The sequence below is a fragment of the Pseudomonas brassicacearum subsp. neoaurantiaca genome (assembly GCF_013608025.1).
GTDB lineage: Bacteria > Pseudomonadota > Gammaproteobacteria > Pseudomonadales > Pseudomonadaceae > Aquipseudomonas.
In genome coordinates, this window is sequence record NZ_VDLV01000064.1 from 94,365 (window position 1) to 209,138 (window position 114,774).

A 114,774-nucleotide genomic window follows, 5' to 3' on the forward strand; every position below is an offset into this window, starting at 1 on the left:
ATCCAACTGTGGGAGCGAGCTTGCTCGCGATGGCGGTGGAACAATCACATAAATGTTGGGCTTACCGGACTCATCGCGAGCAAGCTCGCTCCCACAGGGGGGCCGTGCTGGACATCAATTTTGATATTCAGCATAGATCGATGTGGAGCGAGCCTGCTCCCGAAGGCGGCCTTACAGCCGACCTTTCTCTTCGGGTGTACCCCGATCCAATTGTGGGAGCGAGCTTGCTCGTGAAGGCGGTGTCATTGCCGATAAAGATGCCGGATATGCGGGCCTTTTCGCGAGCGGGCTCGCTCCCACAGGAGAAACGCGACCCCATCAGGAACCAGGTCGGCTCTCAGGCCGCCTTCCGGGCTCTTCTAAAGTGAGTTGCTGTAAAAGCGAAACCCAAAATGGCCGTTACCCAAAAAACGGATATCCACAAAGTCCAAAGTGAACAGTCCCAAAGGGCATCAAACCCTAAACCGCCCCACCAACGTCTGCAAATGAACCCCCAACCGCGCCAACTCAGCACTGGAGGCTGCCGTCTCCTCACTGGACGACGCCGTCTGTTCCGACACATCACGCACATTCAGCACGCTGCGGTTGATCTCCTCGGCCACCGCGCTCTGCTGCTCAGCCGCCGCCGCGATCTGCTGGTTCATCGACTGGATCGCTGAAACCGTACGCGTGATGTTCTCCAACGAGCCTCCGGCACGGCGGGTCAGTTCGACGCTGCTGTCGGTCAGGTTGCGGCTGTTGTCCATGATGGTCGCGACCTGCTCGGTGCCGTTTTGCAGGCCAACGATCAGCTCTTCGATTTCTTCGGTGGACTTCTGGGTACGCTGGGCCAGGCTGCGGACTTCATCGGCCACCACGGCAAAGCCTCGCCCGGCCTCACCGGCACGGGCCGCTTCGATGGCTGCGTTGAGGGCCAGCAGGTTGGTTTGCTGGGCCACGGATTTGATCACGTCCAGGACGCTGCCGATCTTGTCGCTTTCACGCTTCAAGTCGCCCATGGCCGCGGTGGAGTTGCCCACTTCCTTGGCCAGGCGCTCGATCTGGGCGATGGCTTCGCCCACCACCTTGTCACCTTCGCGAGCTTGTTGGTCGGCGGCGACGGCGGCTTCAGAGGCTTCCTCGGCGTTGCGCGCCACCTCCTGCACCGTGGCGGTCATTTCGTGCATCGCCGTGGCGACCTGGTCGGTTTCCACTTTTTGACTGTTCACCCCGGCGCTGGTCTGTTCGGTCACGGACGAGAGCTGTTCGGCGGCGCTGGCGATCTGCGTAACCCCTTCGCTGATGCCACCGATCAACTGACGCAGTCCGACGGTCATGCTTTGCATCGCGCGTTGGAGTTGACCCATTTCGTCGCGGCGTTCGGAGGTGAGATTGTGGGTCAGGTCGCCGGCGGCCACGCGTTCGGCAACCTTCAAGGTCTGGCCGAGCGGGCCGACGATCTGCCGGGTGATGAACAGGGCGGCGATCACGCCAAGCAACATCGCGAGGGCGGCAGCCGCGATCAGGACCGTCTTGGCTTGGGCGGCGTCGTGGTCGCGCACGGCTGTCTGGGAAACGGTCAGCTTCTGGCTGGCATCGATCAGGATTTTCCCTTGCTCGCTCATGCGCTGGAGTGCTGCGGCGTTGTCGATCTGCGAGTCACGGAACTGACTGACCGCCGCTCGATAGAGATTCATCGAGTCGCTGGCCTGTTGGAGCTTGTCGGCATGCTCCTCGGGCAACTGGGCTGGCAAGCGGGCCAGCAGTTTCAGGACATCGGTGATCGCATCGATGGCCGGCTGCTGGGCTTCGCTTTTGCCGCTGTAGGTGTAGCCACGGACCTGATAGCGCGCCTGTTGGATTGCTTTGCTCAGGGTCACGATGTTGTTGAACTGAGTGACATCGCCGCCTTGCAACAGCGCTTTTTCTACTTCGGCGACGCGGGCCACGGTGTTATCGGCGCTGGCGCCCAGCTTGCTGCGGGCATCTTCGCGGCTGACGGTGGCGCTGGTCATTTGGGCGAAGGCGCTTTTGTACTCGGCGACGGCGGCCAGTTGCTGGTCGATCAGTGCGATGTCGGCCGGCTGTTCGATCAATTCGCGAGCGGTTTTCAGGCCGGTTTCGAGCTTGCCAAGCAGGTCGTTGACCTGTTGCGGGCCTTTCTCGCCCCGGGTGGTGTTGTAATCGATGCTTGCCAGGTTCAAGTCCTTGCTCAAGTCGTTGAGACTGGCAATGAACCCGAGCTTGTCGCCCCGGCTGATGACATTGCCCAGGCCGGACCAGCCGGTGAACGCGATCATCAAGGTGAGGAGCAGCACCAAGCCGAAGCCGGCGCCGAGTTTGCGATTCACGCTTACATTTCCCAGACCCTGGGCAAGCCACCGGAACATGCTGATACTCCCTTGGAGCGCTGATTTGGTTTTATGGGGACTGTATCGGCGGCTTGGGCGGGATCTGTAGGGGATTGTCAAGATTTCGTGGCGAAGGAGTTTGCTCCCGCTCGGCTGTGAAGCAGTCGCGAAGTCTGGCGGCGCTGGTGGCCGCTTCGCGCCCAAGCGGGAGCAAGCTCCCTCGCCACGGTGTGAATTGCCTGGGCATCAAACCCGGAAGCGCCCGACCAGCGTCTGCAAATGAACCCCCAGCCGTGCCAATTCGGCGCTGGAGGCTGCGGTCTCTTCGCTGGCGGCGGAGGCCTGTTCGGACACATCGCGCACGTTCAACACGCTGCGGTTGATCTCCTCGGCCACGGCGCTCTGCTGTTCGGCGGCAGCGGCGATCTGTTGATTCATTGCCTGGATCGCCGAAACAGTACGGGTGATATTCCCCAGGGAGCCACCGACGCGGCGGGTCAGTTCGACACTGCTGTCGGTCAGGCCACGGCTGCTGCCCAGGCTGCTCGCGACTTTTTCGGTGCCCGTTTGCAGGCCGGCTATCAACTCTTCGATTTCCTCGGTGGATTTCTGGGTGCGCTGGGCCAGGCTGCGGACTTCATCGGCCACTACGGCGAAACCGCGCCCGGCTTCACCGGCACGGGCCGCTTCGATGGCCGCGTTGAGGGCCAGCAGGTTGGTTTGCTGGGCGACGGACTTGATCACGTCCAAGACGCTGCCGATCTTGTCGCTTTCGCGCTGGAGGTGGCCCATCGCTTCGGTGGAGTTGCTCACTTCCCTGGACAGGCGCTCGATCTGGGCGATGGCTTCGCCCACCACTATGTCACCGTCACGGGCCTGCTGGTCGGCGGCGAGGGAGGCTTCGGAGGCTTCTTCGGCATTACGCGCCACTTCCTGCACGGTGGCTGTCATTTCATGCATGGCGGTGGCGACCTGGTCGGTTTCCACTTTCTGTCTGCTGACCCCGACGCTGGTCTGCTCGGTAATGGCCGAGAGCTGCTCGGCGGCACTGGCAATCTGCGTAACGCCTTCGCCAATGCCGCCGATCAATTGCCGCAGGCCCACGGTCATGCCTTGCATGGCGCGCTGTAGCTGGCCCAGTTCGTCGCGTCGCTCGGAGGTGAGGTTGTGGGTCAAGTCGCCTGCGGCCACGTGTTCGGCCACCTTGAGCGTCTGGTCCAGCGGGTCGACGATTTGCCGGGTGATCACCCAGGCCGCGATGAAGCCGAACAGGAGTGCCAGCGCGGCGGCCGATATCAGGAGGGTGTCGGCCTGGGCGGCTTCGTGATCGCGCACCAACGTTTGGGAAGCAGTGAGATCTGCGCTGGCCTTGCGTAGCACGACCCCCAGGTCGGACATGCGCTTGATGGCAGCTGCGTTGGCAGTTTGGGCGTCACGGAACTGGCTGACGGCTGCACGATAAGCCTTGAACGATTCGCTGGCCTGCTGCAGCTTGGCGGCGTGTTCATCCGACATTTGCGGTGCAAGACTGTCAAGGGTTTTCATCGCGTTATCGATGGCATCCAACGCGGGTTGCTCGGCGCTGGCCTGGCCACTGTAGGTGTAGCCACGCACTTGATAGCGGGCCTGCTGGAGTGCTTTCGCCAGGCTCGACACACCGCCGAGTCGTGGAACGCTATCGCCTTGCAGCATGGCGTTTTCAACGTCGGCGACATGGGCCACTGCGTTATCGGCGCTGGCGCCCAGTTTGCTGCGGGCATCCTCGCGACTGGCGGTGGCGCGGATCAGATCGGCGACGACAGTCTTGTACTCGGCGACAGCCGCCAACTGCTTATCGATGATCGCTACATCGGCCGGCTCCTCGATCGATTGGCGGGCGCTCTGTAGCCCAGGCTCCAATTTACCGAGGAGATCGTTGAGGTCGCCTGGGCCTTTTTCGCCACGGGTCGCGTCATAATCCATGCGCGCGGAGCGCAGGTCCTTGGTCAGGTCGTTCAGGCTGGCGATGAGCCCCAGCGTGTCGCCGCGAGCAACTACCTTGCTCAGGCCGGTCCAACCGGTGAAAGCGATCATCACGGTCAAGAGCAGTACCAAGCCGAAACCGAAGCCGAGTTTGCGATTAACGCCTACGTTACCTAGCCATCGGAACATGCCGGTACTCCCTTGAAGGGCGGAACTGCTTTTTATGATAGTTGTATCGGCGCGATGTGGGAGGACAGGAGAAATGCGTTAGATGCTTTTGGAATACCCTTGCAAACGACCAGGATCAGAATAACCGCGCAAGCAATGCGGTCACCGCGGTCTCGACCCGCAGGATCCGCTCGCCAAGCTGCACCGGCTGCAAGCCGGCCTTGCCCAGCAGGTCGATCTCGTAGGGGATCCAGCCGCCTTCGGGGCCGATTGCCAGGGTCACCGGTTCTGTCAGTGCCCGGGGGCAGGGCGGGTGATTGCCAGGGTGGCCAACCAGCCCGAGGGTGCCCTCGACGATGGCTGGCAGGCGATCCTCGACGAAGGGTTTGAAGCGCTTCTCGATGACGATTTCCGGCAGCACGCTGTCCCGGGCCTGCTCCAGGCCCAGGATCAGTTGTTCACGAATCGCCTCGGGCTCCAGGAACGGCGTCTGCCAAAAACTTTTTTCCACCCGATAACTATTCACCAGCACCACACGCGGCACGCCCATGGTCGCCACGGTCTGGAACACGCGCCTGAGCATCTTCGGGCGCGGCAGCGCCAGCACCAGGGTCAAGGGCAACTTGGCCGGTGGCGGCTGGTCCAGGGTGACTTGCAGTTCGGCTTCGCGAGGATCCAGGCGCAACACTTGGGCCGTGCCCATCAGGCCGCCGATGCGCCCGACCCGCAGGCTGTCGCCGACAACGCTGCGGTGGACTTCCTGCATGTGCGTGAAGCGACGATCGCTCAGGACGACGCGGTCAGGTCCGATGAAATCGGCCTCTTCGAGCAACAGCAGGTTCACGCTTGGGTCGCTGGCGGCTGGTCGTTGTGGTCATCGACCGGCTGGTCCTCGGGTTCATCTTCCCGGCGTTTGCGCACCAGGCCACCGAACAGGATGCCGATTTCGAACAACAACCACATCGGCACTGCCAGAAGCGTCTGGGAGAAGATGTCCGGCGGGGTCAGGATCATGCCAACCACGAAGCAGCCGATGATCACGTACGGCCGGATTTTCTTCAGGTATTTCACATCCACCACGCCGATCCACACCAGCAGCACCACCGCCACGGGAATCTCGAACGCCACGCCGAAGGCGAAGAACAGCGTCATGACGAAATCCAGATAGCTGGTGATGTCGGTCATCATTTCCACGCCCGCCGGAGTGGCGGCGGCGAAGAATTTGAAGATCAGCGGGAACACGAAGAAGTAGGCGAAGGCCATGCCGGTATAGAACAGCAGGATGCTCGACACCAGCAGCGGCACGGCGATGCGCTTTTCGTGCTTGTACAGGCCCGGTGCGATGAAGCCCCAGATCTGGTGCAGGATCACCGGGATCGCCAGGAACAGCGAGACCATCATCGTCAACTTCAGTGGCGTCAGGAACGGCGACGACACGTCGGTGGCGATCATCGTCGCCCCTACTGGCAAGTACTCGCGCAGCGGCGTGGAGACGAAGGTGTAGATCTGCTGGGTGAAGGAGAACAGCCCGGCGAAGATAATGAAAACCGCCGCGACGCAACGCAGCAGGCGGGTGCGCAACTCGGTGAGGTGCGATACCAGCGGCATCGGCTGGTCGTTTTCAGGGATATCGCTCATGGGGCTCGCGGCGGCAAAGTGGGATCGTGGGGAGTCGGTGTGGTCGCAGGAGCCGGATCCACAGGTTTGGCAGGTTCAGTCGTCACTGGCGCCGTTTCGGTGGCCCCGGCCTGGGGAGCAATCGTCGGCTCGGCCACTGGCTGGACCGGCGTCGGCTCCTGCTGGGTCGGCGTGAAGATTTTCCGCGCTTCCTGTTCCAGGGACAGGATGTGCTCGTTGTGTAGTTGCCGACGGATGTCGTCGGCGCCGATTTCACGTTCAACTTCCTGTTTGATCGCGTTGAAGCTGCGCTTCAGGCGCCCGATCCACAGGCCGGCGGTGCGCGCAGCGCCCGGCAGGCGCTCGGGGCCCAGCACCAGCAGGGCGACGAGGCCGACGAGCAGCAGTTCAGTGAAGCTGATCCCAAACATTAGTCAGTGCTCACGAGTCTTTGCGGGTTGGCTCTTCGACTTTCTGGGCCTGCACGTCGATGGTGTTCGGCGCGTTCACAGGCTGGGTGGCCTGCGGATGTACCGGTTGGGCCGGCTGCACGGGTTGGGCCTGGTTGGTCGCCGGGTCGGCCGGTTTCTCGTCATCGTTCATGGCCTTGCGGAAGCCCTTGATCGACTCGCCGACATCGGTACCGAGGTTTTTCAGTTTCTTGGTGCCGAACACCAGCACCACGACCACCAGAATGACGATCCAGTGTTTCCAGTCAAAGATACCCATGTGGCTACTCCTCTCAAAAATTGATCAGGCGGACGGGCGCGAGGCTTTCTCGACGTGCCCGGACAGACCGAAACGACGGTCCAGTTCATCCAGTACGGCCTGCGGATGCTGCCCCAGTTGGGCCAGCATGACCAGGCTGTGGAACCACAGGTCAGCGGTCTCGTAGATCACGTCGCTGCAATCGCCGCTGATGGCGGCGTCCTTGGCGGCAATGATGGTCTCGACCGATTCTTCGCCGACCTTTTCCAGAATCTTGTTCAAGCCCTTGTGGTACAGGCTGGCGACATAGGAGCTGTCGGCCGCGGCGCCCTTGCGCTCTTCCAGCACCTGGGCCAGGCGGGTCAAGGTATCAGTCATGGGAGTGTCCTGAATAAATGGCATGCGGGTCCTTGAGCACCGGGTCGACGGTTTTCCAGTCGCCGTTCTCGAAGACGCGATAGAAGCAGCTTTGACGGCCGGTGTGGCAGGCAATTTCGCCGACCTGCTCGACCATCAGGATGATGACGTCGCCGTCGCAGTCCAGGCGCATCTCATGCAGGTGCTGCACATGCCCGGATTCTTCACCTTTGCGCCACAGCTTGCCACGGGAACGTGACCAGTAGATGGCGCGGTTCTCGGCGGCGGTCAGGGCCAGCGCTTCGCGGTTCATCCAGGCCATCATCAGCACGCGCCCGGTCTTGTGATCCTGGGCGATGGCCGGCACCAGGCCGTCAGCGTCCCATTTGATCTCGTCCTGCCAGTTTTTCATCTTTGACTCCGACCATGGACCGCGCACCTGAAGTCGGCGGGCCCAGCGTTGAAACAGTGTGCCAGCGCGAGCCTGTGCTGGCTATCGACGAACGACCAGATACAAACCAACGGCCACCATGATGCCGGCGGGCCAGTGGCCCAATTGACTTAACGGACCGCCAGCGGCCAGCACGGCGCCTCCGCCCAGGTGGGCTGCGCCGAGCAATCGCAGGAACCAGTCGTCCTTGCGTCGGTGCCACGGCGGCGCCGGGTCGTTGGCGTGGGGTTGCGACATGCGTTCGAGCAGGTCACGGGTCATGTTGGCCAGGTGCGGAAGTTGTTCGAACTGGCTCTGGACGTTGCCCAGCAAGGCTTTCGGACTCATCCGCTCGCGCATCCAGCGTTCGAGGAACGGTTGGGCGGTGTTCCACAAATCCAGGTCCGGGTAGAGCTGGCGGCCGAGGCCTTCGATGTTCAGCAGGGTTTTCTGCAGCAGCACCAATTGCGGCTGCACTTCCATGTTGAAGCGTCGTGCGGTCTGGAACAGGCGCATCAACACCTGGCCGAAGGAAATATCCTTCAATGGTTTTTCGAAGATCGGTTCGCACACGGTGCGGATCGCCGCTTCGAATTCGTTGAGCTTGGTCTCGGCCGGCACCCAACCCGAATCGATGTGCAGTTGCGCGACGCGACGGTAGTCTCGCTTGAAGAAGGCGAACAGGTTGCGGGCCAGGTAGTCCTGGTCTTCGGGGGTCAGGCTGCCGACGATGCCGCAGTCGATCGCGATGTATTGCGGGCTCCACGGCTGCACCGTACTGACGAAGATGTTGCCCGGGTGCATGTCGGCGTGGAAGAAGCTGTCGCGGAATACCTGAGTGAAGAAGATTTCCACGCCGCGCTCGGCCAGCAATTTCATGTCGGTGCGCTGGTCGGCCAGGGTCGCCAGATCGGTGACCTGGATGCCATAGATGCGCTCCATCACCAGCACTTTCGGTCGGCACCAGTCCCAATAGACTTGCGGTACGTAGAGCAGCGGCGAGCCTTCGAAGTTGCGGCGCAGCTGGCTGGCATTGGCGGCCTCGCGCAGCAGATCAAGCTCGTCGAAGATGGTTTTCTCGTAGTCCTGGACCACGTCCACCGGGTGCAGCAGGCGCGCATCGGCGGACACCCGCTCGGCCGCGCGGGCAAGGATGAACAGCCAGGCCAGGTCTTGGGCGATGATCGGCTTGAGGCCCGGGCGAATCACCTTCACCACGACCTCTTCACCCGTCTTGAGCTGGGCCGCGTGGACCTGGGCGACCGACGCCGAGGCCAGGGGCTCGACATCGAAGCGGCTGAAGACTTCGCTGATCTTCTTGCCCAGTTGCGCCTCGATCAGCGCCACCGACAGCTTCGAGTCGAACGGCGGCACGCGGTCTTGCAGCAGCATCAGCTCATCGGCGATGTCTTCGGGCAGCAGGTCGCGACGGGTCGAAAGGATCTGCCCGAACTTGATGAAGATCGGCCCCAGGTCCTGCAAGGCCAGGCGCAGGCGTGCGCCGCGACTCAGGTCCAGGGTGCGCCGGGGAAACCAGCGCCACGGCAACACGAAGCGCAGCGCCAGGAGAAACCAGGGCAGCGGCAAGGCGAACAGCAGGTCATCGAGGCGGTAACGGATCACGACGCGCTGGATGCGCAACAGACGGCGGACGGCAAGCAGCTTCATGCGTTATCGCTTGGATTCAAGGGTTCGGGAAAGGCGCTCGAAACGCGCCTCGAGACGTTCCAGGTCGAGCTTGATCTGGTCCAGTTCATCAAAACGGGCCTGAGCTTCGCGCTGGCCCACGAGGGTACGCGATTCTTCGGCCAGGTATTCACTAAGATTCTGCCCCAGGCTGGCGAAGCCTTGGCGGTACCAGCGGCTGCGGCTACGCAGGTGACCGCTGAGCAGTTGGGTGGCTACCGGGCCGATCCAGCGGGACACTTCGTATTCCCAGTCCAGCTCAAGGTCCTGGAGGATCGCCGCCAACTCCAGCAGCACGCCGCTGTCGCCGTCGAGTTCGACCTCGGGGCCATGCAGCACCGCGGTCTTGTTCTTGCTCAGCGCCAGTTCCAGCAGGCTAGACGCCGGGGCACGCAGCGTGCAGTCGGCTTCGGCTTCCCAATGGGCGGCGAGCATCAGCCCCTCGTCGCTGGGCAGGATAAACAGCTGCAGCACCGGGCTGCGGCAATCGACGGCAATCACCTTGCCGCTCAAGCGCGCCAGGCGCATCGGCGCCGTGCTGTCCAGCCGCAGGACCCGGTTGATACCGAGTTCGACGCTGGCGAGCAGGCCGGTGAGCAGCATCAGGGCTTGATACCGCGGTGCAGGGCGACGATGCCCGAAGTCATGTTGTGGTAGGTCACCCGGTCGAAACCGGCCTCGACCATCATCGACTTCAGGGTTTCCTGGTCCGGGTGCATGCGGATCGATTCGGCCAGGTAGCGATAGCTTTCCGCGTCGTTGGTGATCAGCTTACCCATCAGCGGCATGAAGGCGAACGAATAGGCGTCATAGGCCTTGGACATCAGCGCGTTGGTCGGCTTGGAGAACTCCAGCACCAGCAGCCGGCCACCGGGCTTGAGCACGCGCAGCATCGAGCGCAGGGCGTCTTCCTTGTGGGTGACGTTGCGCAGGCCGAAGGCGATGGTCACGCAGTCGAAGTGGTTATCCGGGAACGGCAGCTTTTCGGCATCGGCCTGGACGAACTCGACGTTGCCGGCCACACCCAGGTCCAGCAGGCGGTCGCGGCCGACCTTGAGCATCGATTCGTTGATGTCGGCGAGCACTACGTGGCCGGTCGGGCCGACGATGTGCGAGAACTTCTTGGTCAGGTCGCCCGTGCCGCCGGCGATGTCCAGCACGCGATTGCCGCTGCGCACGCCCGACAGCTCGATCGCGAAACGCTTCCAGAGGCGATGCATGCCGCCCGAAAGCAGGTCGTTCATCAAGTCATACTTGGCGGCCACCGAGTGGAAAACCTCAGCGACTTTTTCCGCCTTCTGGCTTTCCGGCACGTTCTTGAAGCCGAAGTGTGTGGTGGGTTCGGCATCGCTGCCTTTGCGCTGATCAGTCATATCGCGGTCACCAAAAAAGAATGCGGGACATTCTAATCCCGGTGGAGGGCTTTGTCTTGGCAAGGCTGCAGGTAAGATGAGCTACCGCCCGGACGTTTTGACGCAGGCAGGGTCTGAACGTTCAGGCAAGTCCCGACCAAGCAGGAGTTATCAGATGGCCCGTATTACCGTTGAGCGTGCCCATGGCCTGGGCAAGGAAGCGGCCCGCGAAAAGGCCGACAAGTTGGCCCGCAAACTCTCCGACAGCTATGGCCTGGAGCCTCAGTGGGAGGGCGACACGCTCAAGCTCAAGCGTTCCGGGGTCAAGGGTGAGGTGCATGTGGGCGAGGATTCGATTCGCGTCGACGTGGAGTTGGGGATGTTGATGTCGGCCATGAGCGGCACGATCAAAGGGGAAATCGAAAAGGCGCTGGATAAGGCGTTGGCTTGATTGATCGCGAGGGTGGGTGGAATGCATGACTCAAGTTCCCCACCCATCCAACTGTGGGAGCGAGCTTGCTCGCGATTGCATTACTTCAGTCACATCAAGGTCGACTGATACTCCGCCATCGCGAGCAAGCTCGCTCCCACAGGGGAAGTCATCGCCCTTGGGTTTTGTGTCAGTTGTTAGGGTGCCCTTTCTAATTATTGTCACTACTTTGTGCCTGAGCCCGACCGTGTGCGGGCAGTTCCTCAAACCTTTTTTCGAGTGAGGTGCACCATGGCCAAAGTTATCCTGAAGAAAAAAACCGACGTTGAATCTTCCACGCTCAGCGACGTGAAAATGTACGCGCGCAAGATCTGGCTGGCTGGCCTGGGCGCCTACACGAAGGTCGGCCAGGAAGGCAGCGAGTACTTCCAGGAGTTGGTAAAGGCAGGCGAAGTTATTGAAACCAAAGGCAAAAAGAAGATTGCCGGGAAACTTGAAGCGGCCAACAGCGAACTGATCGAAGCCAAGACCGACGTCAATACGTTCAAGGCTCGGGTTGAAGTTCAACTCGACAAAGTCGAGAAGGTATTCGACGCGCGTGTTGCAAGTGCCTTGAATCGTATCGGCATTCCGTCTAAACATGACGTTGAGGCACTCTCTGCTAAGCTCGATGAGCTGACGGCATTGCTCGAACGTGTCGCGCGTAAACATTAAGGAGAACGGGATGGCTGGCAAAAAAATCACCGAAAAAGAAGGCAGCTCGTGGGCCGGGAAGATTGAAAAGTACTCCCGCAAAATCTGGCTTGCTGGTTTAGGCGTGTACTCGAAGATCGACACTGACGGCAGCAAACTCTTCGAGTCCCTGGTTAAGGACGGCGAGAAAGCCGAAAAACTCACCAAGACGGCGATCGGTAAACAAGTCGATGCGGCTGCGGTCTCTGCCGAATCCGCCAAGTCGAGAATCGGCGGCGTGAAGGATCGGGCGATGGGCAAGTGGGACGAGCTGGAGGGAGCTTTCGACAAGCGCCTGAACAGCGCGATTTCCCGCCTGGGCGTGCCAAGCCGCAATGAAGTCAAGGAACTGCACAACAAGGTCGACACCCTGACCAAGCAGATCGAAAAACTCACCGGTGCCAAGGTCACGCCAGTCGCGACCAAGGCTACGGCAACCAAGACGGCGGCGGCCAAGCCTGCGGCGAAGACGGCAGCCAAGCCACTGGTCAAGGCAGCGGCCAAACCGGCAGCGAAAGCCGCCGCCAAGCCCGCGGCCAAAACCGCAGCGGCGAAACCGGCAGCGAAGGCAGCGGCCAAACCAGTAGCGGCCAAGGCAGCAGCCAAACCCGCCGCTAAGCCTGCGGCCAAAACCGCGGCCGCCAAACCTGCCACCGCCAAACCCGCGGCCAAGCCAGCGGCAAAAGCGCCGGCCAAACCTGCGGCAAAAGCAGCAGCCAAACCCGCCGCAGCGAAGAAGCCTGCCGTGAAAAAACCGGCCGCCCCCAAGGCAGCCGCACCGAAGGCGCCAACCGCCACCGCCAAACCGGCAACACCTGCGGTGAGCACGGCGAACTCCGCCTCGGCTCCGGCCCCGGTTGCCACGCCAACACCTGCGCCGACCCCATCGACGCCACCCACCCAGTCCTGATCTCCAGGACTAAAAAACGCCCGGCCTGTGAAGGTCGGGCGTTTTTGTGTGCATCCTATTCAAACTGTGGGAGCGAGCTTGCTCGCGATAGCGGTGGGTCAGCCACATTGATGTTTGATGTGCGACCGTCATCGCGAGCAAGCTCGCTCCCACAATGGGTTTGCCACTGCCATGGTTATTCGTGCTCTTCCAGATACCGCAACGCCATCTGCTCGGTCGCGACCTTGATCGCCGGCGGTAGGTGCGGCGCCACCAGCATCATGACCTGATAGACCACCAGGCGAACGTCGCCTTCGCGATCCAGGATTCTCTGGTAATCCAGCGAGAACAACAGGGTCATGGTGATCTGCTCCACCAGTTGCCCCAACGCTTGGGTGTCACTGACCAGCAATCCCTGGGCCTTGAGCTGCGCCAGCAACGAGGCCAGGGTTCGCTTCAGGGCGTTGAGCAACTGACGGATACCCTTGGCCAGTTTCGGCAGGCGACCGGCCAGGTTCGACAGGTCCTGGAACAAGAACCGGTATTGGGCCAGGCGTTCGACGATCAGGTGCAAGAACAACCAATAGTCCTCCGGCGCCAATTGCGCATCGGCCGGAGGGTCCAGCAATGGCGCCAGCTCGGCCTGGAATCGCTCGAACAACCCGAGGATCAGTGGCTCCTTGCCATGGAAGTGGTAGTAGAGGTTGCCAGGACTGATGCCCATTTCATTGGCGACTTCCAGGGTGGAAACGTTCGGTTCGCCCTTCTCGTTGAACAACTGCAGGGCACATTCGAGGATACGGTCGCGGGTTTTCATCCGGTCTTCTTGGTGATGGAGTTGTTCCACGGCCAATAGCGTGGCCGTGGGATGAGGTGTTCAGCGGACTCGCACGTAGTTTCCAGGCGCCGCTTCCAGGGGCGGGTAGTTCGCGTTACCCAGGGCCATCCGGGTTTCGTGCTGGGCACCGGAGCGCTCCTGGATCCAGCCCAGCCATTGGGTCCACCAACTGCCCTCGATGTGCTTGGCGTCGTAATACCACGCCCGTGGATCGCCGCTCAGCTTCGGATTTTCGATGTAGTTGGCCTTGGGGTTGCCCGGTGGATTAAGGATGCTCTGGACATGACCACTGTTGGACAAGACGAAGCGACGATCACCTCCCAGCAACAGCGTCGAACGATAGACCGCATCCCAGGGCGTGATGTGATCGTTGATACCGGCCACGCTGAAGCTGTCCACCGTGACTTTTTGCAGGTCGATCGGCGTGCCGCATACCTCCAGGCCGCCCGCGTGGGTCAGCGGGTTGTGCTTGAAGAAGTCCAGCAGGTCGCCGTGATAGGCCGCCGGAAGCCGGGTGCAGTCGTTGTTCCAGTAGAGGATGTCGAACGCCGGTGGCTCCTTGCCCAGCAGGTAATTGTTGACGAAATAGGTCCAGATCAAATCGTTGGGACGCATCCACGCGAAGACACGGGCCATGTCGCGGCCGTCGAGAATGCCCTTCTGGTAGGAGCGACGCTTGGCGGCCTCGAGGGTCTGTTCGTCGATGAACAACGTGGCCGGGCTTTCGATTTCGCTGTCCAGCAGGCTCACCAGGTACGTGGCGCTGGCGACCCGGCGCAATTGACGCTTGGCCTGCAAGTGACCTTGCAGGGCGGCGATGGTCATGCCGCCGGCGCAAGCGCCCATGAGACTGACTTCGCGCGCGCCAGTGATCGCCCGGCAGACGTTCATGGCCTCTTCCGTTGCCTCGACATAGCTGGACAGGCCCCACTCGCGATGGCGCACGTCGGGGTTGCGCCAACTGATGATGAATACCTGCAAGCCATTTTTCAGTGCGTATTGGACAAAGCTGTTGGACGGGCTGAGGTCGAAAATATAGAACTTGTTGATCTGCGGCGGCACGATCAGCAGCGGTCTTGCGTACTGCTTTTCGCTCATCGGCTTGTACTGGATCAGCTCCAGCAACTCATTGCGAAACACCACCGCGCCGGGGGTGGTCGCCAGGGTCTTGCCGACTTCGAAGGCCTGGGGCGTGACCTGCCGGGGCAGGCCGTCGTTGTGCAGCAGGTCGTCCACCAAGTGGCTGAGCCCGCGGATCAGGCTGGTGCCGCCGGAGTTGAACAGTTCCTTGATCGCCAGTGGGTTGAGCAAGGTGTTGGACGGCGATACGGCGTCGTTGAGCAAGGAAAAAGTGAAATGCGCGCGGGCACGATCATCCGGGCTCATGTCACTTTCGTCGATCCAGCTCTTGACCTGTTTTTGCCAGCTCAGGTACGCCTGCAAGCTACGACGATAGAACGGGTTGAGCTGCCACGTGGGATCGGCGAAGCGCTTGTCGTCGGGGTTGGTGGGGTGCAGGGTTTCGCCCAGCAACACCCGGCCCAGTTGACTGCCCAGGCGCAACGCGTGCCGCACGCTGTGCACCGGGTTGCGCAAGCCATGGGCGGCAACGTTGCGCAGGGTCGAAAGCAGGTCGCTGCCCCGCAAGCCGGTGACCGCGCTTTGAGCATTGATGAAACTGGCAGGGGCGGGCATGGAGCCCTTCGCCGGTCTGTCGCGCATGAGTCAACTCCTTCGTCATCAAGCTAAAAACAAACACACCGAACCAGACAACATAGACGCTGTTTCGGGTAGTTGCGTGATCCGGCGTCCTGCCAGGCGCTAATGAGGGTGTCAGCCGCCACCCAGCGGTGCGGGATGCGGATGCATGACCGCGCGCTGACGTTCTTCCTCCAGAAATTTCATGATGATCGGTGCCACGGCCTCGGCCCGGGTAATCAGGAACAGATGGCCGTCATCGATGATGTGCAATTGCGAATTGGGGATGCGCCAGGCCAGCATGCGCATGTTGATCAAGGGGATCAGCGGGTCGTCGTCACCGGCCAGGATCAGGGTCGGCTGGTGGATCTTGTGCAGCCAGTGGATGCTGGTCCAGCCTAGTCCCGCGAAGAGTTGCCAGTAATAACCGAGCTTGCCCGCCGAACGCACCTTGGCGGCATGACGGGCCGCCAGGCTTGGATCGCGGCGGAACGAGCCGCCGTAGATCAGCGGGGCGATGCGCATCACATGGGACGGCTGCACGTAGCGCCGGGGACTGGCCATCATCCACAGCACCTTCGGCTTGCCCGGCACCATCACCGCGCCGGCGGCGGTCGCCGCCAACACGAGCTTCTTGCAGCGCTCCGGATAGTCATGGGCAAACTGCTGTGCTAGGGCGCCACCCCAGGACACGCCGATGACATTGACCTGCCCGTAGTCGAGATAGTCGAGCATCCGTGCCGTGAGTTTCGCCAGGCCAGGGAAGCGGTACGGTCGGCTCGGCGTCGACGAACCACCGACCCCGGGCACGTCGAAGGCAATCACTTCCAGGTCCGGATCCAGGGCTTCGATGAACGGAAACACCAGCTCCAGGTTGGCGCCGATGCCATTGAAAATCAGCAGCGGCGTCAAGTGAGGCTTGCCGGGACGTACCGCGGTGCGCAAGGTCTGGCCATCCAGGTCGACGGTACGAAAGATGTACGGTTGCGGCATGCTTCAAGCCCTGTGGGTTGGGTCGCTGTCTTTCATTTTTCCCGATCCCCTGTGGGAGCGAGCTTGCTCGCGATGACGGCGGCACGTTCAGCATCAATGTCTACTGACGCACCGCAATCGCGAGCAGGCTCGCTCCCACACTGGATCTGCTGCGAACATGAGTTTGCGTTCGCCAGCGCTGTGGGCCTTACATGTCCATGTCGGCTGCCGGAGTGCTTTCGTGAGCAAGCCCACCCCCGCAGCAGACGAGTTGCATCCATTACCGCTCATGCACGTATGTGCCCGGCGCAGCTTCGCCGGCCACATAAGTCTTGTTGCCCAGCACCGTCGGCGCTTTTTTCAGCTTGCCCGAGCGCTCGGCCTGCCACGCCTGCCAATGCAGCCACCAGGAGTCGGTGTGCTTGGTGGAGTTTTCCATCCAGTCCTCGGCCTTGGCTGGCATGTCCTCGCTGGTCATGTAGCGCGACTTGGGGTTGCCTGGCGGGTTGAGGATGCTCTGGATGTGGCCGCTGCTGGACAACACGAATTCGACCTTGCCACCAAACAGTTGCGCCGATTTGTAGCAGGACTTCCACGGCGTGATGTGGTCGTTGGTGCCGGCCAGGGAAAAGATATCGGCGGTGACCTGCTTGAGGTCGATCGGTGTGCCGCACACTTCCAGTGCGTTGGGGCGGATCAGCGGGTTGTTCTTGAACATCTCGATGAGGTCGCCATGAAACGCTGCCGGTAGCCGCGTGGTGTCGTTGTTCCAGAACAGGATGTCGAACACCGGCGGCTCGTTGCCTAGCAGGTAATTGTTGACCCAGTAATTCCAGATCAAGTCATTGGGACGCATCCAGGCGAAGACCTTGGCCATGTCGCGGCCTTCCAGCACGCCGGCCTGGTAGGAATGGCGCTTGGCCGCTTCCAGGGTCTGCTCGTCGACGAACAGGGCCACGTCGGTGTCCAGGGTGGTGTCCAGCACACTCACCAGCAGGGTCAGGGCATTGACCTTTTTTTCGCCGAGGGCGGCGTAATGACCTAGCAACGCAGTGCAGGTGATGCCGCCCGAGCAGGCGCCCAGCATGTTCACGTCCTTACTGCCGGTGATGGCCGTGACCACGTCCACCGCTTCCTTGAGCGCGTCGATGTAGGTCGACAGGCCCCATTCGCGTTGCGCCTTGGTGGGGTTGCGCCAACTGACGATGAACGTCTGCACATTGCTGCGCAGGCAGAAGCGCGCCAGGCTCTTGTCCGGGCTCAGGTCGAATACGTAGAACTTGTTGATCTGCGGCGGGACCACCAGCAGCGGTCGCTCATGCACCTGTTCGGTGATGGGGCGGTACTGGATCAGTTCCAGCACATCGTTGCGAAAGACCACGGCGCCTTCCGTCACGCCCAGGCTCTTGCCGACTTCGAACGCGCCCATGTCCACCTGGCTCGGCATCCCGCCGTTGTGTACCAAGTCTTTTGCCAGGTGGGATAAACCGTCAAGCAAGCTCTTGCCGCCGGTTTCGAAGAAGCGCTTGACCGCCGCCGGGTTGGCCGCCGAGTTGGTCGGCGCCATGGCCTCGGTCATCAGGTTGATCACGAAGTGTCCGCGACTGATGTCCTGGGGCGAAAGGCTACTGTCGTCGATCCAGTCGTGAAGCTCCTTGCGCCACGCCAGGTAGGTTTGCAGGTAACGTTTGTAGAGCGGGTTCTGGCTCCAGGCCGGATCGGCGAAGCGACGATCATCGCTGGAAGGCTGCAACTCGGATTTGCCGAACAGGACTTTCCTCAGTTCAGCGCCAAAGTGGGCAACGTGCTTGACGCTGTGCAGGGGTTGTTTGATGGTCTGGGTCAGCACCATCCGGGCAGAGGCCAGCAGGTCTTTCCTGCGCAAGCCGACGACGGGATTCAAGCCCAGGGTGTTTTCCGAAGCTTGGTACTTCAACTCATCGTTGTTCTTGTTGCTCATCTACGACGCTCCATTGTCCTTCAGACGAGTACCGGGACCGTGCCGTGAAGCCGCAAGGCAATACCAGGTACGCTGCTCGGGTGACCATAAATTCCGCATCGAGGGCAATGAGGAAACGTGTGCCAGGAACTCGCCGGTTCCTTTGCAGGGAACTTGCCAGCTCCATTGGTTACCCGAGTTTAATTTTTTTCGCAAGCAGGCCAGTCATTGACGTTGCTGCGCGGGCATTCAAGCAGATGAGTCTAGAAAACTCGCCCTAAAGCGCCAGCCCTTGAGTTAGAGCATCAGCTTGACGACGGATTCGTTCGGGTCACGGGTTTTTCCGGCGGCCTTGAGCTCGGCGAGATAATCGTTCCACAGGTCTTCCTGGCGTACCGCCAACTGGTACAGGTAGTCCCAGGTGAACAATCCGCTGTCATGGCCGTCGTCGAAGGTCAATTTCAGTGCGTACTGGCCGGCCGGTTCAACCTTGGTCAGGCCGACGCCGAGCTTGCCGTATTGCAAGATGGGTTTGCCGTGGCCCTGGACCTCGGCGGAAGGCGAGTGCACCCGCAGAAATTCGGCGGGCAGGTGGTACTCCTCGTCTGGCGCATATTTGAGCGTCAGAGTCTTGGAGGCTTTGTGCAGGTTGATGGCGGTGGGGAATTTGGTCATGGGGTCGTTCTCTTGAAGCCTTGTGTGAACGCTATGTGGCGAGGGAGCTTGCTCCCGCTGGACGGTGTAGGAGCTGGCGAAGCCTGCGATCTTTTCACTCCAGACTCAATCGGTAGTGGAAAGATCGCAGCCTCGTTGCACTCGACAGCTCCTACGGGGCCCAGCGGGAGCAAGCTCCCTCGCCACAAGAGCTCGCTCACACTGGGTGTGGCTTACAGGATATACCGCGACAGGTCTTCGTTCTCCGCCAGTTCGCCCAGGTGGCTGTTGACGTACTCGGCGTCGATGCGGATCGGCGCCTCGTTGTGGGCGCTGGCCAGGTCGCCGGCGCTGAACGAGACTTCCTCCAGCAGGCGCTCGAGCAGCGTGTGCAGGCGGCGGGCACCGATGTTCTCGGTCTTCTCGTTGACCTGCCAGGCAATCTGCGCCAGGCGCTTGATGCCTTCAGGCGTGAACTCGATGTTCAGGCCTTCGGTCTTAAGCAGCGCGCAGTATTGCTCGGTCAGCGACGCATGGGGCTCGCTCAGGATGCGTTCGAAATCTTCCGGCGACAATGCCTTGAGCTCGACACGGATCGGCAGACGACCTTGCAGTTCCGGCACCAGGTCGCTCGGCTTGCTCAGGTGGAACGCGCCAGAAGCGATGAACAGGATATGGTCGGTCTTGACCATGCCCAGCTTGGTGTTGACGGTGCAGCCTTCGATCAGCGGCAGCAGGTCGCGTTGCACACCTTCGCGGGACACATCGGCGCCGCCGACATTGCCGCGCTTGGCAACCTTGTCGATCTCGTCGATGAACACGATGCCATGCTGCTCGACCGCTTCCAGGGCCTTGGCCTTCAACTCTTCTTCGTTGACCAGGCGGCTCGCTTCTTCATCGCGCACCAGCTTGAGCGCTTCCTTGACCTTGAGCTTGCGGTTTTTCTTCTTGCCCTTGCCCATGTTCGCAAACAGGCTCTGCAACTGGTTGGTCATTTCTTCCATGCCCGGCGGCGCGGAAATGTCGACGCCAGCCATCTCGGCCACTTCGATCTCGATCTCCTTGTCGTCCAACTGGCCTTCGCGCAGGCGCTTGCGGAACAGTTGGCGGGTGTTGGAATCCTGGGTCGCGGCGGAGTCGGCGTTGAAGCCCATGCGCGCGGGCGGCAACAGGGCATCGAGGATGCGTTCCTCGGCGGCGTCTTCGGCGCGGTGACGAACCTTGGTGATTTCCTGTTCGCGCAGCAGCTTGATGGCGGCATCGGCCAAGTCACGAATGATCGACTCGACGTCGCGGCCCACGTAGCCCACTTCAGTGAACTTGGTGGCCTCGACCTTGATGAACGGTGCGTTGGCGAGCTTGGCCAGGCGACGGGCGATCTCGGTCTTGCCGACGCCGGTCGGGCCGATCATCAAAATGTTCTTGGGCGTTACTTCGACGCGCAGTTCTTCCGGCAATTGCATCCGGCGCCAGCGGTTACGCAGGGCGATGGCGACGGCGCGCTTGGCATCGTCCTGGCCGATGATATGGCGATTGAGTTCGTGGACGATTTCGCGGGGAGTCATGGACATAATATTTGGCGGTCCTCAAGCGGGAGTCTGGGCCTGGACGGGCTTACTCCGCGAGGTCCTGCTCCTCAATGGTCTGGGTGTGGTTGGTGAAGACGCAGATGTCGCCGGCAATGCCCAGGGCTGTCTCGACGATTTCGCGGGCCGACAGATCGGTTTTCTTCAGCAGTGCGCTGGCGGCGGCCTGGGCGTAGGCGCCACCGGAACCCATGGCGATCAGGCCGTCTTCGGGCTCAACGACGTCACCGTTGCCGGTGATGATCAGCGAGGCGTCCTTGTTGGCGACCGCAAGCATGGCTTCGAGGCGGCTCAGGGAACGGTCGGTGCGCCATTCCTTGGCCAGCTCGACGGCCGCACGGACCAGATGGCCCTGGTGCTTTTCAAGTTGGCCTTCGAAACGCTCGAACAGGGTGAAGGCATCAGCTGTGGCCCCGGCGAACCCGGCGATGACTTGGCCGTGGTACAGGCGGCGGACTTTCTTCGCGTTGCCTTTCATCACGGTGTTGCCCAGTGAAACCTGGCCGTCGCCGCCCATGACGACTTTGCCGTGACGGCGGACTGAAACGATGGTGGTCAAGGGAAGAGTCTCCACGCAGCGGGGCGAAAATGCCCGGATGGAACTCATATGGGGGTGGCGCGGGGTTTTTCAACTGTGGGGTGGGGGAGGGGACGAGCGGCATTCGCCATTCCTGGCGCAGCGCTTTTGTGGCGAGGGAGCTTGCTCCCGCTGGAGCGCGTAGCGCTCCAAGCTTTTTGGGGCTGCTACGCAGCCCAGCGGGAGCAAGCTCCCTCGCCACGAAAAGCCCCACTGCCACAAATGCTTTCGTCAGAATCAGCGGCTCTGGCGTTGTTGTAACAACAGGTTGCTGAAGCCGCTCCCTGCCAATAATTTCTGGGCCTTGGTCAGCTCTTCCCGATTGCTGAACGGTCCGACCAGTACCCGATACCAGGTCTCGTCTTTCACCGTCCCGGACTCCACCGACACCGATTGGCCCAGCAAAATTATCTGCGCCCGGACCTTGTCGGCATCGGCTTCCTTGCGGAACGAGCCGGCCTGCAGGAAGAACTTCGTCACCGGCGCTGCTTTCTGCACCGGTGGCGCCGGTGGCGGCGTGATGCCGGCCAGGGCCGCCTGGGCGCGGGCGGTGTCGATCTTCGCCGCTTCGGCTGGGGTCACCGGCGTGGTCGGCACCTGCGGCACTTGCGGTGTCGGCAGGGTTTTCTCCGGCACCGCATCGGGCGGCACGATGACTTCCGATTCCGGCAGCAAGGTATAGAAGTCGTACTTCGGCTTCACCGGTTGCGTCGGGCTCGGCGGGGTCTTGTTGGCCTCGGCGATCCGCGTGGCTTTCTGCTGCTCTTGCCGCACGCGCTTGACGTCATCGCCCTGGCCCGGCTCCAGCTTCATCAAGAAGACAATGAAAGCGCCGACGGTCAGGCCGATGGCCATCCACAACCAGCCCGGGATCGGCTTTTTCGCCGGGGGCTGGTAACGACTGGCGCCGCGTTTGGGTGCAGGTTTTTTCTTGGCGGCCAACTTACATGCGCTCCAGCGTTTCCAGGCCCAGCAGTTCCAGGCCTTGCTTGAGCGTACGCCCGGTCAGCGCGGCGAGGCGCAGACGGCTCTGCATCTGTGCCGGTGTCTCGGCGCTGAGGATCGGGCAGTTCTCGTAGAAGCTGGAGAACAGGCCGGCTACGTCGTACAGGTACGCGCACAAGGTATGCGGCGTGCCCTTTTCGGCGACGTTGTTCAGTACTTCACCGAACTGAGCCAGCCTGGCCGCCAATTCCTGCTCGTGGGCGGCCTCGAGGGCGATCTGGCCTTGCACTTCGTCGAAATTCTTGCCGAGCTTGCGGAACACCCCCGCCACGCGGGTGTAGGCGTACAACAGGTACGGCGCGGTGTTGCCTTCGAAGTTGAGCATCAGGTCGAAGTTGAAGCTGTAGTCGCTGGTGCGGTGTTTCGACAAGTCGGCGTACTTCACCGCGTCGATGCCGACGACCTTGGCAATGTTGCGCAGTTCGTCTTCGGCCAGGTCCGGGTTCTTGCTCTTGACCAGGGTGTACGCGCGGTCCTGGGCTTCGGTCAGCAGGTCGATCAGCTTTACCGTGCCGCCGTCGCGGGTCTTGAACGGACGGCCGTCGGCGCCGTTCATGGTGCCGAAGCCCATGTGCTCCATTTCCATCGGGTGGGTCACGAAGCCGGCCAGGCGGGCTACTTCGAACACTTGCTGGAAGTGCAGGGCCTGGCGCTGGTCGACGAAATACAGCACGCGATCGGCCTTGAGCACGCGGTTGCGGTAGCGTACGGCCGCCAAGTCGGTGGTGGCATAGAGGTAGCCCCCATCGGCCTTGACGATGATCACCGGCAGCGGTTCGCCATCGGCGGTCTTGAACTGGTCGAGGAACACGCACTGGGCGCCGTTGCTTTCCACCAGCATGCCCTTGGCCCGAAGATCGTTGACCACATTGACCAGGTCATCGTTGTAGGCGCTTTCGCCCATCACGTCGGCCATGGTCAGCTTGACGTTCAGCAGCTCGTAGATTTTCTGGCAGTGGGACAGGGAGATGTCCTTGAACTTGGTCCACAGCGCCAGGCACTCGGCGTCGCCGGCCTGCAGCTTGACCACCAGGCCACGGGCGCGGTCGGCGAACTCGGGCGACTCGTCGAAGCGTTGCTTGGCGGCGCGGTAGAAGTTTTCCAGGTCCGAGAGCTCGTCGCTGGTGATCGGGTTTTCCTGCAGGTAGGCCATCAGCATGCCGAACTGCGTGCCCCAGTCGCCGACGTGGTTCTGGCGGATCACCGTGTCACCGAGAAACTCCAGCACGCGGGCCACACCGTCGCCAATGATGGTCGAGCGCAGGTGGCCGACGTGCATTTCCTTGGCGAGGTTGGGGGCCGAGAGGTCAACCACGGTGCGCTGCAGCGGGCCGGACTTACGCACGCCGAGACGTGCGTCGGCCAGGGCTGCGTCGAGGCGCGAGGCCAGGGCCTGGGTGTTCTGGAAGAAGTTGATGAAGCCTGGACCGGCGATATCGGCCTTGGTGACGTTTTCGTCGGCCGGCAGCGCGGCGATGATTTTTTCCGCCAGGTCACGAGGCTTCATGCCGGCCGGCTTGGCGAGCATCATCGCGATGTTGCTGGCGAAGTCGCCGTGGGTCTTGTCGCGGGTGTTCTCGACCTGAATCGCCGGCGACAGGCCTTCTGGCAGCACACCTTCAGCGACGAGTTGGGTGATGGCTTGCTGGATGAGCTGGCGAATGGTGTCTTTCATGGTCTTCTCTTTCAACCGCAGGCGCGGCGGCGCTTCGATGCGCTGGTGGAAAAACTGGGCATTATCCGTGGCGCGGGCGAGCTTGCCAACTGTAGCGGGTTGGTTGGGGATGTGTGGTGATTATTCTGGGTGGCCCGGATGTACGCGATCCCCTGTGGGAGCGAGCTTGCTCGCGATAGCGGTCTGGCATTCAATATTCATGCAAGCTGACCCGCCACCATCGCGAGCAAGCTCGCTCCCACAAGGGCTAGATTAGCGATCCATTAATACAAATCCACCGGATCCACATCCAGCGACCAGCGCACCGCCCGCCCGCTGGGCATCTGTTCCAACACCAACAGCCAGGCACTCAGTAACCGATGCAACGGCGCCCGGGCATTGGCCTGCAATAGAAGCTGGGCACGATAGCGTCCGGCCCGCCGCTCCATCGGAGCCGGAACCGGCCCCAAGAGTTCGATGCCGGTGAGGTTTTGTTCGGCCAGCAGCCGTTCCGCCTCACTGCACGCTTCGTCCAGGAAACCTTCCGCCTGCCCCGGTTTGTGAGCCTCGGCGCGCAACAGCGCCAGGTGCGCAAATGGGGGCAACCCGGCGCCACGGCGTTCGCTCAGTGCCTGTTCCGCAAAGGCGAAATAGCCCTGTTCGGTCAGTTGTATCAGCAGCGGATGATCCGCCAGGTGGGTCTGGATGATCACTTTGCCCGGCTCCTCGGCGCGTCCGGCGCGGCCGGCGACCTGGACGATCAACTGCGCCATGCGCTCGCTGGCGCGGAAATCACCGGAGAACAATCCGCCGTCGGCATCCAGGATCGACACCAGCGTGACCCGGGGGAAGTGATGCCCCTTGGCGAGCATTTGCGTGCCCACCAGGATGCATGGCTGACCCTTCTGGATGGTGGCGAACAGATTGTTCATCGCATCTTTTCGCGAAGTGCTGTCGCGATCCACTCGCAGAACGGGATAGTCGGGAAACAAGATCCCCAGCCGTTCTTCGGCGCGCTCGGTACCAGCGCCCACCGGACGCAAGTCGACTTTGCCGCATTGCGGGCAGTTCCTCGGCACGCGTTCGGAATGCCCGCAATGGTGGCAACGCAGCTCACCGTAGCGCTGATGCACGGTCATCCGCGCGTCGCAGCGTTCGCAGCCGGACATCCAGCCACAGTCATGGCACAGCAAGGTCGGGGCAAAACCCCGGCGATTGAGAAAGACCAACACTTGTTGCCCCGCGGCCAGGGTCTGGCCGATGGCTTGCTGCATAGGCCCGGATATGCCGCTGTCCAGCGGACGGCTTTTCACATCCAGGCGCAGGAAGCGCGGTTGCTTGGCGCCGCCGGCCCTTTCGTTGAGGCGCAGCAAGCCGTAGCGACCGGTGTAGGCGTTGTGCAGGCTTTCCAGCGAAGGCGTGGCCGAGCCAAGGACGATGGGAATGTTTTCCTGGCGGGCGCGCACCAGCGCCAGATCGCGCGCGTGGTAGCGCAGGCCTTCCTGCTGTTTATAGGAGCCGTCGTGTTCTTCGTCGATGATGATCAAACCGGGGTTTTTCATCGGTGTGAACAAGGCCGAGCGGGTGCCGATGATGATGTCGGCCTCGCCGTCCCGGGCGGCGAGCCAGGCTTCCAGGCGTTCGCGGTCGTTTACGGCCGAATGCACGAGGGCGATCCGCGCATTGAAGCGCTGTTCGAAGCGCGCCAGGGTCTGGGGGCCGAGGTTGATTTCCGGAATCAGCACCAGCGCCTGCTTGCCGGCTTCCAGGGTCTGGCGGATCAGCTGCAGGTACACCTCGGTCTTGCCGCTGCCGGTGACGCCCGCCAATAGAAAGGCGTGGTAGCTGTCGAAGCCCGCGCGAATCGCTTCGCAAGCGGCCCGTTGCTCGGCGTTGAGCGGAAGTTCCGGCTGGGCCAGCCAGTGCTCATGCCGCGCGCCTGGTAAATGACGACGAACCTCAACCTGGACCAGATCCTTGGCCAGCAGCAGGTCGAGGCTGTCCTTGCTGAGCATCAGTTTGCTCAATAGCTGGTGGGCCACGCCGTGGGGATGTTGGGCCAGGGTCGCCAGGGCTTCGCGCTGGCGCGGTGCGCGGGCGATACGCGGATCGTCCAGCGAGGCGCCCGGTGCCATCGACCAGAACCGCTCCTGGCGCGCTTCGGCCGGCTCGCCTTGGCGCAACAGCACCGGCAGGGCCCAACTCAGAGTGTCCCCCAGGCTGTGCTGATAATACTGGGCGGTCCACAGGCACAGCTTGAACAGCGACGCCGGCAGCGGTGGCGTCGAATCGAGCAAGGCCAGGGCCGGCTTGAGTTTGTCGACCGGCACTTCGCTGTGGTCGGTGACCTCCACCAGGATGCCGATCATTTCCCGCCGGCCGAACGGCACCCGCAGGCGCATGCCCGGCTGCAACTGGGCACGCGGCACTCCGGCCGGGGCGCGGTAATCGAACAGGCGGCGCAGCGGTGATGGCAAGGCGAGGCGCAGGATGGCGTCGGGCACGCGGGGGTCTCGGTAGGCAAACAAGTTCGCAAGGCTGAGCGCTATTCAATGTGGGAGCGAGCTTGCTCGCGATGGCGTCAGTTCTGTCACATTGATGCTGACTGAATCGCCGCTATCGCGAGCAAGCTCGCTCCCACAGGGATTGTGCTTGAGGGCGCGAGCCTAGCAGACGGTTGGTACAAGTTGTAGCTTGCGCGATTAATGTTGTCTGGTAGAATCCGCGGCCTAATTACGTGCGGTATTCAACAATAGTGTTGGGTGGCGGCACGCTAGCCTGAGGAAAACACCATGAAAACCGATATCCATCCAGACTATCCAGTTGTGGCCGTAACCTGCAGCTGCGGCAACAAGTTCGAAACCCGTTCGACCTACGGCAAAGCCCTGGCGATCGACGTTTGCAACGAATGCCACCCGTTCTACACCGGTAAGCAAAAGACTCTGGATACCGGCGGCCGCGTTCAGAAGTTCGCCGATCGTTTCGGTGCTTTCGGCGCGAAGAAAGCCTAAGGCTGATTATCTTGGAAAGTCGTTCCGGCTATTCCAGGCTAATGAAAAAGGCGTCCCTCGTGGGCGCCTTTTTTGTGTCTGCGATTTGGCTTTGTGGCGCCCAGGCCTCCTGCCCCGTGCCGGGCGAGCTGCCTGAAGTGGCTGTGCAGCGCGTGGTGGACGGTGACACGTTGTATCTCCAGGACGGCCGTCGCATTCGCATGATCGGCCTCAACAGCCCGGAGCTGGGCAAGCGCGGACGTGCTGACGAACCGTTCGCCGTGGCGGCGCGCCAGCGACTCGAGGCGCTGGTGGCTGCCAGTGCCGGCCGGGTCAAGGTATCGCCCGGCGAAGATGACCAGGACAACTACGGACGCACGCTCGCCCACGTCTATGACCGTCAGGGCCGCAACCTGGAAGAGCAATTGATTGCCGAGGGGCTGGGCTTCCTGGTGGCGGTCGCGCCCAATGTCGATCTGGTCCAGTGCCAACAGGCGGCTGAGCGCCAGGCACGACAGGCCGGGCTCGGGATATGGAAGAAGTCTCCGGTCACGCGAGCGGAGCAAATCAACGCGGCCGGCTTTGCATTGGTCCGTGGTCGTGTAGACAGCGTGCAGCGCAATCGCGGCGGTATCTGGATAGAAATGCAGGGGGCGGTTGTCTTGCACATCACCCCTGATTTGCAGCGAAACTTTGACGCCTCGATGCTGAAGCGCCTGGAAGGTCGGACGATCGAGGCGCGCGGTTGGGTCATCGATCGCTCCCGGCGCGGGGCGACAAAGCCCGGGCAGGCGCGATGGATGCTGCCGGTGACCGATCCGGCGATGTTGCAGCCGGTACTTTGACAAAAATATTGTAGACATTTTCAGCGTTGATTGTATGCATCAAGCCCTTGTGTTTCGCTGCTCTTGGCCCAAAGTCGTAGGGCAGGGCGCTTGACAGCAGTGACTGGTCAGTCTTGTAGGGACTTTGCGAGGCGCGTATCCTCGGCGGTCCGTCTGTCCAACACAGTAAAAAGCGGAATGCCCACATGTCTGATCTGAAAACTGCCGCTCTCGAATATCACGCTAATCCTCGTCCGGGTAAGCTGAGTGTCGAGCTCACCAAGGCCACCGCTACTGCCCGCGACCTGTCGCTGGCCTACAGCCCCGGCGTAGCCGAACCAGTGCGCGAAATCGCTCGCGACCCTGAACTGGCCTACAAGTACACCGGCAAGGGCAACCTGGTTGCAGTCATTTCCGATGGCACCGCGATTCTCGGCCTAGGTAACCTCGGCCCACTGGCCTCCAAGCCGGTCATGGAAGGCAAGGGTGTTCTGTTCAAGCGTTTCGCTGGCATCGACGTGTTCGACATCGAAGTCGACTCCGAAAGCCCACAGGCCTTCATCGACACCGTCAAGCGCATCTCCATCACCTTCGGTGGCATCAACCTGGAAGACATCAAGGCACCTGAGTGCTTCGAGATCGAGCGCGCCCTGATCGAACAGTGCGACATCCCGGTTTTCCACGATGACCAGCACGGTACCGCGATCGTGACCGCGGCCGGCATGATCAACGCCCTGGAAATCGCTGGCAAAACCCTGCCGGAAGCCAAGATCGTCTGCCTGGGTGCCGGCGCTGCGGCCATCTCCTGCATGAAATTGCTGGTGAGCATGGGTGCCAAGATCGAAAACATCTTCATGGTTGACCGTACCGGTGTGATCCACTCCGGCCGTGACGACCTGAACCAGTACAAGGCCGTGTTCGCCCACGCGACCGACAAGCGCTCCCTGGCGGACGCGCTGGACGGCGCCGACGTGTTCGTCGGCCTGTCGGGCCCGAACCTGCTGAGCGCGGAAAACCTGCTGCGCATGGCGCCGAACCCGATCGTGTTCGCCTGCTCGAACCCGGATCCGGAAATCTCCCCGGAGCTGGCTCACGCAACCCGCAACGACGTGATCATGGCCACCGGCCGTTCGGACTACCCGAACCAGGTCAACAACGTACTGGGCTTCCCGTTCATCTTCCGTGGTGCCCTGGACGTCCGCGCCAAGCGCATCAACGAAGAAATGAAAGTCGCGGCGGCCAACGCCCTGCGTGAACTGGCCAAGCTGCCGGTGCCGCAGGAAGTGTGCGACGCCTACGGCGGCATCAAATTGGAATTCGGTCGTGAGTACATCATCCCGAAACCAATGGACGCGCGCCTGATCACCCTGATCTCCGACGCCGTGGCCAAGGCCGCCATCGAGACGGGTGTTGCAACCCTGCCGTACCCGAAGAACTACCCGCTCAAGAGCGTGGATGACGTGTTCAACGGCTAAGCCGGTGTAGCGCTTCAACAAAAAGCCCCGGCTCGTGTGAGTCGGGGCTTTTTTGTGGCTGCCGGTTTGTGTGACCACCGCAAACCCTTGTGGGAGCGAGCTTGCTCGCGAAAGCGTCAGGCCAGGCAACCCAAAACCTGTGGCGAGGGAGCTTGCTCCCGCTGGGCTGCGAAGCAGGCCCCTGTAGGCCTATAGATAGACCGTATTGCCCGGTTTGCGGCTGCTGCGCAGCCGAGCGGGAGCAAGCTCCCTCGCCACGGGTTTTATGTGCGGTGCAAAAAAGCCCCGCGCTTCTCTCGAAGGCGGGGCTTTTGGGGGACGCTCGGTCAGAACAGATCGATCGGCGCCGCTTCGTCCGCCGGCAGCGGGCTGCCCGGCGCCACGCCGTTACCCAGTTCGTTGACCGAAGGCGGGGTGTCTTCGCTCTTGAACAGCTCGAAGTACGCGCCTGGCGTGCCTGGCGTGGCGGCGCGACCGCTGACCGGGTCGACCCGCAGGCTGAGGATGCCTTCCGGTTCTGGTTGGGTGTGCGGCGGCTTGTCCTTCAGGGCGGCGCCCATGTAGCTCATCCAGATCGGCAGCGCCACGGTGCCGCCGAACTCGCGCCGGCCCAGACTTTCCGGCTGGTCGAAACCGGTCCAGACGGTGGTCACGTAGTCGGCGTTGTAGCCGGAGAACCAGGCGTCCTTGGATTCGTTGGTGGTGCCAGTCTTGCCCGCCAGGTCAGTGCGGCCCAAGGCCAGGGCGCGGCGGCCGGTGCCGAGCTTGATCACGTCCTGCAGCATGCTGTTGAGGATGTAGGTGGTGCGGCCGTCAACGATGCGTTCGGCAATGGCCGGTGCCTGCGGTACGGCAGGGGCGGTGGTGGCTTCGCCACCCGTTGCATTCACCGTAAACGTCTCGGTGGCTGGCGCGGCGACGCCATTGCTGGCCTGATCACCTGCAGGAACCCGTGGCGGGTTGGCGACGAACAATGTGTCGCCGTTGCGGCTTTCGATCTTGTCGATGATGTACGGGGTGATCTTGTAGCCGCCGTTGGCGAATGTGCTCCAGCCGGTGGCAATTTCCATCGGCGTCAGGGTCGCGGTGCCCAGGGCCAGGGACAGGTTGCGTGGCAGGTCCTGCTTGTTGAAGCCGAACTTGCTGATGTAGTCGATGGTGCGATCCACGCCCAGGGCCTGCAACAGGCGGATCGACACCAGGTTGCGGGACTTGTACAGCGCCTCGCGCAGGCGAATCGGCCCGAGGAAGGTATTGGTGTCGTTTTTCGGCCGCCAGACCTTGTCCAGGTATTCGTCGACAAACACGATCGGCGCATCGTTGACCAGGCTGGCGGCGGTGTAGCCGTTATCCAGCGCAGCACTGTAGACGAACGGTTTGAAGCTCGAGCCCGGTTGGCGCTTGGCCTGCAAGGCGCGGTTGTAATTGCTCTGCTCGAAGGCGAAGCCGCCCACCAGCGAACGGATCGCGCCGTCCTGAGGGTCGAGGGAAACCAGCGCGCCCTGGGCCGCCGGGATCTGACTGAATTTGAGAGAGTTGTCCGGCTGACGCTGCACCCGGATCAGGTCGCCGACCTGTGCCACGTCGGCAGGCTGGCGCGGATTGGCGCCCATGCTGTTGGTATTGAGGAACGGACGGGCCCATTTCATGGTGTCCCAGGCCACGTGCTCTTCCGACTCGCCATTGCGCGTCAGTACCTTGATGCCGTCCTTGTCCACCTGGGTGACGATTGCCGGTTCCAGGCTGCTGATGGTGCGCTGCTTGGTCAGCTCCAGGGCCCAGGCTTCCTTGGTCTTGCCTGGCAGGCGCGACTCGGGTCCACGGTAGCCGTGGCGCTGGTCATAAGTCATCAAGCCTTCATGCAGCGCAGTGTTGGCCATTTCCTGCAAATTGCTCGGCACCGTGGTGGTGACGCGGAAACCTTCGGTATAGGCGTCGCTGCCATAGCGCCCGACCATTTCGGCCCGGGCCATCTCGGCGATGTACGGCGCGTTCACTTCCGGTGTCGGCACGTGATAACTGGCGTTCAAGGGTTCGTTGATCGCGGCGGTGTAGTCGGCTTCGCTGATCTTGCCGAGCTTGTACATGCGCCCCAGGATCCAGTCGCGACGTTCCTTGCTGCGCGCCGGGTTGGCCAGCGGGTTGAAGCGCGACGGTGCCTTGGGCAGGCCGGCGATCATCGCCATCTGCGCCAGGCTCACGTCGCGGATCGACTTGCCGTAATACACCTGCGCCGCCGCCTCGATGCCATAGGCGCGGTTACCCAGGTAGATCTTGTTCACGTACAGCTCGAGGATCTCGTCCTTGGTCAGCTGCCGCTCGATCTGCAGGGCCAGGAGAATCTCGGTGGTCTTGCGCGAGAAGCTGCGTTCGCTGGTCAGGAAGAAATTCTTGGCGACCTGCATGGTGATGGTGCTGCCACCGGACTGGATGTGGCCACTCTTGACCAGTTGGCTGGCGGCGCGCATCAGGCTGCCCGGATCGACGCCGTAGTGGTTGGCGAAGTTGTCGTCTTCAGCACTTAGTAACGCATTGATGAAATTGGGCGGAATGTCGGCGAAACGGATCGGAGTGCGGCGCATTTCGCCAAATTCGGCGATCAACTTGTTGTCGCTGCTGTACACCCGCAAAGGAATCTGCAACTGAATACTTCTCAGCGCCTCCACGGACGGCAATCCCGGACTAAGGTAAAGAAACGCACCGCTCAGACCCAGGAGCAGTCCGCAGAAAACGGCGACGATGGACCATCCGAAAAATTTCAGCAGACGAATCAAGGCTTTTGGATATCCAGGCAAAGAATGAAAAAGGCGCCAGGTGCAGGGAAGGACCCGTGCCAGCAACAAAGCGAAAAAAAACGCTGGGCATTATAAGCATTTTTTTTCGTCGGGAACGCCATCCGGACGTCCGTCGGACCGGGGGGATTGAACGCAACGCATATTAGAGAGTCCGTAACCCACGGATAGTCATAGGGAATTGGTAGTGCTGCGACTCTTCAATAAAAAAGCCCATGGGCTTTTGGGCATCGACATCAGTTCAACATCGGTCAAGCTGCTCGAGTTGAGCCGCCAGGGCGACCGATACCGCGTCGAGTCCTATGCGGTAGAACCGCTGCCGGCCAACGCGGTGATCGAGAAGAATATCGCCGAGCTCGAAGGGGTGGGGATGGCGTTGTCGCGGGTGCTCGACAAGGCCCGGACGCCCTTGCGCAACGTGGCGGTCGCTGTCGCGGGGTCGGCGGTCATCACCAAGACCATCGAGATGGACGCCGGGTTGTCAGAAGATGACATGGAAAACCAGCTCAAGATCGAGGCTGACCAGTACATCCCTTACCCATTGGATGAGGTGGCGATCGATTTCGAAGTGGTGGGCGTTTCCCCCCGCAGCGCCGAGCGGGTCGAAGTGCTGCTGGCGGCTTGTCGAAAGGAAAACGTCGAGGTTCGCGAGGCGGCGCTGGGGCTCGCCGGGCTGACGGCTCGCGTGGTCGATGTGGAGGCCTACGCGCTGGAGCGCGCCTTCGGTCTGCTTGCCACGCAACTTGCCGCTTCCCAGGAGCGACTGACCGTGGCGGTGGTCGACATCGGCGCCACCATGACCACGCTCAGTGTGCTGCACAACGGTCGCATCATTTATACCCGTGAACAGTTGTTCGGTGGGCGTCAGCTCACCGAGGAAATCCAGCGCCGCTATGGCCTGACGCCAGAGCAGGCCGGCCTGGCAAAAAAGCAGGGCGGTTTGCCCGACGATTACCTCGGCGAGGTGCTGCAACCGTTTCGCGAAGCGCTGGTGCAGCAGGTGTCGCGTTCGTTGCAGTTTTTCTTCGCCTCGGGTCAGTACAGCGCGGTGGATCACATCCTGCTGGCGGGGGGCACTGCGTCAGTCGCCGGCCTGGACCGGCTGATCGAGCAGCGCCTGGGCACGCCAACCCAGGTTGCCAACCCGTTTACCAACATGGCCCTCAGTAGCAAGGTCAACGCTGGTGCCCTGGCCAGCGATGCGCCGGCGCTGATGATCGCCTGCGGTTTGGCCCTCAGGAGTTTCGACTGATGGCGCGGATCAACCTTCTTCCCTGGCGCGAGGAGCTGCGCGAAGAGCGCCGCAAACGCTTTTTGCTGGCGTTGGTGGGCGCGCTGGTGGGCGCGGTGGGCTTGACCTTGATTGCGGTCCAGTACCTGAACAGTCAGATCGATTATCAGACAGCGCGTAATGGTCACGTCCGTGATCAGATTGCCATTCTGGACGAGCGCATCCAGCAGATCGGCGAACTGAAGACCCGTCGACAGCAACTGCTGGAACGCATGCGCATCATCCAGGACTTGCAGGGCAACCGTGCGGTCAGCGCACGGATTTTCGATCAATTGGCGCGGACCCTGCCGGACGGGGTTTATTTCACCGAAGTGAAAATGGAAGAGGGCATGCTTTCCATCCAAGGTGTCGCGGAGTCCAACAACCGGGTCTCGGACCTGATGCGTAACCTGGACTCGTCAGACCTGTTCGATGCCCCGAGCCTGACGGAGGTCAAGGCTGCTACGGCGGGTCAACCCGACCAGGCCAGCGTCTTCCAACTGACGGTTCGCCAGACCCGTCCTGCCAACGCGGAGGATGGCCAATGAAAGCCGGAGAATGGCTGGACGCGCTACGCAAGATCGATTTCAGCGACCTGGACACCAATAACGTTGGCTCCTGGCCGGCACCGATCAAATGGCTGGCCGGCATACTGCTGGTGCTGCTGGTACTGGGGCTGGGCTATAACTTTGCCTTGAGTGACCTGGAAAGCCAGTTGCAGCAGGTGCGCGAGGAGGAAAACACCCTCAAGGCGCAATTTGCCGGCAAGGCCCACATGGCGGCGAACCTGGAACGCTATACCGAACAGATGAAGCAGATGGAAACCTCTTTCGGCGTGCTGCTGCGGCAACTGCCCAGCGATACCGAGGTGCCGGGCCTGTTGGAGGATATTACTCGCACCGGCCTGGGCAGCGGCCTGGAGTTTGAAGAGATCAAGCTGCTGCCGGAGGCCTCCCAGCCGTTCTACATCGAATTGCCCATCCAGATCACCGTGACGGGCGGCTATCACGACCTGGCAACGTTCGTCAGCGGCGTTGCTGGGCTGCCCCGCATTGTCACGCTGCATGATTTCGAAATCGCACCCGTGGAGCCCGGCGCGGGTGCGAAGCTGCGCATGAGCATCCAGGCCAAGACCTACCGGTACAACGAGCAGGAGGCGCAGCCATGAGGGCGGTCTACTGCGTTGGCCTGCTGATCGGGCTGCTTGCGCTGGCGGGTTGCAACAGCGACGACGGTTTCAGCGATCTGGATGCCTACATGAACGAAGTGCGCCTGCGTCCGCCCGGCAAGATTGAGCCCACGCCGACCTTCAGGCCCGCCGAAACCTTCACCTACAGCGCCGCCAATCTGCGCAGCCCGTTTTCTGCGCAGGTCCGCATGGAGCAGGCCGAGCGGCAAAAGGGCTCGCGCAATGTCAAGCCCGATCCCAACCGGACGAAGCAGTATCTGGAAGGCTTCAATATCGAGCAGTTTGAAATGGTCGGCACGATCTCCAACGCCAGTGGCTCGTTTGCGCTCCTGCGGGGTGCGGGAGGGGTGCATCGACTGAAGGTCGGTGACTACCTGGGGCGCAACGATGGGCGGATTGTCGCTATCAGCGCCACCCAAGTCGATGTGGTCGAAATCGTTCCCGATGGCCAAGGCGCCTGGCTGGAGCGGCCGCGGACCATTACTTTGAAAGAGCACTCATAGTGGAAATCGAACAATGAACAGGATTTTTTCAGCCCTCGGTATTTCGCTATGGATAGCGCTGTTGTCGCCGATGGTTTCTGCGGCTGGCCTGAAGACGCTGGATGTGGCGGCGTTGCCGGGGGATCGTGTCGAGTTGAAGCTCTCCTTCGACGGACCGCCGCCGACGCCCCGGGGCTACACCACCGAGCAACCGGCCCGTATCGCCTTGGACCTGCCCGGCGTGACCAATCGGTTGGCCAGCAAGAGCCATGACCTTGGCGGGGGCAATGCGCGCAGTGCCACCGTGGTCGAGGCGGGAGACCGGGCCCGGCTGATTATCGGCCTTACGCAACTGGCGCCGTACGAGACCCGGATCGAAGGCAATAACCTGTTCGTAGTGGTTGGCAAGGGAAGCGCCCACCAGGCCGCCGCACAGGCTCCGCGTCCGACGGTTGCCAGCGCTGCACCTGCAAGGGCCGCGGCGCCGGCAGGCAAGGCGATCCGAGGCGTGGACTTCCAGCGCGGCACCCAGGGCGAAGGCAACGTGGTGATCGACTTGTCCGATCCTTCCATCGCTCCGGACATCCAGGAGCGCGAAGGCAAGATCATCCTCAATTTCCCCAGGACCCAATTGCCCGAACCATTGCGAGTACGCCTGGACGTCAAGGACTTCGCCACCCCGGTGCAGTTCGTCAATGCCAGTGCCGGTTCCGACCGCGCCACCATCAGCATCGAACCCAGCGGCACCTTCGATTACTCCACCTACCAGACAGACAACAAGCTGACCGTCAGTGTCCGGCCCATGACGGTCGAAGACCTGCAGAAACGCAACAGCGACCGCGCCGCCTACAGCGGCGAAAAGTTATCGCTGAGTTTCCAGGACATCGAAGTGCGCTCGGTGCTGCAGTTGATCGCCGACTTCACCAACCTGAACCTGGTGGCCAGCGACACCGTGCAAGGCGGCATTACCCTGCGGTTGCAGAACGTGCCGTGGGACCAGGCACTGGATCTCGTGCTCAAGACCAAGGGGCTCGACAAGCGCAAGGTCGGCAATGTGCTGCTGGTGGCCCCGGCGGATGAAATCGCGGCACGCGAACGCCAGGAGCTGGAGTCCCAGAAACAGATCGCTGATCTGGCACCGCTGCGGCGCGAGCTGTTGCAGGTCAACTATGCCAAGGCGGCCGACATCGCCAAGCTGTTTCAGTCGGTCACCAGTGCCGAGGCGAAAGCCGATGAGCGCGGCACCATCACGGTCGATGAACGCACCAACAACATCATTGCCTACCAGACCCAGGACCGGCTCGACGAGTTGCGCCGAATCGTGGCGCAACTGGATATTCCGGTGCGCCAGGTGATGATCGAGGCGCGGATCGTCGAGGCCAACGTCGATTACGACAAGAGCCTGGGCGTGCGCTGGGGAGGCTCGGTGCAGAACAAGGGCAACTGGAACTCTTCCGGTGTCACCACGGGCGATTCCACCACCATCGGCACGCCGGGCAGTACCAGCACCAACCAGCCGTTCGTCGACCTCGGCGCGTCGGGCAACACCTCCGGGATCGGCATCGCCTTCATCACTGACAACGTGCTGTTGGACCTGGAACTGACGGCCATGGAAAAAACCGGCAACGGGGAAATTGTTTCCCAGCCCAAGGTGGTGACCTCCGACAAGGAGACCGCGAAGATCCTCAAGGGCACGGAGATTCCCTATCAGGAAGCCAGCTCCAGCGGCGCCACCTCGGTGTCGTTCAAGGAGGCCTCGCTGTCGCTGGAAGTCACGCCGCAGATCACGCCGGACAACCGCATCATCATGGAGGTCAAGGTCACCAAGGATGAGCCGGATTACCTGAACAAGGTGCAGGAGGTTCCGCCAATCAAGAAGAACGAAGTCAATGCCAAGGTACTGGTCAACGATGGCGAGACCATTGTGATTGGCGGCGTTTTCTCAAATACTCAGAGCAAAGTTGTAGATAAGGTGCCATTTCTTGGCGATGTGCCGTATCTTGGCCGCCTTTTCCGGCGTGATGTGGTTTCGGAGAAAAAATCCGAGCTGCTGGTGTTTCTCACTCCGCGTATCATGAACAACCAGGCGATTGCTGTGAGTCGTTGATTCTGTGCGAAATTTGATTCTTGTTGGGCCGATGGGGGCTGGAAAAAGCACCATCGGTCGTTTGCTGGCCAAAGAGCTGCGCCTGCCTTTCAAAGATTCCGACAAGGAAATTGAATTGCGCACGGGCGCCAATATCCCATGGATCTTCGATAAGGAAGGCGAGCCCGGTTTCCGGGACCGTGAGCAGGCGATGATCGCCGAGCTGTGCGGTTTCGAGGGCGTGGTGTTGGCCACTGGCGGTGGCGCGGTGATGCGCGAAGCCAATCGTCGGGCGCTGCATGCCGGCGGACGAGTGGTTTACTTGCATGCGTCCGTCGAACAGCAGGTAGGGCGCACTGCCCGTGATCGCAACCGGCCTTTGCTACGTACTGCCGATCCGGCCAAGACCTTGCGCGACCTGCTGGAGCTGCGTGACCCGCTGTATCGGGAAATCGCCGACCTGGTCATCGAAACCGACGAGCGGCCGCCACGGATGGTGGTGCTGGAAATTCTCGATCGCCTGCAACAGCTGCCTCCCCGTTAATGCTTGGCGCGAAATGCGCTATCCTCGGCGTCCCGCCTTGGCTCGTCCGGGGCGTGGCCGATGGCCATTAACTGGCGCCACGGCAGGCACCGTTGACTTTCGTTAATAGCAGGCAGGACGCCTGATTTCATCTTCACTGTGGGGACACATGCAGACACTTAAGGTCGACCTGGGCGAGCGCAGCTACCCGATTCACATTGGCGAAGGCTTGCTGGACCAGCCTGAACTGCTGACACCGCACATCGCCGGGCGGCAAGTCGCGATTATCTCCAACGAAACCGTCGCCCCTTTGTATCTGGAACGCCTGGCTCGCAGCCTGTCGGCCTATTCGGTCATTTCCGTGGTGTTGCCGGACGGCGAGGCCTTCAAGAACTGGGAAACCCTGCAACTGATTTTCGACGGTCTGCTGACTGCACGGCATGATCGCCGCACCACCGTGGTCGCCCTGGGCGGCGGCGTGATCGGCGACATGGCCGGTTTTGCCGCGGCTTGCTATCAGCGCGGTGTCGATTTCATCCAGATCCCCACCACGTTGCTGTCCCAGGTCGACTCGTCGGTGGGTGGCAAGACCGGCATCAATCATCCGCTGGGCAAGAACATGGTGGGCGCGTTCTACCAGCCCAACGTCGTGTTGATCGACACCGCAACGCTGAAGACGCTGCCGGCCCGTGAATTGTCCGCAGGCTTGGCCGAGGTCATCAAGTACGGGCTGATCTGCGACGAGCCGTTCCTGGGCTGGCTCGAAGAAAATGTCGACCGCTTGCGTGCGCTGGACCAGACCGCCCTGACCTATGCCATCGAGCGCTCCTGTGCGGCCAAGGCTGCCGTGGTGGGTGCCGATGAGCGCGAATCTGGCGTGCGTGCCACGCTCAACCTGGGCCACACCTTCGGCCACGCCATCGAAACCCACATGGGCTATGGCGTCTGGTTGCATGGCGAGGCAGTTGCCGCGGGCACGGTCATGGCCTTGGAAATGTCCGCGCGCCTGGGGTGGATCAGCGAGCTGGAGCGCGATCGTGGGATCCGCCTGTTCCAGCAGGCCGGGCTGCCGGTCGTTCCGCCCGAGGAAATGAGCGAGGCGGATTTCCTTGAACACATGGCAATCGACAAGAAAGTGATCGACGGTCGTCTGCGTCTGGTGCTGCTGCGCCACATGGGCGAAGCGGTAGTGACCGACGATTATCCGAAAGAGGTTCTACAGGCCACGCTGGGAGCGGACTACCGCGCCCTGGCTCAGCTTAAAGGTTAATGAGATTCCGATGACTAGTTTGCATGCCGACGAGGCTTTCCTCGGCCATTTTCAGTTGAGTCATGACCCTTTTGCTCCACGGGTCCCGGGCTTCAAATTCTTTCCCGCCCAGCGCAAGCCGGTACTGGGCCAGTTGCATCACCTTGCGCGCTACAGCCAATTGCTGTTGGTCGTCACCGGCCCCCAGGGCAGTGGCAAGACGTTGTTGCGTCAGGCCTTGGTGGCCAGTACCAACAAACAGTCCGTGCAAAGCGTGGTGGTGTCGGCCCGTGGCGCTGGCGACGCAGCCGGCGTGTTGCGTCAGGTCGCCCAGGCGCTGAATGTCGCCCAGGCGGAGATCGGTGCGATCCTCGACCAGATCGTCCAGTTGGCTTTGACCGGGCAGGAAGTCTATCTGCTGGTGGACGATGCCGAGCAGCTCGACGAATCAGCCCTGGAAGCCCTGCTGGCACTGGCTGCCGGCGCGCCGGAAGGCCGTCCCCACGTGTTCCTGTTCGGGGAGTCGTCGCTGATCGCCGAGCTGGACCAACTGAACCTTGAGGAAGAGCGCTTCCACGTCATCGAACTGGCGCCCTACACCGAGGAAGAAACCCGTGAATACCTGGCCCAGCGTCTCGAGGGCGCCGGCCGGGGTATCGAACTTTTCACTGCAGATCAGATCTCTGAGATTCACGAAAGCTCTGACGGTTGGCCTGGCAACATCAACCAGGTGGCCCGAGATGCTCTGATCGAAATCATGATCGCCAGCCGCTCAGCGGTGAAGCGTCCAAGTATGGGGTTCAACATGCCGAAGAAACACGTATTGGCGATTTCCGCCGTGGTCGTGGTCGCGGTCGCCGCTGCCTGGCTGATGCCGGGTCGCAACAAGGCACCGACCACCGGCGCACCTGCCAACGAACAGGCACAGTTGCCTCTCGGTCAGGGTACGCCGCAACCCAACGGCGGCGCCCCGGCGGTGGAATTTGCGGGTAATACCCAACCGATGCCGCTGCCACTGGTCGGCAACTCGCAACCGGTCATGCGCGGTCCGTTGGCCGAAGCCGCAGGTGGCATCACCGAGGGTGACGACGGTGCGCCGCCGCCGATCGAAGACAGCAGCGACGTGCCACCTACGGTGACCACCACTTCGCCTCCCGCGGGCGTACCGGCCGGTCCTGCGCCGACACCAGCTCCGGCCGCCAAGCCGACCCCGGCGCCGACTCAAATCGCTACCGCCAAGCCCGTCCCGGTTCCAGCGCCTGCGGCCAAGCCGGCGGCACCCGCACCGGCGGCCAAGCCTGCTGCGGCTCCAGCCAAGGCCGCTGGCGGCAGCTGGTACGCCGGCCAGGCACCTGGCAACTACGTGGTGCAGATCCTCGGCACCAGCTCCGAAACCGCTGCGCAGAACTTCGTCAAGGAGCAGGGCGGCGAGTACCGTTATTTCAAGAAAGTGCTCAACGGCAAGCCACTTTACGTCATCACTTATGGCAGCTTTGCCAACCGTGACGCAGCCGTTTCCGCTATCAAGGCCTTGCCAGCGAAGGTTCAGGCTGGTAAACCTTGGCCTCGCACTGTCGCCAGCGTCCAACAGGAACTGGCTGCAACTCGCTGATGATTCGGCGGCCTTACCCAGGCCGCCTCTCCCGGCAACCTCAACATTTCCGCAAGAGCGGGCGACCTTTCAGGCCGCGCGCCTTGTGGTGTCTGCGTCACAGTAGCGTTTGAGTCGTAGCGGTCGAACCCAAAAAAGTTTTGACTAGCACAGCATATAGCTTTAAACCTTTCACAAATGCGACATGGATTTGCGACAGTTCGTCGTCAAATTTGTGAGCCTCTGTGTCGGTGTGTACAATGACCTCCCTTTTGCCCCCGCAAAGCTGGCGTACGTTCGGCGCGGAACGCAACTGGTTGAATTGAAAAGAAATTTGCCTCGATAAGAGGCAGCCTGGTGAGAAAGTGTCTATGAAAGCAGGTCTGTACCAACCAGATGAATTCAAGGATAACTGCGGTTTCGGCCTGATAGCCCATATGCAGGGCGAGCCCAGTCATACCCTTTTGCAAACGGCCATTGAGGCCCTGACCTGCATGACCCACCGTGGTGGGATCAACGCCGACGGCAAGACCGGTGACGGTTGTGGCTTGCTGATTCAAAAGCCGGACGAGTTCCTGCGTGCCATCGCCCAGGAAACGTTTGGCGTGACCCTGCCCAAGCAATACGCCGTGGGCATGGTGTTCTTCAATCAGGACCCGGTTAAGGCGCAAGCGGCTCGCGAAAACATGAACCGCGAGATCCTGGCCGCTGGCCTGCAACTGGTCGGCTGGCGCAAAGTGCCGATCGACACCAGCGTCCTCGGCCGCCTGGCCCTTGAGCGCCTGCCGCTGATCGAGCAGGTGTTCATCGCCGGCGAAGGCCTGAGCGACCAGGAAATGTCGATCAAGCTGTTCAGCTCCCGTCGTCGTTCGTCCGTGGCCAACGCCGCCGACACCGACCACTACATCTGCAGCTTTTCCCACAAGACCATCATTTATAAAGGCCTGATGATGCCGGCGGACCTCACCGCCTTCTATCCAGACCTGAGCGACGAGCGCCTGAAAACCGCGATCTGCGTGTTCCATCAGCGCTTCTCCACCAACACCCTGCCGAAATGGCCGCTGGCCCAGCCATTCCGCTTCCTCGCCCACAACGGCGAGATCAACACCATTACCGGCAACCGCAATTGGGCCCTGGCCCGTCGCACCAAGTTCGCCAACGATTTGATGCCGGACCTCGAAGAGCTTGGCCCACTGGTCAACCGCGTCGGTTCGGACTCTTCGAGCATGGACAACATGCTCGAGCTGATGGTGACCGGCGGCATCGACCTGTTCCGTGGTGTACGCATGCTCGTTCCGCCGGCCTGGCAGAACGTCGAGACCATGGACCCGGACCTGCGCGCCTTCTACGAATACAATTCCATGCACATGGAACCGTGGGACGGCCCGGCCGGTATCGTCATGACCGACGGTCGCTACGCAGTGTGCCTGCTCGACCGTAACGGCCTGCGCCCGGCGCGCTGGGTCACCACCACCAACGGGTTCATCACCCTCGCGTCGGAAATCGGTGTCTGGAACTACCAGCCCCAGGACGTCATCGCCAAGGGTCGCGTAGGTCCGGGGCAGATCTTTGCCGTGGACACCGAGACCGGGCAGATCCTCGACACCGACGCCATCGACAACCGTCTCAAGTCCCGTCATCCGTACAAGCAATGGCTGCGCAAGAATGCCCTGCGCATCCAGGCGACCATGGAAGACAACGACCACGGTTCGGCCTTCTACGACGTCGACCAACTCAAGCAGTACATGAAGATGTACCAGGTGACGTTCGAAGAACGTGACCAGGTCCTGCGTCCGCTGGGCGAGCAGGGCTACGAAGCGGTCGGCTCCATGGGCGATGACACGCCGATGGCCGTGCTGTCGCAGCGCGTGCGCACGCCGTACGACTACTTCCGCCAGCAGTTCGCCCAGGTGACCAACCCACCGATCGACCCGCTGCGCGAAGCGATCGTAATGTCCCTGGAGATCTGCCTGGGCGCCGAGCGCAACATTTTCCAGGAGTCGCCGGAACACGCCTCGCGGGTGATCCTCAGCTCGCCGGTCATTTCCCCGGCCAAGTGGCGCTCGCTGACCAACCTCGACCGCCCCGGCTTCGAACGTCAGGTCATCGACCTCAACTACGACGAAAGCGTCGGCCTGGAAGCGGCGATCCGCAACGTCGCCGATCAGGCTGAAGAAGCCGCGCGCGCCGGGCGTACCCAGATCGTGCTGACCGACCGTCACATCGCGCCGGGCAAGCTGCCGATCCACGCTTCGCTGGCCACCGGTGCGGTGCACCATCGCCTGACCGAAAAAGGCCTGCGCTGCGATTCCAACATCCTGGTGGAAACCGCCACCGCACGCGATCCGCACCACTTTGCGGTGCTGATCGGCTTCGGCGCCTCGGCGGTCTATCCGTTCCTGGCCTACGAAGTGCTGGGCGACCTGATCCGTACCGGTGAAGTGCTGGGCGACCTCTACGAGGTGTTCAAGAACTACCGCAAGGGCATCACCAAGGGCCTGCTCAAGATTCTGTCGAAGATGGGTATCTCGACTATCGCCTCGTACCGTGGCGCGCAACTGTTCGAGGCCATCGGCCTGTCCGAAGAAGTCTGCGAACTGAGCTTCCGTGGCGTGCCGAGCCGCATCAAGGGTGCGCGTTTTGTCGATATCGAAGCCGAGCAGAAAGCCCTCGCCGCCGAAGCCTGGAGCCCGCGCAAGCCGATCCAGCAAGGCGGCCTGCTGAAGTTCGTCCATGGCGGCGAATATCACGCTTACAACCCGGACGTGGTCAACACCTTGCAAGCCGCTGTGCAGCAGGGCGACTACAGCAAATTCAAGGAATACACCTCGCTGGTGGACAACCGTCCGGTGTCGATGATCCGCGACCTGCTCAAGGTCAAGACCCTCGACACGCCGCTGGACATCAGTGAAGTGGAACCGCTGGAATCGGTGCTCAAGCGCTTCGATTCGGCTGGTATTTCCCTCGGTGCGTTGTCCCCGGAGGCCCACGAAGCCCTGGCCGAAGCCATGAACCGCCTCGGTGCGCGTTCCAACTCCGGTGAAGGCGGCGAAGACCCGGCGCGCTACGGCACCATCAAGAGCTCGAAAATCAAGCAGGTGGCGACCGGCCGCTTCGGTGTGACGCCGGAGTACCTGGTTAACGCCGAAGTGCTGCAGATCAAGGTGGCCCAGGGCGCCAAGCCCGGCGAAGGCGGCCAACTGCCTGGCGGCAAGGTCAACGGCCTGATCGCCAAGCTGCGTTACGCGGTGCCTGGCGTGACTCTGATCTCGCCGCCGCCGCACCACGACATTTATTCGATCGAAGACTTGTCGCAATTGATCTTCGACCTCAAGCAGGTGAACCCGAAGGCGCTGGTCTCGGTGAAACTGGTGGCGGAAGCCGGCGTCGGCACCATTGCCGCCGGCGTGGCGAAAGCCTATGCCGACCTGATCACCATCTCCGGCTACGACGGCGGCACCGGTGCCTCGCCGCTGACCTCGATCAAATACGCTGGCGCGCCATGGGAACTGGGCTTGGCGGAAACTCACCAGACCCTGCGCGGCAACGATTTGCGCGGCAAGGTCCGGGTGCAGACCGACGGTGGCCTGAAGACCGGCCTCGACGTGATCAAGGCCGCCATCCTCGGCGCCGAGAGCTTCGGCTTCGGCACCGCGCCGATGATCGCCCTGGGCTGCAAGTACCTGCGCATCTGCCACCTGAACAACTGCGCCACCGGCGTGGCGACCCAGAACGACAAGCTGCGCAAGGACCACTACATCGGTACCGTCGACATGGTGGTGAATTTCTTCACCTACGTGGCCGAGGAAACCCGTGAGTGGCTGGCGAAGCTGGGCGTGCGCTCCCTTGAAGAGCTGATCGGCCGTACCGATCTGCTGGACGTGATCGAAGGCCAGACCGCCAAGCAACATCACCTGGACCTGACGCCGTTGCTGGGCAGCGATCTGATTCCCGCCGACAAGCCTCAGTTCTGCCAGGTCGACCGCAACCCGCCGTTCGACAAGGGTGAGCTGGCCGAGAAGATGGTCGACATGGCCGCTGCGGCGATCAACGACCTGAGCGGTGCGGAGTTCGAACTGGACATCTGCAACTGCGACCGCTCCATCGGTGCGCGGATCTCCGGCGAAATCGCTCGCAAGCACGGCAACCAGGGCATGGCCAACGCGCCGGTCACCTTCCGCTTCAAGGGCACTGCGGGCCAGAGCTTTGGCGTCTGGAACGCCGGCGGCCTGAACATGTACTTGGAAGGCGACGCGAACGACTACGTAGGCAAGGGCATGACCGGCGGCAAACTGGTCATCGTTCCGCCCAAGGGCAGCGTCTACAAGACCCAGGACAGTGCAATCATCGGCAACACCTGCCTCTACGGCGCCACCGGCGGCAAGCTGTTCGCCGCCGGCACCGCGGGCGAGCGTTTTGCCGTGCGCAACTCCGGCGCCCACACTGTGGTGGAAGGCACCGGCGATCACTGCTGCGAGTACATGACCGGTGGTTTTGTCTGCGTGTTGGGCAAGACCGGCTACAACTTTGGCTCTGGCATGACTGGCGGTTTCGCCTACGTGCTTGACCAGGACAACACTTTCGTTGACCGGGTCAACCACGAACTGGTGGAAATCCAGCGGATCAGCGGCGAGGCGATGGAAGCCTACCGCAGCCACCTGCAACGCGTGCTGAACGAGTACGTCGAGGAAACCGACAGCGAGTGGGGTCGTGAACTCGCCGAGAACCTCGATGACTACGTGCGTCGTTTCTGGCTGGTCAAGCCCAAGGCTGCCAACCTGAAGTCGTTGCTTTCCAGCACCCGTGCCAACCCGCAGTGATATGCGCCTGAAGAGTTTGATGAGGTTTTAACAATGGCTGAACGTCTGAATAACGACTTCCAGTTCATCGATGTCGGGCGCAAGGATCCGAAGAAGAAACTGTTGCGTCAACGCAAGAAAGAGTTCGTGGAAATCTACGAGCCTTTCAAACCCCAGCAGTCGGCCGACCAGGCCCACCGCTGCCTGGGCTGTGGTAACCCGTACTGCGAATGGAAGTGCCCGGTGCACAACTTCATTCCCAACTGGCTGAAGCTGGTGGCCGAGGGCAACATCCTCCAGGCCGCCGAACTGTCCCACCAGACCAATACCCTGCCGGAAGTCTGCGGCCGGGTGTGTCCGCAGGATCGCCTGTGTGAAGGTGCTTGCACCCTCAACGACGGTTTCGGCGCGGTCACGATTGGTTCTGTGGAGAAATACATCACCGACACCGCGTTCGCCATGGGCTGGCGCCCGGACATGTCCAAGGTCAAGCCGACCGGCAAGCGCGTGGCGATCATCGGCGCGGGCCCGGCGGGGCTGGGCTGCGCCGACGTGTTGGTACGTGGCGGCGTGACGCCGGTGGTGTTCGACAAGAACCCGGAAATCGGTGGCCTGCTGACCTTTGGCATCCCCGAGTTCAAGCTGGAAAAGACCGTGCTGAGCAATCGTCGCGAAGTCTTCACCGGCATGGGCATCGAGTTCCGCCTGAACACCGAGGTGGGCAAGGACGTGACCATGGAGCAACTGCTCGAAGAATACGATGCGGTCTTCATGGGCATGGGCACCTACACTTACATGAAGGGCGGCTTTGCCGGCGAGGACCTGCCGGGCGTGTACGACGCGCTGGACTTCCTGATCGCCAACGTCAACCGCAACCTGGGCTTTGAAAAGTCGCCGGAAGATTTCGTCGACATGAAAGGCAAGAAGGTCGTGGTGCTCGGCGGTGGCGACACGGCGATGGACTGCAATCGCACGTCGATTCGCCAGGGCGCCAAGTCGGTAACCTGCGCCTACCGTCGTGACGAAGCGAACATGCCCGGCTCGCGCAAAGAGGTGAAGAACGCCAAGGAAGAAGGCGTGAAGTTCCTCTACAACCGCCAGCCGATCGCCATCGTCGGTGAAGACAAGGTCGAAGGCGTGAAGGTGGTCGAGACCCGTCTCGGCGAACCGGACGCCCGCGGCCGCCGCAGCCCCGAGCCGATCCCGGGCTCCGAAGAGATCATCCCGGCCGATGCCGTGGTCATCGCCTTCGGCTTCCGCCCGAGCCCGGCGCCGTGGTTCGAGCAGTTCAGCATCCAGACCGACAGCCAGGGCCGCGTCGTAGCCCCGGAACAGGGCCAGTACAAACACCAGACCAGCAACCCGAAGATCTTCGCCGGTGGCGACATGGTCCGCGGTTCCGACCTGGTGGTGACGGCGATCTTCGAAGGCCGCAATGCGGCGGAAGGGATCCTGGATTACCTGCAAGTCTGATCACTTTCCATAGCTGGAATGCGATCAAAATGTGGGAGCGAGCTTGCTCGCGATAGCGGTGGATCAGTCGACGAAGATGTTGAATGTGACGCCCTCATCGCGAGCAAGCTCGCTCCCACAGGTGTCATGTGGTGTTGCGAAAATTGCCTGGCACCGCGACAAATTGCCCCGATAGATAAAAGGCACGGCTCTTGCCGTGCCTTTTGCGTCGCGCTCTGAGAAAATGCCCGCACTTTTTTTCCGGATGCCGACATGACTGCCCTGAAGAACGACCGTTTCCTTCGCGCCCTGCTCAAGCAACCTGTAGACGTCACCCCGGTATGGATGATGCGCCAGGCCGGTCGCTATCTGCCGGAGTACCGCGCCAGCCGCGCCAAGGCCGGTGACTTCATGAGCCTGTGCATGAACCCGCAGTTCGCCTGCGAAGTCACGATGCAGCCGCTGGACCGCTATCCGCAACTGGACGCGGCGATCCTGTTCTCCGACATCCTCACCATTCCCGACGCCATGGGCCAAGGCCTGTACTTCGAGACCGGCGAAGGTCCGCGTTTCAAGAAAGTCGTCAGCACCCTGGCCGACATCGAGGCGCTGCCGATTCCCGATCCGCAGAAGGACCTGGGCTACGTCATGGACGCGGTCAGCACCATCCGCCGTGAACTCAACGGTCGCGTGCCGCTGATCGGTTTTTCCGGCAGTCCGTGGACACTCGCGACCTACATGGTCGAAGGCGGCTCGTCGAAGGACTTCCGCAAGACCAAGGCGATGCTCTACGACAATCCGCAAGCCATGCATCTGTTGCTGGACAAGCTGGCCCAGTCGGTGACGTCCTATCTTAACGGCCAGATCCTGGCCGGTGCGCAAGCGGTGCAGATCTTCGATACCTGGGGCGGCAACCTGTCGGCGGCGGCCTACCAGGAGTTCTCCCTGGCCTACATGCGCAAGATCGTCAGCGGCCTGATCCGCGAACACGAAGGTCGCCAAGTGCCGGTGATCCTGTTCACCAAGAACGGCGGCCTGTGGCTGGAAAGTATCGCCGATGCCGGCGCCGACGCCCTGGGCCTGGACTGGACTTGCGACATCGGCAACGCTCGCGAGCGCGTCGGTCACAAGGTTGCGTTGCAAGGCAACATGGACCCAACCGTGCTTTACGCCAAGCCCGAAGCCATCCGCGCTGAAGTCGGACGCATCCTTGCCAGTTATGGCAAGGGCAGTGGTCATGTATTCAACCTTGGCCATGGCATCACCCCTGAAGTCGACCCGGAACACGCCGGTGCTTTCCTGCGAGCGGTGCATGAGTTGTCGGCGCAATACCACCTCTGATTGCAGCCCTGTCACCCAGCCTGTCCGGACCCGTGCCGGACAGGCTTTTTTATGTCCGCTTGTTTAACGATCCGACCATAAATCCAGTCGGTCGTTATACCTGGCGCGTTAAATTGTGTTTGTTTGTCTTTTTTCGGTAACGAGTTCTATTCGTAAGAAAATTCTCAAGTTATGTAGGGGGAATTCATTCCAAGATGATTCCTTCTATGTTGAGAGATTTGTCCTACATATTAAGGTTTTAGCTTCCTATAAGGTTCCGGGCACTTGCAAGGGTGGGCGCTGAGCAGTCTGGCGCACCTTTCGAGAGGACGGTGATACGTCTTTCATTTTTGATGACTGGTCGGAAATTATATGAAAAAGAACTTCGATAAGAGCAATGTGTTAACGGGGTGTGCATCCTCATTAGTTCTGTTGTCGGCCATGGCGGCATCCCAAGGTGTGCTGGCCCATGGTTATGTCGACGTACCACCTTCTCGCGCACTGTTGTGCCAGAAAGGCGTCAATCTGAACTGCGGCGGCGCGCAATACGAGCCGCAGAGTACCGGCGAAACCTTCAAGGGCTTCCCGAATGGAGCGGGTGGTGCGCCGCTGCAGGGGCCTATCGATGGCAAAATCGCCAGCGGCGGCAATGCCCGGTTTTCTGCCCTGGACGCGCAATCGGCTTCGCGCTGGCATCTGACTGAAATCAGAGACCGCAACATTACCTTTCAATGGCACTACTCCGCCGCGCACCCGGCGACCAAACACGAATATTTCATTACCCGCGACGGTTGGAACCCGAACGAAGTGCTCAAGCGTGCCTCGTTCGACAGCACACCGTTCTGCACGGTAGATGGCGGTAATCAACTTCCGGTAAGCGGTGCCCCGCACAATTGCGTCATTCCCGACAGCAAGACGGGCCATCACGTCATTCTGGGGATCTGGACGGTCGGCGATACCGATGCCGCATTTTACAACCCGATCGATGTAAACATTCTCGCCGAAGCCGCATTGCCGGGCGGCTGGTCGCCGGTGGGCAGCATTACGCCATCGACCCAGTTGCGGGCAGGTGACAAGGTCAAGGCCCGAGCATTCGCTGCCACCGGTGAAAATACCGAGTACAGCGTAGAGATCGGCATCGACAACGCCGAGGAAGGCCTGGCTGAAAACTGGTCGTTCAAACTGGCCGAAGCCATCAACAACGCCCATCCGCTGATTCGTGCCGGGGTTCGTGACGCAGACGGCAATATCACGCCGGTCAAAGGCACCAACGGTCTGTATGCCCAGAAAGAAAGCGGTGTGACCCGCTATGAAGTGCAGCTGGATATGCAGGAAGACGTCGGCGCCAGCATGGAAATTTCCTCCCTGCAGCCAGAGTACGCACTCGACAAAGGTCAAGTCAGCATGGCGTTCACCGCGCAGACGAACCGCCGGATGAACCTCGAAGCCACCTTGTTCGATGAGAAGAACAAGCAGGTTGGCGTCGTAAGCCAGACCGTGGGTGAAGGTAGCACAGGTCTGAACCTGGAGGTGCGTAGCGCTCCAGGCGCTCACACCCTGACGCTGGTAGGAACCACCGAAGACGGGCGAACCTCCCGCCAGGATACCAAGTCGGTCACCCTGACCGGCGAAGACGCGGGTATCGAGTACGACTTCGTGTTCCCCGAAGGTATCAGCGGCTACACCGCCGGCACGAAAGTGCTGCAGCCCAAGACTGACGAAGTCTTCGAATGCAAGCCGTTTCCCGAATCCGGTTTCTGCAAGCAGTACAGCCCGTCGGCAAACGGTTTCGAACCGGGTGTCGGTGCGTCGTGGCAAAGCGCCTGGAACAAGCTGTAAGTCCTGACAGGCACGGCCCCAGGCGATCGCACGGATTACCTGGGGCCTTCAGACGAGAACACAGTGATGTCTATCCCTTACTCCAGACGACGGGTGCTGCTGCACTGGCTGTCGGCTGTCATTATTTTATGGGCGTTGATGTCCGGTTTTTATGTGGCGTTCAACTCGGTATCAGCTACGACCCAACAGTGGGTCGGCTCACTCAATGTGTCGCTGACCACGCTGTTAATTCCGTTTTTTGTCTGGCGGACCTGGCTGTTTGTCTGCGAGCTGGAGCCCCGTGGGGCGAGGCTTTCATTGAACAAGCGGCTGGCCTTGGCGGTACATGCGCTGATTTACCTGGTCATTGGTGTCGTACTGGTGACTGGCGTGCTGATGATGAAAAGCGCCATCAATGTCTTTGGTCTCGTTCGATTCCCCCAGCCATTGGCTGATCTGGCTTTGATCGAACTAGCCAACACCGTCCACATCCTCTCTTGCGTGGTGCTTTCCATGCTCGTCGCGCTGCATCTGTGCGCGGTGCTCTGGCACGAGTTTTCCGGACGCCGGGTGGTGCAAAGAATGTCCTTCGCCAAGCCTTCGAACATGCTCCGGAGAGCGCCAAGGTGAACCTGTCGTTTCGGGTCGGCATGCCGAAGCTGTTGCTGCTGCTCGTGCCGCTGCTCTATGGGGGATTCCTGGCCGGACAAGAGTGGCGTTTTCGCCAGGCATTGGGCCATGACCTACCGGTGGTGGCCGACTTGCCGGTGACGCCGGTTCGCGACGTGCCCAACGTGCAAGCGGTGGCGACCGTGCTCGGCCTGGCGCCTGAAGGTGCCCAGGTGCCAAGCGCCGAACCGATTACGTTGCAAGCCAGTTTCGTTGCCGACCAAGGTTTGTCGCGGGCATTGCTGGCGGACACCACCGGCCCGCGCATTTACCAAGTGGGTGAGCGCTTGCCCGGTGGCAGCGTGTTGCGCCGGGTCGAGGCCAGCCATGTGACGCTGTGGCGCAATGGGCGTGAAGAACGGTTGACCCTGCAACCGGCGGCCAAGCCTTTGCTGCGCCAGCTGGGCCACGAAGACGGGCGCCACGCGGCTATCCACTCCTCGCAATACCTACGCCCGGTGGCTGGGCAATCAGAGTGATCAAGTTCATGAACAGCTTTATCCGGGGCCGTGTTTCGCGCGTCCTGTTCTGCCTCGCCGCGTCCTGCCTGCTGACGCCCGTCGGTTTGCTGCAGGCCGAAGAGGCCCAGTGGCAACTGGCAATGAACAACGCGGAACTGCGCGACGTGGTCGAGGAATTCTCCGCGATCCTGGGCAAGACCGTGGTGCTCGATCCCCGCGTGTCGGGGCGCATCACCGTCATGTCGCGTGAGGCGCTGAACCGCGAAGGCGTGCGTCGGTTGTTCTATTCGGTTCTCGATGCGCATAACTTCACCGTGATTGACGAAGGCGAGCGGATCCTGATCACACCGGTCAGCGATGCCAAGACGCGCGCCGGAATCGCCGATGCAAAAAGCGCCACGCCGTCGCAGTTCGTTACCCGGGTCCTGGACCTGCAATCGAGCATCGCCGCCGACGTCGCCGGGTTGATCCGGCCCTTGGTGTCGGCCAATGGTTACGTCGGCCCTTCGGTATCGTCCAACGCCCTGGTGGTCACCGACACCGCTGCCAATGTCCAGCGCATCGCCGAAGTGGTTCGACAGTTGGACTCGGGGCGCAACCGCAATCACGTGGTGGTGCGCTTGCAGCACGCCTTGGCCGGGGACATCGCGCCATTGGTGGACGCCTCCGGCGGCAAGCGCGAGGGTGATACGGCGGGCGTGGTGATCGCCGACGCGCGCAGCAATCGACTGGTGATCATCGGCGCGCCAGCGGTGCGCCAGCGTCTGGTCGATCTGGCCCGGACCCTGGATGTCCCGGCCGCCGCATCCCAGGACAACGCCCGGGTCATCCGCCTGCGCCATAGCGATGCCAAGCAATTGGCCGAGGTGTTGGAAGGGGTCGGTCAGGATAGGAAAACCAAACCGGCCCTGGCCGGCCTGCGGGACAGTGCTGTCGCCAGTCCATTCATGATCAAGGCCGATGAAAGCCAGAATGCCCTGGTGTTGATCGCCGACCCGGCGCAGATTCGTATCATTGAAAACATCGTCCGTGAACTGGACCAACCTCGGGCTCAAGTGCTTATCCACGCGGCTATCGTGGAGGTTTCTGGGGACATTACCGAAGCCTTGGGCGTGCAGTGGGGCCTCGACAGAGGCAGCGCGACCGGGTTCATCAACTTTCCGGGAACCGATATCCCGATCATTGGCAACCTGAATCTAAGTGAGCTGGATAAAGGACCTGAAGGCGCGATCCTGCGGCTGGGCGGCGACCGCTTCAGTGCGCTGATCTCGGCGCTGGCGAGCAATACCCACAGCAACCTGCTGTCCACCCCCAGCTTGCTGACTTTGGATAACCAGGAAGCGGAAATCATTGTGGGCCAGAACGTCCCGTTCAAGACGGGCTCCTACGCCACCAGCGGCAACGGTGCGGACAATCCGTTCACCACCGTGGAGCGCAAGGACGTCGGCATCAGCCTCAAGGTCAAGCCGTACATCAACGAAGGCTCGACCTTGCGCCTGGAAGTGGAGCAGGAAGTTTCGGATATCGCGCCGTCGGTCTCCGGTGTGGATTCCTCTGACTTGATCACCAACAAGCGCGCCTTGAAGAGCACGATCCTGGCGGACGATGGTGAGATCATCGTGATCGGCGGCCTGATCCGCGACAGTGTCCGCACCCAGCAAAGCGGCGTGCCACTGATGCGCAGCATTCCGTACCTTGGCGCGTTGTTTCGCTGGAACCGTGACACCCAGACCAAAAGCAACTTGATGGTGTTCCTGCGCCCGACCATCGTGCGCAGCAACGAAGACCTGGCCGAGGTCAGTCGCCAGCGCTACGACGCGCTCCGGGAGCTGAGCAAACCCGGCTCGCGAAAAAACAATTCGCTGCTGTTGCCGCGCGATGCCCGCCAGTTGTTCGAGTCATCCACGGATGCGTCGGCGGTCGACTCGCGCCTACAGCGCTCCGGTGACCTTTGAGCGAGCCGTTGCCCTTTGGTTTCGCCAGGCGCCTGGGCGTGCTGTTGGAAGGCTCGGGGCCGACCTTGAGCCTGGTCATGCGCCGCGATACGCCGCTGACGGCCGTGGCCGAAGTGCGGCGCCTGTGCGGGCGGGACTTGCCGATCCAGGTGGTGGAGCCGGCACAGTTCGCCTTGCGCCTGGCCAGCGTCTATCGCCAGGGCCAGAGCGCCGCCGAGCAGGTGGCCCAGGGCCTGGACGAGGAACTGGATCTGCTCAGCCTGGCCGACCAGATGCCGCAGACCACCGACCTGCTGGAACAGCAGGGCGATGCGCCGATCATCCGGCTGATCAATGCGCTGCTCAGCGAGGCGGTTCGCGAACACGCCTCGGATGTGCATCTGGAAACGTTCGAGCAATACCTGTCGGTGCGCATGCGCATCGACGGACAGTTGCAGGAAATGCTCCGTCCGCGTCGGGAACTGGCGAATCTGCTGGTGTCGCGGATCAAGGTCATGGCGCGCCTGGACATCGCCGAAAAACGCGTGCCCCAGGACGGTCGAATGGCGTTGCGCCTGGCCGGCCACGAGGTCGATGTGCGGGTCTCGACCCTGCCGTCGGCCCATGGCGAGCGGGTGGTGTTGCGCCTGCTGGACAAACAGGCCGGGCGCCTGGATCTGCAACGCCTGGGCCTGCCCGACGACACCCTGGCGAGCCTGCGCCAGCTGCTCGGCAAGCCCCACGGCATCGTGTTGGTCACCGGGCCCACGGGGTCGGGGAAAACCACCAGTCTGTACGCGGCGCTGAGCAGCATCAACGACCAGAGCCGCAATATTCTTACGGTCGAAGACCCCATCGAATACCACCTGCCGGGCATTGGCCAGATGCCGGTCAACCCGAAAGTCGACATGACTTTTGCCCGTGGCTTGCGGGCCATTTTGCGCCAGGACCCGGACGTGGTGATGGTCGGCGAAATACGCGACCGCGAGACCGCCGAAATCGCCGTCCAGGCGTCGCTGACCGGGCACTTGGTGCTCTCGACCCTGCACACCAACACCGCCGTCGGTGCGGTCACGCGGTTGGTGGACATGGGCGTGGATGCCTATCTGCTGGCGTCGTCCCTGGCCGGCATCGTCGCCCAGCGCTTGCTGCGTCGTCTGTGCCCGTCCTGCAAAACGCCGTATGTGGCTGACGCCGCCACGTGTCGGCGCCTGGGCCTTGACGCCGCTGCCGCGCCCCGGTTGTTCAAGGCCCAGGGCTGCGAGCAATGCCAGAAAGGCTATCGCGGACGCTTCGGGATCTATGAACTGGTGAATGTCAGCGCCGTCCTGTCGCAGCTGATTCACCAGGGCGCCACCGAGCAGGCGCTGGCCGCCGAGGCGCGCAAGACCTCCCGCAGCCTGTTCCAGGACGGCCGTCGGCGCGTGCTGGAAGGCCTGACCAGTGTTGACGAATTGCTGCGCATCACTCAGGAGGATTAGCGCCCATGCCGACCTTCGTTTATCGGGCCGAAGACGCCCATGGCCGTCGCTGTAAGGGCCGCGTGGACGCCGACAGCCCGCGCCATGCTCGCCAGTTGCTGCGCGAGCGCGGCTTGCTGCCCAGCGAACTTGCCGAAGCCAAGGAGCAACGAACCCTGGGCGGGCGGCATGCCGGGGGACGTTTGAGCCCGGCGGATCTGGCGTTGCTGACGTTGCAGCTCTCCACCCTGATCCAGGCCGGACTGCCGCTTGAAGAATCGCTGGAGGCGGTGGCGCAACAGAGCCAGAAGCGCCGCGTTGCCCACCTGCTGGCGGCGGTGCGCGGCCGGGTGATGGAGGGGCACGCGTTGGCGACGGCACTGAAGGCCTTTCCCCAGGCGTTCCCCGAGCTGTTCTGCGCCACGGTCGCGGCGGGCGAACAATCCGGTCACCTTGGCCAAGTATTGGAACAACTGGCGAGCTACACCCAGGCGCGCCAGGCCTCGCGCCAGCGCATTCAATTGGCATTGGTGTACCCGCTGATCCTGATGCTGGCCTGCGTCGCGATTGTTGGCTTCCTGCTGGGCTACGTGGTGCCGGACGTGGTGAAGATTTTCATCGACAGCGGCCAGCCGTTGCCCTGGCTGACCCAGGCGCTGATCGCCGTGAGCGATGGCTTGCGTCGCCATGGCCTGTTGATGTCCGGTGTCCTGGCCGGGCTGTTCGGGTTGTGGCGCTGGAGCTTGCGTCAGCCGACGTGGCGCCTGCGCTGGCACCGCTTGTTGCTGCGGCTGCCGCTGTTGGGCGAAGTGCTGCGGGCGATGGAAGCGGCGCGATTCGCCAGCACCTTGGCGATCCTGAGCAAAAGCGCGGTGCCGCTGGTGGATGCCTTGCACATCGCCGCGCAGGTGATCGGCAACCTGACGATTCGCGCCCGCATGGCCGACGTCGCCCGTTCGGTCCGCGAAGGCGGGACCCTGACCCGTGGCCTGGAGCAGGGCGGTGATATCCCACCGCTGATGCTGCACATGATCGCCAGCGGCGAGCGGGCCGGCGAGCTCGACAACATGCTGGCCCGGGCCGCCGAACAACAGGAGGCCAGCCTCGCGGCGCGCATTGCGCTGGTGGTGAGCCTTTTCGAACCGGCCATGTTGGTGCTGATGGGCGGTGTCGTGCTGCTGATCGTCATGGCCATCCTCCTACCGATCCTGAGCCTCAACCAATTGGTGAATTGACCGATGAAACCTCAAAGCAACCCACCCGCACGCCCCCAACGCGGTTTCACCCTGATCGAAATCATGGTGGTGGTGGTCATCATTGGCGTGCTCGGCGCCATCGTGGTGCCGCAGTTCATGAGCCGACCCGACCAGGCCAAGGTCACGGCCGCCCGCACCGATCTCCAGGCGATCGCCACGGCCCTGGAAATGTATCGCCTCGACAACTTCCAGTACCCCTCGACCCAACAAGGCCTGGAGGCGTTGAGCAAACGCCCGTCCGGCACGCCCGTGGCCAGGAGCTGGAACCCACAAGGGTATCTGAAAAGCCTGCCGATCGACCCTTGGGGCACGCCCTACCAGTACGTCAATCCTGGGCACAAATCCGTTGATGGCAGCTACGACCTGTACTCCCTGGGCGCCGACGGCGTGTTGGGGGGTGAAGGGATGGCGGCCGACATCGGCAATTGGGTCGAGTGAACATGCCACGTCGTTGCCGGGGCTTCACCTTGCTGGAGCTAATGGTGGTCATCGTCTTGATCGGCGTCCTGGCGGGCATGGTCCGTTTCGCCACGGGGGCGAGCCCGGCGCGGGAGGCAAGGCAGCAGGCGCGCGACTTCGTCGCGGTGGTGCACCAGTTGCGCGAGCGGGCGGTGTTGGACGGGCAGGAATACGGCGTGCGCGTGCAGCCAGGCGGTTATCAGGCGTTGCGACTCGAAGCCCAGGACTGGACGGCAGTGTCGGCGTCGCATCGAATGCCCGAGGGCCTGACGCTTGGCTTGGAGCAGGACGGCCATGTTCTGCGCCTCGATGATGTCCAGGGACCGCCGCAGTTGCTGCTGCTCAGCAGTGACGAGATCAGCCCGTTCAGGCTATTGATCAAAGTCGCTGGGCAAGCGATTGCCCGGGTATCGAGCGATGGCCTGGCGGAGCCGCTGATCGATGAGTAACGCGCGCGGGCAGGCCGCCGCTTGCCAGGGTTTCACGCTGTTGGAAGTCATGATTGCCCTGGCGATTTTCGCCACGCTGGCGGCGGCCGTGCTTTCGGCCAGCCAATTCGTGCTCAAGCAAAGCGCCGGCCTGGAGGACCGTCTGTTCGGTGCCTGGCTGGCGGACAATCAGTTGAGCGAACTACGCCTGCAAACCGTCACGCCGCCCGGCCAACAGCGACTGAATCGACACCTGGATCGCCGCGATTGGGTCTTGCAACAGCGCGTCGCCCCGGCCCATGACGGGCGCCTGCTGCGGGTCGAGATCCAGGTGAGCCGCGGCGACAGCGCCACCGTCGTACGCCGCACCACCGGGTGGATTGGTCGTCGTCATGAATAAGCAGTCGGGTTTCACCTTGTTGGAACTGGTCGTTGCAATCGCCATTTTTGCCTTGCTCGGCCTGGCCAGTTGGCGGTTGTTCAACGGCGTCGTGCGGACCCAACAAGGAGTCGGTCAACACGAACGCGACATCAGGGCCTTGCAGCGTGCTGTCGGCGTGATCGAACGGGATGTATGGCAGGCGGTTGCCGACTCGGTCGTGCTGGCGCCGGGGCACTTGCAGTTGCAGCGCAGCCATTGGCGCAACCCATTGGACCAGCCACGCAGTGAACGGCAAACGGTGCGCTACCAGCTCAAGGGCGGTGCGTTATGGCGCGAGAGTATCGGCGAGGGCACGACACTTGTGCAGCGGCAAAAATTGCTCGACGAGGTCCACAGCTTGAGCTGGCGGGTGCTCGACCGACAGCGGGACTGGCACCGCGAAAGCGCTAGGGGCACCGAGCCGCTGGCGCTGGAATTAATCGTGTCGGCGGGGCGTTTCGAGCAGATCCGTCGAGTGTTGCTGTTGCCGGAGGCGCTGCCTTGAAGCGCCAACGCGGCGTGGCGCTGATCAGTGTGCTGCTGGTACTGAGCCTGGCTTTGCTGCTGGTCGGTGGGCTGTTGCGCAGCCATCGGGTGCTGTTGCACAGCAGCGCGCAGCAACTGCAACAGGTCCAGCTGCGGCAATTGGGCTTGGCAGGGGAAGACTGGGCGCGGGTGGTGCTGGAGGATAGCGCAATAACGTCGTCCGGGCCCGTTGACCTGAGCCAGGATTGGGCCCGGATCGAGCCCGTGTTGGAAGTGGACGGCGCCGAGCTGCGCATCGCTATCGAGGATCTGTCCGGGCGCCTGAATCTCAACGCGCTGCTGGCCCTGGGGCAAATCGATCAGGTCACCCTCAGTCGCTGGAGTCGCCTGCTGGCCTTGCTGGATCTGCCGCCACTGGCGTTGCCCCAGGTGGGGCCGGTGCAAGAGTTGAGTCAACTGCGTCTGCTGCCAGGCATCGACGGCCAGACACTGCGGCGCCTGGAACCCTGGGTGGTGTTGCTGCCCAAGGACGCACGCCTGAACATCAATACCGCCCCGCAGCGTGTACTGATGACCCTTGATGGCATGGAAACCGGGGCCGCCAAGACGTTGGCCAACCAGCGTCGCCATGCGCCATACGCCAGCGTGCAGGCGTTTACCAACGACCCGTTGCTGTCCGGAGTCGGCCTCAACAGCCATGGGTTGGGCGTGGGCAGCCGCTGGTTTCGAATCACCGTGAGCGTGACCCATGGCGACAGCCGTCTGCGCCTGGCCTCGGATATCGAGCGCGATTCTGTTAGCGGGCGCTGGACGGTTCGTCAGCGTCGTTTCTTACCCTTCAGCCCCAGCGAGCTTCCTTGATGAAAACCTGGCTTTACCTGACGGCCGAAGGCCTGGACGCGCCGTGCGCAAAGTGGCCGTGCTGCGTGTGGTCGCCCACCGGTGAACGTCGTCGCCTGCCGCTGCACGAGGCGGCCGGCGAGTTGAACGGACGGCCCGTCGATGTGCTGTTGCCAATGGAAATGTGCAGTTGGTTGCGCAGCGATCCGTGGCCGTCTCGACGCCAGCCCAGGCCCCAGGCCCTGGCATTCGCCATCGAAGAGCAACTGAGTGAAAACCTGGAGGCGCTGCACATCAGCATCGGCCCGCGGGATCATCAGCACCGCTATCCGCTGATGGTGACGGAGCGCGGCCGGTTCCGGGCGTTGCTGGCGCTGCTCGCCGAGCAGGGCATCGACACGCGGGCAGTGCATGTCGACGCTGACTTGTTTTGCAAGAACCAGGCATCGGGCGTGCGCTGGTTCGGGCGCTGGTTGCTGGGTGGCGGGCTGTCGGCGCGCCTGTCATTGTCGCCAGGGGCTTTGATGACGCTCAAGCCGGGCCTGCCCGAAGACATTCAGTGGCTGGATGAAGAGCTTGATTGCCCAGGTATCGATGAATGGATATTGAATGCGAATGGACGTCCCATCGACCTGTTGCAAGGTGAGTTTCGTCGACGCCGACGCCCGCTGCCATGGCGTGGTGCTTCGGCGGCGATACTGGGCCTGTTGGTGCTCACCTGGGCCTTCAGCGATGCCCGCGTGCGCTTTCTGGAAAGTGAAACCCAGCTTTTGTATGCCCAAAGTGAGCAGCGGTTCAGGTCGCTGTATCCCAGGCAGGAACGGATCGTCGATCTGGCGGCACAGTTCCAGGCATTGCAGAGCCGACGCGGGCAAAGCCAGGACACCCAGGTCGCGCGTCTGACCCGTCTGACCGAGCAGGTCATCGGCGCCAGCAACGTCGAGGTGCAGCGCATCGATTTTCGTGAAGGCGAAGGTTGGAAAATCCAACTGACAGCGAACAGTTTCGTCGAACTGGAACAGCTGCGTGAACGCGGGCAGCAAAACGGGTTGCCTGTCACCTTGGGCAGCGCCAGCAAGCAGAACAACCGCGTGCTGGCCATCCTCACGCTGGAGAACAGTTGATGAAACTCAATGGATGGCAGGTCTCGAAGCAGGTCTGGGGAAGCCTGTCGCGCCGGGAACAAGGGTTGTTGCTGGGGCTTGTCGGGTTGTTGTCGCTCGCGCTGGCCTACGCCGCGATTTGGCAACCGACCCGGCAACGGCTGGAGGTTGCCGAGCGACAGTACCGCCAACAAGCCGAACTGAGCGTCCGCATCCAGCGCGCCGAACCCAGCCGGGACACAACGGCCGCTAACCGGCCCTTGTCGGTGCGCGTCAATGAGAGTGCGACGGCGGCGGGGTTGGACATCGCGGAAATGGACGTCGAGGGCGACTCGTTGCGACTCGCCGTCAGGGGTGATGCGAGTGCGTTGCTGCGGTGGTTGGATCGACAAGAGCGGGAGGGCGCGGGGTTGCGGTCGCTGACCTTGGAAGCGCGTGATGATGCGCTGGAGGCTCGAGTGGTGTTGCATCAATGACCGACTGAGCACACAGCAACCTCGACCAGAAGAATTGGGTTTTTGTGGCGAGGGGATTTAGTGATGGCTAAACCTGCACATTCCCCGGCAACAATGGCAATTTCGCCAGCTTCACCGCCACGCACAACGCAATCACCAACAAAGCACCAATGAACAGGCCGATTCCGTTCCAGCCACCGAGATGCCAGGCCACGCCGCCCGCCGTGCCCGCAACGCTGGAGCCGGCATAATAGCTGAACAGATAAAGCGACGAAGCCTGGCCCTTGGCCTTGAGGGCGCGGCGGCCGATCCAGCTGCTGGCGACCGAGTGGGCGCCAAAGAAGCCGAAGGTGAATACCAGCATGCCGATGATCACCAGCCACAGCGGCGTGAACAAGGTCAGGATGAGGCCCGCCAACATCAGCGCGATGGTCGCCCAAAGCATTTTCCGACGACCGAGCTTGTCAGCCATGGCGCCCACCTTCGCAGAACTGTAGATGCCCGAAAGGTAAACCACCGAAAGCAGCCCGACGAACGCTTGATCCAGGTGATAAGGCGCGGCCAGCAGGCGATAGCCGATGTAGTTGAACAACGTCACGAACGCGCCCATCAATACAAAGGCTTCAAGAAACAGCAGCGGCAGCCCAGCGTCGCGAAAGTGCATGATGAACCCGTCCAGCAAGCTGCGCGGATGCAGCGACCTGGGGCGGAAATTGCGTGACTCGGGAAGAATCCGCCAGAACACCGCCGCCGCGATCAGCGCCAGGCCACCGATCACCAACATCGCCGTGTGCCAACTGACAAAATCGATCAACACCCCAGTGATCAGACGGCCGCACATGCCACCGATGGCGTTGCCGGCGATATACAGCCCCATCGCGAGGCCGATGTGCTTGGGATGGATTTCTTCGCTCAGGTAGGTCATCGCCACCGCCGCCAAACCGCTCAGTGACAGCCCGACCAAGGCGCGCAGCATCAGCACACCCTGCCAGGTCGGCATCATCGCGCTGGCAATCGTGCATATCGACGCGGCGAACAGTGCCGCGACCATCACCGGCTTGCGGCCGATGCGGTCGGAAATCGGGCCAGTGATCAATAAGCCGATGGCGAGCAGGCCGGTCGCCACCGACAGGATCAAGCTGCTTTGCGCCGCGTTGATGGAGAATTCCTGGGACAACAACGGCATCATCGGTTGCACGCAATAGAGCAGGGCAAACGTCGCGAAGCCACCGCAGAACAGCGCCAGCACCGTGCGCATGAACATCGGCGTGCCCTTCTCGATGTAGATGTCCTTCAATTCGGCGACGACATCATCTTGCGCACGGGGAGGGATTTCATGGGCGAGTGGGGCGACAGCAGTTTTCACGATGAACCTCGGAGGAGCACGGCCAGGCAGGCAATGAAAAAAGCATATAGCCGGCTAATGATTCTATCCAATATATTGTTCGACCTATTTAAGACGTTAAACGACCTACTGGGGTTTCCATGGAACTGCGGCATTTGCGCTACTTCATCGCCGTCGCCGAAGAACTGCACTTCGGCCGCGCCGCACTCGCCCTGGGCATTTCCCAGCCACCGTTGAGCCAGCAGATCCAGGCGCTGGAGCAAGAAATTGGCGCGCGGCTGTTCGATCGCACCAATCGTCGGGTCGAACTGAGCGAAGCCGGGCGGCTATTCCTGGAAGAGGCGCGGCGGGTATTGGCCCAAGTCGACAAGGCCGCCGATGTGGCCCGCCGCGCTCAACTGGGCGAATTGGGTGAGCTGAAGATCGGCTTTACCTCCTCGGCGCCCTTCAACTCCACTATCCCCCAAGCAATTTTTACCTTTCGCCAACGCTTTCCCGCCGTGCACCTGAACCTGCGGGAAATGAGCAGCACCCAAGTGGCCGACGCGTTGATGGACGAAGTGATCGAAGTCGGCATCATGCGCCCGTTGCCGTTGCCCGACTCATTGGCCGAAATCGAACTCAGCCGCGAACCGCTGGTGGCCGTGCTCAGCGCCAAGCATCCGCTGGCCCAGGGCAATGAAGACGGCCTGTTTCTTGCCGCGTTGGCCCAGGAGCCGTTCGTGTTCTTTCCGCGAAGCTACGGCAGCGGTCTTTACGCGCAACTCCTGAACCTGGCCCGCGACGCCGGCTTCAGCCCGCACTTCGCGCAAGAGGCGGGGGAGGCCATGACCATCATCGGCCTGGTGGCGGCGGGGCTGGGAGTCTCGGTGCTGCCGGCGTCTTATCAGCGCATGCGTATTGATGGGGTGGTTTACCGACCGCTGCTTGACCCGGCGGCGGTTTCGGCGGTGTGGCTGGTACAGCGCAAGGATCAGCGTTCGCCGATGGCGAAGGCGTTTGTGGCGTTGTTGACGGGGGACGGAATCGGGAAGGGTTGAGTGAAGCCCGTATCACGGCTTTCTTGGTCACTTCGTTCATCCTTGGCATTCCCGGCTTGTGGTTGGGATGTGACCGTAGCGCGAACTTCAAGGGTTTTGGTGTGGGAAATTTCGGAAATTAGGTGCTCCGCTTTCCGGGTTTTGATCTCGCCGTCCTGGGAGGCGCTTACGGTATTCGATTTCTTGCGGTTGTTTGGGGCCGCTGCGCAGCCCGGCGGGAGCAAGCTCCCTCGCCACAGGGGCGCGTGAGGGCAGATACCTGTGGGAGCGAGCTTGCTCGCGATGACGGCTGCATGGCCGGCATCATCGGCTAGGACCTACCGCTATCGGCCCCGGAGCTGCCGAAGGCTGCGATTTTTTGATCTTTTAATCTACTGCACCTTCGCCAAATCACCTTTCAACGCAACACCCGCCATGATCGCCCCAGCGTGGCATTCATAGGTGGTTGGGTCCTTGCGCTCGTTGCTCTTATAGAAGCTGACGATGTTGGTGACGGCGTTGGCGCCGGCGTTCTTGGCGGCTTGGTGCAGGCTGATCAGGGCTGATTGCAGCACCCATTCGCAGGCCACTTCGTCGGACTTGTTGAAGGCGTTGGTTTTCTTGTTGGTCACCGCGCCTGGGCTGACCACGGTGACGTTGCCGGCCGGTTTGTTGCCGGCCAGGTAAAACTTCACGCTGCCGTCGATCTTGCCGGTGCGGATGGCTTCGGCGACGACTTTGTCGAACGGCAGGAACAGCGCGGTATCACGGGCCTGGCTGAGGCTTGGCAGGGTGCTGAGCAACAGGGCGGCAGTCACGGCGATTTTCTTCAACGGCATCATGGTCTCCTTGACCAGGGGATTTACGGGATTCAATGCCAGCGGCGGAAGATCAGCGAGGTGTTGACCCCGCCAAAGGCGAAATTGTTATTCATCACGTACTCATTGTTCATCGCGCGGAACTCGTTGCGCAGGTAGTCGAGTTTGCCGCATTCGGGGTCGATTTCATCCAGGTTGCAGGTGTGCACGTAGAGGTCGCGGTTCAGCATTTCGATGCTGAACCAGGACTCCAGCGCGCCGCAAGCGCCCAGGGTATGGCCGAGGAAGCTTTTCTGCGAGCTGATGGGCATGTGTTCGCCGAACAGGCTGCTGGTGGCCAGGGTCTCGGCGACGTCGCCCTGTTCCGTGGCGGTGCCGTGGCCGTTGACGTAGCCGATGGCGGAGGGCTCGAGGCCAGCGTCTTCAAGGGCCAGTTCCATGGCGCGGCGCATGGTGCTCAATTCGGGGCGGGTGGCGTGCTGGCCGTCGGCGTTGCTGCCAAAACCGACGATTTCGGCGTGGATGCGCGCCCCACGGGCCAGGGCGTGTTCCAGTTCTTCGAGCACCAGCATGCCGGCGCCTTCACCAATCACCAGGCCATCGCGTCCCTTGTCGTAAGGGCGCGGGCTGGTCTGCGGCGCATCGTTTTTCAGGCTGGTGGCGTAGAGCGCATCGAAGACCATCGCTTCGGTCGGGCACAGTTCTTCCGCGCCGCCAGCGAGCATCAATGGCAGGCGGCCGAACTTGATCGCCTCGTAGGCGTAGCCGATGCCGTGGCTGCCGCTGGTGCAGGCGCTGGACGTGGGGATCAGCCGTCCAGTCAGGCCGAAGAAGATGCTGATGTTGGCCGCCGTGGTATGCGGCATCATCCGCACATAGGAGTTGGCGTTCAGCCCTTCGGCCACGCTGTTGAGCAGCATGTTGCCGAAGGCCTTGATCTCGTCGGTGCTGCCGGTGGACGAACCGCAGGACACGCCCATGCGTCCGTCCTTGATCGACGGATCACCCAGCAGGCCGGCATCCGCCAGGGCTTGTTCCGCCGAGGCGACGGCCAGGCGCGAGACCCGGCCCATGCTGCGCAGTTGCTTGCGCGTCCAGTGGGCCGGGACTTGGAAATCGTCGATGGGGCCGGCCAGGCGCGTGTTCAGTTCGGTGAAACGGTCCCACTCATCCATGCGCCGGATGCCGCTGCGGTTGGCGGCGAAGTTGGCGGCGATGGTCTCCCAGTCGCTGCCGATGGAGGTGATGCCGGCCATGCCGGTGACGACGACGCGCTTCATCAGCACAGGCCTCCGTTGACGGCCAGGACTTGCCGAGTGATGTAGCTGGCTTCGGCGGACATCAGGAAATTCACCGCGCCGGCGACTTCTTCCGGAGTGCCCATGCGCTGGGCGGGGATCATCTTCATCAATTCTTCCACGGGTACGTTTTCATCGAGCATGGCGGTATCGATCAACCCCGGCGCGACGCAATTTACGGTGATCTTGCGCTTGCCCAGCTCGATGGCCAACGCCTTGGCTGCGCCGATCAGGCCGGCTTTCGAGGCGCTGTAGTTGACCTGGCCACGGTTGCCGATCAGGCCGGACACTGACGTAATACAGACGATTCGTCCAGCGGCGCGGCGCCGGATCATCGGCATCATCACCGGGTGCAGCACGTTGTAGAAACCGTCGAGGTTGGTGCGCATCACGCTGTCCCAGTCGTCCTCGCTCAGGGCCGGGAAGGCGCCGTCGCGGGTCAGACCGGCGTTGAGCACCACCCCGTAATAGGCGCCGTGCGTCTCGACATCAGCTTCGAGAGCGGCTTTGCAGGCGGCGCGGTCGGAGACGTCGAATTGCAGCACCCGGGCGTTGCGGCCCAGGGCCTGGACTTCTGCCTGGACCGCTTCGGCCTCGGCGCGACCGCTGCGGCAGTGCAAGACGATATCGTGCCCGGCCTGGGCCAGGCGCAAGGCGATGGCGCGGCCGATGCCACGGCTGGAGCCGGTAACCAGTACGGATTCAGTCATGGCTGGGTTCCTGTTGCAGAGGTTTCATTGAGGTACTGGGCGGCATGGGGTGGACGGAATACGTTCAGCCGCGCGGTGGCGTGGATGCCCGGCGCGTGGATGTGGCATTCGAACACACCCATGCCGTTGTCGTCTTCCAGGGAGCGAACGCCGTGGATGGCCAGTTCGGTGCCCACCGGGAAATGTTCGACGTTGCATTCGAACTTGCGGGTCCCGAGCAGGAAGCCCAGCTCTACGGCATCGCCGCGCAGGCGGGCGTGGCAACCGGCGAATGCTGCAACGCTCTGGGCCATCAGCTCGATGCCGACCCAGGCCGGCAGTGCGCCATCGTCCAGGTTGAACAAACCGCCTGGCTTGACCGTGGCGACGGTATGGATCTGCTCGTCATCGAAGGTCACGATCCGGTCGATTAGGATCATGTCCCCTGCGTGGGGCAGCAGTTCGGCGAGCGGCCAGTCAATCATTGGGCGTCTCCGATAATCAGGCTGACGTTGTTGCCGCCGAAGGCAAACGAGTTGCTCATCAGGCGGCGGGGGAAGGTCGGGTTCAGGCGGGCGCGGTTATCGATCCAGTTCAGTGCCGGCAGTTCGGGGTCGGGCTGGCCATCCCAGACATGGGGTGGCAACGCATGGCTGGGATTGTCCGCGCTCAGGGCCAACCAGCAGAACGCAGCCTCCAGTGCGCCTGCCGCGCCGAGGGTGTGGCCGGTCATGGGTTTGGTGGACGAGCAGGGCACGCCCGCTGGAAACAGTCCGGCCACCGCATGGCTTTCCATGGCGTCGTTATGCTGCGTGGCTGTGCCGTGCAGGTTCAGGTAGTCGATCTGGCTGGCGTCCAGGCCGGCGCAGCGCAAGGCTTTTTCCATCGCCTGGCGGGCGCCGCGACCGCTGGGTTCCGGCGCGGAAATGTGGTGCGCGTCGGAGCTGGCGCCGTCACCGAGCAGGGCGATCGAATGACCGTCGCCAGGCGTCTTGCTCATGAGAAACAGCACCGCCGCCTCGCCGATGTTGATGCCGCTGCGGTTCACCGAAAACGGATTGCAGCGCTCGTTCGACACCGCTTCCAGCGCAGAGAAACCGTTAAGGGTCAGTTTGCACAGGCTGTCGACGCCACCGCACAGCACGGCGTCGCACAACCCCAGGTCCAGCAGGCGACGGGCGCTCATCAAGGCCCGCGCGCTGGAAGTACACGCTGTGGAGATCACGTAGGACGGGCCGCTCAAGCCAAGCCAGTCGGAGAGGAAATTGGCCGGCGCGCTGAGTTCCTGTTGCTGGTAATCGTAGCCTTCGGGGAACCGCTGCTCGCGCAGGTAATGGGCGATGCCCTGGCTGGCCTCGTCGATGCCCGAGGTGCTGGTGCCCAGGACGATGCCGATGCGCGCGCGGCCGTAAGCCTGGATGGCTCGATCGATGTCGGCACGAATCTGCAATCCAGCTTCCAGCAACAGCTGATTGTTGCGGCTGCGTTGGGCCGCCAGGGTTTCCGGGATCTGGGCGAGCTCACCCGCCACCGAAGCCACCGGCAATGCCCGTTCGGCGACCCAGCCGGCCTCGCTGCGCACGCCCGAGCAGTCACCGGCGAACAGGTTTCGCGCAACGTTCTGTTTGTCTCGGCCCAGGGCGCAGATCACCCCGAGGGCGTTCAGATAAGCAGTCATTGGGCACTCTCGGTCAACGGCGTGATGCGGTAATGCGGGCCTTGGGGCAAGCGCAGCTCAAACTCCAGCGGTTGCTGGTAACGCACCTGCCAGCGGCTCTCGAGCGCTCGTTCGACGCCGTGTTGCCGGGCGGTGGGGTAGTTGCCGGCCAGCTCCGTTTCCGGGGTCAAGGCGAACAACAGCGCCGCGAACAATTCCCGCGCTTCGGCATTGGGCGGCAGCAGGCCGTCGGCCCGCCACTGGCCATCGGCCAGGCGCTGGCGGGCGACCGGAATGCCCAGCGGGTCCATCATCGACCAGCGGATGCCGGTGTTTTCACGCTGAATCACCAACAGCCAATCCTGGCGCTGGCCGGCCAGTTGCCGCTCGATGTGCAATTGCAGCGGCAATGCCAAGGTCGGCGTGCGTTCGGGCAGCGGCGCGTGGCTGGCGCAGGCGCTGAGCAACAGCAGGCAGCCGATCAGCAGGCAGCGGATCATGTGGCGGCCCCTTCGAGCGGCTTGCGCGCCACCACGTTGACCAGGGTTTCCTCGCGCTCGCCAAACGGCTTCGGCCGACGCAGGCCCCAGCGCTCCAGCAGGCCGAAATCCCTGGCACGGCTCCACCACAGGTACGGATAGGAGACATTGCGGTCTTCGAACTGGAATCCTTGATTGCGGATCATCGCGAGGTACTGCGCGGCGCTTTTCTGGACATGCATCGGGTGGCGGAACAGCCAGCGGATCACCCAGGTGTCGATGTAGGCTTCGGTGGATTCTGCAAACATCAAATAACCGCCGGGCTTGAGCACGCGATAGAACTCGGCGAGGGCTTTTTCCTGTTCCACGAGGTGATGAAAAGTCTGGTGGCAGAACAGCAGATCGACGCTGGCATCAGGCACCGCCAAGGTCGCGCAGTCGCTGCCGATCAGCTCCACCGCCATGTCCTGGCGCGCCGCTTCTGCGGCGCTGAGTTCGAGGCTGTGGGGATCGGCGTCGACACCAATCAGCCGTTGCGGCGCGAATGCCTGGCGCAGGTACTGGAATGACTTGCCCTGGCCGCAACCGGCGTCCAGCAACACTGGATTGGATGGCGGCGCAGCGCTGAACAGGCCGCGCAGGTCGTTGATCGCCACGCGCAGCACATGGTGTTGCCAGGTGTGGCTGCGCAGGAACCAGAAACCGAAGCGGGTTTCCTCGACGTAGCTGTCGCTCAGGTAGCTCATGTTTGCTGACTCGGCGCCGGACTCGCGCAGATTTCCGAGAGCATGCGCAGGCGCCGCTTGGGTTCGCTGACGAATGGGTTGCGTTGATCCCAGGCGTAGCCGGCGAGGATCGAACTGATCATGCGGCGGATGTCGTCGGAGCCTTCGGTGTAGAAGATCACGTCCTGGAAGGTGCCGGCGTACCAGCCTTCGACGTAACAGCGGAAGGTGTCGACGCCGCGTTTCAATGGCTCGGCGAATTCGCTCTGCCAATCCACCGGCTCGCCTTGCAACTGCCGATGCAGCACGTCGGCGGCCATGCTCGCCGAACGCATGGCGATGGTCACGCCGGATGAGAACACCGGGTCGAGGAATTCCGCAGCGTTGCCCAGCAGGGCGAAGCCGGGGCCGTGCAAGGACTTGACGTTGGCCGAGTAGCCACCGATGGTCCGCGCCGGGGTGTCCCACACGGCATTGTCCAGCACACCGGCCAGGCTCGGGGTTTCGTCGATGAAGCCGCGCAGGCAGGCGTCGAGGTCATCGGTGCGGCCCTCGAAGTGTTCCGCGGCCGCGACCACGCCCACCGAGCAACGCCCGCCGCTGAAGGGGATGGTCCAGAACCATACGTCGCGCTTCGTCGGATGGGTGGTGATGAGGATCTTCTCGCGATCGAAGGTCGGGCTGTCGATGCGATCCTCGACGTGGGTGAACACCGCTTGGCGCACCGGAAAATTCGACGGTGCCTCAAGGTCCAGCAGGCGCGGCAAGACCCGGCCGTAGCCGCTGGCGTCGAGGACGAAATCGGCCTCGATCCGGTACTCGCTGCCGTCTTCGCGTTGCACGCCCAGCTGCGGTTTGGCGAGGGAGAAATCAACCTTGGCAATGGCCTCGCCGTAGCGAATTTCCACGCCTTGCAGGGCCGCCTGGTCGGCGAGCAACTTGTCGAAGTCGGCGCGCTGGACCTGGAATGTGGTGGGCTTGCCTTCGCTGAAGGTGTCGCCAAAATCGAAGGCGCTGTAGCGCTCGCCCCAGGCGAACGCGGCGCCGTTCTTGCGCTGGAACCCGGCGGCGTTTACCGCGTCGAGCATGCCGGCTTCTTCGACGAAGTCCAGGCAATGGGACAACAGGCTTTCGCCGATGGAAAACCGAGGGAAATGCTGGCGCTCGATGACCAGCACATCGTGGCCTTTGCGCTTGAGCAGCGCGGCGGCGATGGCGCCGGAAGGCCCCGCTCCGATGACGACAACCTGTCGACGTTCCATTTCAACTGTTGACACGGGGGCTCCTGGCCGGGACGGCGATCGAGGGAATACGGTGAAAACCGGCCATGGCCGGCAGTAATGTGGCGATCAGCCCCATCAGCATCAGCGCGAAATAGAGTGCCGGGCTGATGAGGTTTTGTTGCAGCAGCAGATTGAGGAAGACGATTTCACTCAAGCCGCGAATATTCAGCAAGACACTTTCCCGCCAGCGACTGGCTCCCGCGAACGAGGCGCCGGCCCAACCCAGGCCCAGCCAGTTGCCCAACAGTTTGCTGGCAATCGGCAACAGCAGCAACGCCGCGAGCTGGACCCAGCCGAGGCTGTCCATGGCGCTGTGCACGTTGATCTGCACGATACCGAACGTCAGGATCAAGGGGATCGCCAGGTAGGTCTGCAATCTGTTCATCCACTCGGTGCCGAGTGGCAATACCAGCGGTACCTTGAGCGCGGCCATGCACAGCAGGTAGCCGATGCCGACGATGAGCGCATTCAGTCGGTAGTGTTCGGCCACGACCAACAGGGCAAAGAACAGGCCGCTGTGCAGCAACGGTTGGCGCAGGCCCAGCAGTCGCAGCAGCAATGGCATGCAGGCGCCGGCCAACGGCAGCAACAGGCTGCCCAGATGCAGGCTGCCCTGGGCTACGGCGAACAGGCTCCAGCAGATCAGGTCGATCAGGATCGCGGTCTGTACCAGTCGGCGAGTGGCGGCTGGCGGGTAGGCGATGTGGCGCAAATACAGGTACAGCACCGGTATCGCCGTGATCGCGAACAACAGCCCCACCGCCAGCGAGCTGATCCAGGGTTGGGGTGGCAGCAGCCAGAACGCGGTCGCCAAGCCACAGGCGAACGGTACGCCAAAGCTTGGCAGGGCGATCTTCACGCTCTGGCGGTCCAGGCGCAGGTCGATCACATCGCTGAGAATGTGCCCCAGCAACAAGGCGAAGGCGAGGCTGTAGAGATTTTTCAACCACACCGGCGAGACCAGTTGCGCGCCGCTGAGGTGCCAGCTCGGCTCGATCCAGAAGTACATCAGCAACGGCAGGCCGAACGTTGCCAGCAGCAATTGGCTGACAATCGGGATCAGTCCGAAACGGCGCCCGACCACCGTCGCCACGGCAAACAGCGTCAGGGCCATGAGCCAGAACAGCAGCGTCATCATTGGACCGGCTCCGCATGGACCTGTCGCCCGGCCCAAGGCGCAAGCAGGAAGCTGAATGCCAATCCAAGGCTGACCGCCAGGCCGAAATTGCTGACCGCAGGCGTGCTCGACAGCGCCAGCAGGCCGAACGACAGCCAGGTGGTGATTGCCGCGAGCAGCGTGCCCAGCAGGCTCACGGCGGCTCCGCCGATCTGTTCTCGCATGAGGATGGCGTAGTCGACACCGATCGCCGTCACCAGCAACAGGCCGAACAGGCTGAACAGCGTCAGCGGCTGCCCCAGCCAGCCCAGGCTCGCCAGGCTGCACAGCGCGGCCAGCAGCGGCAGTGCGACGATGCGCAAGGCGCCGCCAAAGCCGAACGGCCAGATCAACACCAGGACGATCAGCACGCAGGAGGCCAGTTTCAGTTCGGCGGCGCTGACCTGCGTGGCGGCAAATACCCGGTTCAGGTCACCCAGGCGATCCACCAATTGGACCCCGGGCAAGTCCACTGCCTGGACCCGCAGCAGCGCGGCATCGTTCAAGCCTTGCAGGCTGACCACCGCCGCCACGCCTTGCGCCGTCGGGCCTAGCCAGAGCGTGCGATAGGGTTCGGCCAGCGGGCCGGTCAGCGCGGCGTCGATGTCGGTCACTGGCAGGGCCTGCAATTGCTTCAGTTCCGCTTGCAGCGCGTCAACCGGTACGCCGACGTCCAGCAGCGGTTGCCAGAACGCCGGCAACTGGCCCAGGGCCTCGCGGACCTTTTGTTGCTCGGCGGGCGGGCTGACCAGTTGATTGAGAGACAGGTAGCCCTGGAGTTTTTCCAGGCCGATCAACTGGTCGAGCCGCTCGTTGAGGGCGGTCTGGCGTTCCAGCAATTGCCCTTGGTCGTCGGCACGGATCAAGAAGAACTGGCTGGTGGGCTGGAAACCGGTGATTCGGGCGACATCGCGGGCTTCGTCGGTCAGGTGCTGGGGCGTGCCGATCCACTGGCGGATGTCGTTTTTCGTGGTCAGTTGCCAGAGACCGCCCGCGCAGAAGATCAACAACAGCGCCAGCAGGACGGGTGTGCGCACCCGCATGAGTAGCGCTTCGCGGCACTTGAGAAGGTTATCGCAGAACTGCAGCGGCCACTGGGCGGGACGCAGGTCTGTGTTACTCAGCAGTGCCGGCAACAGGCAGGCCGCCGTCAGGTAGGCGCCCGCCAGCCCGGCGGCGGAAAAGATCGCGATCTGGGTCAGGGCCGGGAACGGCGTCCAGGCCAGCGCCAGGTATCCGATGCAAGTGGTCGCGAGACTCAGGCTCAGCCCTGGCAAGGTCACGCGTAGGGCCGGCCAGCTACGCCACGGTTTGAGGCTCCAGCTCTTGGATAAATAATGCAGGGGGTAATCCACGGCGACGCCGATCAGGCTCGACCCCAGCACCAGGGTCATGACATGCATGCGGCCGAACAGCGCCACGCAGGCCACCGCGCCGAACAACATGCCCACCAGCACCGGCACGAACGCCAGCCACACGGCAAAGCGTCGGAAGGCGAGCAAAAGCAGCAGCAAAATGCCGACTGTCGCGCCGCCGCCGACCCAGGTGATTTCCCGTGATGCCTGTTGTTGCCCGCTGGCCGCATACAGCAAGCCGCTGGCAGCCAGCAGTTGGCCTTGGGCCTGGCTCACTTGATCACGGCCGCGTTGTACCAGTTCGGCCACTTGCAGCGGCAGATTCATGTCGAACGCATTGCCTTGGGTACGCGCCCGCAGCATGACCCAGTGCTTGCCATCGGCTTCAGCGATCAACGCACCGCTGCCGACGTCCAGTTGTATAGCGCCGCGTTGTGGCTGGCTGTTCTGGATACGCCCGGTCAGGCCGAGCCAGTCGTCCTGGCTCGGGACCAGGCTAAAGCCATTGAACGGATCGAACAGGGCCTGCACCCGCTGCTGGATAAAGGCTTGTGGCTGTTCGATCAACTGTTGCCGGTCCGTTGCCGACAGCATGGCCAGTCGGCCATCGAGCAATTGCTTGCGCAGCGCCGGCAAGTCCGCCTGGAGCGTCCATTGGACCTTGTCGAACAGGCCGCTGGCTTGCCATTGCTCGCCGAGGGTTTGCGCCAGGGCGATGGCTTGCTGGCGATCGGCGTGGCCAACCAATACCAACAGCTCGCGATTGAGCGGCGCTTGCATGCGTTGTTCAGCGATGAGTTCCAGCGCATCCGGCGACGTGCCCGGCACCAGCTCCATCAGGTTCGCCGACAGCGGCGCACCGTTGCGCCATTGCCAACCGGCGAGCGCCAGCACCGCCAGCAGCAGGATCAGGAACAGCCGCGGCAGCCTGCGTTCACTCGGCAAAGTCATGTTGCTCCGCTTCGCTCAAGGGCTGCGTGCTGGTGGTGTCCTGCATGCGCAGCACGGTGCTGTCGCCCTGGGTTTCCAGCAGTTCAATGCGCTGTACCAGCTCGCCACCGTCAATGTTGATCTGGTTGAAGACCTGCTTGAGCAGCACCGAACGCGGGGTCAGGGTGAGTTTCCACTGTTGCGGCTCGCCCGACAGGCTCAGTTCGAAGTCGCGCTGCAGGCCACTGCTGTCGCCCTGCAATACCGCCAGGAACAAGCGGTTCTGCTCGGCGCCGGCACTCTTGTTCGGCAGCATCTGCCAGGCATTGCCGTCCCGTCGCGCGATGCCCTGGGCGGTGATGCGGTAGTCCTGTTGCAGCGGCGTTTGCAGCAACCACAGCAGGCCGTGGTTTTTCGCCAGCACGAAGCGGCCCTTGCTGGTGAGGGGCTGGGGCAGGGCGCGCAGGTGTTTTTCCTGGGTGAACTGGCCGTGGATCACGTCCGGACGGGCCAGCTGATCACTCAACTGCTGTAGATCGAACGCCTGGGCCAGCGGCGACAGGCTGCACAGCAGCAGCCAGGTGAACAGGCGCCTCATGACAGTTTCCTCTCGACGGCTTCGACAAACACCCGGGGCGAGGCCAGCAGCATTTCACGAGTGGCCATGTCCACGGCCACTTGCACTGAACTGGCGCGGGTGAAGCGTTCGCCGGTTGCGGCGTCGCTGATCAGGTAGTTGATCTTCAGCCGGTTTTCCCATTCCACCAAACTGGCGCGCACGGTCAGGGTCTGGCCGAACACGGCACCGCGCACGTAGCGCAACTGCAGGTCGATCACCGGCCACGCATGCCCAGATTCGAGCATGTCGTTGTAGTTGTGGCCGATCAGGTCGAGCAGGGCGCAGCGCGCCACTTCCAGGTATTTGACGTAGTGGCCATGCCAGACCACGTTCATCGAATCGACGTCGAAAAACGGCACCACGATCTGGGTGTCGACGTGCAGAACGCCTTGGCTACGCATGCAGCCTCCAGTGTTGCTCAGCGATGCGTTGCAGGCACAGGCGCAGTTCGCCTTCCAGGGCGCGGTCTTCGATGACCGGCGGGAAGTCCTCGGCCAGTTGTCGGTGCATGGCGGCGAGGGCCGGCGGCAGCGGTCGCGCGTCTTCGGCGCGGCTGCGCAGCCACACGCCCTGGTTGGCGGCGAGCAAGGTGGCGGCGGCCACTTGCTCGGTCAGTTCCAGCACACGGATGGCGTCCCGGGCGGCGATGGTGCCCATGCTCACCTTGTCCTGGTTATGGCACTCGGTGGAGCGCGAGAACACGCTGGCCGGCATGGTGTTTTTCAAGGCTTCGGCGGTCCAGGCGCTGGTGCCGATCTGCACGGCCTTGAAGCCGTGGTTGAGCATTGCCCGCTCGGCGCTGGCGCCGGACAGGTTGCTCGGCAGGCCATGGTTGTAGCGCTCGTCCACCAGCAGGGCGAGCTGACGGTCCAGCAAGTCGGCGACGTTGGCCACTAGGTTCTTCAGGCTGTCCATGGCGAAGGCGATGTGCCCGCCGTAGAAGTGCCCGCCATGGAGCACGCGCTCGGCTTCGGCATCGATGATCGGGTTGTCGTTGGCGCTGTTGAGTTCGGTTTCGATGAACCCGCGCAGCCAGCCTAGGCTGTCGGCCAAGACCCCGAGCACATGGGGGGCGCAGCGCAGGGAATAGCGATCCTGCAGGCGATGCAACGGTGCGGTCGGCGCGTCGATCGCCAGGTCCTTGCGCAGCCACGCGGCGACTTGCATCTGCCCCGGGTGTGGCTTGGCGGCGAACAGGCGTTCGTCGAAGTGCTCCGGATTGCCTTGCAGGGCAACTACGTTCAGCGCGGTGATGCGGGTCGCCAGTTGCAGCAGGTAGTCGGCGCGGGCGAAGGCCAGGCAGGCGAGGCCGGTCATCACGGCGGTGCCGTTCATCAACGCCAAGGCTTCCTTGGGCCGAAGCACCAGCGGCGTCCAGCCCAGTTCGCGATGCACATCAGCGGCCAGGCGGCGTTCGCCACGGAACATGACTTCCCGTTCACCGGACAACGTGGCGGCGACGTAGGACAGCGGCGTCAAATCGCCGCTGGCGCCCACCGAGCCTTCTTCCGGAATCAACGGCAGGATGTCGTGTTCGAGAAACGCCTGGAGCCGCTCCAGCAGCTCCACTCGCACCCCCGACACGCCGTGGCACAGCGACTGCAAACGCGCCGCCAGCACAGCCCGGGTCGCCTGGGCGTCGAGCAGTTTGCCGAGGCCGCAGCCGTGAAAAGTATAGAGGTGACGTGGCAGGGCTTCGACGTGGTGCAGCGGCACGGCTACCACGCAGGAATCACCGTAGCCGGTGGTCACGCCGTAGATGACGCCTTCCTTGTCCAGCAGGGAATCGAGGAATTGCGCACCCTTGGCGATGCGCTGGCGGAACGCCGGGTCATCCTGCAACTGCGTCGGTGCCTGACGGTTGGCCAGGGCCAACACATCTTCAATGCGCAGGGGGCGTTCGCCGAAGGTTACCGGCTCAAGAGTGGGCATCGTCATCGGTCTTCCAGAAAGGGTAAAAGTTGAACCACTGTTGCGGTCCCTGGAGGCAGTACTGCGCCAGGCGCTCGGCATAGCGGGCGGCCCAGTGGGCGATCACTTGCTCGCGGTCGTTGCGCTTCCACACCACCGCATCGGCGAAGGGTTCGAGGGTGACGCGATAACGTCCTTCGTGCTTGAGGCACATCAGCAGGTTGACCGGACATTTCAGCAGGCCGGCCAGCAGCCAGGGGCCTTGGGGAAATGCGGCCGGGTAGCCCATGAAATCCACGGTCACGCTGCGCCCGCCATGCAGCGGCACGCGGTCGCCAGCGATCGCCAGCCACTCGCCGCGCTCCAGGCGTTCGCTCAGTTGCAGCATGATCACCGGATCCAGCTCGCTGACCTGGATCAGCCGCAGATGCGTGGCGCCGGCTTCGCCCAGCAGGCGATTGAACTGCTCGGCGTGCTTGGTGTGCACCAGCACGTTCATGGTGACTTTTTCGCCCAGCTCGGCCAGGGCCCGGCACATTTCGAGGTTGCCCAGGTGCGCACCCACCAGCATCTGCCCGCGTGTGTCGCGCAGGTGATTGCGCAGCAAGGCAGTGTCGACGATTTCGATCTGCTCGATGCTCAGCTTGCCGTTCCAGACGTCGAGTTTGTCGAGCAGGGAATCGGCAAAAGCCATGAACTGGCCGAAGACCCGCCGGTGAGACGGGCGCAGTTCGGGGCGGCTGCTCCAGTCGGCGAGGCGCTGCTGGTATTGCCAGGCCGCTAGCCGGGCGCTGCGACCGAAAACGAAGAAGTACAGGACGATGCCGTACAGGACCGGGGTCAGCAGCCGACGGCCCAACACCTTGGCGGCAACCGCCGTGAGTTTCATCAGCCAGAAACTGCCGCGCTCCTGGCGGTCCGCCCAGTGCTGTTTGTCCGTGCTCATGGGCGCCACCGTTGCCAGAGAATCATCGGCAAGCGCACCAGCATGCCGAAGAACAACCGGGTGTGCATGCGGGAAATCAGCACGTTGTCGTGGAACAGGCGAAAGTGCGAAACGCCATCCAACGGGTAATGCACCCGGGTCTGTAGCCAGCGCATCGGCTGGTTGCGCCAGGACAGGCGCACGAGGATGTCGGAGTCGAAATCCATGCGCTTGCCGATGTTTGCCGAGTCGATCAGCGCCAGGGTTGGTGCCAGGGGATAGACCCGGAAGCCGCACATCGAATCGCGGATTTTCAGGGACAGGCTGTTGATCCAGACCATGACGTGGGTCAGGTAGCGTGCGTACAGGCGACCTTTCGGCACGCTGGCGTCGTACAGGGGATAGCCGCAGATCAATGCGTCCGGGTGGGCACGGGATTGCTCGATGAAGGTGCGCACGTCGCCAAGGTCGTGTTGCCCGTCGGCATCGACCTGCAAGGCATGGCTGAAACCCAGGCGCGAAGCTTCCCGCAGCCCGGTCATCACCGCGCCGCCCTTGCCTTGGTTGACCGCCAGCCGGACCAGGTGAACCCGTTCGCTTTCCGCCAACTGTTCAAGCACCGCCGCGCAGGCCGGGCTGCTGGCGTCGTCCACCAGCACGCAGGGCAAGCCGTTTCCGAGCAGCGTCTGGACCACCGTCGCGATGGCGGTTTCGTGGTTGTAGACCGGGATGACGGCGCAGGGGTTATGCATGGGCTCTACCCCTGTGGCGAAGGTATTCTCTGTGGCGAGGGAGCTTGCTCCCGCTGGGTGGCGCAGCCGCCCTCGCTGTTTTGGCGGTTGCTACGCAACCGAGCGGGAGCAAGCTCCCTCGCCACAGGGAAGTGGTGGCTACATGTGCGTTATTCATCGGCCATCCCCAACACAATCCGCCCACTTGAACAGGCCGCCGTGTCATTGCGATAGGCGAAATACAACTTGCCGCGCTCACGGTCGAAGCGCAGGTGCAGTTGGATTTCATCGCCGGGGCGCACCAGTTGCTGGAACTTGAGCACTTCCATGCCGGCGAAGCGTGGCGGCAGCTCCATGAGTTGACGGCCCAGGTTCATGGCCCAGTCCACTTGCACCACACCGGGCAAGACCGGCGCGGTGGGAAAGTGGCCGCTGAAATACGCCAGGTCTGGCGGCACCGTCAGGCGCAGGTTCCATTCGCCGTCCGTTTCAATCTTTTCAAGCACCTCGGGAGCTTTCGGACGCGGCGCCATCAGCACGGCTTCGACTTCGGCCTGGGGCAGCTTGCCTTGTGCGTTCAACGGCAGCTGTCGCAGCCAGCGCCAGCGTCGGGGCAAGGCCAAGGTTTCACAATGCCCGCTCAAGTGTTGGCGCAGGGCTTGGGTCACGGCCCGCCGGCCCAGATTGCGCAAGGCAAGCAAGCCGGTTTCGCTGAGCACCAGCAGGGCACCGAGGGAAGCACGGTTCTCCTGCACGACGCCCAGCCGCGCTTCGCTGACCCATTCGTGGGCCGTCAACGCCTGCTCCAGCATCGGCAGTGAGATGCGTTTTTCTTCAAGCTTGACGATGCGATCCAAGCGACCGAGCAACTCAAAACGCCCATCTGCGGCGATTCGCACCGCGTCGGCGGTGTGTTCCACATGACCGGCCGGCAGATAAGGCGAGGCAATCAACAAGGCGCCGTCACTGTCCTGGTTCAGCTCGACGTCGGCGAAGGGTTGCCACAAGTCGCCGCCCTGGCGCCAGGCGATGCCACCTGTTTCCGAGCTGCCGAAAATTTCCGTCGGCCATTGTCCCAGGCGCTGTTCGAGACTCTGCGCTGCCTCGGCTGGCAAGGCACCGCCGGAGGAAAACACCCGGCGCACACTGCTCAGGGCCGGCCAGTCGAGATTGTCGCCCATGCGCTTGAGCAACGCGGGGCTGGCGACCCAGGCGAACGCCGGGTGCTCGCGACTGGCGCGCTGCATGTCTTCCGGGAAGGGCAGTTGCCGACGAACGAAGGTGCGTCCGGCGCACAACGGCCAGAGGACCCGGAACAACAGCCCGTAGATGTGTTGGGCGGCGACGCTGCCGATCATGCAAGCCGGACCAAGCTCAGCACCCCATAGCCGTTCCAGCGCCTGGATTTCATTGCTCAACTGACGCAGGGTTTTCTCGATGCGCTTGGGCTCGCCACTGGAGCCGGAGGTGCACAGGCTCAGCCAGCAATGATCGAGGTCCAGTTCGGCCGGTTCCAGCGGCGCCTGCCGCAGGTCACCCGCTTGGGTGTCTCCGGGCAGGTCGGTCAGCCACAGATCGACGTCAGCCGACCAGCGCTGGCGCGTCTGCGCCTGCAGGTCGGCGGGCAGCAGCACGCGCACCCCGGCGCGCCAGGCAGCGAGCAGGGCGGTCGCCAGGTCGGCGGCATCTTCGAGGTGCACCGCGATATGCCGTACACCCCGGGCCTGCAGACCGGCGGCCAGGCACAGCGCGTCATCGCGCAGCTGTGCGTGATCCAGCGCCGGGCCGACGGCTACAGCGCGGTCCGGCAGGGCCTCGAGCAACATCTGCTCAAGTGTTATCCAATTCATGGGCGGCCTCTTACCCTTTGTCGTATGAGCCATTCAATGGCAAACATCAGCCCCATCAATCCGTAGGAAATCAGGCCGGTGTACAACATCCACCAGCTCAGCGGCGCCCAAAGGGTCAGGGCGGCGGCGAGCAAACCGTTACACAGGAAAAACACACACCAGGCCACCGTGACCTGGCGGGTATACACCACTGCCTTGGCCGGCAACTGCGGTTCGCGCAGGCGGGCCAGGCGTTCGACCATCGGCCGGCCGTATTTCAGGCTCAGGGTGAACAGCCCAAGCATGAATGCGCTGATCAACACCGGATACCAGCGCAGCAGGAGCGGGCTGTCGAACACTGCAAGCAATATGCAAAAAATGATCGCCGTGACCGCCATCCAGCGACTGCCGGGTCGACCCTTGCCGAGCAATGCCCGGGCCAGCCACAGGCAGCCCAATAGCAGCCCGAATTGCCACGGAGCAAAGTGCTCCATGCCGAAATACACCGCAAAGGGGTACAGCAGGCCAGCCAGCAGCAAGCCAAGGCCAATCAGCCGGCTCATGCGGCCGGTTGGACCAGTCGATAGACCGCCTCGACTACATCATTGACCGTGCGCACCGACTTGAACTCTTCAGCGGCGATTTTCTTGCCGGTCTGGCGCTTGATGTGGTCGATCAGGTCCACCGCATCGATGCTGTCGATTTCCAGGTCCTGGTACAGGTTCGATTCCAGCGTCACACGCTCAGGGTCCAGTTCGAAGAGCTCGACCAGGGCATCGCGCAGGGTGTTGAAAATATCGTCACGAGTTTGCATGGTCGGTCTCAGGCGCTTTTTGCAGTGACGAAGGCCGCAAGGCTTGCCACGTTGCTGAAATGGTTACGGGTGTCCTTGGCGTCGGCATCGATCTTGATGCCATATTTCTTCTGGATCGCCAGGCCAAGCTCCAGGGCATCCACCGAGTCCAGGCCAAGGCCTTCGCCGAACAGGGTCTGATCGTCGCCGATGTCGTCGATACCGATGTCCTCCAGGCCGAGGGCGTCGATGATCAGCTGTTTGATGTCACGGTGCAGATCGCTCATCTTCGGCGAGCTCCTTGATGAAATAGTGATGCAGAAAATCGTTGAGCCGGCGTGAAGCCTGCGGCGCAGGGCCCAGCGCGGCAAAAGCCTGTGGGTCTATATCGGCCCCAACGTGAAAACTGAAGTGCACGCGGCGATGGGGGATGCGATACCAGGGTTCGGCCTTGGTCAGCGTGGTGGGGCTGACCTTGATCGTGACCGGCGTCAGGACCTTCGCGCCTCGCAGAGCAATGGCCGCGGCGCCTCGATGAAAGGCCGGCGCATGGCCTGGCTGGGTACGCGTGCCCTCGGGAAACACGATCAGGCATTGGCCGTCCCGCAGGGCGTCGCTGGCGGCGTCGAGCATGTCCATGCTGCCGTCGTTGCTGATGTATTGGGTCGAGCGCAGCGGGCCACGGGTAAACGGGTTGTCCCACAGGCTTTGCTTGACCACGCAGTTGGCGTCGCGAACCAACCCGATCAGGAAGACCACGTCGATCAAGGACGGATGATTGGCGATGATCATTTGCCCCGGGCGGCCGAGTTTCTCCGCGCCGTCGATCTGGTAGGTGAGCACACCGGTACGGGCCATGAACCGGATAAAGAACCAGAACAAGCGCCCAACCGTGCGGCGAGCCCGCTGGCGACGGGTCTGTGGATCGGCGGGCAACGCATTGAGCAGGGGAAACACCAACAACCGCAGGCACAGCCCGCCCAACCCGAAGAGGGCGAAGCTTGCAGCGGTCGCGAACAGACGCCAGTAGTAGGCGTCGCGATGTTTACCGGTCACCGGTTGCGTTGCCAGGTCCATAGACGATTCTTCCAGGCATGTTGGCAGGTGGTGTCGTTGCTCAGCAGCGTACGCAATAGATCCAGGGCGTGGGGCCAGTCGCTGCCGGGCGTTGATGCTGGTGCGCTGGACAGGTCCAGTTGCCAGTCGTCACCGCAAGTCAGCAATAGTCCCACCGCGTAGGGAAACGGTACGTCGTCGACCCAGGGCGCATAGACCTGGGGTGGTTGTTCTTCGGTGATGACCAGCAGCACCGCTGGCGCGCCTTCATTCAATAGCGCGACGGCTTCCAGCATGCCGTGCTCCAGGCCATCACCCGTGGCTGCCAGGGCGGTCATTTCGCTGGTTTCGCCGCGCATGATCGACCACAGGCCAATGACCGCGTTGTGCACCGACAAGCTGAATTGGGTCGGAGACAAGGGCTGGTCGGCGGCCAGGTCCTTGAGAATCTCAAAAGTGCGCGGGGTTTCGCCGTGACGGGAAATAAAGACCAACGGTAGGTCCGGTCGTCCTTCGGCCAGTGGCCAGGCGACACTGAAGGCCATGCGCGCCAGGCGGCTCAGGCGTCGGCGCTGCATGGCGGGCAGGAACGACACGTCAGGGGCCGCGTCGCTGGCGGCCAGCACGACCGGTTGTCGGCTCCATGCCTGCCAATCGTCCACGCTTTCGAGCCCAGGGGCCCATGCGCGCCATTGGGCGATATTGAAATTGATCACAAACTCATCCCACCCCTGCGGGCTTTTATTGTCACGGTTCAGTGGTTTGACCCGCGTCCAACCCTGCATGGTCTTGCGACCCAAGTGGCGCGCATTATCCCGGTGCGGTTGGCTTGTAGCAAATAATGGTTACATTTTGTCCGGGTCAATCCGTAGGTTGGTCAGGCCCGGCACATTGTCGCGATTTTATCGGCTGTGTCTGTCAGTCACTTCTGTCAATCGCTGGGGGAATTGACGCTTGGTTGTCTGAAAAAGCCACCAACGCGGTAATCCATCCGCGTCGAAGGTAGCGAAGCGGTGTCTTGGGCTACTACACTCGGTCATCTTTGATACACGGAGGTTTTGACATGCGGCGTGTGGTGTTCAATCAGAAGGGTGGCGTGGGCAAGTCCAGCATCGCCTGCAACCTGGCGGCCGTGAGTGCCAGCGAGGGTTATCGCACGCTATTGATTGACCTGGACGCCCAGGCCAATTCCACTCAATACCTGACCGGCCTGACGGGCGATGACATCCCCATGGGCATCGCCGACTTTTTCAAGCAGACCCTCTCATCGGGGCCTTTCTCGAAAAAGAACAAGGTCGATATCTACGAAACGCCTTTCGACAACCTGCATGTCATCACCGCCACGGCGGAACTGACGGACCTGCAGCCCAAGCTCGAGGCGAAACACAAGATCAACAAGCTGCGCAAGCTGCTCGAAGAGCTGGACGAGGATTACGACCGGATTTACCTGGATACGCCGCCGGCCTTGAACTTCTACGCGGTTTCGGCGTTGATCGCGGCTGATCGCGTATTGATTCCTTTCGATTGCGATAGTTTTTCGCGCCAGGCGTTGTATGGCCTGATGGCGGAAATCGAGGAGCTCAAGGACGACCATAACGAAGCGTTGGAAGTAGAAGGGATTGTGGTCAATCAGTTCCAGGCCCGCGCGAGCCTGCCGCAGCAGATCCTCGATGAGCTGATCGCCGAAGGCTTGCCGGTGTTGCCCGTCTACCTGAGCAGTTCGGTGCGCATGCGTGAATCCCACCAGGCGAGCCTGCCACTGATCCACCTGGACCCACGGCATAAACTGACCCAACAGTTTGTGGAGTTGCATAGCCTGTTGGAAAACGCCTGACTTACTGGCATACGCAAGTCCACTGTGGGAGCGAGCTTGCTCGCGATAGCGACCTGCCAGTCGATGCAATTATTGACTGACACACCGTCATCGCGAGCAAGCTAGCTCCCACGAGGGGGCTGGCTTCAAATCCCTTGGCTGCGCAGCCAACTCATCAACTGCGGCAACGGAAACGCCCCACTCTGGCGCGCCACTTCCCGGCCATCCTTGAACAGAATCAGGCTGGGTATCGAACGGATCCCCAACTGCGCCGACAATTGCTGATTGGCCTCGCTGTCGAGCTTGGCCAGCCGGCACTTACCCACCAGTTGCGCGGCGGCCTGTTCGAACACCGGCGCGAAGGATTTGCACGGCCCGCACCAATCCGCCCAGACATCTATCAATAACGGCAGGTCGCCCTTGATCTGGCTGGCGTAGCCGCCTTGCTTGAGTTCGAACGGCTTGGTCAACAACACCTGGGCCTTGCAGCGCCCGCACTTGGGCTGGTCGCCGAGACGTTCGGCGGGGATGCGGTTGAGTCCGTTGCAGTGGGGGCAGGGGATCAGCATCGGGTCAGTCTCCATGGAAAATCATTAGGCATGGATTGAACACTATATAGAAGCCGCCACAAACCTTGTGGGAGCGAGCTTGCTCGCGATGGCGGTGTGTCAGTCAATATCGCATCGACTGTCAGGGCGCTATCGCGAGCAAGCTCGCTCCCACAGGGGATATTGGTGTTGCTGATTATTTGGCCTGGGTCAGCGTGTTGTAGCTGGTCATCAGGTTGCGGTAGTCCGGGATGTGGTTGGAGAACAGGGTCGCCAGGCCTTCCACGTCGTTGCGCCAGTCGCGGTGCAGTTCGCAGGCCAGGCCGAACCAGGTCATCAGCTGTGCACCCGACGAGGACATGCGGTCCCAGGCCGATTGACGGGTCAGTTCGTTGAACGTGCCGGAGGCATCGGTCACCACGAACACTTCGAAACCTTCGGCCAGGGCCGACAGTGCCGGGAAGGCGACGCAGACTTCAGTCACGACGCCGGCGATGATCAGTTGTTTCTTGCCGGTGGCCTTGATCGCCTTGACGAAATCTTCGTTGTCCCAAGCGTTGATCTGACCAGGGCGAGCGATGTACGGAGCGTCCGGGAACAAGGTCTTGAGTTCTGGCATCAGCGGGCCGTTGGGGCCGGTTTCGAAGCTGGTGGTGAGGATGGTTGGCAGTTGGAAGTACTTCGCCAGGTCAGCCAGGGCCAGCACGTTGTTCTTGAAGCGGTCCGGGTCGATGTCACGTACCAGCGACAGCAGGCCAGCCTGGTGATCGACCAGCAGAACGGCGGCGTTATCTTTGTCGAGACGGTTGTAGGAAGTAGTCATGGCGTAGCCCTCATTAAGTTTTGGTTGCCGAAGGTTTCGGCGTGGTTAAGGTTTTTAATGCCGGTGCAGCGATTGATCGGTGACTCATCTGGCCGAAGCGCCGGTTTCAATCCGTGTTGCGTTTCGATGTGTGTAGATTAAAACTGGCACCTTTGATGCGCTAGACTGCGAAAATCAGCCTTAGCGTTCTATTTGGAGAACGATCATCGAAGACCTCAACACGCTGTACTACTTCACCCAAGTGGTTGAGCACCGTGGGTTCGCTGCGGCGGGCCGGGCGCTGGACATGCCCAAATCCAAGCTGAGCCGGCGTATTGCCCAGTTGGAAGAACGGCTCGGGGTGCGGCTGCTGCATCGCACCAGCCGCCATTGCACGTTGACGGAGATTGGCCAGGCCTACTACCAGCGCTGCCTGGCGATGCGGGTCGAGGCCGAGAGTGCCGCCGAGGTGATCGAGCGCAACCGTTCCGAACCCCAGGGCCTGGTGCGCATCAGTTGCCCGACAGCGCTGCTCAACAGTTGGGTCGGGCCGATGCTGACCCGCTACATGCTCAAATATCCGCGGGTGGAGTTGTTCATCGAGAGCACCAATCGCCGGGTCGACCTGATCCACGAAGGTTTCGATATCGCCCTACGGGTGCGCTTTCCGCCGCTGGAAAACACCGACATGGTCATGAAAGTGCTGAGCAACAGCACCCAATGCCTGGTGGGCAGCCCGGCCTTTGTGCAGCATCTGTCTTCATCGGCGTCTCCGGCGGACCTGAACGGCTTGCCGAGCGTGCATTGGGGCGGTGCGCAGCGGGAATACCAGTGGGAATTGTTCGGCCCGGACGGCACCCGCGCATTGATCCGTCATGAGCCGCGCATGGTCACTGATGACCTGCTGGCCCTGCGTCATGCGGTGCTGGCGGGCATTGGCGTCGCCCATTTGCCCAGCGTGGTGGTGCGCGAGGATATTGCTGCCGGACGGCTGGTGGAGTTGGTACCAGGCTGGACGCCGAAGTGCGGGATTGTCCACGCGATCTTTGCTTCACGCCGTGGATTGCTGCCGTCGGTGCGTACGTTGATCGATTTCCTGGCTGAAGAATTCAGCCACAGTGACATGGCGTAAGGCGCTGGACGTTGCCTTCTCCCGTGTTGCCATTCATCAGGTGCGCCGCACTGTAGGCGCATCGCGCCCTCAAAAGCATACCTGTTCACAACCAGGAGGTCCCATGAGCACCCCTCAAGATCCAACCACCCCCCAGGCACTGGACAACCCCAATGACGACGGCTTCGTCCTCGGCACCGCCGGCCGCGACGAAGACCCCAACGCCGCCCCAGCCTATGCAACCGACAGTCGTCACGATCGCGATGAATTGACCCCGGAAGACGCTCGCGGCATGCCCGGTTATCCCGAGGAAAAACCGCAGGCGGAGCCGGCTGAAGAAGAGGCGGAATCAGGGATCGAGACGCCCGAACAGGGGAATGACAAGGCGGGGTGAGCAATGGCTCATACCTGCTCACATTTCTTCCAAATGATCAGAGCCTCCGGCGACTAGGCTGAAATTCTGCAAATCAACCCGTCTATCTGGCTGGCGCTATCGCAATTTGCGATGCGCCAGTTTTGTGTTTAACTCCCCTATAGCAAAATGCGATAAGGATGTTGCATGCATGTGATCACTGAGAAGCGCATTTGGGAGGCCAAGGAGAAATGGCCGCATTCTGCCAATGCGCTGGATCAATGGTATCGGCTGATCAAGCGCAACAGCCCGGCGGATTATGCGGCGATGAAGTCCATATTTCCGGCAACCGATAAGGTCGGTCCGCTACACGTGTTTGACATCGGAGGAAACAAGTTGCGGCTGATAGCGGTAATTCGATACCGACCCCAACGCCTCTATATCAAATGCGTGCTCGACCATCGGGAATACGATAGAGGCAAGTGGAAGGAGTAAAAGGATGAGTGCACTGATAGAACAAGTCGCTGCCCATTGGGAGTTCGTATCGCCTCTTCTGCGCAAGCCCAGGAGTGAGGAAGATTACGATCGCCTGGCCGGCGCCCTTGATGAACTGTTGGAACTGGTCGGCGAAGACGAAGCCCACCCGCTCATGAGCCTGGTCGACATTATCGGCGAATGGATCGAAGCCTGGGATCAGCAACACCGGCCAATGCCTAAGGTCAGTGGCGTAGAGGCGCTTCGTTACCTGATGCGTGAGCACGGTTTGAGCCAGAGCGATTTGCCAGGTGTCGGCGCCCAATCGGTGGTATCGGAAGTGCTGAGCGGCAAGCGCCAGCTGAATTTAAGGCAGATTCGCTGGTTGGCAGAACGCTTTGGCGTATCGGTTGAAACCTTTATTTGAAGGCTTGGATTGCTATCGGGGCTGCTTCGCAGCCCAGCGGGAGCAAGCTCCCTCGCCACGGGGTTAGGTGTCTGGCGGAAGGACTACGACGAGCAACTGATCTCCAGGTGCTTGCCCCATTCCGGCGGGCGCTCGGCGTAGCTGTCCATGCCCGGTTGTTCTTCGAACGGCTTGCTCAGCACCGTGTGCAGGCGGCGGACTTCTTCGTAGTCGCCTGACTCGGCGGCGTCGATGGCTTTTTGTGCCAGGTAGTTGCGCAGCACGTACAGCGGATTGACCGCATGCATGCGAGCGCGGCGCTGATCTTGATCGACCGGGCCTTCCCGGTTGACCCGGGCAACGTACAGCTCGGCCCAGGCGTCGAAACCCTTCAAGTCGACGAAGTCATCGCGCAAGGTGGCGACGGCTTGTTCCGGCGACCGATCGCCCAACCGGCGGAAGAACAGGTTGTAGTCAACGCCGCTGTTCTGCATCAGTTGCAGCAGGCGTTCCACCAGTTTCTGGTCCTCCTCTTCGGCGACGGTCAGGCCGAGGCGGCGGCGCATCAGGTCCAGGTAATGGGCCTGGTACAGCGGCAAGTACAAACCGAGGGTCTCGCGCAGGGCTTCGACGCTGATGAAAGGCGTCAGGGCCTGGGCCAGGGCGCTGAGGTTCCACTGGCCGATGGGCACCTGGTTGCTGAACGAGTAGCGGCCCTGGTCATCGGAGTGGTTGCAGATGAAGTTGGCGTCGAAGTCGTCGAGGAAAGCGAACGGCCCGAAGTCGAAGGTGATGCCCAGGATCGACATGTTGTCGGTGTTCATCACCCCGTGGCAGAAACCGTAGGCCTGCCACTTGGCGATCAGTTCGGCGTTGCGCTCGACGATTTCACGGTACATCGCCAGGTACGGCTCCGGCTGCTCCCGGCATTCGGCGAAGTGCAGGTTCAGTACATGCTCGGCCAGGGTGGCCTGCAGTTCTGGCTTCTTGGTGTAGTAGAAATATTCGAAATGCCCGAAGCGCACATGGCTGGGAGACAGGCGCAGCACCATGGCGGCGCGCTCCTGCTTTTCCCGCCATACGGGTGTGTCCGAGCCGATCACGCACAGCGCGCGGGTAGTCGGAATGCCCAAGGCATGCAGCGCCTCGGAGGCGAGGAATTCGCGGATCGAGGAGCGCAGCACCGCGCGTCCGTCGCCCATTCGCGAAAACGGCGTCTGGCCGGCACCCTTGAGGTGCAGGTCCCAATGCTCGCCGGCCTCGTTGTACACCTCGCCCAGCAGCAGCCCGCGGCCATCGCCCAGTTGTGGGTTGTAGTGGCCAAACTGGTGACCCGAATAGACCATGGCCCGCGGCTCGGTCTCGGCCCACAGCTTATGGCCGCCGAAGATCTCGGCGAACAGCGGTGTCTCGGCTTCTGCCGGCTCCAGGTCCAGCAGCGCCATGGCCGCCGGGCTGGCAACCACCAGGCGCGGGTTGTCGATGGGTTCGGGCAGCACGTGGGCCGAGAAACCGTCGCCCAGGCGGGCGAAACGGTTATCGAAGGTCAGCGTTTCCAGCGTTTTCATGGCCGTCTCCGGCGGGATGCCCGCAGGCACCCCGTTATCAGTCGAGCGCGTCCTGCGGCGGCTCGGGCACCGGCTTGATGCTGGCGACCGCCGAAGGCACGGGCGTGATGGTCTTTTTCTCGGGCTCGGCAGGCACCAGTTTGTATTCCTGGCCTTGGAGATTCTTCAGATAGATTTCCATCTGCCGGAAGGAGATGTTGATGTGCTCCTTCTTGAATTCCCGATTGATGAAACGGTTGATCTCGTCCAGCACCGGGTTGCGGTCGCCGAGGTCGCGCACGTGCATGCGCAGCTCATGGTCCAGGGTGCTTTCGCCGAAGTTAAGGAAGTACACGATCGGCTCCGGCTCCTTCAAGACGCGCGGATTGTCACGCGCGGCCTTGAGCAGGAGTTCGCGGACCCGGTCCAGGTCCGATCCGTAGTCCACGCCGAGTTTCAACGTGACCCGAGTGACGGTGTCGGTGAGCGACCAGTTGATCAATTGCCCGGTGATGAACGTCTTGTTCGGGACAATGATGTCCTTGCGGTCGAAGTCGGTGATGGTCGTCGCGCGAATGCGGATCTTGCTGACCGTGCCCGACAGGTTGCCGATGGTGATGGTGTCGCCGATACGCACCGGACGCTCGAACAGGATCATGATGCCGGAGATGAAATTCGCGAAAATCTCCTGCATGCCGAAGCCCAGGCCCACCGACAGCGCGGCCACCAGCCATTGCAATTTGTCCCAGCTCACGCCGAGGGTGGACAGCGTGGTGACGAAACCGACGCCGGCGATCACGTAGGACAGCAGCGTCGTGGTTGCGTAGGCGCTGCCCTGGGCCAGGTTCAGCTTCGACAGCACGAACACTTCCAGCAAGCCCGGCAGGTTGCGCGCCAGGGCGAAGGTGATGCCGATGATGATCAGCGCGCCGAGCATGTCGCCGATGCTGATGGGCACCATGCTCATGTTGACGCCGGTGCCGCTGGTGTATTCGTAGAGGGTGATGTTGTCCAGGTACGAGAACACACTGATCAGGTCCGACCAGACCCAGTACAGCGCCGCCATGAACCCGCCGAGCAAGGCGAGACGGATCAGGCGCAGGGACTGTTCGTTGACTTTTTCAATGTCGAGGGTCGGTTCCTCGACCACGGCTTCGCCATCGCCGGCCTCCTTGGCGGCCTGGCGCTTGGCCAGGGCGCGCTGGTAGGCCAGGCGTCGCGCCGCGACCGACAGGCCACGGACGAACGTGGCCTCGATCACCAGCCAGAACATCAGCAAGTACAGCGTGTTGATCAAGCGATCACTGAGTTTCAGCGCGGTGTAGTAATAGCCGAAGCAGACGGCGACGAACAATGCGATCGGCAACGCGGTGAACAGCACGCCGACGGCCTTGCGGAACAGCGAGGTGTTCTGGTGCGTCGGGCTGCTGAGCAGCAGTCGGCTGAGCAGCCAGGCCATCGAGGCGTAGCAGGTCAGCACCACCGGCATGCCGAGCACGTCATCGGCCAGGGCTGATGGCTGCAACTCCGCCACCGCCACCACGGCCACCAAGGCCAGGACCACCAGCCCGAGCCGACGGATCCAGCCCTGGAGGAATTCGACCTGGGGTTTTTCCCAACGGAAATGCAGCTCGGCGACGCCGCCCGGGGAGAGGATTCGATAGGCGGTGTAGAACACCAGCCAGGCCTGCCCGATCTGCAACAACGCCGCGCCGAGGTTGGTGTTCTGGCCGCGGGCGTCGATCTGCAAGGCGTAACCGCACAGGGCCAGTGCCAGGGCCACCGGCATCGCCAGCAGGATGTTGATCAGGATCGCCTGGGGCGTGTGCCATTGGCTGTCGCGCTTGAAGTGGCCGACATCCTGGTGGACCTTGTTCAGGCGCGCATACAGATTCTTGCGCCGCCACAGCAGCGCGCCGATCAACAGCGCCAGGGGCAGGAACAACAGCGGTCGCTGGGTCAGGCCATCGGCCAGTTCGCTGAGGCTTGAGGCCCAGGGCAGCGAATCAACTTGTTTTTCCAGGCGGGCCGGCACGCCACGCATCCATTCGAAATCCAGCGGTTTATTGCTGGGAATCCAGAACATCTGCTCCTCAAGGGTGGCCCGCAGACTCTGGGCAGTGCTGAGCAATTGTTTCTGGTTGAGCTGCAACGTGATGGATTCGTTGAGCACCGCGCTCAGTTCACGGTTCAGGCGGTCCAGCAGGTCGACCCGGGTCAGGGCCAGCTCCAGCAAGGCCTTGCGCAGTTGCGGAGTGGCTTGCTCGGACGGTTGGGACGCCAGCAGGCTGTCGACGTAAGCCCCAGGGTTGTTCAGCAACTCGCGTTGCTGGCTGACTTCGAACTGATACAGGCGAATGTCGGCGATCTGGTCGGCCAGGTTCTGGTCGAGCTTCAGGCGCGGCAGGGTCTGGCGCTGTTTGTAGAGAATCTTGGAGAGCAGCAGGCTGCCCTTGAGCACGCTGATCTGCTCGTCCAGCGCGGCATCGGTCTGGGTGACGCTGTCCAGCAATTGCTTGGTCTGCAGGTTCTGCTGGGTGACTTCGTTGAGGCGGTCAGTGCTTTTGAGCAGGTAGTCGGAGAGCTTCAGGTTGTTCGCGCTTTCGGTCGCCAGCAGGCTACTGCCGCCGGCCTTCTGCGCTTCGATGGATTGCTGCGTCACCGTTTCCTGGGACTGGGCCAGGCGTTTCTGGTTGATCAGGTTCTGCAGGTCCTGGATTTCCTGCTCCATGCGATCGATCTTTTCGCTCAGCAGGTCATGCTGGCCGTTGCCCAGGTCTTGCAGTTGGCTATTGCCGGCCAGTTCCTGGCGACGCAAGGGGATCAGCGCGTTGAGTGCCGCCAGCTCGGCGTTGAGTTGGTCGCGCTGCTCGGCGCTCAAGGCTTTGCCTGCATCCCTGCCGCTTTTGAGAGTGGCGTTGATCTGCTGGATCCGGGTCTGGCTGCTGGCGATTTCCGCCTGGGCGCGCTCGGGGCGGGTCTGGGCGGTGATGACCAGGCTGTTGGCATCGGCCAGGGCTTTTTGCAGGTCGCTCTGCTGGGTGGAACGCTCCGTCAGCATCTGTTCCAGCTGGGGAATCGGCAGGTTGGCGTAGCGTTGCGCCACCGGCACCACATTGGTGTTCTTGAGCCGTGCCAGCTCGCGCTGGTTCTCAATGTTCTGCTTGGGTGCGTTGGCCAACTGCTGCTTGAGGGCCACCAGCTTCTGTTCGTAGTCGGCTTTGTTGCTGAGCTGGGTCAGGGTGTTCTGCAAGACGGCCTGCAGGGCTTTCTGGTCGGCCTCCGGCAGTTTGCGATCGGCGATCTTGTCCAGGCTCGCCTGGACCGAATCGCTGGTAGGCGGTTCGGCGGCGTGCACCGTGCAGATGGAAAGACTCAGGCCGAGCAGGGCGATGGCGAAAAAGGAGCGCAGGGTAGGCATAGAGACCGGTCAAGCAAGTGAGAATGGGGAGCAGTTTAGAGGAACAAGCCGGGACCCGGGCGACTTCCTTCGGGGAATCTGACGCCCACTTTGCCGATCTTGTTCCCGTCCATGACCGCGACGGTCCACAGGGTGTTGTTCCAGTCCACCTGGTCACCGACTACTGGCGCACCGCCAACTTTCTGGGCAATGAAACGGCCCAGGGTCATGTCCGGATCGATGCCGTCCAGCTTCAACCCGTAGAGGGCTGCGACCGCGGCCAACTGGGCATCTCCTTCGAGCACGAAGTCGCCGAAGAAGCGCAAATCCAGACCCCGTTGCGGTGCCTGGCTGAACAGTTTTCCAAGGGCTGGCAAGTCGTGTTCATGGCCGATAACACACAGCAAATCATCGACTTCCAACACCGTACTACCCGACGGATGGAGCAGTTGCTGGCCACGAAACAGGGCCGCGATGCGGGTTCCGTCGGGCATTTTCAGGTCCCGCAACGGTGAGCCGATGCACCATTTCTCGGCACCGAGGCGATAAATGAACAGTTCCCACTCGCTGGTGACATGCACTTCCAGCGCCGCCCGGGAAATCGGCAAAGGCTCCGGCGGGACCGTTACATGCAACAGCTTGGCGACCCACGGCAGGCTCGTTCCCTGCACCAGCAGCGAGACCAGCACGATAAAGAATGCCAGGTTGAAATACAGCTGCGCGTGGGGCAAACCGGCCATCAGCGGGAACACCGCAAGAATAATCGGCACCGCGCCACGCAGGCCGACCCAGGAAATAAAGGCTTTTTCACGACCGTGAAATGCCTTGAATGGCAACAGCCCGACCATGACCGACAGCGGCCGGGCGAACAGGATCATCCACAAGGCCAGGCCAAGGGCGGGCAGGGCGATGGGCAGCAGGTCGTGGGGGGTGACCAGCAGGCCCAGCACCAGGAACATGCCGATTTGCGCCAGCCAGGCCATGCCGTCGAGCATATGAAGGATGCCGTGGCGGCTGCGCACCGGGCGATTGCCCAGCACAAGGCCGCACAGGTACACCGCCAGGAAACCGCTGCCGTGCAGGGCGTTGGTCAGGGCGAACACCGCCAGGCCGCCGCTGATCACCAGGATCGGATAGAGACCGTTGGCCAGGTTGATGCGGTTGACCAATTGCAGCATCAGCCAACCGCCGCCCAGGCCGAGCAGCGCACCGATACCGAACTCGCGCACCAGATGCCCGAGCAGGCTCCAATGCAGGCCGGTTTCACCGCTGGCGAGCATGCCGATCAGCGTGACGGTCAGGAACACCGCCATGGGATCGTTGCTGCCGGACTCGATTTCCAGCGTGGCGCTGACCCGCTCGTTCAGGCCTTTGCCGCCGAGCAGCGAAAACACCGCCGCGGCGTCGGTGGAGCCGACAATCGCGCCGATCAGCAAACCCTGGATCAGGTTCAGGTTGAACAGCCACGCCGCCGCCATGCCGGTCAGCCCCGTGGTGATCAGTACGCCCACCGTCGCTAGCGACAACGCCGGCCACAACGCCACGCGAAAGCTCGAGACCCGCGTGCGCAAGCCACCGTCCAGCAGGATGACCGCCAATGCCAGGTTGCCGACCAGATAGGCCGTTGCGTAGTTGTCGAAAAGAATGCCCGCGCCATCGACGCCGGCAACCATGCCCACGGCCAGGATGATCACCAGGATCGGGATGCCCAGGCGGGACGAAAGAGAACTCACCAGGATGCTCGCACCCACCAGCAACGCGCCGATCAAGAACAGGCTGTTGATGGTCGTCGCGGTCAAAGGCAGTACTCCGGGAATCAAGGGACAGGCACAAACTGACCATGCAGTCTGCGTGCCAGCGATTCTAACCTGTTGAAATGTGATGCTGTCAAAAAAGGTTGGGAGCTAGGAGGCTGGGCACAGCTCTTGTGGCGAGGGGATTTATCCCCGCTGGCTGCGAAGCAGCCCCCATTACTGTGCTGCCATGCGGTTAGCAGGCGAGCGCTTCGCACTCGAGCGGGGATAAATCCCCTCGCCACAAGGGATGGTCGACGATGAATAGCGAGGGCCGCTGCGCGGCCCAGCGGGAGCAAGCTCCCTCGCCACGAGAGCCAGTTCAGGTGGCGGGCGGACTGTACGCAATCTGTTTCGGTGTGGGAGGGCTGGATGGGGTTTGTCGTAGGAATGGACTGAAGGAATGTTCCCCATTGACTTGCAGGACATTTCCTAGAAAATTCCAGCCTCTTGCGCCTGCCGGTTTCGGTGCCTAGGCTGTGCTCACCGCTGCCAATCAGCGGTCGGGTTTAGCAGCTCGGAGTTACGTTAGGCGCATGGCAACTGCCATTCAGTGCGGGCATTTTTTTGCTCGAATTTTTATGGCGGCTGTGCGCAGGGCATCCTCGGGTGCGCCGGTTTCCTAACGTACCGGTCTGCTAACCTGCGCATGGCTGCCACCTCTTCGTTTAGCAGCGACCGTGGCGGCTCTCACTTACGTTAGGAGCATTCCATGGACAAACTCATCCCAGACCCACCCCCGCTGCATCTGGACATCGCGGCTGACGCCAATGCCGAGCGTGTCATTGATTCCTATCTGAACCCCAAGCCCGCCCAGCCTGACAAGAAACCCGCTCCGGACCAGCTATTCACTGTCGTGGAGGGCCTCGATGCCGAAAGCCTATTAGCCAACCTCAGTGAAACCCTGGCCTCAGCCAATGCGATGGCGGGCGATCTGGCGTTCGACCTGGACGGCTCGCGGCGACACGTTGCGCTGGGGCTGCAACAGTTGATCGAACTAGGAGAGTTATTGGCAAACCGGGCGTTGGATGTCGTCGATCCCAGGTAGAAGCCTTGGGTTTGATCGAGAACACTGTGGCGAGGGAGCTTGCTCCCGCTCGGCTGCGAAGCAGTCGTCGCTTTTAAAGGACGGGGCCGCTGCGCAGCCCAGCGGGAGCAAGCTCCCTCGCCACAAAAGCTGGATTGTTGATCACCCACTGTCTGCGGGCAATCAACCGATACGCGGGTTAAACGCTGAACCGCCCAACCATGCTGTTCAAATCCACGGCCAGGCGCGACAGCTCGGCGCTCGCGGCGCTGGTCTGGTTCGCGCCGGTGGCCGATTGCACCGACAGGTCACGGATGTTCACCAGATTGCGGTCCACTTCACGGGCCACCTGGGCCTGTTCTTCGGCGGCGCTGGCGATCACCAGGTTGCGTTCGTTGATCTCGACGATGGCGCTGTTGATGGTGTCCAGAGACATGCCGGCACCGCGGGCGATGTTCAGCGTCGATTCGGCGCGTTCGGTGCTGTTGCGCATCGAGTCCACGGCCTGTTCGGTGCCGCTCTGGATGCTGCCGATCATGCGTTCGATTTCGCTGGTCGACTGCTGGGTGCGATGGGCCAGGGCGCGGACTTCGTCGGCAACCACGGCGAAACCACGACCGGCTTCACCGGCACGGGCGGCTTCGATGGCGGCGTTCAGGGCCAACAGGTTGGTCTGGTCGGCCAGGCCACGGATGACGTCGAGCACCTTGCCGATGTCGCGGGACTCATCGGCCAGGTTGCCGATCAGCGTGGCGGTGCTTTGTACGTCGGCGCTCATGCGTTCGATGGCGCCAACGGTTTCCTGCACCAGGTCGCGGCCGTCGCCTGCCGAGGTGGTGGCGTTCCTGGACGCTTCGGAGGTGCTGACCGCGTTGCGGGCAACTTCTTCCACGGCGCTGGTCATCTCGTTGACCGCGGTGGCGGCTTGTTCGATTTCGTTGTTCTGCTGGGTCAGGCCACGGGCGCTTTCCTCGGTGACGCTGTTGAGCTCTTCAGCGGCGGAGGCCAGTTGCGTAGCCGAGCCGGAGATTCGTTGCAGGGTGTCACGCAGTTTGTCCTGCATGGTCGCCATGGCGCGCAGCAGGCGGCCGGCTTCGTCGCTGCCATCAACGGTGATCGGCCGGGTCAGGTTGCCCTTGGCGATTTCTTCGGCGGCGTCCAACGCGTTGGCGATCGGCTTGGTGATGCTGTTGGTCAGCAGCCAGGCGAAGAGCAGGGTCAGGCCAGTGGCAACGATCAACATTGTCACGACCCAAGTGAAAGCGGTCGAGTACTGCTGCGCCGCGCCTTTATAAAAGTCTTCTGCTTGCAGGTTGTTGATCTCGGTCAGGCGAGCCAGGACCGCGTTGACAGCTTCCGAATTGGTCTGCAGGTCGTTGCTGAGCAGGGTCCGCAGCTCATCGACTTGGTTGTTGCGCGCAAGGGTCTTCATGCGCTCTTCAAGCTGACGGTACTGATTGAGCAACTGCACGTATTGGTCGTAGGCGGCCCGCTCATCCGCAGCGCTGATGAGCTTTTCATAAGCGCTTTGAGCTGTACGGATCTGCTGGTTGCGTTGTTCAAACAGATCGAAGATCTGCTGGACGTCCGCTTCGCGGTTCGTCAGCAAGCGATACGACAGCACGCGCAGGCGCAGGGTCAGTTGGGTGAATTCGTTCAGGGCCTTGATGCTCGGCACGCTGTTTTCGACGATGTTTTCGCCGGACGTGCGGATCTTGCTCATCTGGCTCAAGGCAAACACGCCCAGGGCCAGCATCAGGGCGCCGATCAGGGCAAACCCCAGGAACGCCCGTGGCGCGATGTTCATATTACGTAAGGACATGGAAATTACCGTGAAGAAGCGCGTCCGTGCGGGGTTGTGACTGGTTAACTGGCTTATCGGTCCTGCGACTGAAGTCTTGAGGGCGCTGCGTGCTTTTGTCGCATTCCGGCGTCGATGGAGCGACGAAGGGTCGGAACCAGATCCCTCCTGCACAGTCTTTACAGCTCGCGAGCGGTGCGCCGCTGCCTCTAAGTCGTGGCGTCGACGATGACTTTTCTTTATCGTACGCGCCCCTGGAAAAAGCCTGGAAATCAATATGTTGGAAGCATCCCTGAGCCAACTGGAGCAACTGGTCACTGACCTGGTGCAACAGAACCGTCACCTCACCGGCCTGAACGAAACCCTGAGCGCCGAACTGGCCAAGGCCAAGGATGAAAACGAAAGCCTGCAACTGAGCTTGATGGAGCAGGAAGAATTGAACGGCAGCACCGCTGCCCGCATCCAGACCCTGATCGAGCGCGCCAGCAGCGCAACGGTTGGCGCATGAAGCACGGCGCCGATGGGGTCACGGTCGTCTCGATCCTGGGGGAAGACTATTCAATCAAGGCGCCGGCCGGGCAGGAGCAGGCGCTGTTGGACGCCGCTTCGATGCTCAAGGCGGCCCTGGCCGATACCAAGCGCAAATACCCGACATTGATCGGCGACCGCCTGCTGGTGCTGGCGGCCATGAACCTGTGTTCGCAGCAGATCGAAATGCAAAAGCAACACCAGGCGGAGCTCGATCGATGCCAGGAGCAGGTCAGCGCCACGGTCGAGGTGATTGCCAAGACGATTCAGCAGGCCTGACCTTCATAAGGCCTGATATGGGTGGCGATCCAGTTGTAGGAGCGAGCCTGCTCGCGAATGCGGTGTGTCAGTTGCGTTAGATTTGTCTGATCCACCGCTTTCGCGAGCAGGCTCGCTCCCACAATGAATCGGCGGTGTACGCCGATCTTGTGTTCGCTCGGAACCCCTGTAGGAGTGAGCCTGCTCGCGAATGATTCAGCTACGCAGCTAAATCTGGCTCAGAACCACTCATCCCGCATCCCCAGGCACGTATCATCCCGCGCCTCGAGCAGCGTTAGTTCATGCTGGCAACCCGGCACTTCCCAGGTCAGGAAGTAGCGCGCCGCTTGCTGCTTGCCTTTGTAGAAATCGACATCCGCCGCGTTCCCCTTGGCCAACCCTTCCTCGGCACGAATCGCCTGTTCCAGCCAGCGCCAGCCGATCACCATGTGCCCAAACACCTTCAAGTACAGCGCCGAATTAGCGAGGCTGCTGTTGACCTTGCCTTGGGCCAGGTCGGTCAGCAGGCCAAGGGTGACTGTTTGCAGGCGTGCCACCAAGGCTTCCAATGGCTGACGCAAGGGCGTTAACGATTCGTACGCTTGGGCGCGTTCGGTGGTGTCGGCCACCAGGCGAATCAATTGCTTGAGCCCGGCACCGCCGTTTTGCGCCAGTTTGCGACCCAACAAATCCAGGGACTGGATGCCGTGGGTGCCCTCATGGATGGGGTTCAGGCGGTTGTCGCGGTAATACTGCTCCACCGGGTATTCGCGGGTGTAACCGTGACCGCCGAGGATCTGGATCGCCAGTTCGTTGGCCTTCAGGCAGAACTCCGACGGCCATGACTTGACGATTGGCGTCAGTAGGTCGAGCAATTCATGGGCGCGCCGGCGCTCGGTTTCGCTTTCCAGCGTGGTGGTGTCGTCGAACAACCGGGCCGCGTACAGGCCGAGGTCGAACGAACCTTCCACGTAGGCCTTTTGCGTCAGCAGCATGCGACGTACGTCGGCGTGCTGGATGATCGGCACCGGCGCGGTGGTCGGGTCCTTGCTATCGGGTACGCGGCCCTGCGGGCGCTCGCGAGCGTACTCAAGGGAATATAAATAGCCGGCGTAACCCAGCATCACCGCACCCATGCCGACGCCGATCCGCGCCTCGTTCATCATTTGGAACATGTAGCTCAGGCCGTGGTGCGGTTTTCCTACGAGGTAACCGACACATTCGCCGTTGTCGCCGAAGTTAAGCGCCGTGGAGGTGGTGCCTCGCCAGCCCATCTTGTGAAACAAACCGGCCAACAGCACATCGTTGCGCTTGCCCAGGCTGCCGTCGTCGTTGACCAGGAACTTGGGCACGATAAACAGCGAGATGCCCTTCACACCCGGCGGCGCGTCCGGCAATTTCGCCAAGACCATGTGCACAATATTTTCCGACAACGGATGGTCGCCGCCGGAGATAAAAATCTTGTTGCCCTTGAGCCGATAGGTACCGTCGGATGCCGGCTCTGCGCGTGTACGAATATCCGACAGCGATGAACCCGCGTGAGGTTCGGTCAGGGCCATGGTGCCGAAGAAGCGACCGTCGATCATCGGCTGCAGGAAGCGTTGTTTCTGGTCATCGCTGCCGAAACTCTCGATCAGGTTCGCCGCGCCCATGGTCAGGAACGGATAGGATGTCGAAGCGGCGTTGGCCGACTGGAAATGCGCGAAGCAAGCCTGGGACAGCAACGTCGGCAGTTGCATGCCGCCCGCCTCGAAGCTGCGCGCGGCGTTGAGGAAACCTGCCTCGAGGAAGGCATCCACCGCCGGTTTCACCTCGGGGATCAGGATGGCCTGGCCGTTTTCGTAGCGCGGTTCGTTTTCGTCATTCTTGCGGTTGTGAGGGGCGAAATATTTTTCGGCGATGCTGCGCGCCGTGCCGATGGCCGCGTCGAAGGTTTCGCGGTTGTGCTCGGCAAACCGTTCGCGCTGGGTCAGGCCCTCGGCATCAAGGACTTCATACAGCTCGAAAGCCAGATTGCGGGAACTGAGCAGCGTCTCGGACATGGCGGCCTACCTTTTCTTGGGATGGGCCGAGTCTAGGGGGGCTGATATAGGCTGAACAGGATGATTGATGACAGTGATGCAGAGGTGGGGGCGACACTAATCAAAACGGTGGGAGCGAGCTTGCTCGCGATAGCGGTGTACCAGTCGACAACATTCCTGACTGACCCACCGCTATCGCGAGCAAGCTCGCTCCCACAGGGATTTGTATTGCCAGGCACCTATTGCAGGTGCCTGGTTTGCAGCGTTTAGCCGATGGTCATCAGGCTGGCGTTACCACCCGCCGCTGCGGTGTTGACGCTCAGCGCGCGTTCGATCACCAGACGTTCCAAGGCAATGTTGGTTTCGCCCTGAGACAAACCATGCACCCCGACGATAGCCCCGGCGCGCTTGGCAACCTGCTGGCAGACACCGCGCAGTTGATCCGAATCGCCGTGATGCAGGACCGCGTCGAACACCACGTCGTCCTTGGTCCAATCGGCAACCCGTTGGATGCGTGCCTGGATTTCCTTCGGCAAGCGTGCAAACACGGCCTTGCTGGTGTCGGTTTCCGGCCATACAGCCGAGCCGCCCACGGCCAATACGGCCGCCAGTTGCGTCAGCAAATCACCTTCCACGTCCGCCAGGCACAGCACGTGCTCGCGCGGCAGGATGGCGTAGCTGTTGCGTTCGCCGGTCGGACCCGTCAGTTGGCGGGTAATGCCGCTCTGCGACTGCGCGGCGAACTGCACGCACAGGGCGCTCAGTTCGGCGAGCTTCTGGCTGTCTGCCCAGGCTTGCAGGGCGGTCAGCGGCTTGCTCATGGCGTCGCGCAAACGCAGGTCCGGCGCGGCCAAGGCATCGCCACGGACGAAGGATTGCTGGATCGCATCGGTAGGACGGGTCGACAGCAGGCGGTACAGGTACAGCGGACCGCCGGCCTTCGGACCGGTGCCCGACAGGCCTTCGCCACCGAACGGCTGCACACCGACCACGGCGCCGACGATGTTGCGGTTCACGTAGACGTTGCCGGCATGGACGTTGTCGATCACCTTGGCGATGGTTTCGTCGATACGGGTGTGGACGCCAAGGGTCAGGCCGTAGCCAGAAGCGTTGATCTGATTGATCAACTGGTCCAGCTCCTTGCGCTTGTAGCGCACCACGTGCAGCACCGGGCCGAAGATCTCGCGCTGCAGCTCATCGAAGCTTTCCAGCTCGATCAGCGTCGGCATCACGAAGGTGCCGCGCTTGCATTCGTCGCTGTCGGCAATCGCCATCTGGTACACGGTGCGACCTTTGTCACGCATGGCCTGGATGTGCTTCTCGATGCCGGCCTTGGCCTCGGCGTCGATCACCGGGCCGATGTCCACGGACAGGCGCTCCGGGTTGCCGAGGCGCGATTCGGCCATGGCGCCCTTGAGCATTTCGATGACACGGTCGGCGGAATCTTCCTGCAAACACAGCACGCGCAGGGCCGAGCAACGTTGGCCGGCGCTGTCAAAGGCCGAGGACACCACGTCGATGACCACTTGTTCAGTCAGGGCCGAGGAGTCGACGATCATCGCGTTCTGGCCGCCGGTTTCGGCGATCAGCGGGATCGGCCGGCCCTGATTGTCCAGGCGTCCGGCGATGTTGCGTTGCAACAGGCGGGCGACTTCGGTGGAACCGGTAAACATTACGCCTTTGACGCGATCGTCACCTACCAGGCGGGCACCGACGGTTTCGCCACGGCCCGGCAGCAATTGCAGGACGCCTTCGGGAATACCTGCTTCGAGCATCAGGCGCACAGCCTGGGCCGCCACCAACGGGGTCTGTTCGGCGGGCTTGGCCAGGACCGGGTTGCCGGCGGCCAGTGCGGCGGCGACTTGGCCGCTGAAGATTGCGAGCGGGAAGTTCCATGGGCTAATGCAGACCACCGGGCCCAGTGGGCGGTGGGCATCGTTGGTGAAATCGTTGCGGGCCTGCACTGCGTAATAACGCAGGAAGTCCACCGCTTCACGCACTTCGGCAATGGCGTTGGCGAAGGTCTTGCCGGCTTCCCGGGCCAGCAGGCCCATCAGCGGCTGGATCTCGCCTTCCATCAGGTCGGCGGCACGTTCGAGGATCGCGGCGCGTTCGGCCGGCGGCGTGGCCTGCCAGATCGGTGCGGCATTGAGGGCGCACTGGATGGCGTTGTCGACGTCTTCGACCGTGGCTTCCTGGACGTGACCGACCACGTCGCGATGATCGGCCGGGTTCAGTACCGGCGCCGGGGTTCCTTCGCTGGCGGCGCAACCGAGCATCGGCGCGGCTTTCCAGTCGTTATGGGCGGTAGCGAGCAGGGCACAGGACAGCGAGGCCAGGCGATGTTCGTTGGCCAGGTCGATGCCGCTGGAGTTGGCGCGTTCGCTGCCGTACAGGTCGCGTGGCAGCGGGATACGCGGATGCGGCAGGCCGAAACCGCCTTCCAGGGTTGCCATCTGCTCGATGCTCGCCACTGGATCGGCCACCAGTTCCTGGATGGAAATGGACTGGTCGGCGATACGGTTGACGAACGAAGTGTTCGCGCCGTTTTCCAGCAAGCGGCGTACGAGGTAGGCCAGCAGTGTTTCGTGGGTGCCAACCGGAGCATACACACGGCACGGACGGTTCAGCTTGCCTTCGGAGACTTTGCCTACAACCTGTTCGTACAGCGGTTCACCCATGCCGTGCAGGCACTGGAATTCGTACTGGCCCGGGTAATAGTTCTGACCGGCGATGTGGTAGATGGCCGACAGGGTATGGGCGTTGTGCGTGGCGAACTGCGGGTAGATGACTTCCGGCACCGACAGCAGTTTGCGGGCGCAAGCGATGTAGGACACGTCGGTGTACACCTTGCGGGTGTAGACCGGATAGCCTTCCAGGCCTTCGACCTGGGCGCGCTTGATCTCGCTGTCCCAGTAGGCGCCTTTTACCAGGCGGATCATCAGGCGATGACGGCTGCGACGAGCCAGGTCGATCACATAGTCGATCACGTACGGGCAACGCTTCTGGTACGCCTGGATCACAAAACCGATGCCGTTCCAGCCGGTCAGTTGCGGCTCGAAGCACAAGCGCTCAAGCAGATCCAGGGACAGTTCGAGGCGGTCGGCCTCTTCGGCGTCGATGTTGAGACCGATGTCGTATTGCTTGGCCAGCAGGGTCAGCGACAGCAGGCGCGGGTACAGTTCGTCCATCACGCGTTCGTACTGGGCGCGGCTGTAGCGCGGGTGCAGGGCCGAGAGCTTGATGGAAATGCCCGGGCCTTCATAAATCCCACGACCGTGGGACGCTTTGCCGATCGAGTGGATGGCTTGTTCGTACGAGGCCAGGTATTTCTGGGCGTCATGCTCGGTGAGTGCGGCTTCACCCAGCATGTCGTAGGAATAGCGGAAGCCTTTGGCTTCGAACTTACTGGCATTGGCCAGGGCTTCGGCGATGGTTTCGCCGGTGACGAACTGTTCGCCCATCAGGCGCATGGCCATGTCGACGCCCTTGCGGATCATCGGCTCGCCGCTCTTGCCGATGATGCGGCTCAGCGAGGAGGTCAGGCCTGCTTCGTTATGGGTGGCGACCAGTTTGCCGGTGAGCAGCAAGCCCCAGGTGGCGGCGTTGACGAACAGCGACGGGCTGTTGCCCAAGTGCGGCTGCCAGTTGCCGGTGCTGATCTTGTCGCGGATCAGCGCGTCGCGAGTGCCTTTGTCCGGGATGCGCAGCAGCGCCTCCGCCAGGCACATCAGCGCTACGCCTTCCTGGGACGACAGGGAAAATTCCTGCAGCAAGCCCTGAACAATACCGGCACGACCGCCGGCACTTTTCTGGTTACGCAGTTTTTCAGCAATGGAAGCCGCCAGCTTGTTGGTGGCTTCGGCCATTTCGGCCGGCAGGCGGGCCTGCTCGATCAGCATCGGCACCACTTCCGGCTCAGGGCGACGGTAAGCGGCAGTGATGGAGGCGCGCAGGACCGACTGCGGCAGGATGCTCTCGGCAAATTCGAGGAAGCATTGGTGAGCGTGGTCGACCTGCACGTCGCCAGCGTCATCGCTGTCGGCGCGAGGGGAACCGTTCAGCTCGGTCAGGGTTGCACCACCCTCGAGTTTTTCCAGGTAATTGAAAATCGCCTGCTTGATCAGCCAGTGTGGCGTGCGATCAATCGAGGTTGCGGCCGCCTTCAGGCGTTCGCGGGTCGGGTCGTCGAGTTTGACCCCAAGGGTGGTGGTAGCCATATTTTTATCCTCATGTTTGCCACGTACCGCGTGGCATCAGCTGGCGGCAAGATTAGCTGCGGGATGAATGAGGTGCAACCGGGTGCAACCTGTTTTTTGTCGAAATAATGAGCAGCTCATCAGGAAGCACAGGGCGTCATTCCACGCCTGCACTTGCTTGGTGCATCTCTGTTTGGAAAACGAAGCTTTTTTGCACCAAAAGAGAGCAAAATGCGGCGTTTGTAGGGGGATTCCGACTGGGTGCAACTTATTTCAACGAAACTGGTTGCACCTAATTTGATTTGTTGAATAGCATTCGCGGCCAAGGTGCAACCGGCTCGGGTCGGAGTGCATCGGCTGATGGCTTTCCTGGGGAAACATCAGTCATAAATTTGCGGGTCCACAAAACGTCAGTACAACGTTCGCGTTGTCGGCGCTTTCAACTGCCACCGCACCATAAAAACAAAGCCAGGGCGTAACTCATGAGTGTTAGCAATCCTACCCTGATCACCTTCGTGATCTATATCGCAGCCATGGTCCTGATCGGCCTGATGGCTTACCGCTCCACCAACAACCTTTCCGATTACATCCTCGGCGGTCGCAGCCTCGGCAGTGTCGTGACGGCGCTTTCTGCCGGCGCTTCCGACATGAGCGGCTGGTTGTTGATGGGTTTGCCTGGCGCAATCTACATGTCCGGTCTGTCGGAAAGCTGGATCGCCATCGGCCTGATCATCGGTGCCTACCTGAACTGGCTGTTCGTCGCCGGTCGCCTGCGGGTCCAGACCGAGCACAACGGTGATGCGCTGACGCTGCCGGACTATTTCTCCAGCCGTTTTGAAGATACCAGCGGCCTGCTGCGGATCATCTCCGCGGTGGTGATCCTGGTGTTCTTCACCATCTATTGCGCGTCCGGCATCGTGGCCGGTGCCCGCTTGTTCGAAAGCACCTTCGGCCTGTCCTACGAGACCGCGCTGTGGGCTGGTGCCGCTGCGACCATCGCCTACACCTTCATCGGTGGTTTCCTGGCGGTGAGCTGGACCGATACCGTACAAGCGACGTTGATGATCTTTGCCTTGATCCTTACGCCGATCATCGTGCTGCTGGCCACTGGCGGCGTCGATACCACGTTCCTGGCCATCGAAGCGAAAGATCCGACTTCGTTCGACATGCTGAAAAACACCACCTTCATCGGCATCATCTCGCTGATGGGCTGGGGCTTGGGCTACTTCGGCCAACCGCACATCCTGGCGCGCTTCATGGCGGCGGATTCGGTCAAGTCGATCGCCAAGGCGCGTCGCATCTCCATGACCTGGATGATCCTGTGCCTGGGCGGCACCGTGGCCGTCGGCTTCTTCGGTATCGCGTACTTCTCGGCGCACCCTGAGGTGGCCGGTCCAGTGACCGAGAACCCTGAGCGCGTGTTCATCGAGCTGGCGAAGATCCTGTTCAACCCATGGGTTGCCGGCGTGCTGCTGTCCGCCATCCTGGCTGCCGTCATGAGCACCCTGAGCTGCCAGTTGCTGGTGTGTTCCAGCGCACTGACTGAAGACTTCTACAAGACCTTCCTGCGCAAGAGTGCGTCCCAAGTTGAGTTGGTCTGGGTCGGTCGCGCCATGGTGCTGCTGGTGGCGCTGATCGCCATCGCCCTGGCCGCGAATCCACAAAACCGCGTACTGGGCCTGGTGAGCTATGCCTGGGCCGGTTTCGGTGCCGCCTTCGGTCCGGTGGTCCTGATCTCCGTGATCTGGAAGAACATGACTCGCAACGGTGCCCTGGCCGGTATCCTTGTCGGTGCGATCACCGTTGTCGTCTGGAAGCATTTCGAGCTGCTGGGCCTGTACGAAATCATCCCTGGCTTCATCTTCGCCAGCCTGGCCATCTACTTCGTCAGCAAGGTGGGCACGCCTACCACCGGCATGCTGCAGCGCTTCGAAGCGGCTGAGAAAGATTTTCGCTTGAACCAGTAAGGCTTTCGGCGCGGCCTTCGCAGCCCGCAGAGCTGGAAAAAACGGCCCGTCTCCTTTGGAGGCGTGCCGTTTTTTTATGGGTGAGTGTCCAAGGTATCGGGCTGGTTGAGAAAGATCAGCACGCCCAACAGCGCCATGTAGAACCTGAACGCGGCATCCTGGCCATTCCAGGTCTCGGATTGCCACATCAGGAACCACTCGCCGCCGACGACCATGAAGCCGAAAAACCAGACGAAAAATCCCACCGTCAGCCCAACGACGGCCCACCCCTTGGCCCGATTGAAAACCACGCCATCCGCCATGCGTGCCCGCCAGAGTTTCAGCGCGCCGTAGGCCAGCAACACGGTGGTCATCGCTTCGCCGAGAATGATCAGCCAATAAGCTCCGTGCCACATCCAAGGCTTGTCGATGGCGCGATACCGGGCGGCATTGTCGGGGAAGGTGGTGTCCATGCTCAGTACATGCTGGACGAAATTGAAGTTGGAGCTGTAGTCCGTGACGTTGTTGAATACGGTCAGCAAGGCGAAGGCAGCCAGCGCGAGGATCATCGCGATTTTCGTGTAGCGGATTGTCATGGTTTGCGTCCTTGGCTATTTACGACGAAGGGACGTTATCACGCCGTTGCGCTGTACGAGGCCGGTCGTCGTGTAAGACGCAGCTGATTACTTCGTGCGAAGGCTTTCAATATCGCGATTTAAGAATTGTCCATCGGAAAATGCAGCGGGCCTCGCAGCTTTTAGCCTCTTGGGTGTAGGGGAAATCTGTTTTTTATCGCATCCGATCAACTTGGCGAATGGGTCATGCACAATCGCCCGCCTTTATTTCGCAGAGGCACATCGGATGTTCGCGCCTGCCAACCTACCGCGTTTCACGCTGACGCTCGACAGCGGGCCAAACGACCTCAAGGTGCTTGAGTTCAAAGGCACGGAAGCCATCAGCCAACCTTACTGCTTCGACTTGGAATTGATCAGCGAACGGCCTGACCTTGCGCTGGAGGAGCTGCTTCATCGCCAGGCTTTCCTGGGCTTCGATGACCGGGGCGGTGGCATTCACGGCCAGGTTTACTGTGTGGCGCAAGGCGATTCGGGCAAGCGCCTGACCCGTTATCAAGTCACGCTGGTGCCCCGCCTGGCGTACTTGCGTCATCGCATCAACCAGCGGATTTTCCAACATCTGAGCGTGCCGGATATCGTTGCCCTCGTCCTGAAGGACCACGGCATCCTGGCCGATGCCTTCCAATTCAGCCTTGGCGGGCAGTACCCCGAGCGGGAATATTGCGTGCAGTACGGCGAAAGCGACCTGGTTTTCATTGAGCGTCTTTGCGCCGAGGTCGGCATTCATTATCACTTCCGCCACAGCCCTGACGGCCATCTGCTGGTGTTCGGTGATGATCAGACGGTGTTTACGCGCTTGCCCGAATCCACGTTGTATCTGCCTGGCAGTGGCATGGCCGCCGCCGAGCCGGCCATCAAGCGCTTGGCGGTGCGGCTCCAGACTCGTACCACGGCCGTGACATTGCGCGACTATGACTTTCGCAAGCCTGGCCTGCTGTTACAGGCCAATCTCGACAACCAGCAACTCCCGACGCTGGAAAATTATCACTACCCCGGTCAGTTCACCGACCGCGACGATGGCAAACACTCGGTCCGGCGGACCCTCGAACGGCACGGCGCCGACGGGCGCCTGGCAGAGGGCGGCAGCGATGACAGCGCTTTTGCCAGTGGGCATTTCATGCGCATCAAAGAGCACCCGCGCAAGCAATGGAATGACCTGTGGTTGCTGACGCAGGTCGATCACCACGGTCGGCAACCGCAAGTGCTGGAGGAGACCGCCTCCGCCGGCCGGGATGAGTTCCAGGGCTACCGCAATGCCTTCCTCGCAACGCCGTGGGAGGTTTTCTTTCGTCCGCCGTTGCAGCACAGGAAACCGTCCGTCAGCGGCTTTCAGCCGGCGGTGGTGACCGGGCCGGTGGACAGCGAGATTCATTGCGATGAATTCGGGCGGGTCAAGGTGCAATTGGTCTGGGATCGTGACGGCGAGCGCGACGAGCATTCCAGTTGCTGGCTGCGCGTGGCGACCGGTTGGGCTCATGATCGCTACGGCAGCGTGATGATCCCTCGGGTGGGGATGGAGGTCCTCGTCGGGTTCATGGACGGCGACGTCGACAAGCCGCTGGTGGTGGGCTGCCTGCCGAACGGAGCCAACCCGGTGCCCCTCGACCTGCCGGCGGACAAGACCCGCAGTATCCTGCGCAGCCAGAGCAGCCCCGGTGGCGGTGGCTACAACGAATTGCGCATCGAGGACCGCAAGGGCGCCGAGGAGATCTACCTGAGGGCCCAGCGCAACTGGACCCAGCATGTGCTGCATGACCAGCGCGTGCAGGTCGATCATGAGCGCAGCATCGTCGTCTCCGGCTTGTCGCGGCATGAGCTCAAGGATGGCGAGCAGCGCATCACCGGAGGCCGACGCCAGGTTGAAGTTCGCCAGGACGACCATTTGATGGTGACAGGCGACCGGCACATCCGCGTCGCCAACCAGGCCCTCAACGCCGCCGGGGGATTCAGTGTCAGCGCTGGTCAGCAAGTCGTGCTGGAGGCGGGTGCCAGCGCGACCGTCCAGGCCGGCGGGCACTGGATCAATATCGGCCCGGGCGGAATCTTCAGCAGCGTGCCGATCCAGGTCGGCGGAGCGCCGATGGCAGCCATGGGCGCAGCACCCGTCGCGGCCGGCGCCGTGGAGAAACTGGCCGCCGCGTTGGCGCCAGTGCTGTCCTTGGCGCAAATACGCAGCCTGAAAAGCCCCGCGCCTTTCTGTGAGGAGTGCGAGCGCTGCAAGGATGGCGCTTGTGGCGTGTCGTTGGCACCGCTTGGGGGATAGGTTCGGGGCGGGCTGCCGAGCAGCCCGGCGGGAGCAAGCTCCCTTGCCACGGGTGAGAGATTATTGGGCCGCTCGGTCGCCAGTCCCTGACGTTGGGCGCGCTTCAAGGTAAACTCGTCGCCCTTCGCAGGAGCCGCCATGAATTATCGCCACGCCTTCCACGCCGGCAATCACGCCGATGTGTTCAAACACCTGGTCTTGACCCGTCTCATCGCCTTGATGTCGCGCAAGGAGCAGCCCTTCGCCTACCTCGACACCCACGCGGGCATCGGCTTGTACGACTTGCAGGGCGACCAGGCCAATCGCACCGGTGAATACCTGGAAGGCATCGCGCGGTTATGGGATCAGGACGACCTGCCGCCCCTGACCGCCGATTACATGAAGGTGCTGCACGAGATGAACCCGGACGGCCAGTTGCGCTATTACCCTGGCTCGCCTGAGCTGGCGCGGCGCCTGACCCGGTCGCAGGATCGGGTGTTGCTCAACGAGAAGCATCCGGAGGACGGCGTGCTGCTCAAGGACAACATGAAGGGTGATCGTCGCGTGGCGGTGCATCTGGGCGAAGGCTGGCACGTTCCTCGTGCGTTGCTGCCGGTGGCAGAGAAGCGCGCTCTGATGTTGATCGATCCGCCGTTTGAACAGCTGGATGAGATGCAGCGCTGCGCCGCCTCGCTCAAGGAGGCCATTGGCCGGATGCGCCAGACGGTGGCGGCGATCTGGTATCCCGTGAAAGACCAACGCATGTTGCGTCGTTTCTATCAGGACCTGGCGGGCACGGGCGCGCCCAAGTTGTTGCGGGTGGAGTTGCTCGTGCACCCGCTGGCCACGCCCAACAGCCTGAACGGCTCCGGCCTGGCCATCGCCAACCCGCCATGGGGGCTTGAGGAAGAGTTGCGCGAGTTGCTGCCGTGGCTGTCCAAGAAACTTGGGCAGACCCAGGGTGGGTGGCAGATGGATTGGTTGATCGCTGAAAGCTGATTTGGATGGCGACTGTGAGGACGCCATCGCGAGCAAGCTCGCTCCCACATTTGACCGAGTTGTACATACGATCCAGTGTGGGAGCGAGCTTGCTCGCGAAGCTTTTCAGTGCCAGGCGGTCAGATCGGGCAAGTCACGCCCGTGCCACCAATCCCGCAATACCCTTCAGGATTTTTCGCCAGGTATTGCTGGTGATACGCCTCGGCAAAGTAAAACGTCGGCGCTTCGTCGATTTCGGTGGTGATTTCTCCCAGCCCGGCCTTGCCCAGTTCAGCCTGGAACACGTCCTTGCTCTTCTTCGCCGCGTCCAGTTGCTCGGGCGTGGTGCAGTAGATCACCGAACGATACTGGGTGCCGATGTCGTTACCCTGACGCATGCCTTGGGTCGGGTTGTGCAGTTCCCAGAACATTTTCAGCAGGTCGTCATAGCTGACTTTCGCCGGCTCGTAGACCACCAGCACCACTTCGCTGTGGCCGGTCAGGCCCGAGCAGACCTCTTCATACGTCGGGTTCGGCGTAAAGCCTCCCGCATATCCCACCGCCGTACTGACCACTCCTTCACGTTGCCAGAACTTGCGCTCCGCGCCCCAGAAGCAGCCAAGGCCGAAGATCGCGAAATCGACGTCCATGGCAAACGGGCCCAGCAGTGGCGCGTCGAGGACGAAGTGTTTTTCCGGCACGGCCATCGGGGTTTCACGGCCAGGAAGAGCTTGATCGGGAGTAGGAAGCACGTTTTTGTTCACCAGGATTTCCGAGCGCAAGACCATCATCAGTCCTCTCAGTCAGATTGAATTGAGCGAAATAGGCCGTCAGTGTGCCTCAGAAAAGCCGCCGCAAGCTATAAGCGACTGTCAGACCAGCGGGCCGCGCGGGTAGCGCTTGAGCTTCTCGATAAGCTCTGTGCCGGGGATCGGCCGGTCGAAGAGGTAGCCTTGACCGACGTCGCAGCGGTGGCGGCGCAGGAAGGCGAGCTGCTGGGCGGTTTCGATGCCTTCGGCCACCACCTTGAGTTTCAGGTTGTGGGCCATGGCGATCACCGCGGAGGTGATTTCCATGTCGTCCTGGTTGTCCGGGATCTCATGGATGAAGCTGCGATCGATCTTGATGATGTCGATCGGGAATTTCTTCAGATAGCTCAAGGACGAATAACCGGTGCCGAAGTCATCCATCGCCAGGGTCAGGCCCAGGCGCTTGAGCTGGTCGAGTTGCAAGTGGGTGTCTTCGGTCGCTTCGAGCAGCAGGCCTTCGGTCAGTTCCAGTTCCAGCAACCGCGCGGGTAATTGTTCTTCCTTGAGGATGCTGGCAATCGAGGCCACCAGGTCCGGATCGGAAAACTGCTTGGGTGACAGATTGATCGCCACTTGTAGGTTGCCCAGGCCAGCGGCGGTCAGCTGTTTGCTCATACGGCAGGCCTGGCGGGCGATCCATTTGCCGATGGGGATGATCAGGCCGGTTTCTTCGGCCACGCTGATGAACTGGTCCGGGCGGATCATGCCCTTCTCCGGGTGGTTCCAGCGCAGCAGCGCCTCCATGCCCAGCAGGCGACCACTGCGCAGGCACAACTTGGGCTGGTAGAAGACATCCAGTTCATTCTGGGTCAGCGCCCGGCGCAGGTTGTTTTCCACGAACAGCTTGTAGCTGGCCTCGGCGTTCAGGGCCTCGGTGAACACCTGGACTTGGTGTTTGCCGTTGGCCTTGGCCTTGTGCAGGGCGAGGCCGGCGTTGCGCATCAGCGTCTGGGGATCGCGACCGTGCAGCGGCGCGCAGGCCAGGCCCACGGAGCCGGTTACGCTGATCAATTGGTTGTCGACGAACATCGGCTTGTCGAGTGTCATCAGCAACTGGCTGGCAATCTGCTGCCCGGCTTCCAGATCAGTGTCGTCCAACAGCACCGCAAATTCGTTACTGGCGAACCGCGCCAGGCTGCCGCTGGGGCTCAGGCTGTTGCGCAGGCGCCGGGCCAGGCTGATCAGCAGTTTGTCACCGGTCTGGTGGCCGAGGCTGTCGTTGATGCGCTTGAAGTTGTCGATGTCCACCAGCAGCAGGCTGATGGGCGAATCGCTGTCCCGGGCGAAGCGTTCATCGAGGTTGCGAATGAACGCCGGACGGTTGCCCAGGTTGGTCAGGTTGTCGGTGTACGCCAGGCGCTCGATGCGCTGCTGGGCCAGTTTGGTCTGGGTGATGTCTTCGTAGATACCGATGTAGTGCGTTAGTTCGCGGTTGTCGCCGTAGACCTTGGAGATCGACAACTGGCCCCAGTAGGGTTCGAGGTTCTTGCGCCGGCTCTTGAATTCGCCTTGCCAGCTGTTGCTCTGGGCCAAGGCTGAAGGCGCATCGAACAGCAGCTCGCTGAGGTTCTCCAGGGCTGGCAGCTCGGACAGACGTTGGCCGTGGACTTCCTCGGTGGTGTATTGGGTGATGGCGGTGAAGCTCGGGTTGACGTATTCCACCACACCGTCGCAATTGACCAGCAGGAACGCGTTGGCGCTCTGTTCCACGGCGCGCTGGAACAGATGCAGGGCGCTGGTGGCGGTGCGGCGGTTGTGGTTGTTGATGACTTGGGCGAATTGGTCCGCCAGTTCGCCGGCGAAGGCGATTTCGTCCGACTGCCAAGCGCGGGTGACGCCCACTTGTTCCAGGCACAGGACACCCACCACTTGCCCATCGATTCGGATGCTGGCGTCGAGAATCGCGTTGACGTCGCGGGCTCGCAGGTTTTCGGCCATTTCCCGGGTGCGCGGGTCGCGCATCGCATTGTGCGCGTCGATGGCTCGGCAGGTCTGCAGTGCCTCCATGTAATTCGGAAAGTCGTTGGCGTTGATGACATCCGGAAGGAAGTATTCCTGGGAGGCGCGGTTATAGGCCGAGATCGGCACCAATTTGCCGTCTTCCAGGTTCCAGATGCTCGCGCAGTCGATCTGATAGATGTCGCAGGCGCTGCGGGTGATCAGCTCGGCGGCTTCTTGCAATGAATTGTTGGCGCTGTAGCGCTGACGGGTCAGCAGCAGGATCAAGTCTTGTTGGGCGCGGACCCGATCCAGGTGCTGGAGCTGTTCCTGCTGGGCGCGCTGGTTCAATTCCAGAGCGATCTGCAGTCGCGAGTTCTGGGTTTCCAGGTCGACGGACGGCAAGGACGGCTGGTCCTGCAGCAGGTCGTCGACGACCAACAGATAACCGCGCAGCAGGTGACGATTGTGTTGCTTGTAGGCTTCACCGGTCTCCAGCAGGTTCATCGGCCCTCTGGCGGTGTGCAGCGTATAGCGGATCAGGTAATGGGACGCCTGGGCCAGTTGCTGCTGGATCGAGTCATGCAATTGATAGCGTGCTTCCGGCTCCATCAGGCTGGCGTAAGGGGAACTGACCAGTGAGCACAGTTCCACGGCCGGCAAGCCGAAGTAGCGTTCGCAATTGGGATCGAGGAACAGCAGCGCCCAGCTTGCTTCATTCAGCCGTTCGAAACGCAGCATACCGAGCCGCGAGGGCACCGGTAACTGCGTCACTACCTCGGCCGCCATACGGCTGGCGGCATCGGGTTGGCTTTTCATGGGGAAACTCGCTTCGAAAATGCTGATCGCGCCGGGCTGACGCCCTCGTCATTACGGATTGCCGCAAGGTTGCATCATTGCGGCCCTGGCTGACAAGAGACATGAAGGCCAAGTGCTATAAACCTTTTATCGGCCGACAAAGGGATTTCTCCAGTTACCAACCGATCAGAGGTATGCATTGGCCAGTCGCCGATCAGCGCAACGGTATATCGACGGTCTCCAGCGGAGCGCCGTCACGGTTATGAAACGTCACCTGAACGCTCTGGCTCGTGACTTTCAGCTGAGCGAAGTTGTCCTGGCTGATCACCCTGCTGGTCAGCTCATATTGGTACTTACCGGCTGGAGCCTGGGCCATGGGTTTACCGAAAATAAAAGTCGAGGCCTTGGCGTAGGGCAGCAGCTTGCTGTTGCAAAACGGCGACGAAACGATGGTATGAACCTGGAAGTCAGGATCCTGGCTATGAGCCAACAGGCTCGTCAGGGAGCCGTGCACGTCACCGGACACGAAAATCACGTTCTTGATCCGATGGCTGCGGATGGCCTCCAGCAATCGCAGGCGTTGCGCCGGGAAGGCTTGCCAGGCGTCTCCGCCATGGAATCGACGGTCGGGGTAGAACATGACGCTGGTGACGACGAACTTGACGCGAGCGGTGCTGTTAATCAGCCAGTCGAGCAGCGATTGTTCCTGTTCGGCATCCAGGATCCGCCGGTCCTCCATCGACAGGTTGCGTCGAGTCCGGCTGTCGGTCACGAACCACTCGATATCGCCGTGGGCAAATAAATACCAATAACGTGTCAGGGCTTGACTTAGCATGCCGTCGCTTAAAAGTTCATGGGCCGGGCTGTGGCTGGCTTGGTAAGTCTCATAGACGTCCAGCGCATTTGCATAAAATGATTCATCGTTCTTGTTTCTGTTGGCCGGCCAGTTGTCCTTTATTTCATGATCGTCGAGCATCATATAAGTGGGGACGCTGGACATTAATTTCTTGATGTGGGGTTGGGAAAATGCCGTGCGGTATTTAAATAACATGTCCTTGTGGCTGCGGTCCGGGGCAATGATATTCAAGTCGTCGAGATAAACCTGGTCTCCTGTCATCAACACGGCGCTGATGGGCGGATCGGCCTGTTCGACGATTCGGTTGATACCGGCGAACGTGCGGTCCCCCAGCGCCGGTCGCGATGGGACGCCAGCGGTGATCCGAAGATATCGGCAAGAGCCGACGATATAGCTGCGGGCCGCGTCGCTCTTGTCCGGTGGTGTGCGCAGTTGATAAACCTCCTTGGGCCATTGCAATGGCAATTCCAGGATGGTTTCCACGGTATGGGCCGGGCTCAAGGTGGATTTCCAGCCGGCCTGGTATTCATAAACGGTATCGGACTGGAGGTCTTTCAGTACTATGGCCGCGGAAAAATCGCGGTAGGAAAACAGTCGGACAAACTTTCCTATTGACCATGCGATGTCGCCTTTTCGCCTGTAGCGAACGCCGGCGAAGACGGGATTGTCATTGTCTCTATCGCCTCGTAGAAATACGCGCGCATGATCGGTCGTTGTATGGCCCAGAATAGGGCCGACAGTAGGCTTTAACATGTTCGAATCCATTCGAAGTTATAAAAGGTATTTGGTGGTTGAAGGCTGTTAGTGCGCGGACGGAACTATGCTAAAGCGTTGCATGCGATAAATAATTAGAGAGGAGGGGGCGTTTGTTGTGGGCAATGGCTAATAGAAGAAGTAGGCCTTGTTGCGTAACGCGGTAGGAAAAAACTGTGTGGATAAAGCGAATTTATCCCGGGCAAAAAAAGCCCCGCCAAATGGGCGGGGTTGAGGTACGAGCGTGGCGCTCGGAAAACGATTGCCGAACGGCCCTCCGCGAAGAGGGCCTTTCGGTGTTACAGCAGGATGGTGCGGATGTCGCCCAGCAGGTCGCTCAAGCGCTTGGTGAAGCGAGCGGCGGCGGCGCCGTTGATCACACGGTGATCGTAGGACAGCGACAGTGGCAGCATCAGCTTCGGCTGGAAGGCTTTACCGTCCCAGACTGGCTGAATGGTGGCCTTGGAAACGCCCAGGATCGCCACTTCCGGCGCGTTGACGATCGGCGTGAAGCCGGTGCCGCCAATATGGCCGAGGCTGGAGATGGTGAAGCAGGCGCCCTGCATGTCGTCGGCGGTGAGCTTCTTGCTCCGGGCTTTTTCGGCCAGGGCAGCGGCTTCGGCAGCCAGTTGCAGCAGGCTCTTCTGGTCGACGTTGCGGATGACCGGTACCAACAGGCCTTCCGGGGTGTCGACGGCAAAGCCGATGTGCACGTATTTCTTGCGGATCACCGCCTTGCCGCTTGGGGCCAGGGAGGCGTTGAAGTCCGGCAGTTCCTTGAGCAGGTGCGCACAGGCCTTGAGCAGCAGCGGCAACACGGTCAGCTTCACGCCGGCCTTTTCCGCCACGGCTTTCTGCGCGACGCGGAAAGCTTCCAGCTCGGTGATGTCAGCCTGGTCGAACTGAGTCACGTGCGGGATGTTCAGCCAGCTGCGATGCAGGCTCGACGCGCCGATCTGCATCAGGCGAGTCATGGCCACTTCTTCGGTCTCGCCGAAGCGGCTGAAGTCCACCGCCGGGATCGGCGGAATGCCCGCGCCACCGGTTGCGCCTTCGGCCGGAGCGTTCTTGGCCTTCTGCATCATGGCCTTGACGTAGGCCTGCACATCTTCCTTCAGCACACGACCGTGAGGACCGCTTGGGCCGACGGCCGACAGCTCGACACCGAATTCACGGGCCAACTGACGCACGGCTGGGCCGGCGTGCACCTTGGCACCGCTTGGCGCAGGCGCGGCGACCGGGGCTGGAGCAGCCTCGGCTTTGGCGGCCGGCGCGGCGGCTGGCGCTGGAGCTGGAGCTGCTTCAGCCTTGGCGGCCGGCGCAGCGGCCGGGGCTGGTGCGGCAGGTGCCGAGGCACCGGCCACTTTCAGCTTCAGGATCAGGTCACCGGTGCCGACTTCGTCTTCCAGCTTGACCTCGACGCTTTCCACCACACCGGCGGCTGGCGATGGGATTTCCATGCTGGCCTTGTCGGATTCCAGGGTGATCAGCGACTGGTCGGCTTCGACGGTGTCGCCGGCCTTGACCAGTACTTCGATGATCTTGGCCTTGCCCGACGAACCGATGTCCGGAACATGGATGTCCTGGACGGTGGCAGCGGCAGGTGCAGCGGCGGGTGCGGGAGCCGCTTCGGCAGCCGGCGCGGCGGCAGGCTTTTCAGCCGCTGCCGGGGCAGCAGCATGGGCGGCCGCTTCAGGCGCCGCAG

General features: G+C 62.0%; 98 protein-coding genes and 2 pseudogenes (1 of these 100 cut by a window edge). 42 read left to right on the top strand and 58 right to left on the bottom strand.

Annotation, left to right across the window (positions count from 1 at the left end; genetic code table 11):
- Positions 1–452: 452 nt before the first annotated feature.
- The 11 genes and pseudogenes from FHK92_RS26725 to ubiE all read right to left on the bottom strand — a co-directional run bounded on the left by FHK92_RS26725 (position 453) and on the right by ubiE (position 10,631).
- The gene (locus FHK92_RS26725; RefSeq protein WP_181290767.1) at positions 453–2,369 is read right to left on the bottom strand and encodes a methyl-accepting chemotaxis protein; all 1,917 of its coding nucleotides are present in this window, start codon (positions 2,367–2,369) and stop codon (positions 453–455) included.
- 207 nt (positions 2,370–2,576) lie between these two features.
- The gene (locus tag FHK92_RS26730) at positions 2,577–4,481 is read right to left on the bottom strand and encodes a HAMP domain-containing methyl-accepting chemotaxis protein (protein WP_181290768.1); all 1,905 of its coding nucleotides are present in this window, start codon (positions 4,479–4,481) and stop codon (positions 2,577–2,579) included.
- A gap of 115 nt (positions 4,482–4,596) precedes the next feature.
- Positions 4,597–5,304: a 16S rRNA (uracil(1498)-N(3))-methyltransferase gene (locus FHK92_RS26735; protein WP_181290769.1), complete on the bottom strand. Its 708-nt coding sequence runs from the start codon at positions 5,302–5,304 to the stop codon at positions 4,597–4,599.
- Positions 5,301–6,098 carry a twin-arginine translocase subunit TatC gene (gene tatC, locus FHK92_RS26740; protein ID WP_181290770.1) on the bottom strand — a complete coding sequence of 266 codons (798 nt, stop codon included), beginning with the start codon at positions 6,096–6,098 and terminating at the stop codon, positions 5,301–5,303. Before tatC ends, FHK92_RS26735 begins: the two co-directional genes overlap by 4 nt.
- Positions 6,095–6,508, bottom strand: a complete 414-nt coding sequence (gene tatB / locus FHK92_RS26745; RefSeq protein ID WP_181290772.1) for a Sec-independent protein translocase protein TatB — start codon at positions 6,506–6,508, stop codon at positions 6,095–6,097. The genes tatC and tatB overlap by 4 nt, the downstream gene beginning before the upstream one ends.
- A 10-nt stretch (positions 6,509–6,518) precedes the next feature.
- The gene (locus FHK92_RS26750; protein WP_181290773.1) at positions 6,519–6,806 is read right to left on the bottom strand and encodes a twin-arginine translocase TatA/TatE family subunit; all 288 of its coding nucleotides are present in this window, start codon (positions 6,804–6,806) and stop codon (positions 6,519–6,521) included.
- Between the two features lie 24 nt (positions 6,807–6,830).
- Positions 6,831–7,163 carry a phosphoribosyl-ATP diphosphatase gene (locus FHK92_RS26755; RefSeq protein ID WP_017126935.1) on the bottom strand — a complete coding sequence of 111 codons (333 nt, stop codon included), beginning with the start codon at positions 7,161–7,163 and terminating at the stop codon, positions 6,831–6,833.
- Entirely contained in the window at positions 7,156–7,554 is a 399-nt protein-coding gene (gene hisI, locus FHK92_RS26760) for a phosphoribosyl-AMP cyclohydrolase (RefSeq protein ID WP_181290774.1), read from the bottom strand. Before hisI ends, FHK92_RS26755 begins: the two co-directional genes overlap by 8 nt.
- A gap of 81 nt (positions 7,555–7,635) precedes the next feature.
- Positions 7,636–9,240: a ubiquinone biosynthesis regulatory protein kinase UbiB gene (ubiB, locus tag FHK92_RS26765; protein ID WP_181290775.1), complete on the bottom strand. Its 1,605-nt coding sequence runs from the start codon at positions 9,238–9,240 to the stop codon at positions 7,636–7,638.
- Positions 9,237–9,861, bottom strand: a pseudogene (locus FHK92_RS26770) (ubiquinone biosynthesis accessory factor UbiJ). The gene ubiB and the pseudogene FHK92_RS26770 overlap by 4 nt, the downstream one beginning before the upstream one ends.
- Entirely contained in the window at positions 9,861–10,631 is a 771-nt protein-coding gene (gene ubiE / locus FHK92_RS26775) for a bifunctional demethylmenaquinone methyltransferase/2-methoxy-6-polyprenyl-1,4-benzoquinol methylase UbiE (protein WP_024779926.1), read from the bottom strand. The pseudogene FHK92_RS26770 and the gene ubiE overlap by 1 nt, the downstream one beginning before the upstream one ends.
- 154 nt (positions 10,632–10,785) lie before the next feature.
- Between ubiE and FHK92_RS26780 the strand changes: the two genes are divergently transcribed.
- The 3 genes from FHK92_RS26780 to FHK92_RS26790 all read left to right on the top strand — a co-directional run bounded on the left by FHK92_RS26780 (position 10,786) and on the right by FHK92_RS26790 (position 12,682).
- Positions 10,786–11,061 (top strand): polyhydroxyalkanoic acid system family protein, encoded by a 276-nt coding sequence (locus FHK92_RS26780; protein WP_181290789.1) that lies wholly within the window; start codon positions 10,786–10,788, stop codon positions 11,059–11,061.
- 270 nt (positions 11,062–11,331) lie between these two features.
- Positions 11,332–11,754, top strand: coding sequence for a phasin family protein (locus FHK92_RS26785; protein ID WP_181290791.1), 423 nt, complete (start codon positions 11,332–11,334; stop codon positions 11,752–11,754).
- Between the two features lie 10 nt (positions 11,755–11,764).
- Complete coding sequence (locus tag FHK92_RS26790) at positions 11,765–12,682, top strand: phasin family protein (RefSeq protein WP_181290793.1); 918 nt, start codon at positions 11,765–11,767, stop codon at positions 12,680–12,682.
- Between the two features lie 175 nt (positions 12,683–12,857).
- Here the strand turns inward: FHK92_RS26790 and FHK92_RS26795 are convergent, their stop codons facing one another.
- The 10 genes from FHK92_RS26795 to FHK92_RS26840 all read right to left on the bottom strand — a co-directional run bounded on the left by FHK92_RS26795 (position 12,858) and on the right by FHK92_RS26840 (position 26,088).
- Positions 12,858–13,478, bottom strand: a complete 621-nt coding sequence (locus FHK92_RS26795; RefSeq protein ID WP_181290795.1) for a TetR/AcrR family transcriptional regulator — start codon at positions 13,476–13,478, stop codon at positions 12,858–12,860.
- 60 nt (positions 13,479–13,538) lie between these two features.
- Positions 13,539–15,221, bottom strand: coding sequence for a class II poly(R)-hydroxyalkanoic acid synthase (phaC, locus tag FHK92_RS26800; protein WP_181290797.1), 1,683 nt, complete (start codon positions 15,219–15,221; stop codon positions 13,539–13,541).
- Between the two features lie 111 nt (positions 15,222–15,332).
- Positions 15,333–16,190: a poly(3-hydroxyalkanoate) depolymerase gene (phaZ, locus tag FHK92_RS26805; protein WP_039592414.1), complete on the bottom strand. Its 858-nt coding sequence runs from the start codon at positions 16,188–16,190 to the stop codon at positions 15,333–15,335.
- Between the two features lie 259 nt (positions 16,191–16,449).
- Positions 16,450–18,129: a class II poly(R)-hydroxyalkanoic acid synthase gene (gene phaC, locus FHK92_RS26810; protein WP_181290799.1), complete on the bottom strand. Its 1,680-nt coding sequence runs from the start codon at positions 18,127–18,129 to the stop codon at positions 16,450–16,452.
- Positions 18,130–18,405: 276 nt separating this feature from the next.
- Positions 18,406–18,783 carry a gamma-butyrobetaine hydroxylase-like domain-containing protein gene (locus tag FHK92_RS26815; RefSeq protein ID WP_030141000.1) on the bottom strand — a complete coding sequence of 126 codons (378 nt, stop codon included), beginning with the start codon at positions 18,781–18,783 and terminating at the stop codon, positions 18,406–18,408.
- A 212-nt stretch (positions 18,784–18,995) separates the two neighbouring features.
- Positions 18,996–20,333 (bottom strand): ATP-dependent protease ATPase subunit HslU, encoded by a 1,338-nt coding sequence (hslU, locus tag FHK92_RS26820; protein ID WP_181290800.1) that lies wholly within the window; start codon positions 20,331–20,333, stop codon positions 18,996–18,998.
- Between the two features lie 43 nt (positions 20,334–20,376).
- On the bottom strand, positions 20,377–20,907 hold the full coding sequence (gene hslV, locus FHK92_RS26825; protein ID WP_003186641.1) for an ATP-dependent protease subunit HslV: 531 nt from the start codon (positions 20,905–20,907) through the stop codon (positions 20,377–20,379).
- A gap of 255 nt (positions 20,908–21,162) precedes the next feature.
- A complete protein-coding gene (locus FHK92_RS26830; protein WP_181290802.1) occupies positions 21,163–21,867 on the bottom strand; it encodes an SPOR domain-containing protein in 705 nt (234 codons plus the stop codon).
- A 1-nt stretch (position 21,868) separates the two neighbouring features.
- Positions 21,869–23,605, bottom strand: coding sequence for an arginine--tRNA ligase (argS, locus tag FHK92_RS26835; RefSeq protein ID WP_181290804.1), 1,737 nt, complete (start codon positions 23,603–23,605; stop codon positions 21,869–21,871).
- Positions 23,606–23,868: 263 nt separating this feature from the next.
- Positions 23,869–26,088, bottom strand: a complete 2,220-nt coding sequence (locus tag FHK92_RS26840) for a primosomal protein N' (protein WP_181290806.1) — start codon at positions 26,086–26,088, stop codon at positions 23,869–23,871.
- Between the two features lie 288 nt (positions 26,089–26,376).
- Here FHK92_RS26840 and rpmE point away from each other — a divergent pair, with 288 nt between their 5' ends.
- From rpmE to FHK92_RS26855, 3 genes are all read left to right on the top strand, one after another.
- Positions 26,377–26,595: a 50S ribosomal protein L31 gene (gene rpmE / locus FHK92_RS26845; RefSeq protein ID WP_030140995.1), complete on the top strand. Its 219-nt coding sequence runs from the start codon at positions 26,377–26,379 to the stop codon at positions 26,593–26,595.
- A 41-nt stretch (positions 26,596–26,636) separates the two neighbouring features.
- Positions 26,637–27,419 carry a thermonuclease family protein gene (locus FHK92_RS26850; RefSeq protein WP_181291032.1) on the top strand — a complete coding sequence of 261 codons (783 nt, stop codon included), beginning with the start codon at positions 26,637–26,639 and terminating at the stop codon, positions 27,417–27,419.
- A 185-nt stretch (positions 27,420–27,604) separates the two neighbouring features.
- On the top strand, positions 27,605–28,873 hold the full coding sequence (locus tag FHK92_RS26855; RefSeq protein WP_030140993.1) for a malic enzyme-like NAD(P)-binding protein: 1,269 nt from the start codon (positions 27,605–27,607) through the stop codon (positions 28,871–28,873).
- 326 nt (positions 28,874–29,199) lie between these two features.
- Here FHK92_RS26855 and FHK92_RS26860 read toward each other — a convergent pair whose 3' ends face one another.
- Positions 29,200–31,644 carry a penicillin-binding protein 1A gene (locus FHK92_RS26860; protein WP_181291034.1) on the bottom strand — a complete coding sequence of 815 codons (2,445 nt, stop codon included), beginning with the start codon at positions 31,642–31,644 and terminating at the stop codon, positions 29,200–29,202.
- Positions 31,645–31,852: 208 nt separating this feature from the next.
- Between FHK92_RS26860 and FHK92_RS26865 the strand changes: the two genes are divergently transcribed.
- The 24 genes from FHK92_RS26865 to gspM all read left to right on the top strand — a co-directional run bounded on the left by FHK92_RS26865 (position 31,853) and on the right by gspM (position 59,437).
- Positions 31,853–32,917, top strand: a complete 1,065-nt coding sequence (locus tag FHK92_RS26865; protein ID WP_181290808.1) for a pilus assembly protein PilM — start codon at positions 31,853–31,855, stop codon at positions 32,915–32,917.
- Entirely contained in the window at positions 32,917–33,483 is a 567-nt protein-coding gene (locus FHK92_RS26870) for a PilN domain-containing protein (protein ID WP_181290809.1), read from the top strand. Before FHK92_RS26865 ends, FHK92_RS26870 begins: the two co-directional genes overlap by 1 nt.
- Positions 33,480–34,103, top strand: coding sequence for a type 4a pilus biogenesis protein PilO (pilO, locus tag FHK92_RS26875; RefSeq protein ID WP_181290812.1), 624 nt, complete (start codon positions 33,480–33,482; stop codon positions 34,101–34,103). The genes FHK92_RS26870 and pilO overlap by 4 nt, the downstream gene beginning before the upstream one ends.
- A complete protein-coding gene (locus FHK92_RS26880) occupies positions 34,100–34,627 on the top strand; it encodes a pilus assembly protein PilP (RefSeq protein WP_181290814.1) in 528 nt (175 codons plus the stop codon). The genes pilO and FHK92_RS26880 overlap by 4 nt, the downstream gene beginning before the upstream one ends.
- Positions 34,628–34,640: 13 nt before the next feature.
- Positions 34,641–36,713: a type IV pilus secretin PilQ gene (gene pilQ, locus FHK92_RS26885; protein ID WP_181290816.1), complete on the top strand. Its 2,073-nt coding sequence runs from the start codon at positions 34,641–34,643 to the stop codon at positions 36,711–36,713.
- 4 nt (positions 36,714–36,717) lie between these two features.
- The gene (aroK, locus tag FHK92_RS26890; protein ID WP_181290818.1) at positions 36,718–37,236 is read left to right on the top strand and encodes a shikimate kinase AroK; all 519 of its coding nucleotides are present in this window, start codon (positions 36,718–36,720) and stop codon (positions 37,234–37,236) included.
- Positions 37,237–37,384: 148 nt separating this feature from the next.
- Complete coding sequence (gene aroB, locus FHK92_RS26895; RefSeq protein WP_181290820.1) at positions 37,385–38,485, top strand: 3-dehydroquinate synthase; 1,101 nt, start codon at positions 37,385–37,387, stop codon at positions 38,483–38,485.
- 10 nt (positions 38,486–38,495) lie between these two features.
- Positions 38,496–40,076 carry an AAA family ATPase gene (locus FHK92_RS26900; protein ID WP_181290822.1) on the top strand — a complete coding sequence of 527 codons (1,581 nt, stop codon included), beginning with the start codon at positions 38,496–38,498 and terminating at the stop codon, positions 40,074–40,076.
- A 350-nt stretch (positions 40,077–40,426) separates the two neighbouring features.
- Complete coding sequence (gltB, locus tag FHK92_RS26905; protein ID WP_181290824.1) at positions 40,427–44,875, top strand: glutamate synthase large subunit; 4,449 nt, start codon at positions 40,427–40,429, stop codon at positions 44,873–44,875.
- Between the two features lie 33 nt (positions 44,876–44,908).
- Positions 44,909–46,327: an FAD-dependent oxidoreductase gene (locus FHK92_RS26910; RefSeq protein ID WP_003196992.1), complete on the top strand. Its 1,419-nt coding sequence runs from the start codon at positions 44,909–44,911 to the stop codon at positions 46,325–46,327.
- A 252-nt stretch (positions 46,328–46,579) separates the two neighbouring features.
- Positions 46,580–47,647, top strand: coding sequence for a uroporphyrinogen decarboxylase (hemE, locus tag FHK92_RS26915; protein WP_181290826.1), 1,068 nt, complete (start codon positions 46,580–46,582; stop codon positions 47,645–47,647).
- Positions 47,648–47,998: 351 nt separating this feature from the next.
- Positions 47,999–49,465 (top strand): N-acetylglucosamine-binding protein GbpA, encoded by a 1,467-nt coding sequence (gene gbpA, locus FHK92_RS26920; protein ID WP_181290828.1) that lies wholly within the window; start codon positions 47,999–48,001, stop codon positions 49,463–49,465.
- Positions 49,466–49,531: 66 nt separating this feature from the next.
- Positions 49,532–50,074 carry a cytochrome b gene (locus FHK92_RS26925; RefSeq protein ID WP_181290830.1) on the top strand — a complete coding sequence of 181 codons (543 nt, stop codon included), beginning with the start codon at positions 49,532–49,534 and terminating at the stop codon, positions 50,072–50,074.
- Positions 50,071–50,592 (top strand): type II secretion system protein N, encoded by a 522-nt coding sequence (locus tag FHK92_RS26930; protein WP_181290832.1) that lies wholly within the window; start codon positions 50,071–50,073, stop codon positions 50,590–50,592. The genes FHK92_RS26925 and FHK92_RS26930 overlap by 4 nt, the downstream gene beginning before the upstream one ends.
- Positions 50,593–50,600: 8 nt before the next feature.
- Complete coding sequence (gene gspD, locus FHK92_RS26935; RefSeq protein ID WP_181290834.1) at positions 50,601–52,529, top strand: type II secretion system secretin GspD; 1,929 nt, start codon at positions 50,601–50,603, stop codon at positions 52,527–52,529.
- Positions 52,526–53,989 carry a type II secretion system ATPase GspE gene (gspE, locus tag FHK92_RS26940; RefSeq protein WP_181290836.1) on the top strand — a complete coding sequence of 488 codons (1,464 nt, stop codon included), beginning with the start codon at positions 52,526–52,528 and terminating at the stop codon, positions 53,987–53,989. Before gspD ends, gspE begins: the two co-directional genes overlap by 4 nt.
- Positions 53,990–53,994: 5 nt before the next feature.
- A complete protein-coding gene (gspF, locus tag FHK92_RS26945) occupies positions 53,995–55,203 on the top strand; it encodes a type II secretion system inner membrane protein GspF (protein WP_181290838.1) in 1,209 nt (402 codons plus the stop codon).
- Between the two features lie 3 nt (positions 55,204–55,206).
- Entirely contained in the window at positions 55,207–55,662 is a 456-nt protein-coding gene (gene gspG, locus FHK92_RS26950) for a type II secretion system major pseudopilin GspG (protein WP_181290840.1), read from the top strand.
- Between the two features lie 2 nt (positions 55,663–55,664).
- Positions 55,665–56,132, top strand: a complete 468-nt coding sequence (gspH, locus tag FHK92_RS26955; RefSeq protein ID WP_181290842.1) for a type II secretion system minor pseudopilin GspH — start codon at positions 55,665–55,667, stop codon at positions 56,130–56,132.
- On the top strand, positions 56,125–56,511 hold the full coding sequence (gene gspI, locus FHK92_RS26960) for a type II secretion system minor pseudopilin GspI (protein WP_181290843.1): 387 nt from the start codon (positions 56,125–56,127) through the stop codon (positions 56,509–56,511). Before gspH ends, gspI begins: the two co-directional genes overlap by 8 nt.
- Positions 56,504–57,037, top strand: a complete 534-nt coding sequence (locus tag FHK92_RS26965) for a type II secretion system protein GspJ (protein ID WP_181290844.1) — start codon at positions 56,504–56,506, stop codon at positions 57,035–57,037. The genes gspI and FHK92_RS26965 overlap by 8 nt, the downstream gene beginning before the upstream one ends.
- Positions 57,034–57,879, top strand: a complete 846-nt coding sequence (locus FHK92_RS26970; RefSeq protein WP_181290845.1) for a type II secretion system protein GspK — start codon at positions 57,034–57,036, stop codon at positions 57,877–57,879. Before FHK92_RS26965 ends, FHK92_RS26970 begins: the two co-directional genes overlap by 4 nt.
- Positions 57,879–58,982, top strand: coding sequence for a type II secretion system protein GspL (gene gspL, locus FHK92_RS26975; RefSeq protein WP_181290847.1), 1,104 nt, complete (start codon positions 57,879–57,881; stop codon positions 58,980–58,982). Before FHK92_RS26970 ends, gspL begins: the two co-directional genes overlap by 1 nt.
- Entirely contained in the window at positions 58,982–59,437 is a 456-nt protein-coding gene (gene gspM, locus FHK92_RS26980; protein ID WP_181290849.1) for a type II secretion system protein GspM, read from the top strand. Before gspL ends, gspM begins: the two co-directional genes overlap by 1 nt.
- 67 nt (positions 59,438–59,504) lie before the next feature.
- On the opposite strand, the gene FHK92_RS26985 is transcribed toward gspM, so the two are convergent.
- Complete coding sequence (locus tag FHK92_RS26985; RefSeq protein ID WP_445758193.1) at positions 59,505–60,749, bottom strand: MFS transporter; 1,245 nt, start codon at positions 60,747–60,749, stop codon at positions 59,505–59,507.
- A 152-nt stretch (positions 60,750–60,901) separates the two neighbouring features.
- Between FHK92_RS26985 and FHK92_RS26990 the strand changes: the two genes are divergently transcribed.
- Positions 60,902–61,801 carry a LysR family transcriptional regulator gene (locus FHK92_RS26990; RefSeq protein ID WP_181290853.1) on the top strand — a complete coding sequence of 300 codons (900 nt, stop codon included), beginning with the start codon at positions 60,902–60,904 and terminating at the stop codon, positions 61,799–61,801.
- A gap of 371 nt (positions 61,802–62,172) precedes the next feature.
- On the opposite strand, the gene FHK92_RS26995 is transcribed toward FHK92_RS26990, so the two are convergent.
- The 21 genes from FHK92_RS26995 to FHK92_RS27095 all read right to left on the bottom strand — a co-directional run bounded on the left by FHK92_RS26995 (position 62,173) and on the right by FHK92_RS27095 (position 80,750).
- Positions 62,173–62,619: an excinuclease gene (locus FHK92_RS26995; RefSeq protein ID WP_181290855.1), complete on the bottom strand. Its 447-nt coding sequence runs from the start codon at positions 62,617–62,619 to the stop codon at positions 62,173–62,175.
- 32 nt (positions 62,620–62,651) lie between these two features.
- Positions 62,652–63,878: a beta-ketoacyl-ACP synthase gene (locus FHK92_RS27000; RefSeq protein WP_181290857.1), complete on the bottom strand. Its 1,227-nt coding sequence runs from the start codon at positions 63,876–63,878 to the stop codon at positions 62,652–62,654.
- Entirely contained in the window at positions 63,878–64,606 is a 729-nt protein-coding gene (gene fabG / locus FHK92_RS27005; RefSeq protein WP_181290859.1) for a 3-oxoacyl-ACP reductase FabG, read from the bottom strand. The genes FHK92_RS27000 and fabG overlap by 1 nt, the downstream gene beginning before the upstream one ends.
- Complete coding sequence (locus tag FHK92_RS27010; protein ID WP_181290861.1) at positions 64,603–65,070, bottom strand: hotdog family protein; 468 nt, start codon at positions 65,068–65,070, stop codon at positions 64,603–64,605. The genes fabG and FHK92_RS27010 overlap by 4 nt, the downstream gene beginning before the upstream one ends.
- Positions 65,067–66,263, bottom strand: coding sequence for a beta-ketoacyl-[acyl-carrier-protein] synthase family protein (locus FHK92_RS27015; RefSeq protein ID WP_181290863.1), 1,197 nt, complete (start codon positions 66,261–66,263; stop codon positions 65,067–65,069). Before FHK92_RS27015 ends, FHK92_RS27010 begins: the two co-directional genes overlap by 4 nt.
- A complete protein-coding gene (locus tag FHK92_RS27020; protein WP_181290865.1) occupies positions 66,260–66,742 on the bottom strand; it encodes a DUF3261 domain-containing protein in 483 nt (160 codons plus the stop codon). Before FHK92_RS27020 ends, FHK92_RS27015 begins: the two co-directional genes overlap by 4 nt.
- On the bottom strand, positions 66,739–67,467 hold the full coding sequence (locus FHK92_RS27025) for a class I SAM-dependent methyltransferase (RefSeq protein ID WP_181290867.1): 729 nt from the start codon (positions 67,465–67,467) through the stop codon (positions 66,739–66,741). Before FHK92_RS27025 ends, FHK92_RS27020 begins: the two co-directional genes overlap by 4 nt.
- Complete coding sequence (locus FHK92_RS27030) at positions 67,464–68,723, bottom strand: NAD(P)/FAD-dependent oxidoreductase (RefSeq protein ID WP_181290868.1); 1,260 nt, start codon at positions 68,721–68,723, stop codon at positions 67,464–67,466. Before FHK92_RS27030 ends, FHK92_RS27025 begins: the two co-directional genes overlap by 4 nt.
- Positions 68,710–69,867, bottom strand: a complete 1,158-nt coding sequence (locus FHK92_RS27035; protein ID WP_181290869.1) for a sodium:proton antiporter — start codon at positions 69,865–69,867, stop codon at positions 68,710–68,712. The genes FHK92_RS27030 and FHK92_RS27035 overlap by 14 nt, the downstream gene beginning before the upstream one ends.
- Positions 69,864–72,191, bottom strand: coding sequence for an MMPL family transporter (locus FHK92_RS27040; protein ID WP_181290871.1), 2,328 nt, complete (start codon positions 72,189–72,191; stop codon positions 69,864–69,866). Before FHK92_RS27040 ends, FHK92_RS27035 begins: the two co-directional genes overlap by 4 nt.
- Complete coding sequence (locus tag FHK92_RS27045; RefSeq protein ID WP_181290873.1) at positions 72,175–72,768, bottom strand: LolA family protein; 594 nt, start codon at positions 72,766–72,768, stop codon at positions 72,175–72,177. Before FHK92_RS27045 ends, FHK92_RS27040 begins: the two co-directional genes overlap by 17 nt.
- On the bottom strand, positions 72,765–73,190 hold the full coding sequence (locus FHK92_RS27050) for an acyl-CoA thioesterase (protein ID WP_030140957.1): 426 nt from the start codon (positions 73,188–73,190) through the stop codon (positions 72,765–72,767). The genes FHK92_RS27045 and FHK92_RS27050 overlap by 4 nt, the downstream gene beginning before the upstream one ends.
- On the bottom strand, positions 73,183–74,727 hold the full coding sequence (locus FHK92_RS27055; RefSeq protein WP_181290875.1) for an HAL/PAL/TAL family ammonia-lyase: 1,545 nt from the start codon (positions 74,725–74,727) through the stop codon (positions 73,183–73,185). The genes FHK92_RS27050 and FHK92_RS27055 overlap by 8 nt, the downstream gene beginning before the upstream one ends.
- Complete coding sequence (locus FHK92_RS27060) at positions 74,708–75,646, bottom strand: LpxL/LpxP family acyltransferase (protein WP_181290877.1); 939 nt, start codon at positions 75,644–75,646, stop codon at positions 74,708–74,710. Before FHK92_RS27060 ends, FHK92_RS27055 begins: the two co-directional genes overlap by 20 nt.
- The gene (locus FHK92_RS27065; protein WP_181290879.1) at positions 75,643–76,377 is read right to left on the bottom strand and encodes a glycosyltransferase family 2 protein; all 735 of its coding nucleotides are present in this window, start codon (positions 76,375–76,377) and stop codon (positions 75,643–75,645) included. Before FHK92_RS27065 ends, FHK92_RS27060 begins: the two co-directional genes overlap by 4 nt.
- Before the next feature lie 149 nt (positions 76,378–76,526).
- Positions 76,527–78,206, bottom strand: a complete 1,680-nt coding sequence (locus FHK92_RS27070; protein WP_181290881.1) for an acyl-CoA synthetase family protein — start codon at positions 78,204–78,206, stop codon at positions 76,527–76,529.
- A complete protein-coding gene (locus FHK92_RS27075) occupies positions 78,203–78,748 on the bottom strand; it encodes a COG4648 family protein (protein WP_181290883.1) in 546 nt (181 codons plus the stop codon). The genes FHK92_RS27070 and FHK92_RS27075 overlap by 4 nt, the downstream gene beginning before the upstream one ends.
- A complete protein-coding gene (locus tag FHK92_RS27080; RefSeq protein ID WP_030140951.1) occupies positions 78,745–78,999 on the bottom strand; it encodes an acyl carrier protein in 255 nt (84 codons plus the stop codon). The genes FHK92_RS27075 and FHK92_RS27080 overlap by 4 nt, the downstream gene beginning before the upstream one ends.
- Positions 79,000–79,007: 8 nt before the next feature.
- Complete coding sequence (locus FHK92_RS27085; protein WP_030140950.1) at positions 79,008–79,265, bottom strand: phosphopantetheine-binding protein; 258 nt, start codon at positions 79,263–79,265, stop codon at positions 79,008–79,010.
- A complete protein-coding gene (locus FHK92_RS27090) occupies positions 79,246–80,055 on the bottom strand; it encodes a lysophospholipid acyltransferase family protein (protein ID WP_181290885.1) in 810 nt (269 codons plus the stop codon). Before FHK92_RS27090 ends, FHK92_RS27085 begins: the two co-directional genes overlap by 20 nt.
- Positions 80,031–80,750 carry a beta-ketoacyl synthase chain length factor gene (locus FHK92_RS27095; protein WP_181290887.1) on the bottom strand — a complete coding sequence of 240 codons (720 nt, stop codon included), beginning with the start codon at positions 80,748–80,750 and terminating at the stop codon, positions 80,031–80,033. The genes FHK92_RS27090 and FHK92_RS27095 overlap by 25 nt, the downstream gene beginning before the upstream one ends.
- Positions 80,751–81,097: 347 nt before the next feature.
- Between FHK92_RS27095 and FHK92_RS27100 the strand changes: the two genes are divergently transcribed.
- Entirely contained in the window at positions 81,098–81,868 is a 771-nt protein-coding gene (locus FHK92_RS27100) for a ParA family protein (RefSeq protein WP_181290888.1), read from the top strand.
- Positions 81,869–81,993: 125 nt separating this feature from the next.
- Here the strand turns inward: FHK92_RS27100 and trxC are convergent, their stop codons facing one another.
- Positions 81,994–82,416, bottom strand: coding sequence for a thioredoxin TrxC (gene trxC / locus FHK92_RS27105; RefSeq protein ID WP_309109621.1), 423 nt, complete (start codon positions 82,414–82,416; stop codon positions 81,994–81,996).
- Positions 82,417–82,591: 175 nt separating this feature from the next.
- Positions 82,592–83,218 (bottom strand): isochorismate family cysteine hydrolase YcaC, encoded by a 627-nt coding sequence (ycaC, locus tag FHK92_RS27110; protein ID WP_181290892.1) that lies wholly within the window; start codon positions 83,216–83,218, stop codon positions 82,592–82,594.
- Between the two features lie 205 nt (positions 83,219–83,423).
- Between ycaC and FHK92_RS27115 the strand changes: the two genes are divergently transcribed.
- The 4 genes from FHK92_RS27115 to FHK92_RS27130 all read left to right on the top strand — a co-directional run bounded on the left by FHK92_RS27115 (position 83,424) and on the right by FHK92_RS27130 (position 85,561).
- Positions 83,424–84,329 carry a LysR substrate-binding domain-containing protein gene (locus tag FHK92_RS27115; protein WP_309109622.1) on the top strand — a complete coding sequence of 302 codons (906 nt, stop codon included), beginning with the start codon at positions 83,424–83,426 and terminating at the stop codon, positions 84,327–84,329.
- Between the two features lie 103 nt (positions 84,330–84,432).
- Positions 84,433–84,702: a hypothetical protein gene (locus FHK92_RS27120; protein WP_181290894.1), complete on the top strand. Its 270-nt coding sequence runs from the start codon at positions 84,433–84,435 to the stop codon at positions 84,700–84,702.
- 165 nt (positions 84,703–84,867) lie between these two features.
- Entirely contained in the window at positions 84,868–85,155 is a 288-nt protein-coding gene (locus FHK92_RS27125) for a type II toxin-antitoxin system HigB family toxin (RefSeq protein WP_181290896.1), read from the top strand.
- A gap of 4 nt (positions 85,156–85,159) precedes the next feature.
- A complete protein-coding gene (locus FHK92_RS27130) occupies positions 85,160–85,561 on the top strand; it encodes a helix-turn-helix domain-containing protein (RefSeq protein WP_181290898.1) in 402 nt (133 codons plus the stop codon).
- Positions 85,562–85,644: 83 nt separating this feature from the next.
- Here the strand turns inward: FHK92_RS27130 and selO are convergent, their stop codons facing one another.
- From selO to FHK92_RS27145, 3 genes are read right to left on the bottom strand one after another with little or no spacing between them, the layout of a single operon-like run.
- Positions 85,645–87,108 carry a protein adenylyltransferase SelO gene (gene selO, locus FHK92_RS27135; protein ID WP_181290900.1) on the bottom strand — a complete coding sequence of 488 codons (1,464 nt, stop codon included), beginning with the start codon at positions 87,106–87,108 and terminating at the stop codon, positions 85,645–85,647.
- A 37-nt stretch (positions 87,109–87,145) separates the two neighbouring features.
- Entirely contained in the window at positions 87,146–90,508 is a 3,363-nt protein-coding gene (gene mscK, locus FHK92_RS27140) for a mechanosensitive channel MscK (RefSeq protein WP_181290902.1), read from the bottom strand.
- A 35-nt stretch (positions 90,509–90,543) separates the two neighbouring features.
- Positions 90,544–92,286, bottom strand: coding sequence for a potassium/proton antiporter (locus FHK92_RS27145; protein ID WP_030140938.1), 1,743 nt, complete (start codon positions 92,284–92,286; stop codon positions 90,544–90,546).
- A 706-nt stretch (positions 92,287–92,992) separates the two neighbouring features.
- Between FHK92_RS27145 and FHK92_RS27150 the strand changes: the two genes are divergently transcribed.
- Positions 92,993–93,328, top strand: a complete 336-nt coding sequence (locus FHK92_RS27150; RefSeq protein WP_181290904.1) for a DUF6124 family protein — start codon at positions 92,993–92,995, stop codon at positions 93,326–93,328.
- Positions 93,329–93,506: 178 nt separating this feature from the next.
- On the opposite strand, the gene FHK92_RS28235 is transcribed toward FHK92_RS27150, so the two are convergent.
- Positions 93,507–94,379: a methyl-accepting chemotaxis protein gene (locus tag FHK92_RS28235; protein ID WP_375154636.1), complete on the bottom strand. Its 873-nt coding sequence runs from the start codon at positions 94,377–94,379 to the stop codon at positions 93,507–93,509.
- Positions 94,380–94,409: 30 nt separating this feature from the next.
- A pseudogene (locus FHK92_RS28240) lies at positions 94,410–95,129 on the bottom strand (MCP four helix bundle domain-containing protein); the annotation flags it as partial.
- A gap of 256 nt (positions 95,130–95,385) precedes the next feature.
- Here FHK92_RS28240 and FHK92_RS27160 point away from each other — a divergent pair.
- Both FHK92_RS27160 and FHK92_RS27165 read left to right on the top strand, forming a co-directional pair.
- Positions 95,386–95,616, top strand: a complete 231-nt coding sequence (locus FHK92_RS27160; protein ID WP_181290908.1) for a hypothetical protein — start codon at positions 95,386–95,388, stop codon at positions 95,614–95,616.
- The gene (locus tag FHK92_RS27165) at positions 95,613–95,915 is read left to right on the top strand and encodes a cell division protein ZapA (protein ID WP_181290909.1); all 303 of its coding nucleotides are present in this window, start codon (positions 95,613–95,615) and stop codon (positions 95,913–95,915) included. The genes FHK92_RS27160 and FHK92_RS27165 overlap by 4 nt, the downstream gene beginning before the upstream one ends.
- Before the next feature lie 218 nt (positions 95,916–96,133).
- On the opposite strand, the gene FHK92_RS27170 is transcribed toward FHK92_RS27165, so the two are convergent.
- Together FHK92_RS27170 and putA are read right to left on the bottom strand one after the other, a co-directional pair.
- A complete protein-coding gene (locus tag FHK92_RS27170) occupies positions 96,134–97,936 on the bottom strand; it encodes an acyl-CoA dehydrogenase (RefSeq protein ID WP_181290910.1) in 1,803 nt (600 codons plus the stop codon).
- 245 nt (positions 97,937–98,181) lie between these two features.
- A complete protein-coding gene (putA, locus tag FHK92_RS27175) occupies positions 98,182–102,135 on the bottom strand; it encodes a trifunctional transcriptional regulator/proline dehydrogenase/L-glutamate gamma-semialdehyde dehydrogenase (RefSeq protein ID WP_181290912.1) in 3,954 nt (1,317 codons plus the stop codon).
- Positions 102,136–102,596: 461 nt separating this feature from the next.
- On the opposite strand from putA, the gene putP reads away from it, so the two are divergent.
- Positions 102,597–104,081, top strand: coding sequence for a sodium/proline symporter PutP (putP, locus tag FHK92_RS27180; RefSeq protein WP_181290914.1), 1,485 nt, complete (start codon positions 102,597–102,599; stop codon positions 104,079–104,081).
- A gap of 74 nt (positions 104,082–104,155) precedes the next feature.
- Here putP and FHK92_RS27185 read toward each other — a convergent pair whose 3' ends face one another.
- Positions 104,156–104,656, bottom strand: a complete 501-nt coding sequence (locus FHK92_RS27185) for a DUF2165 family protein (RefSeq protein ID WP_181290916.1) — start codon at positions 104,654–104,656, stop codon at positions 104,156–104,158.
- A gap of 265 nt (positions 104,657–104,921) precedes the next feature.
- Between FHK92_RS27185 and FHK92_RS27190 the strand changes: the two genes are divergently transcribed.
- Both FHK92_RS27190 and FHK92_RS27195 read left to right on the top strand, forming a co-directional pair.
- The gene (locus tag FHK92_RS27190; protein WP_181290918.1) at positions 104,922–106,958 is read left to right on the top strand and encodes a type VI secretion system Vgr family protein; all 2,037 of its coding nucleotides are present in this window, start codon (positions 104,922–104,924) and stop codon (positions 106,956–106,958) included.
- A gap of 138 nt (positions 106,959–107,096) precedes the next feature.
- Positions 107,097–107,936: a 23S rRNA (adenine(2030)-N(6))-methyltransferase RlmJ gene (locus FHK92_RS27195; protein ID WP_181290920.1), complete on the top strand. Its 840-nt coding sequence runs from the start codon at positions 107,097–107,099 to the stop codon at positions 107,934–107,936.
- 119 nt (positions 107,937–108,055) lie between these two features.
- On the opposite strand, the gene msrA is transcribed toward FHK92_RS27195, so the two are convergent.
- The 4 genes from msrA to aceF form a co-directional block, all read right to left on the bottom strand.
- Positions 108,056–108,703, bottom strand: coding sequence for a peptide-methionine (S)-S-oxide reductase MsrA (msrA, locus tag FHK92_RS27200; RefSeq protein ID WP_181291037.1), 648 nt, complete (start codon positions 108,701–108,703; stop codon positions 108,056–108,058).
- A gap of 84 nt (positions 108,704–108,787) precedes the next feature.
- Entirely contained in the window at positions 108,788–111,481 is a 2,694-nt protein-coding gene (locus tag FHK92_RS27205) for a putative bifunctional diguanylate cyclase/phosphodiesterase (protein WP_181290922.1), read from the bottom strand.
- Between the two features lie 193 nt (positions 111,482–111,674).
- Entirely contained in the window at positions 111,675–113,069 is a 1,395-nt protein-coding gene (locus tag FHK92_RS27210; RefSeq protein WP_181291039.1) for an alkaline phosphatase D family protein, read from the bottom strand.
- Positions 113,070–113,368: 299 nt separating this feature from the next.
- Positions 113,369–114,774, bottom strand: partial view of a dihydrolipoyllysine-residue acetyltransferase gene (gene aceF / locus FHK92_RS27215; protein ID WP_181290924.1) — the 3' portion only. It continues 238 nt past the right edge of the window; 1,406 of the gene's 1,644 nt are visible here — the last part of the coding sequence; the start codon falls outside the window, past its right edge; it ends in the stop codon at positions 113,369–113,371.

What these genes read in the sequence shown, in the direction of transcription:
- FHK92_RS26725 (WP_181290767.1), bottom strand. Translation starts at nt 2,369, where the DNA reads ATGTTCCGGTGGCTTGCCCAGGGTCTGGGAAATGTAAGCGTGAATCGC.
- FHK92_RS26730 (WP_181290768.1), bottom strand. Translation starts at nt 4,481, where the DNA reads ATGTTCCGATGGCTAGGTAACGTAGGCGTTAATCGCAAACTCGGCTTC.
- tatC (WP_181290770.1), bottom strand. Translation starts at nt 6,098, where the DNA reads ATGAGCGATATCCCTGAAAACGACCAGCCGATGCCGCTGGTATCGCAC.
- tatB (WP_181290772.1), bottom strand. Translation starts at nt 6,508, where the DNA reads ATGTTTGGGATCAGCTTCACTGAACTGCTGCTCGTCGGCCTCGTCGCC.
- FHK92_RS26750 (WP_181290773.1), bottom strand. Translation starts at nt 6,806, where the DNA reads ATGGGTATCTTTGACTGGAAACACTGGATCGTCATTCTGGTGGTCGTG.
- FHK92_RS26755 (WP_017126935.1), bottom strand. Translation starts at nt 7,163, where the DNA reads ATGACTGATACCTTGACCCGCCTGGCCCAGGTGCTGGAAGAGCGCAAG.
- hisI (WP_181290774.1), bottom strand. Translation starts at nt 7,554, where the DNA reads ATGAAAAACTGGCAGGACGAGATCAAATGGGACGCTGACGGCCTGGTG.
- ubiB (WP_181290775.1), bottom strand. Translation starts at nt 9,240, where the DNA reads ATGAAGCTGCTTGCCGTCCGCCGTCTGTTGCGCATCCAGCGCGTCGTG.
- ubiE (WP_024779926.1), bottom strand. Translation starts at nt 10,631, where the DNA reads ATGACTGATCAGCGCAAAGGCAGCGATGCCGAACCCACCACACACTTC.
- FHK92_RS26780 (WP_181290789.1), top strand. Translation starts at nt 10,786, where the DNA reads ATGGCCCGTATTACCGTTGAGCGTGCCCATGGCCTGGGCAAGGAAGCG.
- FHK92_RS26785 (WP_181290791.1), top strand. Translation starts at nt 11,332, where the DNA reads ATGGCCAAAGTTATCCTGAAGAAAAAAACCGACGTTGAATCTTCCACG.
- FHK92_RS26790 (WP_181290793.1), top strand. Translation starts at nt 11,765, where the DNA reads ATGGCTGGCAAAAAAATCACCGAAAAAGAAGGCAGCTCGTGGGCCGGG.
- FHK92_RS26795 (WP_181290795.1), bottom strand. Translation starts at nt 13,478, where the DNA reads ATGAAAACCCGCGACCGTATCCTCGAATGTGCCCTGCAGTTGTTCAAC.
- phaC (WP_181290797.1), bottom strand. Translation starts at nt 15,221, where the DNA reads ATGCGCGACAGACCGGCGAAGGGCTCCATGCCCGCCCCTGCCAGTTTC.
- phaZ (WP_039592414.1), bottom strand. Translation starts at nt 16,190, where the DNA reads ATGCCGCAACCGTACATCTTTCGTACCGTCGACCTGGATGGCCAGACC.
- phaC (WP_181290799.1), bottom strand. Translation starts at nt 18,129, where the DNA reads ATGAGCAACAAGAACAACGATGAGTTGAAGTACCAAGCTTCGGAAAAC.
- FHK92_RS26815 (WP_030141000.1), bottom strand. Translation starts at nt 18,783, where the DNA reads ATGACCAAATTCCCCACCGCCATCAACCTGCACAAAGCCTCCAAGACT.
- hslU (WP_181290800.1), bottom strand. Translation starts at nt 20,333, where the DNA reads ATGTCCATGACTCCCCGCGAAATCGTCCACGAACTCAATCGCCATATC.
- argS (WP_181290804.1), bottom strand. Translation starts at nt 23,605, where the DNA reads ATGAAAGACACCATTCGCCAGCTCATCCAGCAAGCCATCACCCAACTC.
- rpmE (WP_030140995.1), top strand. Translation starts at nt 26,377, where the DNA reads ATGAAAACCGATATCCATCCAGACTATCCAGTTGTGGCCGTAACCTGC.
- FHK92_RS26850 (WP_181291032.1), top strand. Translation starts at nt 26,637, where the DNA reads ATGAAAAAGGCGTCCCTCGTGGGCGCCTTTTTTGTGTCTGCGATTTGG.
- FHK92_RS26855 (WP_030140993.1), top strand. Translation starts at nt 27,605, where the DNA reads ATGTCTGATCTGAAAACTGCCGCTCTCGAATATCACGCTAATCCTCGT.
- FHK92_RS26870 (WP_181290809.1), top strand. Translation starts at nt 32,917, where the DNA reads ATGGCGCGGATCAACCTTCTTCCCTGGCGCGAGGAGCTGCGCGAAGAG.
- pilO (WP_181290812.1), top strand. Translation starts at nt 33,480, where the DNA reads ATGAAAGCCGGAGAATGGCTGGACGCGCTACGCAAGATCGATTTCAGC.
- FHK92_RS26880 (WP_181290814.1), top strand. Translation starts at nt 34,100, where the DNA reads ATGAGGGCGGTCTACTGCGTTGGCCTGCTGATCGGGCTGCTTGCGCTG.
- pilQ (WP_181290816.1), top strand. Translation starts at nt 34,641, where the DNA reads ATGAACAGGATTTTTTCAGCCCTCGGTATTTCGCTATGGATAGCGCTG.
- aroB (WP_181290820.1), top strand. Translation starts at nt 37,385, where the DNA reads ATGCAGACACTTAAGGTCGACCTGGGCGAGCGCAGCTACCCGATTCAC.
- FHK92_RS26900 (WP_181290822.1), top strand. Translation starts at nt 38,496, where the DNA reads ATGACTAGTTTGCATGCCGACGAGGCTTTCCTCGGCCATTTTCAGTTG.
- gltB (WP_181290824.1), top strand. Translation starts at nt 40,427, where the DNA reads ATGAAAGCAGGTCTGTACCAACCAGATGAATTCAAGGATAACTGCGGT.
- FHK92_RS26910 (WP_003196992.1), top strand. Translation starts at nt 44,909, where the DNA reads ATGGCTGAACGTCTGAATAACGACTTCCAGTTCATCGATGTCGGGCGC.
- hemE (WP_181290826.1), top strand. Translation starts at nt 46,580, where the DNA reads ATGACTGCCCTGAAGAACGACCGTTTCCTTCGCGCCCTGCTCAAGCAA.
- gbpA (WP_181290828.1), top strand. Translation starts at nt 47,999, where the DNA reads ATGAAAAAGAACTTCGATAAGAGCAATGTGTTAACGGGGTGTGCATCC.
- FHK92_RS26925 (WP_181290830.1), top strand. Translation starts at nt 49,532, where the DNA reads ATGTCTATCCCTTACTCCAGACGACGGGTGCTGCTGCACTGGCTGTCG.
- gspD (WP_181290834.1), top strand. Translation starts at nt 50,601, where the DNA reads ATGAACAGCTTTATCCGGGGCCGTGTTTCGCGCGTCCTGTTCTGCCTC.
- gspF (WP_181290838.1), top strand. Translation starts at nt 53,995, where the DNA reads ATGCCGACCTTCGTTTATCGGGCCGAAGACGCCCATGGCCGTCGCTGT.
- gspG (WP_181290840.1), top strand. Translation starts at nt 55,207, where the DNA reads ATGAAACCTCAAAGCAACCCACCCGCACGCCCCCAACGCGGTTTCACC.
- gspH (WP_181290842.1), top strand. Translation starts at nt 55,665, where the DNA reads ATGCCACGTCGTTGCCGGGGCTTCACCTTGCTGGAGCTAATGGTGGTC.
- gspI (WP_181290843.1), top strand. Translation starts at nt 56,125, where the DNA reads ATGAGTAACGCGCGCGGGCAGGCCGCCGCTTGCCAGGGTTTCACGCTG.
- FHK92_RS26965 (WP_181290844.1), top strand. Translation starts at nt 56,504, where the DNA reads ATGAATAAGCAGTCGGGTTTCACCTTGTTGGAACTGGTCGTTGCAATC.
- gspL (WP_181290847.1), top strand. Translation starts at nt 57,879, where the DNA reads ATGAAAACCTGGCTTTACCTGACGGCCGAAGGCCTGGACGCGCCGTGC.
- gspM (WP_181290849.1), top strand. Translation starts at nt 58,982, where the DNA reads ATGAAACTCAATGGATGGCAGGTCTCGAAGCAGGTCTGGGGAAGCCTG.
- FHK92_RS26990 (WP_181290853.1), top strand. Translation starts at nt 60,902, where the DNA reads ATGGAACTGCGGCATTTGCGCTACTTCATCGCCGTCGCCGAAGAACTG.
- FHK92_RS26995 (WP_181290855.1), bottom strand. Translation starts at nt 62,619, where the DNA reads ATGCCGTTGAAGAAAATCGCCGTGACTGCCGCCCTGTTGCTCAGCACC.
- FHK92_RS27000 (WP_181290857.1), bottom strand. Translation starts at nt 63,878, where the DNA reads ATGAAGCGCGTCGTCGTCACCGGCATGGCCGGCATCACCTCCATCGGC.
- fabG (WP_181290859.1), bottom strand. Translation starts at nt 64,606, where the DNA reads ATGACTGAATCCGTACTGGTTACCGGCTCCAGCCGTGGCATCGGCCGC.
- FHK92_RS27010 (WP_181290861.1), bottom strand. Translation starts at nt 65,070, where the DNA reads ATGATTGACTGGCCGCTCGCCGAACTGCTGCCCCACGCAGGGGACATG.
- FHK92_RS27015 (WP_181290863.1), bottom strand. Translation starts at nt 66,263, where the DNA reads ATGACTGCTTATCTGAACGCCCTCGGGGTGATCTGCGCCCTGGGCCGA.
- FHK92_RS27020 (WP_181290865.1), bottom strand. Translation starts at nt 66,742, where the DNA reads ATGATCCGCTGCCTGCTGATCGGCTGCCTGCTGTTGCTCAGCGCCTGC.
- FHK92_RS27025 (WP_181290867.1), bottom strand. Translation starts at nt 67,467, where the DNA reads ATGAGCTACCTGAGCGACAGCTACGTCGAGGAAACCCGCTTCGGTTTC.
- FHK92_RS27035 (WP_181290869.1), bottom strand. Translation starts at nt 69,867, where the DNA reads ATGATGACGCTGCTGTTCTGGCTCATGGCCCTGACGCTGTTTGCCGTG.
- FHK92_RS27040 (WP_181290871.1), bottom strand. Translation starts at nt 72,191, where the DNA reads ATGACTTTGCCGAGTGAACGCAGGCTGCCGCGGCTGTTCCTGATCCTG.
- FHK92_RS27045 (WP_181290873.1), bottom strand. Translation starts at nt 72,768, where the DNA reads ATGAGGCGCCTGTTCACCTGGCTGCTGCTGTGCAGCCTGTCGCCGCTG.
- FHK92_RS27050 (WP_030140957.1), bottom strand. Translation starts at nt 73,190, where the DNA reads ATGCGTAGCCAAGGCGTTCTGCACGTCGACACCCAGATCGTGGTGCCG.
- FHK92_RS27055 (WP_181290875.1), bottom strand. Translation starts at nt 74,727, where the DNA reads ATGACGATGCCCACTCTTGAGCCGGTAACCTTCGGCGAACGCCCCCTG.
- FHK92_RS27060 (WP_181290877.1), bottom strand. Translation starts at nt 75,646, where the DNA reads ATGAGCACGGACAAACAGCACTGGGCGGACCGCCAGGAGCGCGGCAGT.
- FHK92_RS27065 (WP_181290879.1), bottom strand. Translation starts at nt 76,377, where the DNA reads ATGCATAACCCCTGCGCCGTCATCCCGGTCTACAACCACGAAACCGCC.
- FHK92_RS27070 (WP_181290881.1), bottom strand. Translation starts at nt 78,206, where the DNA reads ATGAATTGGATAACACTTGAGCAGATGTTGCTCGAGGCCCTGCCGGAC.
- FHK92_RS27075 (WP_181290883.1), bottom strand. Translation starts at nt 78,748, where the DNA reads ATGAGCCGGCTGATTGGCCTTGGCTTGCTGCTGGCTGGCCTGCTGTAC.
- FHK92_RS27080 (WP_030140951.1), bottom strand. Translation starts at nt 78,999, where the DNA reads ATGCAAACTCGTGACGATATTTTCAACACCCTGCGCGATGCCCTGGTC.
- FHK92_RS27085 (WP_030140950.1), bottom strand. Translation starts at nt 79,265, where the DNA reads ATGAGCGATCTGCACCGTGACATCAAACAGCTGATCATCGACGCCCTC.
- FHK92_RS27090 (WP_181290885.1), bottom strand. Translation starts at nt 80,055, where the DNA reads ATGGACCTGGCAACGCAACCGGTGACCGGTAAACATCGCGACGCCTAC.
- FHK92_RS27100 (WP_181290888.1), top strand. Translation starts at nt 81,098, where the DNA reads ATGCGGCGTGTGGTGTTCAATCAGAAGGGTGGCGTGGGCAAGTCCAGC.
- trxC (WP_309109621.1), bottom strand. Translation starts at nt 82,416, where the DNA reads ATGCTGATCCCCTGCCCCCACTGCAACGGACTCAACCGCATCCCCGCC.
- ycaC (WP_181290892.1), bottom strand. Translation starts at nt 83,218, where the DNA reads ATGACTACTTCCTACAACCGTCTCGACAAAGATAACGCCGCCGTTCTG.
- FHK92_RS27120 (WP_181290894.1), top strand. Translation starts at nt 84,433, where the DNA reads ATGAGCACCCCTCAAGATCCAACCACCCCCCAGGCACTGGACAACCCC.
- FHK92_RS27125 (WP_181290896.1), top strand. Translation starts at nt 84,868, where the DNA reads ATGCATGTGATCACTGAGAAGCGCATTTGGGAGGCCAAGGAGAAATGG.
- FHK92_RS27130 (WP_181290898.1), top strand. Translation starts at nt 85,160, where the DNA reads ATGAGTGCACTGATAGAACAAGTCGCTGCCCATTGGGAGTTCGTATCG.
- selO (WP_181290900.1), bottom strand. Translation starts at nt 87,108, where the DNA reads ATGAAAACGCTGGAAACGCTGACCTTCGATAACCGTTTCGCCCGCCTG.
- mscK (WP_181290902.1), bottom strand. Translation starts at nt 90,508, where the DNA reads ATGCCTACCCTGCGCTCCTTTTTCGCCATCGCCCTGCTCGGCCTGAGT.
- FHK92_RS27150 (WP_181290904.1), top strand. Translation starts at nt 92,993, where the DNA reads ATGGACAAACTCATCCCAGACCCACCCCCGCTGCATCTGGACATCGCG.
- FHK92_RS28235 (WP_375154636.1), bottom strand. Translation starts at nt 94,379, where the DNA reads ATGGCGACCATGCAGGACAAACTGCGTGACACCCTGCAACGAATCTCC.
- FHK92_RS27160 (WP_181290908.1), top strand. Translation starts at nt 95,386, where the DNA reads ATGTTGGAAGCATCCCTGAGCCAACTGGAGCAACTGGTCACTGACCTG.
- FHK92_RS27165 (WP_181290909.1), top strand. Translation starts at nt 95,613, where the DNA reads ATGAAGCACGGCGCCGATGGGGTCACGGTCGTCTCGATCCTGGGGGAA.
- FHK92_RS27170 (WP_181290910.1), bottom strand. Translation starts at nt 97,936, where the DNA reads ATGTCCGAGACGCTGCTCAGTTCCCGCAATCTGGCTTTCGAGCTGTAT.
- putA (WP_181290912.1), bottom strand. Translation starts at nt 102,135, where the DNA reads ATGGCTACCACCACCCTTGGGGTCAAACTCGACGACCCGACCCGCGAA.
- putP (WP_181290914.1), top strand. Translation starts at nt 102,597, where the DNA reads ATGAGTGTTAGCAATCCTACCCTGATCACCTTCGTGATCTATATCGCA.
- FHK92_RS27185 (WP_181290916.1), bottom strand. Translation starts at nt 104,656, where the DNA reads ATGACAATCCGCTACACGAAAATCGCGATGATCCTCGCGCTGGCTGCC.
- FHK92_RS27190 (WP_181290918.1), top strand. Translation starts at nt 104,922, where the DNA reads ATGTTCGCGCCTGCCAACCTACCGCGTTTCACGCTGACGCTCGACAGC.
- FHK92_RS27195 (WP_181290920.1), top strand. Translation starts at nt 107,097, where the DNA reads ATGAATTATCGCCACGCCTTCCACGCCGGCAATCACGCCGATGTGTTC.
- msrA (WP_181291037.1), bottom strand. Translation starts at nt 108,703, where the DNA reads ATGGTCTTGCGCTCGGAAATCCTGGTGAACAAAAACGTGCTTCCTACT.
- FHK92_RS27205 (WP_181290922.1), bottom strand. Translation starts at nt 111,481, where the DNA reads ATGAAAAGCCAACCCGATGCCGCCAGCCGTATGGCGGCCGAGGTAGTG.
- FHK92_RS27210 (WP_181291039.1), bottom strand. Translation starts at nt 113,069, where the DNA reads ATGTTAAAGCCTACTGTCGGCCCTATTCTGGGCCATACAACGACCGAT.